The following is a 115,343-nucleotide window of genomic DNA, read 5'->3' as shown; positions in this document are numbered from 1 at the left end:
GGCCTGCGCGCGCACGGCGTCGGGGTGAAACTCGGTCCCTTTCTCCGGTTGGGGCCCGATGAAGTACTCGACCAACTCGGCCATCGTGGCGGGGCCGATGTGCTGCGCGAAGTAGCTGCCGCCGGGGCGGAGCACCCGAAAGATCTCGGTCCACCAGACGGAGATCGGATGGCGCGTGGTCACCAGGTCGAACGCGTCATCGGCGAACGGCAGTGGCGGCTCGTCCCGCGTCGCGACGACCACCGCGCCCAGCGGATGCAGGCGTTGCGTGGCCAGGGCGGCGTTGGGAGGCCACGTCTCGATGGCCGCCATGGTGGGCGGGAAGGGGGCGGCGCCGGCGAGCACCTCGCCGCCTCCGGTGTGAATGTCCAGCGCGGCCGACACGCTCGCCAACCGTTGCCGCAGCAGGCGCTGGTAGCCCCACGACGGGCGTTCCTCGGTCGCCCGGCCGTCCAGCCACGAGAAATCCCAGCCGTCGACCGGGGCGGCCTCCGCCTCCGCGATCAGGTCGTCAAATGTGCGCCGCATGTCAGCATGCTAGGCACCGTTCGAGACGGATAGCACGCGCGCTCAGACCGTCGCCTTGGCGTCGCCCGTCGCGATCTCGGGCGCCAACGGCGCGATCGCACCGAGGATCTCGGTCACCGTCTCGGGCGGCACCCCGGCGGCTGCCAGCGCATCGGCAAGATGCGCGGCCACCAAACCGAAGTGGTGCATGGTGATTCCGCGGCCCTGATGCACCTGCTTCATCGGTGCGCCGGTGTAAGGCTCCGGGCCGCCCAGCGCCGCGGCGAAGAACTCGACCTGTTTGCCCTTGAGGCGGTTCATGTTCGTGCCGGCGAAGAAGCCGGCGAGTTCGTCGTCCGCAAGCACTCGGACGTAGAAGTCGTCGACGGCGACCTCGATCGCCTCGTGCCCGCCGATCCGGTCGTAGATGGTGCCCGGTTCAGGCTTGCGGAAGCGCGCCAGAATTTTCATAAGGCCGATTGGAACATCCGGGCGTTGCCCGTCGGTTAGTGCGCGATCACGTCCGGATTGCTGTGTGTAACAAGCGGATTGCCTATCGGTGGCGATCGTGATGGGTGGACCGTGAGAGGGCGTGGCGGGCCACATGAGTGCAATCCGCATCGGGGCGGGGGCCTGATGACCTAGGTTGGCGGTATGACCCGCGTCACATCACTGTCCAGGAGCGAACGCCGATGAACCTTGGCGACTTGACGAACTTGGTGGAGAGCTCGCTGGGGAGCTTGGTGGAAAAGCCGCTGGCGACGGTGTCTCACCTCGTCAACACCCCGAACTCGGCGGGCCGGTATCGGCCGTTCTATCTGAGGAATCTGCTCGACGCGGTGCAGGGCCGCACGCTCGAGGAAGCCGTCCGCGACAAGACCATCCTGATCACCGGGGGATCGTCGGGCATCGGCGAGGCCGCCGCGAAGAAGATCGCCGAGGCCGGGGGGACCGTGGCGCTGGTCGCCCGCACCCGGGAAAACCTCGAGAAGGTCGCGGACGAAATCAGCGGTGCCGGCGGGGCCGCCCACGTCTACCCCTGCGACCTGTCCGACATGGACGCCATCGCGGCCATGGCCGATCAGGTGCTCGACGAGCTCGGCGGCGTCGATGTCCTGATCAACAATGCCGGGCGGTCGATTCGCCGATCGCTGGAGCTGTCCTACGACCGCATCCACGACTATCAGCGGACCATGCAGCTGAACTACCTGGGCGCGGTCCAGCTGATTCTCAAGTTCATCCCCGGGATGCGCGAGCGGGGGTATGGGCACATCGTCAACGTCTCCTCGGTGGGTGTGCAGACGCGGGCGCCCCGCTTCGGGGCCTACATCGCCAGCAAGGCCGCGCTGGACAGCCTGTGCGACTCGCTGCAGGCCGAGACCGTCAACGACGGCGTCAAGTTCACCACCGTGCACATGGCTTTGGTGCGCACGCCGATGATCAGCCCGACCACGCTGTACGACAAGTTCCCGGCGCTGACGCCCGAGCAGGCGGCCGGGGTGATCGCGGACGCGATCGTGCACCGGCCGCGCCGGGCCAGCTCGCCGTTCGGGCAGTTCGCCGCCGTCGCCGATGCGGTCAACCCGGCGGTGATGGACCGGGTGCGCAACCGGGCGTTCACCATGTTCGGTGACTCCAGCGCCGCGAAGGGTGATCAATCGACAAGCGACACAACGGAATTCGATAGACGAAGCGAAACGTTTGTGCGGGCGACCCGCGGGATACATTGGTGAGACATGAGCCTTCCGAAACCTGACATCCAGACCACCGTCGTCATCACCGGGGCCTCCTCGGGCATCGGCGCCGAACTGGCTCGCGGCCTGGCCCGCCGCGGCTTCCCGCTGCTGCTGGTGGCGCGGCGCCGCGAACGCCTCGACGAGCTGGCCAACGAGGTCGGCCAGGAGTACTCGGTGGCGGTCGAGGTGCTCCCGCTGGACCTCAGCGACGAGCAGGAGCGCGCCAAGCTGGCGAGCCGGCTGCGCGCGGAGCCGATCGCCGGGCTGTGCAACAGCGCCGGCTTCGGCACCAGCGGCGTCTTCCACGAATTGCCGGTGGAACGCGAGAGCGAGGAGGTCACCCTCAACGCGCTGGCGCTGATGGAACTCACCCACGCGGCCTTGCCCGGGATGGTCGAGCGCGGGGCCGGCGCGGTGATGAACATCGCCTCGATCGCCGGCTTTCAGCCGGTTCCCTACATGGCCGTCTATTCGGCCACCAAGGCCTTCGTGCAGACGTTCTCCGAAGCCGTGCACGAGGAGCTGCACGACACCGGGGTGTCGGTGACCTGCCTGTGCCCGGGGCCGGTGCCGACCGAGTGGGCGGAGATCGCCAACGCCGAGCGGTTCAGCATTCCGCTCGCTCAGGTTTCGCCGCGCGACGTGGCCGAGGCGGCGATCGGCGGCATGCTGTCCGGCCGCCGCACGGTGGTGCCCGGCGTGGTGCCCAAGGTGGTGAGCACGGGCGGGCGGTTCGCGCCGCGCAGCCTGCTGCTGCCGGGCATCCGGATCGGCAACCGATTTCGCGGCGGGCCCAAACACTGAGGTATATGGCGCGTGTTCGTCTCACGCGCTGTTTCGTCTCACGCGCCACACCCGTCCCTCCGTCGGGAGACTGACGAATTGCCCACCTCCGAGCGACAAATGTGATGGCGCGCGTCGCAGCCCGTTGTCGCCCGCGCGTCGCCTCTCGTTGTCGCCCCGCGTCGCCTCTCGTTGTCGCCCCGTGCCGCCTCCTGTTGCCGGCCGCGCGTCGCCTCTCGTTGTCGCCCCGCGTCGCCTCCTGTTGCCGGCCGCGCGTCGCCTCCCGTTGTCGCGCGGAGGTGGGCACAAGACCACATCCCTCCCCGGCGCGACCCAATTGACGGATGTGAGGCGCGACCCGAGTGAAGATGTGAGCCGCGACCCAAGTGACGGATGTGACGCCGGGCTAAGCTCAGTCGGTGGCCGCCGTGGAGATGACCGCCGACGTACCGATGAGCCCCCAGCAGATGTGGGACCGGGTCTCCGATCTGTCGGACCTGGGCGACTGGCTGGTCATGCACGAGGGCTGGCGCAGCGAGCTGCCCGACGAGCTCGGCGAAGGCAGCCAGGTCGTCGGCGTGGCCCGCGCCAAGGGCTTCCGCAACCGGGTGACCTGGACGGTGACCAAGTGGGACCCGCCGCACGAGGTCGCGATGGCGGGCTCGGGCAAGGGCGGCACCAAATACGCCGTTTCACTCACCGTGCGACCCACCGGCGAGGGCTCGACGCTCGGCCTGCGCCTGGAACTGGGTGGGCGCCCGCTGTTCGGTCCGGTGGGCGCGGCGGCGGCCCGCGCCGTCAAAGGCGACGTGCAGAAGTCGTTGAAAAACTTCGTCGAGCTGTACGGATAAACCCTGTGGCGATCGCAAGCGCGGCGAAGCCCGGCGCGGCGGGTCGCCTCCGAAATCATCCGTGACACACGCGGCGACACGCCCAACTCGTGTCGGTCCGCGGTCATAGACTGGCGTCCCTATGAACCACTCGTCCTTCGTGCACCTGCATAACCACACCGAGTACTCGATGTTGGACGGTGCCGCGAAGATCGCGCCGATGCTCGCCGAGGTGGACCGGCTGCAAATGCCCGCGGTCGGGATGACCGACCACGGAAACATGTTCGGCGCCAGCGAGTTCTACAACGCGGCGACCAAGGCCGGGATCAAGCCGATCATCGGCGTCGAGGCCTACATCGCGCCCGCGTCGCGGTTCGACACCCGGCGGATCCTGTGGGGTGACCCCGGCCAGAAGTCCGACGACGTCTCGGGCAGCGGCTCCTACACGCACATGACGATGGTGGCCGAGACGCCCACCGGCCTGCGCAACCTGTTCAAGCTGTCCTCGTTGGCGTCGTTCGAGGGCCAGCTCGGCAAGTGGTCGCGGATGGACGCCGAGATCATCGCCGAACACGCCGAGGGCATCATCGCCACCACGGGCTGCCCCTCGGGGGAGGTGCAGACCCGGCTGCGCCTGGGTCACGACCGCGAGGCGCTGGAGTCGGCGGCCAAGTGGCGCGAGATCTTCGGCGCCGACAACTACTTCCTCGAGCTGATGGACCACGGGCTGTCCATCGAGCAGCGGGTCCGCGACGGGCTGCTCGAGATCGGCCGCAAGCTGGGCATTCCGCCGCTGGCCACCAACGACTGCCACTACGTCACCCGCGACGCCGCCCACAACCACGAGGCGCTGTTGTGCGTGCAGACCGGCAAGACGCTCTCGGACCCCAACCGGTTCAAGTTCGACGGCGACGGCTACTACCTGAAGTCGGCCGCCGAGATGCGCCGCATCTGGGACGACGAGGTCCCCGGCGCCTGCGACTCCACCCTGTTGATCGCCGAGCGGGTGCAGCCCTACGACGAGGTCTGGGCGCCGCGCGACCGGATGCCGATCTTCCCGGTGCCCGAGGGGCACGACCAGGCGAGCTGGCTACACCACGAGGTGATGGCGGGGCTGGCGCGCCGCTTCCCGTCCGGCGTCGGCCAGGACTACATCGACCGGGCCGAGTACGAGATCAAGGTCATCTGCGACAAGGGTTTCCCGTCGTACTTTTTGATCGTCGCCGACCTGATCAACTACGCCCGGTCGGTCGACATCCGGGTGGGGCCGGGGCGCGGTTCGGCGGCGGGCTCGCTGGTGGCCTACGCGCTGGGCATCACCAACATCGATCCCATTCCGCACGGCCTGCTGTTCGAGCGGTTCCTCAACCCGGAACGCCCGTCCGCGCCCGACATCGACATCGACTTCGACGACCGCCGTCGGGGCGAAATGGTGCGCTACGCCGCCGACAAGTGGGGCTCCGACCGCGTCGCCCAGGTCATCACCTTCGGCACCATCAAAACCAAAGCGGCCCTGAAGGACTCGGCACGCATCCACTACGGCCAGCCCGGCTTCGCCATCGCCGACCGGATCACCAAGGCGCTGCCGCCGCCGATCATGGCCAAGGACATCCCGCTGTCGGGGATCACCGATCCCGCCCACGAGCGGTACAAGGAGGCCGCCGAGGTCCGCGGCCTGATCGAAACCGACCCCGACGTCCGCACCATCTACCAGACCGCGCGCGGCCTGGAAGGCCTGATCCGCAACGCCGGGGTGCACGCGTGCGCGGTGATCATGAGCAGCGAGCCGCTGACCGAGGCCATTCCGCTGTGGAAGCGGCCGCAGGACGGCGCCATCATCACCGGCTGGGACTACCCGTCGTGTGAGGCCATCGGCCTGCTGAAGATGGACTTCCTGGGCCTGCGCAACCTGACGATCATCGGCGACGCCCTGGATAACATCAAGGCCAACAGGGGAATTGACCTCGACCTGGAATCCGTCCCGCTGGACGACGGACCCACCTACGAGCTGCTGGGCCGCGGCGACACCCTGGGCGTGTTCCAGCTCGACGGCGGGCCGATGCGCGACCTGCTGCGCCGCATGCAGCCCACCGAGTTCAACGACATCGTCGCGGTGCTGGCGCTGTACCGCCCCGGCCCGATGGGCATGAACGCCCACAACGACTACGCCGACCGCAAGAACGGCCGCCAGCCGATCAAGCCGATTCACCCGGAGCTAGAGGAGCCGCTGCGCGAAATCCTCTCCGAGACTTACGGTTTGATCGTCTACCAAGAGCAGATCATGTTCATCGCCCAGAAGGTCGCCTCCTACACGATGGGCAAGGCCGACGCGCTGCGCAAGGCCATGGGCAAGAAAAAGCTCGAGGTGCTCGAGGCCGAGTACAAGGGCTTCTACGAGGGCATGACCGCCAACGGCTTCTCCGAAAAAGCGGTGAAGGCGTTGTGGGACACCATCCTTCCGTTCGCCGGGTACGCGTTCAACAAATCACACGCGGCCGGCTATGGCCTGGTCTCGTACTGGACCGCCTACCTGAAGGCCAACTATCCGGCCGAGTACATGGCCGGGCTGCTGACCTCGGTGGGTGACGACAAGGACAAGGCCGCCGTCTACCTGGCCGACTGCCGCAAGCTGGGCATCACTGTGTTGCCGCCCGACGTCAACGAATCGCTGGTGAACTTCGCCTCGGTCGGAACGGACATCCGTTTCGGGCTGGGTGCGGTGCGCAACGTCGGCGCCAACGTGGTGGGTTCGCTGATCAGCACCCGCAACGGCAAGGGCAAGTTCACCGACTTCTCGGACTACCTGAACAAGATCGACATCGCCGCCTGCAACAAGAAGGTCACCGAGTCGCTGATCAAGGCCGGCGCGTTCGACTCGCTCGGTCACGCCCGCAAGGGCTTGTTCCTGGTGCACACCGACGCGGTCGATTCGGTGCTGGGCACCAAGAAGGCCGAGGCGATCGGCCAGTTCGACCTGTTCGGCGGCGACGACGGGTGCACCGAAGCGGTGTTCACCATCAAGGTGCCCGACGACGAGTGGGAGGACAAGCACAAGCTCGCGCTGGAGCGGGAGATGCTGGGCCTCTACGTGTCCGGGCATCCGCTCAACGGGGTGGCGCACCTGCTCGCCGCGCAGGTGGACACCCAGATCCCGGCCATCCTCGACGGCGACGTGCCCAACGAGACCCAGGTGCGCGTCGGCGGCATCCTCGCGTCGGTCAACCGGCGCGTCAACAAGAACGGGATGCCTTGGGCGTCAGCGCAATTGGAGGACCTCACCGGTGGCATCGAGGTGATGTTCTTCCCGCACGCGTATTCCACCTATGGCGCCGACATCGCCGATGACACCGTCGTGCTGATCAACGCCAAGGTGGCCATCCGCGACGACCGGATCAGCCTGATCGCCAACGAACTTGTGGTACCGGACTTTTCCAGCGCCCAGGTGAACCGGCCGATCGCCGTCAGCCTGCCGACGCGGCAGTGCACCATCGACAAGGTCAGCGCGCTCAAGCAGGTGCTGGCCCGGCACCCGGGGACCTCGCAGGTGCATCTGCGGCTGATCAGTGGGGACCGGATCACAACCCTGGAACTCGATGCCTCGCTTCGGGTGACGCCGTCGCCGGCGTTGATGGGTGACCTCAAGGAGCTGCTGGGCCCGGGCTGCCTGGGCGGCTAGCGGCGCCGAGTGTGCAGCGGGCCGCGCACTCGCCGACGAGTGTGAAGCTGGGCGCACGCTCGCAAACGCTCAGGCGAGCTGCACCCGCACGATGACGCTGTCCGGCCACACCCCGCGGTCACGGGCGCGCCGCACCTTCTCACGCAGACACAGATCCCGGTGCACGTTGGTCACGCCCGGCACCTTGAGCAGCGGCACGATGTTCCACTGCCAGCCATAACGGCGGTGCAGCACGCGGTTCGCCCGCTCGGCGTCGGCGCCAGACAGGACCGTGGCGCGGCCGGGCACCCACGGCGCCCGATCACCCGGACGCACCCGGCCCCGGTAATCGCAGGCCACCAGTTCGACGTCGCCGCGCGCGGCCAGCCGCCGGGTCTTCGGGCCCACCTTCGTTCGGAACACCAATCCGTCGCCGTCGAACGCGAACCAGATCGGGGTGTCGACGGCGGTGCCGTCGCGGCGAAAGGACCGGAGCAGGGCGTAGCGGGATCCGTCCAGTTCCGCTCGTGAGGGGCGTGAGGGGATAGCCATAACCACAGTCAAGGACTTAGAGTTGGCTCTAAGTCAAGCATCGAATCGTCGGGAGGCGCCATGGCCGGTGGCCGCACCATCGGGGAGATATCCCGCCAAACCGGGGTCGCCGCGACGACGCTGCGCTACTACGAGCAGATCGGCCTGGTGCCCGAGCCGACGCGGCGAGGCGGCCAGCGTCGCTACGACGACTCGATTCTGTCCCGGCTCGAGATGATCGCGCTGTGCAAGTCCGCGGGGTTCTCGCTCGACGAGATCCAGCTGCTGTTCGCCGACGACGCGCCCGGACGGCCGGCCAGCCGCGCCCTCGCCGAGGCGAAACTCGCCGAGATCGACGCCCAGCTGGAATCGCTGGCCCGCGCCCGCGCGGTCATCGAGTGGGGGATGCGCTGCACGTGTCCGTCAATTGACGCCTGTACGTGCGGCATTCACACCGCACCGCCGGCCTGAGCCGGCTCGAACCGGTAACGGAGTATCCGCGCTTTACGGGCAGACGCCTTGAACTTTCCGGACATCTTGGTAGCCAACCGAATCCAGCCCGGAAACAACTCGACCTCAGGAGCGTGCGCCAGGCTGGATTCTTCGACCAACCTCAACCGCGGATTCCACGTCTGCGGCACCCGCGCGTCTTTGAAGCCCGGATAGCCCCACTGTGCACCAACCTGGCTGAACATCTGCTGTCGGGCCAGCCTGACCGCAAGCCGGCTGAACCAACCGATGTGCCCGTAGTCGTTGAAGGCCAGCTCCCCGGATTTGAAGTGCTCGGTGATGCGACGGAAGACGCCGACGATCACCGCCTCGGACAAAAACGCGAACAGCCCGTCCGCGATCACCATGGTCGGCCGATCGCTGGGGATGGTCTGGGGCCAGCTCTCGTCGGCCACCGATGCGACGACCGAGTGGGCTTGCCGGCTCGTCGGCAGCAGCCGGTCGCGCAACGCGATGACACCCGGCAGGTCGACGCTGTACCAGTCCACCGTGGCGGGCGGGGCGACTCGAAACAGGCCCGTGTCCAAACCCGCGCCGAGGTCCACCACGACCGCATCGGGGTGGACGGCGGTGAAACCCCGGACCCGGTCATCGAGCATCTTCGCCCGCAGGGCCGACTGGCACACCACGCTCCTGGGGATGCCGAGCGCGCCGAAGTCGTAGTCGATTTTTCGGACGGTCTCGTCGGCGAGCGTGTCGCCCAGGATGGGCCGTGGCCAACGGCTGTCGAGCGCTCGCGCGTACTGGGTCAGCAACGCGGTCTGCTCAAGTGGGGAAAGATCGTGTACGTCAAATCCCGGTTCGGACCGCATAATCGCCAACGTACTAGGTGACCCGAGCGGCGTCGTTGCCGCACCGAAGAATTCGATCAATGTATTCCGTGCTCGCTGACCACCGACGTACGCTACGGAAATGACGACTGCCGAGCATCCGGCCACCCTGTGCGAGGCGTTCCAGCGCACCGCCGCGATCGACCCGAATGCCGTCGCGCTCCGCACGCCCGGCGACACTCAGACGTTGACGTGGCGAGAGCTCGCGACCCAGGTGCGCAAGGTCGCCGCCGGGCTGGCGGGCCTGGGGGTACGGCGGGGCGACACGGTGTCGCTGATGATGGCCAACCGGATCGAGTTCTACCCCTTCGAAATCGGCGCCCAACACCTCGGCGCCACATCGTTTTCCGTGTACAGCACGCTGCCGGCCGAGCAGCTGACGTATCTGTTCGACAACGCCGGCACCAAGGTCGCCATCTGCGAGGCGCAGTACGTGGACCGCATCCGCGCCAGCGGCGCACCCATCGAGCACATCGTCTGCATCGACGGCTCGCCGCCCGGCACCCTCTCCGTGGATGACCTGTATGCCGCCGCGCAGGAGGATTTCGACTTCGAATCCACCTGGCGGGCAGTGCAACCCGGCGACGTCGCCACGCTCATCTACACCTCCGGGACCACCGGAAACCCCAAGGGCGTGGAGATGACCCACGCCAACCTGCTTTTCGAGATGTATGCCTTCGACGCCGTGCTGCCCAGCCGGTACGCCGACCGCGTCACGTCGTTTCTGCCCACGGCGCACATCGCGGACCGGGTGATGGGCCTGTACAGCCTGGAGGTGTTCGGCGCCCAGGTGACGGTGGTCTCCGACCCACGCGCCATCGCCGCCGCGCTGCCCGACGCGCGGCCCACCGTGTGGGGAGCGGTGCCCCGGGTCTGGGAAAAGCTCAAGGCGGGAATCGAATTCGCGATCGCCAACGAGGCAGACGAGGCCACCCGGCAGGCGTTGCAGTGGGCGATGTCGGTGGCCGCCAAGCGCGCCGCCGCACTGGTGGCCTCAGAGCCGATGCCGGATGACCTGGCCGCCGAATGGGCCACGGCCGACGAGCTGGTGCTGTCGAAGCTGCGCGAGCGCCTCGGCTTCGGCGACCTGCGCTGGGCGGTCTCCGGGGCAGCGCCCATCCCCAAGGAGACGCTGGCCTTCTTCGCCGGCATCGGCATTCCGATCGCCGAGGTCTGGGGGATGTCGGAGCTGAGCTGCGTCGCCACCGTCAGCCACCCCCGCGAGGCGCGCCTGGGCTCCGTCGGCAAGCTGCTCCCCGGGCTCGAGGGCAAGATCGCCGACGACGGCGAGTTTCTGGTGCGCGGCCCGCTGGTGATGAGGGGCTACCGCAAGGAGCCGGAGAAGACGGCCGAGGCGATCGACGCCGACGGGTGGCTGCACACCGGCGACATCCTCGAGGCCGACGCGCAGGGCTACCTGCGGGTGGTTGACCGGAAGAAGGAGCTGATCATCAATGCGGCCGGAAAGAACATGTCGCCGGCCAACATTGAGAACTCCATCCTGGCCGCGTGCCCGATGGTCGGGGTGATGATCACCATCGGCGACGGACGGCCCTACAACACCGCGCTCATGGTTTTCGACGCCGACTCGGTCGGCCCCTATGCCGCCCAACGCGGGCTGTCCGACGCGTCGCCCGCCGCGCTGGCGGCCGACCCGGAGGTCGTCGCCCAGATCGCCGCCAGGGTGGCCGCCGGCAACGCGAAACTCTCGCGGGTGGAACAGATCAAACGCTTCCGCATCCTGCCGACGCTGTGGGAGCCCGGCGGCGACGAGATCACGCTGACGATGAAACTCAAGCGCAAGCCGATCATGGCCAAGTACGCCGAGGAAATCGAAGAGCTCTACGCGCTCGACCCGCCGCCCGAGGTGTACGAGCCCTCCGGCGCCGCAACGGTGCAGCCGGCATGATCGGCGGGCCGGCGGGCACCGCCCGTGAGATCGGTCGCGTCGGAGCGCGAAAGCTGTTGCAGCGCACCGGCCTCATCGAGGAGTCGACGACGCCCCTGGCGACCGACCCGGCCGAGGTCGCCCGATTGCTGCGCGCGCCATGGTATGACGAGCGGCTGAGCAAGCTGGCCGACGACCTCGGCCGCGACCCTTCCGCCGTGCGCGCCGAGGCCGCGTCCTACCTGCGGGAGATGGCGCCCTCGCTGGACGAGCGGGCGGTGCGGGCCTGGCGCAGCTTCAGTTGCTGGCTGATGCGGGCATACGACGTGCTGGTCGACGAGGACCAGATCGCCCAGCTGCGCAGGCTGGATCGCAAAGCCACTCTGGCGTTTGCCTTTTCGCATCGCTCGTATCTGGACGGGCTGCTGCTGCCCGAGGTGATCCAGGCCAACCGGCTCTCGCCGGCGCTCACGTTCGGCGGCGCCAACCTGAACTTCTTCCCGATGGGAGCCTGGGCCAAGCGAACCGGGACGATCTTCATCCGGCGTCAGACGAAAGACATTCCCGTCTACCGCTTCGTCTTGCGGGCGTACGCCGCGCAGCTGGTGCAAGACCACGCCAACATGACGTGGTCCATCGAAGGCGGCCGAACCAGGACGGGCAAACTGCGGCCCCCGGTGTTCGGGATCTTGCGGTACATCGCCGACGCGGTCGACGAAATCGACGGCCCCGAAGTGTATTTGGTGCCGACCTCGATCGTGTACGACCAGCTGCACGAGGTGGAGGCCATGACCACCGAGGCCTACGGCGCGACGAAGCGGCCGGAAGACTTCCGCTTCCTGATCCGGCTGGCGCGCCAGCAGGGTGAGCGGCTGGGCCGCGCCTACCTCGACTTCGGTGAACCGCTGCCGCTGCGCAAGCGCCTCGAGGAGCTGCGCGCCTTGCAAAAAACATCAGAGTCCGGCGCCAGCACCGAGATCGAACGCATCGCGCTGGACGTCGAGCACCGGATCAACCGCGCCACCCCCGTCACCCCGACCGCGGTGGTGAGCCTCGCGCTGCTGGGCGCCGACCGCTCGCTGTCGATCAGCGAGGTGCTGGCCACCGTGCGGCCGCTGGCGAGCTACATCGCGGCGCGCAACTGGACGGTGGCCGGCGCCGCCGACCTGACGAATCGCTCCACCATCCGCTGGACCCTGCACCAGCTGGTCGCCTCCGGCGTCGTGAGCGTGTATGACGCCGGCACCGAACCGGTCTGGGGCATCGGGGCGGAGCAGCACCTGGTCGCCGCGTTCTACCGCAACGCCGCCATTCACATCGTGGTCGACCGCGCGATCGCCGAGACGGCGCTGCTGGCCGCCGTCGAAGACGCCGAGGCCTCGGTCGAGGGCCTGGTCCAGCCGACGGCCGTGCGCGATGAGGCGCTGCGCCTGCGCGAGTTGCTGAAGTTCGAGTTCCTGTTCTCGGCGCGCGCGCAGTTCGAGAAGGAGCTCACCGACGAGGTGCGCCTGATCGGACGGGTGGACGACACCCGCAAGGCCGCCCACGCGGCCGACGTACGCGGCCTGCTGGAGAAGGCCGACGTGCTGCTGGCGCACCTCGTGCTGCGCCCGTTCCTCGACGCCTACCACATCGTGGCCGACCGGCTCGCCGCCTACGACGACGAATCGTTCGACGAGGACGCGTTTCTCGCCGAGTGCCTCGAGGTGGGCAAGCAATGGGAGTTGCAGCGCAGGATCGCCAGCGCCGAGTCGCGGTCGATGGAGTTGTTCAAGACGGCGCTGCGACTGGCCCGGCATCGCGAGTTGGTCGACGGCGTCGACGGGCCGGACATCGCACGACGCCGGCGTGAGTTCGCCGACGAGATCGCCACCGCGGTCCGGCGCGTCAACGCCATCGCGGAGCTGGCCAGGACCTGCTGATCACTCGTCCACCGGGCGCGCGGGTTCACGGACCATTAACGTTTGGTCGCGATAGTGCGTTGGCCCTATCGGTGAAGCGAGGATCTGATGAGTGACGAGTCGACCGGGCAGGCCCGCCCGCTGATCGGGTACATCACCCATGAGATCGCGCCGCAGATCACCCCCGCGCCGATCGGGCGGACGTGGATGTCGGAGATGCGTCAGGGCTGGCCCCACCGGTGCCTGCCGATGCTGATCGCCAATCAGAGCGGCTGGGAGGTGCGCAACCGCAACGCGTTCACGGCGACGTGGATGGGCGGGGACGACCGCACCAGCCTGATGATCGCGCCCGACACCCGCGAGAGCGGCCAGTTCCTGCCCTCCAGCCACTTCGGCTACGGCATCTTGACCTGGCATCTGCCGATGCTGTTTCGCACCCCGCCGGGCTACAACCTGTTGGTGCGGGGTCCGGCGAACCATCCCAAGGACGCCATCTCCGCGTTGGAAGGCGTCGTCGAAACCGATTGGTCCAGTTCGAGTTTCAGCATGAACTGGAAATTCACCCGCGAGTTCATGCCGGTGCGCTTCGAGGTCGACGAGCCGATCTGCATGATCGTCCCGCAGCGCCGCGCCGAACTGGAGGAGTTCGCCCCCGAACTTCGGCCCATCGAGTCCGACGAGGAACTGCATCGCAAGCACGAGTTCTTCCTGGGCTCACGCGGCGCGCTGGGACGCGAGCAGGAGACGGCCGACGGCGCCCCCGGCGAGCGGGTGCCGTGGCAGGGCGACTACACCCGGGGCCGCCACGCCGACGGCGAGTCCGGGGCCGACGACCACCAGACGAAGCGCCGCCTGCGTCCCTTCGCCGCGCACGAACCCGAGCACCGGGACTAGCGCGATTGCCCGCCTCCCAGCGACAGCGGTGTGGACGAGCCGTAACCAACCTGGGGGTCCTGGCCGGACCTACACTTTCTAGTTATGAACAAGGTTACGAGGGTCTTGTTTGCGCTGTTGCTCGCGTTCGCGGTCTCAACTACCTCGGTGAGCTGCGTACCTCCCTACTGCCCCCTCACCGGCGGCCCGGCCGTCATCTGCTAGTCACCCGCGGCCACTGAGGGGTGAAACCGCTCGCCGCACGGATAAGCCAACCGCGTGGCTGGCCTTCGGCAGCGCAGCCGTTGGAATCGTATTTGGCGAATCAGGCTGGGCGGTCATAGATCTGGGACCTCGAGCGCGAAGCCCATGTTTTGAGTGTGGCTGGGCGCGCCGCGGTTCACAGCCTCGATGGTTTGCGTCTTGGTGTGCTTGACCGCGTCGCGTGACGGCCGCAGCGCCACGAGGGGGAGCAAGGTAGAGATCGCCATGTGCCACGAACAATGAGAACCGGCCGTTGTCGCTCGGAGGTGGGCATTGGCGCTATCCCCTCGAGCCGTGACCCGTGGGGCCGGTGCGGCCCCTGTGGCGAACTCAGTCACCGCAGACCGGGCGCCGCGCTTAAAGTTGGTGGCATGCCGCTTTCTGGAGAGTACGAGCCGTCGCCCTGGGACTGGTCTCGCGAGCAAGCCGACAAGTACGCCGCGTCGGGGGGCGCCGAGGCCGCCGACATGAAGGGCAAGCCGATCATCCTGCTGACCACGGTCGGCGCCAAGACCGGCAAACTCCGCAAGACGCCGCTGATGCGGGTCGAGCACGACGGCCAGTACGCCGTCGTCGCCTCGCTCGGCGGGGCGCCGAAAAACCCGGTCTGGTACCACAACATCAAGAAGAACCCCCGGGTGGAGTTGCAGGACGGCTCCGTCACCCGCGACTACGACGCCCGCGAGGTGTTCGGCGACGAGAAGGCCGTCTGGTGGGAGCGGGCCGTCGCGGCGTGGCCGGAGTACGCCGAGTATCAGACCAAGACCGACCGCCAGATCCCGGTGTTCGTGCTGACCCCGGTCGGCTGAATTCCGGAGTTGGCCAGCTGGCATGGCACCATTAATCAGTGTCCGCTGAATTGAGCCGCCCTCCGAGCGTCGCGCCGCTGACCGCGGCGGACATCGACACCGCGGCCAAGCGGATCGCGGCCGTCGTGACGCCGACCCCGTTGCAGTTCAGCGACCGGTTGTCGGCCATCACCGGCGCGCGGGTCTACCTCAAGCGCGAGGACCTGCAGATCGTGCGCTCCTACAAACTGCGGGGCGCCTACAACCTGCTGGTTCAGCTCTCCGAGACGGAGCTGGCCGCGGGCGTGGTGTGCTCGTCGGCGGGCAACCACGCCCAGGGCTTCGCCTACGCGTGCCGGATGTTGCAGGTACACGGCCGCGTCTACGTGCCCGCCAAGACGCCCATGCAAAAGCGTGACCGCATCCGCTACCACGGCGGGGACTTCATCGAGCTGATCGTCGGTGGAACGACCTACGACCTTGCCGCCGAGGCCGCGCTGGCCGACGTGGAAAGCACCGGCGCCACCCTGGTCCCGCCCTACGACGACCCGCGCACCATGGCGGGCCAGGGCACCATCGCCGTCGAACTGCTCGACCAACTCGAGACCGAGCCGGACCTGGTGGTGGTCCCGGTGGGCGGCGGCGGCTGCATCGCCGGCATCACCAGCTACCTCGCCGAGCGGACCGAGAACACGTCGGTGCTCGGCGTCGAGCCGGCCGGCGCCGCAGCGATGATGGCCGCCCTGTCCGCCGGCGAGCCGGTGACGCTGGATCACGTCGACCAGTTCGTCGACGGCGCCGCGGTGCGCCGCGCCGGCGACCTAACCTACGCCGCGCTGGCGGCCGCCGGCGACATGGTGTCGATCACCGCGGTCGACGAGGGAGCGGTGTGCACCACGATGCTCGACCTCTACCAGAACGAGGGCATCATCGCCGAACCCGCGGGCGCCCTGTCGGTGACGGGATTGCTGGACGCGGATATCGAGCCCGGCTCGACGGTGGTGTGCCTGATCTCCGGAGGCAACAACGACGTCTCGCGCTACGGCGAAGTGCTGGAGCGCTCGCTGGTCCACCTCGGCCTCAAGCACTACTTCCTGGTCGACTTCCCGCAGGAGCCCGGCGCCCTGCGCCGGTTCCTCGACGAGGTACTCGGACCCAACGACGACATCACGCTCTTCGAGTACGTCAAGCGCAACAACCGGGAGACCGGCGAGGCGCTCGTCGGCATCCAGTTGGGATCCTCGGCCGACCTGGACGGCCTGCTGTCGAGGATGCGCGCGACGGAGCTGCACGTCGAAACCCTGAAACCCGGGTCGCCCGCCTACCGCTACCTGCTGCTCTAGTCGTCGGGCCGCGTTACATGCACGAGCCGTATGGACCCGGGACCCCCGGTTTCGGGGTGGTCAGCGCCGCCACCATCGCCTTGCTCGTGCTGCTCGCGTGGGCGGCCATCCGGGTCGCCCGGCGCGGGCGCCTGCTGCGGGGCCTGCGGGAGAGGGTGTCGGGCGTCGCCGTGATCGGCGAGACCCTGGCGTGGGCGCGCGAGCGGATCAGCGACCGCTGGCGGGCGCTGGCCGGCCGGCTGCCGATCAGCGAGGTCGCCGCCGTGGCGCTGCTGCTCGGGCTGGCCGTGGTCGTGACGCTGGCGGTCGGCTTCACCGAAGTGCTCGACGACGTGCTCGAGGGCGACGGCATCGCCGTGATCGACCACCCGGTGACCCGGTGGCTTGCGACCCATCGTGACCTGTGGCTGACCACCGTCCTGCGGACGATCACCGTCGCGGGCGGCCCCCTGTTCCTGGCCGCGTTCGCCCTGCCGATTGCCATGGTGGCCGGTTGGCGGTGCGGGTCGTGGCGCCCGGTGGTGCTCGCCCTGGCGTGCGGCGCCGGGGTCCCGTTGATGCTCTTCACCGCCAAGGCCTTGGTGGGGCGGAATCGCCCGGCCCTGCCGTTCGCCCTCGTCGACGCGGACGGATACTCGTTTCCCTCCGGACACGCCACCGGCACGGCGGCGATCATGGTCATCTCCGCGTGGATATTGACCCGCTGGCTGATCCGGGGGTGGGCCGGGCGCGTGACGGTGTGGGCCGTCACGATCGGCGCGGGGTTCCTGATCGGGTTCTCGCGCGTCTACCTGGGCGTCCATTACCTCAGCGACGTGCTCGCGGGCTGGCTGCTGGGCATGGCCTGGGCGGGCGCGGTCATGGTCGTCGGAACCTGGTGGGACAACACCCGACGGGCCCGCGACCGGCAACCGGGGGCGTGAGCTCAGCCCCGGCGCCGGCCGAGGTGTGGCGGCGCGGGAATGGCGGGATCGAGGTCGGCGGCCGGCACCGGCGTCCCGGCCGTCAGGGTCAGCGGCACCACGCCGGCCCAGTGGGGCAGCGGGAGGTCCTGCGGGTCGTCGGCCGGGGGACCGCCGCGCACCTTGGCCGACACCTCGACGAGGTCGAGCGCGAGCACCCCGGTCGCGGCGAGCTCACGGGCGTCGGGGGCCCGGCAGTCGGCGGCGCGCCCGGGCGCGATGTGGTCGAGCAGGCAGCCCAAAGCCCGCGACTTCTCCGCCGGGTCGTCGACCACGCGCGCCTCACCCACCGCGACCACCGAGCGGAAGTTCACCGAGTGGTGCATCGCCGAGCGCGCCAGCACCAGCCCGTCGACCAGGGTGACGGTGACGCACACCGGCAGGCCCGAACCCGCTGCCTCGGCCGCCCGCGCCGCCAGGAGCGGGCCGCCGCCGGTCGAACCGTGCAAATAGAGCGTCTCGTCCAGCCGGGCGTGCGTGGTCGGCAGGACCACCGGGCGGCCGGCGCTCAGGTATCCCAGATGGCAGACCAGCGCCTCGTCGAGGATGTCGTGGACGGTGCGACGGTCGTAGCGGGCGCGTTCCCGGTAGCGGGTCGGGGTGGTGCGTGAGGTCGGCGGGTATGCGGTGTCCACGGAATTGCCCATTGATTTGTCCTAGTACATAATGTAATGCGTGCCAGTACAAAACAGCATAACCGGAACCGGCGCGGATTCCATAGCCGCGAGCATCGAAGCGGCGATCTCGGCCGGCTCCCTGACCCCCGGCGACGCGCTGCCGCCCGTCCGCGAGCTGGCCACGCAGCTCGGCGTGAACGCCAACACCGCCGCCGCGGCCTACCGCCTGCTGCGCGATCGCGGCGCCGTCGAGACCGCCGGCCGCCGGGGCACCCGGGTGCGGCACCGGCCGGCGACCAGCCCGCGTTCGCTGCTCGGGCTCGAGGTGCCCGCGGGCGTGCGCGACCTGTCGACCGGCAACCCGAACCCGCACCTGCTGCCCATCGCGGGCACCGCCCCGCCCGCACCGGCGCCCGCCGCGCCCGTGCTCTACGGTGGGCCGGCGATCTCGCCGGCGCTGGAGGAGTTCGCCCGCCACGCGCTGATCGCAGACGGGGTGCCCGCCGAACACCTGGCGGTGACCAGCGGCGCGCTGGACGGCATCGAGCGCGCGCTCACCGCGCATCTGCGCCCCGGCGATCGGGTCGCCATCGAGGATCCGGGGTGGGCGAACCTGCTCGATCTTCTTGCCGCCCTGGGGCTTTCGGCCGAGCCGGTGCGCGTGGACGACGACGGGCCGTTGACCGCCGACCTGGCCCGGGCCCTCGGGCGCGGGGTACGCGCGCTGGTCCTGACCAACCGCGCGCAGAACCCGACTGGTGCCGCGCTATCGGCGCAACGCGCCGAGGTCCTGCGTGAGGTGTTGGCGCGCCGCGCCGAGGACCTGCTGGTGGTCGAGGACGATCACTGCGCGGGCATCGCCGGCGTACCGCTGCGCACCCTGGCCGGCTGCACCGCCCACTGGGCGTTCGTCCGCTCGGCGTCCAAGGCCTACGGCCCGGACCTGCGCGTGGCCGTGCTGGCCGGTGACCACCGGACCGTCGAGCGCGTGCATGGCCGCCTGCGGCTCGGGCCGGGCTGGGTCAGCCACCTGTTGCAACGGCTGGCCGTCGGCCTGTGGTCCGACAGCGCGGCAGCCGAGCTGGTCGCCGACGCCGAGCGGCACTACGCCGACCGCCGGTCGCGGCTGTGCGACGCCCTGGCCGGCCGCGGTCTCGACGCGCACGGACGGTCCGGGCTCAACGTGTGGGTGCCGGTTCCCGACGAGGCGGTCGCGATCTCACGGCTGCTCGGCGCGGGCTGGGCGGCGGCGCCGGGCGCCCGATTCCGCATGCGGACTCCGGCGGGGATCCGGCTGACGATCTCGGACCTGGCGCCCGACGAGATCGATCCACTCGCCGACGCGGTCGCCCAGGCGGTGCGCCCCGACGGCCGGCCCATCGTGTAGCCGCAGGTCAGGCGGTCTCGTCGTCACCCGGGCCGGGGCCGGTCCATAACAGCTCGATGGTGGGGTTGGGTGGCGCGTCGCGGCGCACGGTGCGCCGGGTGTTCAGGCCGCGGCGGGTCGGATTGTGCGAGCAGATCCGCCGCAGTTTGTGACCGAATTCAGAATGATTCATGGCCGCATCATCGGGGTCGACGCCCCGCGGCCGCCACTCAGTTATCCACAGCCCGCGCGGGTGCGGCGAGGATGGCGAACGAATGGCCTTGCAGCACAGCGCCGTCGGCGTCGACGGCCGGCTCCTCCCAGGCCAGCACGACCTCGCCGCCGACCGGCACCCGCACGGGCTCGGCGCCCAGGTTGCACACGATGCGCAGCTGCCCGCGCGACACGGCGATCCAGCCCTGGTCCTCGTCGTAGTCGACCGCGAGGTGCTCGAGCCAGGGATCGGCGAGGTCGGGGTCGGTGCGCCGCAACGCGATCAGGTCGCGATACAGCCGGCGCAGGCGGGCGTGTTCGCCGGTGTCGACCTCGTCCCAGTTCAGCTTGGAGCGCGCGAACGTCTCGGGGTCCTGCGGGTCGGGGATCTCGTCGGCGTCCCAGCCGTGCTCGGCGAACTCGGCCTTGCGTCCCTCGGCGGTTGCCCTGGCCAGCTCCGGTTCGGGATGGGAGCTGAAGAACTGGAACGGCGTGGCCGCCGCGTATTCCTCACCCATGAAAAGCATTGCGGTGTAGGGGGATCCGAGCGCCAGAGCCGCCTTGATGGCCAGCTGGCCGCCGGTCAGGTTCTGTGAGGGGCGATCCCCCAGGGCGCGGTTGCCGACCTGATCGTGGGTGCAGGTGTAGGCGACCAGGCGGGTCGCCGGAATGGCTCCGGTGTCCAGCGGGCGGCCGTGGCGGCGACGCCGGAACGACGAATAGGTCGCGGCGTGAAAGAAGCCCTGGCGCAACGTGTGCGCCAGGGTGGCCAGGCTGCCGAAGTCGCCGTAGTAGCCCTGGCGCTCGCCGGACACCGCGGTGTGGATGGCGTGATGAACGTCGTCGGCCCATTGCGCGGTCAGACCGTAGCCGCCGCGATCGCGCGGGGTGATCAGCCGCGGGTCGTTCAGGTCGCTCTCGGCGATCAGCGACAACGGGCGCCCCAACTGCTGTGCCAGCCAGTCGGTTTCGGTGGCAAGTTCTTCGAGGATATGGATGGCGGTGGTGTCCACCAGTGCGTGGACGGCGTCCAGCCGCAGACCGTCGGCATGAAAATCGCGCATCCAGCGCAACGCGCAGCCGATGATGTAGCGGCGGACCTCGTCGGAGTCGGCGTCGGCGATGTTGATGCCCTCGCCCCACGGGTTGCTCGCCGAGGACAGGTAGGGGCCGAACCGCGGCAGGTAGTTGCCCGACGGGCCCAGGTGGTTGAACACCGCGTCGATCAGCACGCCCAGCCCCTTCGCGTGGCAGGCGTCGACGAAGCGCACCAGCGCGTCGGGGCCGCCATAGGGCTCGTGCACGCTGTACCACAACACCCCGTCGTATCCCCAACCGTGGCTGCCGGCAAAGGAATTCACCGGCATCAGCTCGACGAAGTCCACGCCGAGATCCACCAGATAGTCCAGCTTGTCGATGGCGGCGTCGAGGGTCCCGGCACCGGTGAACGTCCCCAGGTGCAGCTCGTAGATCACCGCGCCTTCGACCGACCGGCCGGCCCACCCGGTGTCGGTCCACGTCGCGCCGGCCGGGTCCCACAGCTGGGAGCGGGCGTGCACGCCCTCGGGCTGGCGCGCGGAGCGCGGGTCGGGCAGCACGGTGGGGTCGTCGTCGAGCAGGTACCCGTAGCGGGCGTCCGGCGCGGTGTCCACGCTCGCATGCCACCAGCCGTCCCGCGAGCGCGTCATGGGGTGCACCTGGCCCTCGACGTCGAGCCGGACCCGTTCGGGTTTGGGCGCCCACACCCGGAAGTCAGTCATGGTGCCGCTCCAGCAGCACGACCGGCAGGTCGGCGAACAACTGGGCCGCCGAGGTCGGTCCGTCCGCGACCGCCCCGGTGAGCGCGTCTTTCCAGGTGCCGTCGGGCAGCGGCAAAACGGTGTTGCCCCAGCCGCTTTCGGCCAGCCGCACCGTCCAGCGGGTCACCGCGACCACGATGTCTCCGCCATTTGAGCCCCGGCGGAAGGCCACCACGTGGTCGGCGGCGTCGCCGTCGGCCAGCACCGGGACGTAGTCGCCCCGCAAGAAGCTGTCCGGGTGGGCGCGGCGCACGCGCAGCGCGGTGGTGACGACCCGGATCTTCGGGTGCTGCAACTCGTGCAGGGCGGCGCGCCGGGCCGCGTAGTCGACCGGCCGGCGATTGTCCGGATCGACCAGGCTGTCGTCCCACAGCTCGGTGCCCTGATAGACGTCCGGAATCCCCGGCACGGTCAGCGCCAGCAGCTTCTGACCCAGCGCGTCACTGGCGGCGTGCGGATTGAGTTGCGCGACAAGCTCGGTCAGTTGCCCGGCCACCGGGCCGTCGAGCACCGTGTCCAGCCAGCGGTGGATCGCGTCCTCGAAGTCGGTGTCGGGGTCGTTCCACGAGGTGTGCCAGGCCGCTTCCCGGATGGCCTTCTCCGCGTAGCCGTGCAGCCGCTCGCGCAGCTCGCGGGTGACCTGCCCGCTGACCGGCCACACGCCGAAGATGTTCTGCCACAGGAACTGTCCGGTCGCCGGGTCGGGGGAGGGGGCGCGGGTCTCCCAGCGGGCGACGAACTCGGCCCACAGCGACGGCACCTGCGACAGCACCCCGATCCGGGCGCGCACGTCCTCTCCGCGTTTGGTGTCGTGGGTGGTCAGCGTCGTCATGGCCTGCGGCCACATCCGGGCGCGGCTGGCGGCGCTGTGATGGAACTCGGCCGCGCCGACCCCGAAGCGGTGCGGCTCGCCGCCCACCTCGTTCAGCGATACCAACCGGGCGTCGCGATAGAACAGGCAGTCCTCGACAGACTTTGCGGTGACGGCCCCGCACAGCTGCTGTAGCCGGGTGGCCGGCTCGCCGCCGCGGGCCAGCGCCGCGGCCAGCACCTGCAGCGCCGGGCCCAATTCCGGTGCGGCCGCCTCGGTTTCGGCCAGTGCGGTGGGCAACAGCGCGACCAGGCCGGGGTAGTCGCTGCGGTAGACGCCGAGGTGGGTGAGCAACGCCGCCACCGCCGCGGGCAGCTGCGGGTGGTCGGCGCCGGCGGCGGCAGCGATGCTGCGGCGCAGCCGGGACAGCTCGCTGCCCAACGTGTCGGTGGCCGAACGGATCTTGAGGTCGGCCAGCATGTCCGGCAACGCCCGGTAGTCCACGCCGGAGGACTCCACCAGCGCGGTCAGCGCCGGGGCGCCCTGCGGATCCACGAAGAGGCCGCCGACCTCACGCAGCACGTCGTAACCGGTGGTGCCGCCGACCGGCAGGGTGGGCTCGAGCGCCTCGTCGACCGCCAGGATCTTCTCGATCACGATCCAGGCCGAGGGGCCGACCAATTCGCGTAACCACGCCAGGTAGCCGCACGGATCGGACAGGCCGTCGGGGTGATCGATGCGCACACCGTCGACGAGCCCCTCGGCGAACCACCGCCCGACTTCGGCGTGCGTGGCGTCGAAGACCGCGCGGTCTTCCTGGCGCAGCCCCGCCAGCGAGGTGATCGAGAAGAACCGGCGGTAGCCGCACACGCCGTTGCGCCAGCCCACCAGGCGGTAGTGCTGGCGATCGTGCACCTCGGGACCGGTGCCGCCGGCGGTGCCGGGCGCGATCGGCAGCGCCAGATCGCCCAGGCGCAGCACGTCCCCGTCGACGGTCAGGTCGGCGGCGTCCTCGTCGGAGCCCAGCACCGGCAGCACGATGCGGCCATCCTGGTCGAGGTCCCAGTCGATGTCGAAAAACGTTGCGTAGGGCGAAGAACGGCCGTTCCGCAGGACGTCCCACCACCAGGGGTTCTGCCGGGGCTGGTCGATTCCGACGTGGTTGGGCACGATGTCGACGACCAGTCCCAGGCCACGCGCCCGCGCCGCCGCCGACAGCCGCGCCAGGCCGTCACGGCCGCCGAGTTCGGGGGACACCGTCGTGGGGTCGGTGACGTCGTAGCCGTGGCTCGACCCGGTGGTCGCGGTCATGATCGGGGACAGGTACAGGTGCGTCACCCCGAGGTCGTCCAGGTAGTCCAGCAGGTCTTCCGCGTCGGAGAAGGTGAACGCGGACCCGCTCGACTCACCACGCAGCTGCAGCCGATAGGTGGACAGGATGGGTAAATCCATGCGTCACAGAGTCTTACGCAAGATGAGCAACGAGCGTGAGGGCAACGACACCTTCTCCTCGGCGGTCACCACCTGGTCGGGACCCTCTTTGCTGCCCGTCGGTTCGTTGGTGTCCAGTTCCACCGTCCACTCCTGCGCATAGTCGTCGGGCGGCATCGAGAACTCCACCGGATCGTCGCCGGCGTTGAAGCACAACAGGAATGAGTCGTCGACCACCCGCTCCCCGCGGGCGTTCGGCGCGGTGATGGCGTCACCGTTGAGGAAGACGGCCACGCACTTGTGAAAGCTCTCGCCCCAATCCTCGTGCGTCATCTCGCGGCTGCTCGGATTCAGCCAGGCGATGTCACGCACCTCGTCGCCGCTGCGGATCGGCTCGCCCTCGAAGAACCGGCGCCGGCGGAACACCGGGTGCTGCTTGCGCAGGGCGGTCACCTTGCGCGCGAACGCCAGCAGGTCGGAGTTCTTGTCGACCAAAGACCAATCCATCCAAGACAATTCGGAGTCCTGGCAGTAAACGTTGTTGTTGCCGTTCTGGGTACGCCCGAGCTCGTCGCCGTGGGCGATCATCGGCGTGCCCTGGCTGACCATCAGCGTCGCCCAGAAGTTGCGCATCTGTCGGTAGCGCAGCTCGGTGATGTCGGGGTCGTCGGTGGGGCCCTCGACGCCACAGTTCCACGAGCGGTTGTGGCTTTCGCCGTCCCGGTTGTCCTCGCCGTTGGCCATGTTGTGCTTTTCGTTGTAGGACACCAGGTCATTGAGCGTGAAGCCGTCGTGCGCCGTGACGAAGTTGATGCTGGCGCTGGGGCGCCGGCCGGTCGCCTCGTACAGGTCCGACGACCCGGTCAGCCGGGAGGCGAACTCACCCAGGGTTGCGGGCTCACCCCGCCAGTAATCGCGCACAGTATCGCGATACTTCCCGTTCCACTCGGTCCACAAACCCGGGAAGTTTCCGACTTGATAGCCGCCCTCGCCGACGTCCCACGGCTCGGCGATCAGTTTGACCTGGCTGACGATCGGATCCTGCTGCACCAGATCGAAAAACGCGCTCAACCGGTCGACGTCGTGCAGTTCGCGGGCCAGCGTGGCGGCCAGGTCGAAGCGGAATCCGTCGACGTGCATCTCGGTCACCCAGTAGCGCAGCGAGTCCATGATCAGCTGCAGCACGTGCGGGTGGCGCGGGTTGAGGCTGTTACCGGTGCCGGTGTAGTCCTTGTACAGCCGCAGGTCGCCGTCGACGAGCCGGTAGTACGCGGCGTTGTCGATGCCCCGGAAATTGATGGTCGGCCCCAGGTGATTGCCCTCGGCGGTGTGGTTGTAGACGACGTCGAGGATCACCTCGATGCCCGCCTCGTGGAAGCTGCGCACCATGGACTTGAACTCGGCGACGCTGGAGTTGCGGTTGGCGGCGTATTGGTTGTGCGGGGCGAAGAACCCGAACGTGTTGTAGCCCCAGTAGTTTCGCAATCCCAGGTCGAGCAGTCGCGAGTCGTGCATGAACTGGTGCACCGGCATCAGTTCGATGGCGGTGACGTTGAGCGACTTGAGATGGTCGATGATCGCCGGGTGGGCCAGGCCGGCGTAGGTGCCCCGCAGTTCCTCCGGGACGCTGGGGTGGTTCTGCGTCATGCCCTTGACATGCGCCTCGTAGATGACGGTTTCGTGGTAGGGGGTCAGCGGGGCTCGGTCGGATCCCCAGTCGAAGAACGGGTTGCTCACCACGCTGGTCATGGTGTGGCCCAGCGAGTCGACCATGGGGGGAGTTCCCGGGTCGGCCCCGTCGGCGTTGGGTCCCTCGGGGTCCCTTTCCCGGTAGGCCTTCAGGTCGTAGGAGAACAGCGCCTGGCCGAACGCGAAATCGCCGTGAAAAGCCTTGCCGTACGGGTCGAGCAACAACTTGCTGGGGTCGCACCGGTGACCCGCCGCCGGGTCGAAGGGGCCGTAGACGCGAAACCCGTAGCGCTGGCCCGGGTTGATGTTGGGCAGATAGGCGTGCCAGACGTATCCGTCCACCTCCTCCAGGGGAATCCGCGACTCGCCGCCCCGGTGGTCGATCAGGCACAGCTCGACCTTTTCGGCGATTTCGGAGAACAGGGAGAAGTTGGTCCCGGCGCCGTCGTAGGACGCCCCGAGCGGATATGGGTTTCCCGGCCAGACGGTGGCGAGTTTGGGTTCTTGGTGACCGCCTGGTTCTGAAGCGGAATTGTTGGTGGACACCTATCGACCTTATCCGCGGCGCGGGACCCTCACGAACGTACGGCGGTCCGCGAGGCGGTTCACCACCAGCCGGTGTTCTCGGCGATCTGGCGGCCCAGTTCTGGCGCCATGGTCCGCATGTAGGTGGGGGACAGGTGGTGGGCGCCGTGGTAGACCAGGATGTTGCCCTCGACCGGGCGGCACACGTCGGCGCGGCAGATCGCGTCGGACATGTCGAGCACCTTGAGCTGCGGGAATTGGCTGACGAAGTCGAGGGTCTGGTTGCGGTCGGAGAGCAGGTCGGACCGCTTGATCGCGCATGACTGCGCGGTCGCGCCCCGTTTGGCCAGGCAGTCCGCCGGGTCGAACGGCTGGCCGTTCTTCACCAGCCACGGGGTGTCTCGCATTCCGAGGATGGGAATGTTGTTGTCGGACAACGTTTGCCAAATCCCGATGTAGGTGGCGGGCATCACGTCGCCGGACTTGATGTTCCACGGCCGGGTGGTCGTAGTGAAGACGTAGTCGGGGCGGTCGGTGACCAGTTTGGTCATCGTCTGTTGCACCCACTCGCGGCACTGCGGGTAGGGGGCGTTGTTGCCCATGATCAGCGGGACCTGCTCGGTCGACAGCGGGCAGCCCATCTTGAGATACGTCACGACCTTGAAGTGGTGCAGCTTGCCCAGGATGTCCAGCGCGGGCAGCCAGTGCTCGGCGTGCGACCCGCCCGCCAGCGCGATCGTGCGCTCGGCGGCGGCATCGCCGTAGGTGCAGTTGACCACCGCGGGGTTGACGAAGTCGCTGATGCACCCGTCCTTGGTCGAGGCTGGCAGGTCCTGCTTCACCTCCAAGACCGTGGGCCGCATCGGCAGTTTCGGCACGCGCACGCGTTCGGTCAGGGCCCGTGCGCCGGGATAGTCCTGCGGGTTGAGGACGCTGAGCTCCTTGCCCGCCGACCGCAGCACCGTGACGTGTTGACGCCACGTGAACGACGTCGCCGTCAGCGTCACGCCCAGCAGCACGACCGCCGATCCCAGCACCAGCGTCGGCCGCCGGAGGCGGGCCAGCCACCGGGTGGTCGGCGCGGCCGGACGGGGTGCCGGCTTCGAGGCGGCCCGGTAGCGCAGGGGGTCCTCGACGAGCCGGTTGGTCAGGTACGCCAGCACGCCCGACACCACCAGCAGCACCGCGCCTTCGAGGAACGTGGCGTGCTTGTGACCGGTATAGGACAGCCAGAAGATGAGCAGCGGCCAATGCCAGAGGTAGAGCGAATACGCCATGGCGCCCAGCTCGACCAGCGGACGCGTCGCCAGCAGCCGATTGGGCAGCGGCAGCCGGCCCTGGGCGCCGCGCTCGCCCGTCGAGCCGGCTCCGACGAGGATCAGCAGCATGGCGGCGCCGACGGGGACCAGGGCCCACGGGCCGGGGAACTCGCGCACGCCGTCGATGAGCGCCCCGCACGACAGCACCGCGCCCAGCGCGACCGTCGCCAGCGCCGTGCGCAACCACATGGGCCAGCGGATGCGGGTCACCAGCGCCCCGACCAGCGCCCCCAGCAGCAACTCCCAGCCGCGCGCGAAGCTGTCGTAATAGGCGGCCGTCTGGTTGTCCTGGTGCGCGATGATCGCGTAGACGAACGAGGCCAGCGTCAGCGCGCTCAGCACCACCAGGAACACCGTCTTCAGCCGGGCGCCCGGCCGACGCCCGCACAGGTACGCCAGGCCGGCGATCACGACGAGGAAGCTGACGTAGAACTGGCCCTGCACCGACATCGACCAGATGTGCTGCAGGGGGCTGACGGCCTCGCCGGCGCGCAGGTAGTCGGAGGCGGTGTTGGCCAACTCCCAGTTCTGGTAGTAACCGAGGCTGGCGAGGCTCTGGTCGGCGAAGGCCTCCCAGCGGGTTTCCGGCTGAACCAGGATGGTGAGCACCGCGCACCCGGCCAGCACGACGACGAGGGCCGGAACGAGGCGACGGATGAGCCGGATCACCTCGGCCACCGGCGACAGGGTGACCGCCGGGTTCAACGCGGCGCGAATGATCTTGCCGCCGAAGAAGAATCCGGACAGCGCCAGGAAGACGTCGACGCCGCCGGAGACGCGGCCGAACCAGATGTGGAACACGGCGACGAGCGCGATCGCAATGCCGCGCAAGCCGTCGAGGTCGTCGCGATAGAACCCCTGCGACCCCCAGGATTCCGCGGTGGGCGCCCCCGAGTCCCCCGGATCGGCGGCGGCGATCGGTGCGGAAGGACGTGTCGGGGTCTGCATGATCGACCGCTAATTTACCCAAAACCCGCCACCCGTTCCCGACCGCGCGCGGCGGGGGAGCGAGTGGCGGGCGTCGGAAGGCAGCGGACGACCCGTGGGAATTACCGGGTGAGACCGGCGCCCGCCGGCTGCAACGGGGCCTGCTGGGTGGGCAGCTGCTGCACGGGTGCCTGCTGTAACGGCGACTGTTGTGTCGGTGCCAGCTGCAACGGCGCACGCTGGGTCGGCACCTGCTGCGCCGGCGCCTGCTGCGTGGGGACCTGCTGCAGCGGCGCCTGCTGCGTCGGGACCTGCTGCAACGGCGCCTGCTGGGTGGGCAGTTGCTGCTGCGGCGCTTGCGTGAACGGGGACTGCTGCACCGGCGCCTGCTGCAACGGCGCCTGTTGTGTCGGCGCCTGCTGAGCCGGTGCCTGCTGCAATGGCGCCTGCTGAGCCGGAGCCTGCTGGGTGGGCAGCTGCTGAGCCGGGGCCTGTGGCGTCGGCGCGGAAGCGCCGAGGATGCGGACCATGTAGGGCGTCATGCCGTTGGCGCGCACCGGCGAGACCTGCACGACGTCGCCGACCTCGAGCATCTGGTTGTTGCCCAGGTACATCGCGACGCTTTGCGTGCCTTCGGGTCCGTAGAAGATCAGGTCACCCTTGCGGGCCTGCTGCGGCAGGATCTTCTGGCCGACGCGGTAGATCGCCCCGGAGGAACGCGGCAGCTTCACGCCGGCACCGGCGTACGCGTACTGCATCAGCCCCGAGGCGTCGAAACCGACGGTGTTGGCGCCCGTACCGGTGCCGCGGGTGGGGCCGTTGATGCCGCCCCCGGCCCAGGAGAACGGCACGCCGCGCTGCGACAGACCGCGGGCGATCACCACGTCGGTGGCCTGCTGATAGTCCATCGACCTGGCGCCCGGGTCGGCGGTCGCGACGGTGGGAACCACCATCGGCGCCCCGAGCAGGGCCAAACCGATCGCGAGGGCGTAGATGCGTTTCATGTTTCTGGCCTCTCAGGCGCTCGTGGGGCCTCGACGCGGTGACCTCGCGCGTCCGCCCCCGGTTCATGGATCGGGCGACGGCCCCCACGCTGGGGCCGCGCCGTCCATGGCACTTGCGTAGTGAACCGGCCCGTCAGACTGGCCGTATTCACATCAGTCACAACCGTAACTTTGACAACAGATGGTGTTAGCCGCCAGGGCCCCGGGGGATTATTTGTCGTACCGTGACCGGACGGTGACTGGCGCGGCCCAATCCCGTATGCGCAGTTGTGATTTCGGTCTCAGCCGGCTACGACGTAGCCATCCCGTCACGGGGCGGAGACGCCGGCCCGATCAGAGCCAATAGCGTTCGCTGAACAAGGTCAGCATCGTTCCCGCCGCCGAGCTCACCATGACCAGCGCCAGAGCCAGAACCGGCCAGAAAGACATGTACCAGCCCTTCAGGATGGACACCACCGGGCCGATGACGGCGGCGGTGAGGGCCGCCCCGATCCCGCCCCACACCACCGGGTGGATGTACAGATCCAGCCCGAAGGGAACCGGCCCGCAGGTCTCGTCCGCGCAGACATGCGCCAGGAAGCCGAAAAGCCGCGACGGCCAGGTCGTCGCCGTGGCCAGCACGGCGAGCAGGACCAGCAGGGTGACGGTGCAGACGACGTCCCACACCGCCAGCCGCACCCGGATCACCCGCGGCGCCCCGGGGGCCTCGGCGTCGTAATCCACCAGGTCGGGTGCGGGCCCTGCGCTGTCGGGCTGCTGCGGCGTGGCCATGATGTCCCATGCTTCCCGACGGCCCGGGTTTGCGCGAATCGGCTGCTTTACCCTCGATCACTATGCCCGCGGCCAAGGCCGGGCTGACGCCCGAGCAGATCAGCGCGATCGACGCCGCGCACCTGTGGCATCCGTACAGCACGATCGGCGCCGAATCCATCGCACCCGTCGTCGCGGTCGCGGCGCACGGCGCCCGGCTGACCCTGATCCGCGACGGCGAACCCGTCGAGGCGCTCGACGCCATGAGCTCCTGGTGGACCGCGATCCACGGGCACGGCCACCCGGTCCTGGACGCGGCCCTGTCCGCCCAGCTCGGCGCCATGAACCACGTCATGTTCGGCGGACTGACCCACGAGCCCGCGGCCCGGCTGGCCCAGCTGCTGGTCGAGATCACCCCGGCCGGCCTGGAGACGGTGTTCTTCAGCGACTCCGGATCCGTGTCGGTGGAGGTGGCGGTGAAGATGGCGCTGCAGTACTGGCGCAGCCTCGACCGGCCCGGCAAGCACCGGCTGATGACCTGGCGCGGCGGCTACCACGGCGACACCTTCACCCCGATGAGCGTCTGCGACCCCGACGGCGGCATGCATTCGCTGTGGACCGACATCCTGGCCCGGCAGGTGTTCGCCCCGCAGGTGCCCCGGGACTACGACGCCGCCTACAGCGCGGCGTTCGAGGCGCAACTGGCCCGCCACGCCGACGAACTGGCCGCGGTCATCGTCGAACCCGTCGTGCAGGGCGCCGGCGGCATGCGCTTCCACGACCCGCGGTACCTGCGCGACCTGCGCGAGATCTGCCGACGGCACGACGTGCTGCTGATCTTCGACGAGATCGCCACCGGCTTCGGCCGCACCGGCGAGCTCTTCGCAGCCGACCACGCCGGCGTCAGCCCCGACATCATGTGCGTCGGCAAGGCGCTGACCGGCGGCTACCTGAGCCTGGCCGCCACCCTGTGCACCACCGAGATCGCCCACACCATCAGCGGCGGCGAGGCCGGCGCGCTGATGCACGGGCCCACGTTCATGGCCAACGCGCTGGCCTGCGCGGTCTCGGTGGCCAGCGTCGAGCTGCTGCTCGGGCAGGACTGGCGGTCGCGGGTCGCCGAGATCGGCACCGGGCTGGCCACCGGGCTCGAACCCGCCCGCGCATTGCCCGGCGTGACCGACGTCCGGGTGCGCGGGGCCATCGGCGTCATCGAATGCGCGCGCCCGGTCGACCTCGCCGTCGCCACGCCGGCGGCGCTGGACCACGGCGTCTGGCTGCGCCCGTTTCGCAACCTGGTCTACGCGATGCCGCCCTACATTTGCACGCCCGACGAGATCTCCCGGATCACCTCGGCGATGGTGCAGGTCGCCCGCCTCGTCGGCTAGCAGTGGCGACCCGCTGCGCCCGGCGTGGACTATGCGGCGACCCGCTGCGCCCGGCGTGGACTATGCGGCGACCCGCTGCGCCCGGCGTGGACTATGCGGCGACCCGCTGCGCCCGGCTACGCCGCGTTGGCGGTCGCCGCGGCCGCGCTGGCGATCGCCACTAGGCTGAGCCCCTATGAACGCCTCCCCGCAGGCACCGATCGACGTCTCCCCGCTGGCCTGGCTGGAGGCGGTGGAACGGCAGCGCCGCGAGGCCGGGCTGCGCCGCTCGCTGCGGCCGCGCCCCGCCGTGGCCACCGAGCTGGACCTGGCATCCAACGACTACCTGGGTTTGTCCCAACACCCCGACGTGATCGACGGTGGGGTCGCCGCGCTGCGCCTGTGGGGCGCCGGGGCGACCGGGTCCCGCCTGGTCACCGGCGACACCGAACTGCACGAGGAATTCGAGACCGAGCTCGCCGACTACGCCGGGGCGGCCGCGGGGTTGCTGTTCTCCTCGGGCTACGCGGCCAACCTGGGCGCCGTCGTCGGGCTGTCCGGCCGGGGTTCGCTGGTGGTGTCCGACGAGCTTTCGCACGCCTCGCTCGTCGACGCCTGCCGGCTGTCGCGGGCCCGGGTGGCGGTGACGCCGCATCGCGACGTCGGTGCCGTGGAGGCGGCGCTGCGATCGCGCGACGAGGAACGCGCGGTCGTCCTTACCGAATCGGTGTTTTCCACCGACGGCGCCCTGGCGCCGCTTCGCGAACTGCACGACGTGTGCCGTCGGCATCGCGCCCTGCTCATCGTCGACGAGGCGCACGGCCTCGGGGTGCGCGGCGGCGGGCGCGGGCTGCTGCACGAGGTCGGGCTGGCCGGTGCGCCGGACGTGGTCATGACCACCACGCTGTCCAAGGCGCTGGGCAGCCAGGGCGGCGCGGTGCTCGGGCCGGCGTCGGTGCGCGCCCATCTGATCGATTCGGCGCGCACGTTCATCTTCGACACCGGACTGGCCCCGGCGGCGGTGGGTGCCGCGCGCGCCGCGCTGCGGGTGCTGCGGGCCGAACCGTGGCGCGCGGACGCCGTGCTGCGCCATGCCGGCATCCTCGCCGAGGCCTGCGGGGTACGCGAGCTACCGCAGTCGGCGGTGGTGTCGGTGATACTCGGCGACCCCGACGTGGCGGTGGCCGCCGCGACCGCCTGCCTGGACGCCGGCGTGCGGGTCGGATGCTTCCGGCCCCCGACCGTGCCCGCCGGCACCTCGCGGCTGCGGCTGACCGCGCGCGCGTCGCTGGACGACGCCGAGCTGGACCTCGCGCGCCGGGTGCTCACCGACGTGCTCGCCGGGCTTGGCTAGGGCACCCCGGTGACGGTCCTGGTCGTCACCGGCACCGACACGGGGGTCGGCAAGACGGTCGTCACCGCGGCGCTGGCCTGCCACGCCCGCCGGGCCGGCCTCGACGTAGCGGTGTGCAAACCGGTCCAGACCGGCACCGATGACGGCGACGACGACCTCGCGGAGGTGGGCCGGCTGTCCGGGGTGACCGAGCTGGCCGGGTTCGCCCGGTACCCGCAGCCGCTGGCGCCGGTGGCCGCGGCCGAGCAGGCCGGGATGCCGCTGCCCACCCGCGAGCAGCTACTGGCACTCATCGGGGAGTTGGACCGGCCGGGGCGGCTGACGCTGGTCGAGGGCGCCGGGGGCCTACTGGTCGAACTCGGCGAAAACGGTGTCACCGCACGCGATCTCGCCGTCGCGCTCGGCGCCCCGGCGCTGGTGGTGGTCAGCCCGTCGCTGGGCACCCTCAACCACACCGCGCTCACGCTGGAATCACTTGCCGCACACAATGTTTCGTGCGCCGGGCTGGTGATCGGGGCGTGGCCCCGGTGCCCCGGGGTGGTGGAGGCGTCCAACCGGTCCGCGCTGGCCCGGTTGGCCGCGCTGCGCGCCGCGCTGCCCGCGGGGGCGGCGTCGCTGGACGCGGCCGACTTCGCGGCGCTGTGCGCAGGCGCATTCGACCGCGACTGGGTCGCCACGCTGGCCGGCTGATGGTCCACTCCATCGAGCTGACCTTCGACCGCGACACCGAGGCCGCGATCCGAAACATCTGGGAAGCGTTGGCGGCGGCGGGAATTCCCAGCCAGGCGCCGGCCAGCCGCCCGCACGTGACGCTGGCGGTGGCCGAGGGCATCGCCGCCGACGTCGACCCGTTGCTGGCCCCGCTGAGCAACCGGCTGCCGCTGGGCTGCCTCGTCGGCGCGCCGGTGTTGTTCGGCCGCGGCAGCGCCGTTTTCGCGCGGCTTGTGGTGCCGACGGGCGAGCTGCTGGCCCTGCACGCCCGGGTGCACGAGTTGTGCGCCCCGCATCTGGTGCCCGGCCCGATGCCCAACAGCCTGCCCGGTCAGTGGACCGCGCACGTCACGATCGCCCGCCGGGTCGGTGGCGCCCAACTCGGCCGCGCGTTGCGCATCGCGGGCCGGCCCGCCCAGATCGACGGCAGCTTCGCGGGTTTGCGCCGCTGGGACGGCAACAAGAAGGCCGAGCACCTGATCGGTTAGTGGCGACCGCAAACGCGGTGTGGCGGGGCGCGGAGGGTCGCCCATCGGCGCATCGCACAGAAATTCTACGGTCGTTGACTTATCTCCGCCGATGTCGTTAGCTTGGACGCGGAGAAACTCCGCAGTCGGGGAGTTATGCGGTGCCAGGTTTCACGACGGGTCGCGCGCCGGGTCATCAAGGCGCCCGACTTCCCGCGGCGGGACGCCGTCGCCGTACCTGGCGTGAAAACCATTGGGAACGCGCGAGTTACAGGCTCTGAGCGAAGGGAGCATGATGCGTACAACGACTGCGGCGCTAGGCAGCGCGGCGTTTTTTCTCGTCGCCCCGGGGACCGTCGCCGGACTGATCCCCTGGCTGATCACCGGCTGGCATTGCCATCAACCGCTGCCACACTGGGTGATCGCCCAAATGGTCGGGGTGCTGCTGATCTGTGTGGGCCTGGTACCGGTGGTGTCGGCGTTTGCGGAGTTCGCCAAGGCGGGCGGCACCCCAGCACCCGTCGCGGCGCCCAGACGACTCGTCGTCAGTGCATTCAACCGGTATGTCCGCAATCCGATGTATGTCGGCCTCCTGGTGGTCATCGTCGGCCAGGCCCTGCTGTTCGGCAGCCTCGGCACGGCCATCTACGCCGCGGTGATGTGGGCGGTGACGGCCTCGTTCGTGCGCTGGTACGAAGAACCCACCCTGCAGCGCCAATTCGGGACCGACTACGAGGCCTATCGGCAGGCGGTGCCCGCGTGGTTTCCGCGACTGCGCCCGTGGACGCCCGGCCCAAGATGACATCGCCCGCTGGGCCTGGCGCCCCGGCCGCACATCAGCGTTCGTCGCGCTGCGGCGCCGCCCGGCTCACGGGGTGGCCGACAGTGCGAACTCCTGCCCCATGGCCTCGTGCACCCTGGCGCGCCGCTCGTCGATGGCGCGGCCCAGGTCTTGCAGCAGCAGCGGCTTACTGGTCACCAATTCGACGAGGTGGTCGCGATCGATCTCCAGCGCGGTGATTTCGTCGACCGCCTGCGCGTCGGACAGGTTGGGCTGCCGGGTCAGCGCGGTCACCCCCAGGAACGAGCCCTCGTCCAGCCCGCCGACCGCGACCGCCGTTCCGTCCCTGGCGGTGGCGGTCAATCGCACACCGCCCGCGAGCAGAAACGTCATCTTGTCGGGAACCCGGCCGGCGTGCTCGACGATCTCGTTCGCACCGTAGCGAACGATCCTGGCGTGCGACGCCAGCGACTGCTGATCCGGTTGGCTCAGCCGCAACGCCGGGGCCACCACGGTCCGCAAGGCCTTCTCGATGCGCTCGGGCGTCGAGATGTCGTCCTCGGCGCCGTCGAGGCGCAGGCCTTCGCGCCGCCCGGCGTACCAGAGCCAACGCAGAAACGTCGCCTGCGCGGCGGAATCGTCTGCGGGCGACCTCAACCCGACGGTGAGGAGGTACTCGGCGGCCCCGGCGGGCGTCGCGGCTGCCACGGCGTTGGGCCTGCGCTGCGGCAGCGCGTTGGCCACCCGTTCCAGCAATGCGCACACTCGGTCGGGCGGGTCGACCTCGGAAAACGTTGTGGTGATTGCCAATTGGTGGCCCCCGGGCGGGCGGCTGAGGTTGGTGAACGAGGTGGTGGCCAGCACCGAGTTCGGGGTGATCTGTAGCCCACGGCCGGTCTGGATGTGGACGGAGCGCCAGTTCGCCTCCACGATGCGGCCCCGGGCCGCGGGGGTGTCCAGCCAGTCGCCGATCCGGAATGGCTGTTCGAACAACATGAACAGCCCCGACACGATCTGGCCGACGGAGTTCTGCAGCATCAGCCCGATCACCACCGAGGTCACGCCCAGCGCGGTGAAAAGGCCGCCGACGCGGACACCCCACACGTAGGAGAAAATGACCGCCAGCCCGACCCCGATCAGCACGAACCGGGTCACGTCGAGGAAGATGCCCGGAATGCGCTGGCGCCACGTCCCTTGCGGCGCGCCCTCGAACACGGTCGCGTTGAGCCCGGACAGCAGCAGCACCAACACCACGAAGCCGAACACCGTCGCGAGGACCCGAACCGAGGTGAACTGCGCCGGCATCCGCGCCACGTTGACCAGCAACACCAGCAGGGCGCCCAGTGGGATCAGGTAGCTGCGCAACAGGAACGCCGGCCGGGCCAGCGGGCTGTCCTTGCGGACCAGGCTCTGATGCCATTCGGTGAGGGCGATCAGCAGCAGCGGCAGCCCGATGACCACACCGGCGGCCCAGTACAGCGACGACGAGTCCAAGGATGTCACGGCCCTGCCCCTTACCCTTCCGACAACTTCCAGATCTGCTGCTCGACGCCGCCGACCGTGATGGTGCCCGCGGGCGTGAACTGACGGATGTCGTGCATCACCTCGTACACCTTCGAGGTGACGTAAATCCCCGTTTGCGTTGTGCTGCTGCGTGTTTGATGCGCGAGGTTGACGGCAGCGCCCCACATGTCGTAGACGATGCTGGATCGCCCGACCAGTCCGCTGATGACGTTTCCGGTGTTGATGCCGGCCCGCAGCGCCAGGTGGTAGCCCGTCCTGGTGTTGAAGCGCGCGATGATGTCTTTCATCTCGACAGCGAATTCGACGGTGCGGTGGACGCTGTCCAGGCGGGGAAAGTTCAGGCCGCAGCTGGCGAGGTAGCCGTTGTGGAGCGTGCGAATCGGCTCGATACCAAGGGATTCGGCCGCCGAGTCGAGTTCGCGGATCAGCTCGTCGACGATGCCCACCAATTCGCGCCCGGAAAGCCTGCCCGAGATCTCGTCGAGGCCGACGAGGTCGGCGAAGATGACGGTGACGTCCTGGTGCTCCTGGGCGATCGTGTGTTCGCCCTCGCGGTATCGCCGCGCCACCGGCTCGGGCATCAACGACCCGAGCAGCCGGTCGTTTTCCTTGCGTTGTTCGCCCAGCAGCTCTTCCTTGATCTGCAGGTTTCGGCTCATCTCGTTGAAAGCGGCCGTGAGTTCCCCGATTTCATCGTGGGAGGTGACCGGGATCGCGACGTCGTAATTGCCGGCGCCGATCTCCTGGGCGCCGGCCTGCAACCTGCGGATGGGTCGCACGAAGATCTGCGCGACCAGCAGCGCCGCCACACAGATAACGAAAACCATTGCGGTGGTGGTGATCACGAGGGTCTGGGTGAGCGACATGACGCGGGCGTTGGCCTCGGCGGTTTCCCTGGTCGCGACGATCGACCAGTGCAGGTCGGAATTGGGCACGGACAGCGGGGCGTAGGCGGTGAGTTCGCGCCGGCCCAGATAGCTGGTGTCGGTGAGGGTTCCCGACTCTCCGCGGTCGGCGGCGCGCACCGCCGCGGTGGCCACGGGCTGAACCAGCGTGGTGCCGCCCCACCTGATCGCCGTGTCGACGGCGGCCGGCCGGGTTCCGGCCGCGACCGCATCCCGTTTGTATCGCTGGGGGTCCTCGAGGAACAGCCGCGAATCCGAGCGCATCAGGTGGTCCGGACCGGCGAGATACGTTTCGGCGGTGTCGCCCATGCCCGCGGCCTTCCACTGCTTGTCGGCGGTCATGATCCGATTCACCTTGGCGATCGGCAGGGGCAGCGCCAGCACCCCGGCCGCGTTGCCGGGTGGACCGATCGGTGCCGTCAACCACGCGATGGGCTGACCGAGTTGAGCCTGATAGGGCGCGAAGTCGGTGATCCACACGAAGTCCACCGAGTTGGCGGCCATCGCCTTCTCGTAGGCGTCGCGCAGGTTGGATTGGCGATACGGGCCGGTGCGGACGTTGGTACCGAGGGACGCGGATTTCTTCACGCTGTAGACGACGTTGCCGCGGGTGTCGAGCAGCAGCGCGTCCCGGTACTCGAATCGGGTTGCGATCTCGCGAAAGTAGTCGTTGAAGCGCGCATTGGCGGCCGACCATGCGCTGCCGTCGCCGGCGTCGTCGGGCGTGGAGCCCGTCTGATTGGAGGACCGATTCGCCGCCACGGTGTAGTGCGCCTGCAGGTACTTCTGTGCGTTGTTGCTCGGCAGCACGGCGTCGAGGGCCAGCTTCTTGCCGGTGTCGCGCTCGATCGGTTCGATCAGCTTTTTGGTGTAGAAGTCCACCAGCGCACGTTGCTGCCCGGGGTCGACGGGAGCGTTGGCCAGTTGGTCGAAGCCGGCGGTGAACTCGCGCACCGCGTCCAACGCGGTGGTTCCGTGGCTGTAGACGACCAGCGAATCCGACAGATCCGAGAACAGGGTCTCGATGGCCCGTTTCTGCGCCGCGCGCATCTGGGTCATCCGCTCGGAGGCCGCGGGCAACAGCGCGTTGCGCGCCGCGACGTATTCGACTGTTCCGATCACTCCCAGCGAGGCCAGGCTGGCCACCAGCAGCATCAGCATCACCTTGGACTGAATGCTGAATCGGGACAGCGCTCGTAGGCGACGCCACGTCGTCCGGGCCGGGTTCTGCTCGTCCGGGGGGACCGGCTCGGTCGAGCGCCCCGTCATCAATCGAGTTCGGTCAGGGTTCGCGTTACGGAGGAGCGCACGCCGCAACGCCTACCCACCGAAGAGCAGATACAAACCGGTGAAGGTGTAGCCGACCATCACCAGCATCATGGTCAGCTGTCCGGTGAGCTGATGGCCGGCGGGCAGCAGTCGCAGGGCATTGTCGTGGGCGGCGATCACCGCGACGATGTGCCCGGTGACCACGCAAATCACCTTGATCGCCGCCAGCAGCGGCGGATGCATGGACAACACGTAGGCCACGTGTAAGTGCGCCAGGCCGAACAGGTTCCAGCCGCGGCCGAACGGGTCGGCCAGCGCGAACACCGCCTGCTGTCCGCGCTCCACCAGATACGACAGGTAGTGCGCGAAGATGTAGCCCACCACGATCGGGATCAGCGAATGCGCCATCTGGCCGGGCAGCGCGCGGCGCCGCTCGCGGTCCACGCCGCCGGTGGCCCGCGCGGCCAACGAAAACGTCACCGCCACAACGGAAATGAAGACGATCAGCCCGGCGGTGCGTAGCGCCGACGACGCTAAAGTGGGGGACACGCCGACGTCTCGCGTGAGCCGATCGGCGAAGCCGCGCCAGGTCGGCGACGACGAGAAGCTGTCGAAGGCGGTGGACCCGAGCAGCACCGCCAGCAGCACGACGACGCCCGGACGCACCGGCAGCGACGGCAGATGGTCGAGCGGGTTGCCGACGACGATCCGCCCGGTCTCCCGATTGCGGCGAAACGGTGAGAGCCGGGAGACGGCCATGCTGTACACGCCGAACGGGTCGGCGCGCGCCAGCCAGCGCTGCCCGCACAGCCAGGCCCCGGCGAGCATCAGCACGGCGTAGGCGGCGATCCACGTCCTGATCCAGGGCAGCGACGCCGAGTTCGGGCTGGCCAGTTCCATCCAGACGAACGCGAACAGGCCGACCGCGGCGGGACGGTAGCCCCAGCCTTCCGGGTAGGACCGCCGCGGCCGGCCGATCCGCCGCGGCGTGACGCGGCGCAGCAGCAGGTACACCGTGCGCATGGGCGAAATCACCCGCCACACCGGCCCGACGGCCAGCGACAGGGCCACCAGCCCGACCCACAGCAGCACGTAGAACGCGCCGAGCAGCGCGTTGGTCTCCGATTGGGGGCCCCAGATCCCGGCCGACACCGCCCACAGCGCGAACACCAGCGCCAGCGCCGCGGCCGCCCAGCGGCTCGCCCGGGCGTCGACGAACGCCGTCAGCGCCGCCGGCAAGGGCCTGCCCGGCTTCAGCGGATCGAACCGCGGTTGTCGCCAGGCGAAAGCGACCAGGGCGAAGGTGAACGTCAGCGCCCATGCCGCCCCGACCATCGCGTAGGCGTACGGCACCGGAAGGTCGCCCGACCCGCCGAGCCCATGCGCGAGCACCACCGCCGCGTGGGCGGAGGTCACGGCTGCACTTGGATGGTGGCGATGGTCCGGTCGAGGTGGTGCAGTTCCACCGCGACGTTGCCGGGCACCTCGACGGCGAAGTCAAACGTCTGGTGGGGCGCCGCCGCGACCTGGAACTTGTGATCGGGCGTCGAGTGCACGTGCAGCTCGTCGGTGACGTCGCTGGTCACGTGCAGGGTGATCTGCTGGCGCACCTTGGCCTGCAGTGTGGCGTTGGTCGGGGTCACCTGACCGTGGGCGATGGTCACGTCGATCACCAGGGGAGCCGCCGGTGACTTGTCGGTGGAACCGCCGCAGGCGACCAGCCCGCAGACCAGCGCCGTCACCCACGCCGCGAGGAGAGTGCCGCGAATCGTCATCGCCCTACGCCGCCCGGGGAGCGGGCTGCTTGTCCTCGACGGGCTCCGGCTCGGTGACGGCGTTACCGAGCCGCCCCGCACCCCACGTCAGGCCGGCGATGACCATCAGCGTCATGAACAGCACCACGATCGAGCCGGCGGTGAACAGCCACACCGGCGCGTTCTGGTCGCGTTCGCGCTGCAGGATCGTGATCTCCTGCACGAACGGGCGGTTCATCGCCGGCAACGCCGGAACCTCGGGCGCCGGAATCGCCTCGTCGGCCGGTTCGTAGATCGGCACCGCGGTCATCGTGTAGCCGTCCTGAACCCGCAACAGCGTCTTCCACGTGCCCCACACCGGAAGCGGGCGCGTCGACCGGTAATGCCCGGGACCCACCTGCTCGAGCTCGTCGATCTGTAGACCGCGATTGTTCTCCATCCGGCCTTGCCAGGACAGGATCGTCACCCACTCCGGATGCCGGCCGACCATGTCGGACGGTTGCAGTTGGACGTCGGCCGAGACCATGCGCTGCCCGGGCGCCGCGGGCAGATCGGTCAGCGTGATGGCGGCGTTGTTCTGGCGCGGCACGACGATGTGCAGGCCGTTGGCCACCGCGCCGCCGATCACCAGCACCGTGACCACCACCACCGAGATGCCGGCGGCGCGGCCGGGGAGCCGCTGGCCGGTGAGCACCATGCCGAACAGCGCGCCGCACATGCCCATCAGCACCGCGACCGGCACCGCCATGGCCAGCGCCTCGCCCCACATGCCGACCGGCCACGGGTAGTGGTATACCGCCGCGATCCACAGCGACTCCAGCCACAGCCCGACGGTCCCCACACCGAGGCCCGCGACGGCGCCAAATGCGATGGGGCGCTTGATCAGCGGAGTCAGCGCGATCAACTCGACCGCGAGCGCGGGGCCGAGATACAGGGGGAACCAGTTGATCGGGGCCCCCAGGATCGGCCCGACCAGTAATGCCACACCACCGCGCAGCGCGATGGCGAAGACGGCCGCGATCAGGGCCGCACCCCGTCCCATGGTGATGCGGGCGGCCACCGCCGCCAGCGCCGCCGCGGCGGCGATCATCATGGGCTGCAGGACGAGGCGGAATTGCTCGACGCCGAAGTCGTATTCGATCTGATAGACCGACAAGCCGATGAACATGCCGCCGAACGACAGGTAGCGCAGGAACGTGATGAACGCGCCGTGCAGGACGTCGGCGCCCAGTTGGGCCTCACCCTCGCGCTCGAGCATCAGCACCGCGAACAGCGAGAAGCAGGCGCCGCCGATCATCATCAAATGCGTTGGGCCCCAAAGTGTTACGTCCTGGCCGAAGATGCGGTGCCAGATGTCGTCGAGCGGGAACCCGATCAGTGCGTACAGGCCGCAGCCGGCCATCAGCACACCGCCGACGGGGGCCTGCCAGTTCCGGGTGATGCGCACCGCCGCCGGGCCGGGCTGCTCGAAAGGCAGCACGACCGCCGTCATCCCGCCGAGGAAGATGCCGAACAGCCCGATGATGATGAAGTAGTGCGCCGGGTTGGCCAGCGGGCCGGGGTCGCGGCCGTTGCCGATATGCCAGCTGACGTCCCAGATGAAGCCGAACAGCGCGCAGATGATCGATGTGGTGAACACCAGCACCGGCAGGGCGACCCAGCTCGGTCGGTGGAATTTTTCGCCCACCTTGTCCGCGAGGCGGGCCAACCAGGTGATGCGGTGCGTGCGGTGGGCGTGGCCCACCCACAGCATCAGCAACGTGATCACCACCGCGGCGATCGAGAGCCCGATCACCTGGTCCAACCCCGCACCGCGCGCCGGTGCCTCAGCAACAATCGTCAGTTCATTCGGCCGCATCGTCGTGCCTCCCACTCGCGCCGGGCTGCCCCGGAAGATCCGATTGAAGTCAACCGCTTATTACTGTCAAGTAGGTTCGTGATTGTTTGTTTAATGCCCAGATCCGGCGCCCGTCAATCACGCTCTTGATCGGGCGTGTCGGGTTTCGACGCGTCGGAGGTGGCCTTGGTGGCGCCCGTGACGTTGCGGCCTTCGCGGCGGTCGCGCAGCGCGATGTACAGGATGACGGCGACGACGATCACCGCAGGCAGGAATGCCGGCGCCGCCAACAGCAGGTAGTGGTGCGCCAGGTATTCGACGTGCGGGGTCACCATGGTCGTATACCCAGGGATAGGCGGAGTTCTTCGGCCGTTACCCTACTTTGAACACCTTTTCATTCCGGCTGCCACCACCACGGGGCAGATGTGTCCCCACGCGCGGACACGAGAAAGAGGCAAGGGAGTACCTGGTGACCCAAGCGGCAACCCGACCGACGGCCGAAACCGGCAACGGCGAGGACATCCTGGCGGTGGCCCGGCAGCAGGTGCTGGAGGACGGCCAGGGCCTGAGCCGCGACCAGGTCCTGCAGGTGCTGCGGCTGCCCGACGACCGGCTCGACGAACTGCTGGCGCTGGCCCACGAGGTGCGGATGCGCTGGTGTGGCCCCGAGGTCGAGGTCGAGGGCATCATCAGCCTCAAGACCGGCGGCTGCCCCGAAGACTGTCACTTCTGCGCGCAGTCCGGCCTGTTCGAATCGCCGGTGCGCAGCGCCCGGCTCGACATCCCCAGCCTGGTCGAGGCGGCCAAGCAGACCGCGAAGTCCGGCGCCACCGAGTTCTGCATCGTGGCCGCGGTTCGCGGTCCCGACGAGCGGTTGATGGCCCAGGTCGCGGCGGGCATCGAGGCGATCCGCAACGAGGTCGAGATCAACATCGCCTGCTCGCTGGGCATGCTGACCGCCGAGCAGGTGGAGCAGCTGGCGGCCATGGGTGTGCACCGCTACAACCACAACCTCGAGACCGCGCGCTCGTACTTCACCAACGTCGTGACCACCCACTCCTGGGAGGAGCGCTGGGAGACGCTGTCGATGGTGCGCGACGCCGGCATGGAGGTGTGCTGCGGCGGGATCCTGGGCATGGGCGAATCCCTTGAGCAGCGCGCCGAATTCGCCGCCGAACTCGCCGAACTCGGACCCGACGAGGTCCCGCTGAACTTCTTCAACCCCCGGCCGGGCACGCCGTTCGGCGACCTGGAGGTGCTGCCGGCCAGCGAGGCGTTGAAGTCCGTCGGCGCGTTCCGGCTGGCGCTGCCGCGCGTCATGCTGCGTTTCGCGGGCGGCCGCGAGATCACCCTGGGCGACCTCGGCGCCAAGAAGGGCATGCTGGGCGGCATCAACGCCGTGATCGTCGGCAACTACCTGACCACGCTGGGCCGTCCGGCCGAATCCGACCTGGAATTGCTCGGCGACCTGCAGATGCCCCTCAAGGGGCTCAACGCCAGTTTGTAAGCGACTCGCCGCGGCTAGGGTTGGACACTTGTGGTTGGCGATCTGGGTGCTGCGGTCAGCGCCGGCGTCTACAACGTCTACACCGGCGAGTTAGGGGGCACCGCCGTGCCGACAGCGGCTCAGCTGGGCCTCGAGCCGCCCCGGTTCTGCGCGGCGTGCGGGCGCCGGATGGTGGTGCAGGTCCGCCCCGACGGGTGGCGGGCGCGCTGCTCGCGCCACGGTGAGGTCGACTCCGCCGACCTGGAGGCGCAACGGTGAGCGAGCAGGCCAACCCGGACGCCCCGGCCCCGCCCGTCGCCGTAACCCGCCGGGCGCGGGTGCGCGCGCTCGTGCTCGTCGCGGCTGGCTCGGCGGTGACCGGTCTGCTGATCGGCGCGCTGTGGGCGTGGATCGCGCCGCCGATCCGCGCCGTGGTGGCGCTCACCCGCTCCGGCGAGCGGGTGCATGACTATCTGGGCAACGAGTCCGAGCATTTCTTCGTCGCCCCCGCCCTGATGCTGGGCCTGTTGACCGTGCTGGCGGTGGTCGCGTCCGTGTGGGCGTGGCAATGGCAACAGCACCGCGGCCCGGGAATGGTCGTCGCCCTGTCGGTCGGCATGCTGACCGCCGCCGCCGCGGCCGCCGCGGTCGGGGCGGGGCTGGTGCGGCTCGCCTACGGCGCCTTGGACTTCGACGCGGTGCCGCTGAGCAAGAGCCCGTCCGTCGCCTACGTCACCCAGGCGCCGCCGGTGTTCTTCTCCGACCGTCCCCTGCAGATCGCGGTCAGCCTGATGTGGCCGGTGGGCGTCGCCGCGCTGGTGTACGCCGTGCGGGTGGCCGCGGACGCCCGTGACGACCTGGGGGCGCTGCCCCCGGAGCGCCGGGCCTCCGCCGCGCTGCCCGTGGGAGGGGGCGGCGCGGCGGAAGCGGCCGTGTCATAGCGGACGGCGGCGAATCCTGCGGCCCGTGACCACCTTGGCCGCGATCTTGAACAGCCTGGCCATGCCGATGTAGGTCATCGGGTTGAACATCGTCGGCCAGGTGGTTCGCACCAGGTGCTCGGTCAGCGGGCGACCCTCGAAGCGGTCCGTCAGCCAGCGCAAGGTCATCGGCGCCGACAGCGGGTGCAGCATCATGTGTTCGTTGAACGCGTCGCGGTGGTAGGTGACCCGCGCACCGCCCGCCGAATAGGCGTCGGCCAGCACGTCGATGTCGTGGACGTCGATCAGGTAGTCGTGCACGGCCTGCACGATCAGCACCGGTGGCGTCGGGACCGCGGCGCCCAGCTTGATGTGGTCGAAGACGTACGAGACTTCCGGGGTGGACAGGATCTTCTCGAGCGGCTCGTCGAGATAGTCGCCCATGTTCTTGCCGGCCATGCGGACGACGGCTCCGACGGTCGTCATCTTCTCCAGCGAGTCGAGCAGGGCGCGCCCCTCCTCGTTGGCGTGCTCCTTGATCACCCGGTCCAGATCGGGATAGATGTGCGCGAGCGCGGCCACCACCAGCGCGGGCAAGCCCGACAGGAAGCTGCCGTTGAGCCGCCGGAAGGTGTTGCCCAGGTCCCCGACGGGCGAGCCGAGCACCGCGCCCACGATGTCGAGTTCCGGCGCGTATTCGGCGCACACCTCGGCGGCCCACGCGCTGGCCAGGCCGCCCCCGGAGTACCCCCACAGCCCGATCGGGGCCGACTTGGACAGCCCGAGCCGCTCCGAGCCCAGCGCGGCCCGGATGCCGTCCAGGACCCGGTAGCCGGGCTCATACGGCGCCCCCCACAAGCCGCGCAGGCCTTCGTGGTCGGGCACGGAGACGGCCCAGCCCTCGGCGACGGCGGCGGCGATCAGGAAGAGCTCGAACTGGCCGATCGCCCCGAACGCCTTCGCCCGGCGGCGCAGCGCATAGGACGGGAAGCAGCGCGACGACACGGCGTCGATCGCGCACTGGTACGACAGCACCGGGCAGGGGGCGAGGTCGGTCGGGACGATCACCGTCGTCGCGGTCGCCTCCGGCTGACCGTGCATGTCCATGGTCCGGTAGAGCAGCTGGACGGCCTTGATGGGCTGCGGGATCAGGCCGAGGAAGGCCAACTCGACGTCGCGCGAGCGCAGCACCGTCCCGGGCTCGGCGTGCTGGAATCCCAGCGGCGGCTGGTAGAACGGGTCGTCCGAGGGCAGCAGCGGACGCACCTTGGGCTGCAGTTCCTCGTGGGGCGGCCGGGCGATCCATTCCGCGCCATGCGTGCCTGCCAGGTTGCCGAGCTCAGCCATTGAGGCTCCCTTCGTGGCCACCCGGCATTCTCGCGTACGAACGGCAGGTAACCAAAACGTCATCGCCGCGCTGTGAGCGACTTCTCGTCACCTGCGGGCGGGCCAGACACGTCACGGGTGCCGACCGGATGGCGCGTCGCTACAACGACGCGTTCGGGTAAGCCTAGCCGGGGACCCCGGGCGGCCTGAGCGCGGCGAATTCGTCGGTGACCCGCAACGCGGCGTCGGTGAACCGGTACAGCGCGGCCGGGCGCCCGCCGCTGCGGCCGGATTGCGCGATGGTGCCGGTCGCGGTGATGACGCCGCGCCGCGCCAGCACCCGCTGCAGGTTCGTCGCGTCGACCTGATACCCCAGCGCCGCTCCGTAGATGTCGCGCAGCGTGGAGAGCGCGAATTCCCTTGGCGCCAAAGCGAACCCGATGTTGGTGTAGGACAGTTTGGCGTTCAGCCGGGTGCGGGCGTGATCCACCATCGGGGCGTGGTCGAAGGCCATCGGTGGCAGGCGGTTCACCGGGTGCCAGCGGGTGTCCGGCGGGAGCTCGGGGCTGGCGGGGGAGGGCACCAGGCCCAGGAAGGTGGACGCGATCACCCGGGCGCCCGGCACCCGGTGCGGGTCGGAGAACACCGCGAGCTGTTCCAGATGCGCCAGTTCCTTGAGGTCGACCTTCTCGGCGAGCTGGCGGCGCACCGAGGTGATCATGTCCTCGTCGTTGCGGACCTGCCCGCCCGGCAGCGACCACGCGCCGCGTTGCGGGTCCTTGGCGCGCTGCCATAACAGCACGTTCAGCTGCGGTTTCGCCGTCGGTCGCCCCTTGGCAACCCCGTCGGTGACTTCGCGAACCTGGAACACGACCGCGAGCACTTCGTGGGCGGTGCTACGATGGGCCATGTTTTCGATTATAAGTCGAAAACCTCCTGGCTGAAAGGAGCCCCCATGACGGTGATCAATCGCATGGACACGCTCGCCGAAGACATGGTTGCCGACATCACGAATTCGCCCACCGGCTACGCCGGCGTGGTCGCCGATGCGCAGTGGGCCGCCGAGATTCGCCGACTGGCTAAGTTGCGCGGCGCCACCGTGCTCGCGCACAACTACCAGCTGCCCGAGATCCAGGACGTCGCCGACCACGTGGGCGACTCGCTGGCTCTGTCGCGGATCGCCGCCGAGGCGGCCGAGGACACCATCGTGTTCTGCGGCGTGCACTTCATGGCCGAGACGGCCAAGATGCTCAGCCCCGACAAGACGGTGCTCATCCCTGATCAGCGCGCCGGCTGCTCGCTGGCCGATTCGATCACCGCCGACGAGTTACGCGCGTGGAAGGACGAGCACCCCGGCGCGGTCGTCGTCTCCTACGTCAACACGACGGCGGCGGTCAAGGCGCTCACCGACATCTGCTGCACATCGTCCAACGCGGTCGACGTGGTCGAGTCCATCGACCCCGACCGCGAGGTGCTGTTCTGCCCGGATCAGTTCCTCGGCGCCCACGTGCGCCGGGTCACCGGCCGCAAGAATTTGCACGTGTGGGCCGGCGAATGCCACGTGCACGCGGGGATCAACGGCGACGAACTGGGCGACCAGGCCCGCGCGAATCCCGACGCCGAGCTGTTCGTGCACCCCGAATGTGGTTGTGCCACATCGGCCCTCTACCTCGCCGGCGAAGGCGCGTTCCCCCCGGACCGGGTGAAGATCTTGTCCACCGGCGGCATGCTCGACGCCGCGACCCAGACCAACGCGCGAAAAGTGTTGGTGGCCACCGAGGTCGGCATGCTCTATCAGCTGCGGCGGGCCGCGCCGCAGGTCGACTTCCGCGCCGTCAACGACCGCGCCTCCTGCAAGTTCATGAAGATGATCACCCCGGCGGCCCTGCTGCGCTGCCTCGTCGAGGGGGCCGACGAAGTCGACGTCGACCCCGACATCGCGGCCGCCGGCCGGCGCAGCGTGCAGCGCATGATCGAGATCGGGCAGCCGGGCGGTGGCGAATGACCGCCCGTCCCCAGTGGACTGACAGCGCCGACGTCGTCGTGATCGGCACCGGTGTCGCGGGATTGGCCGCCGCGCTGGCCGCCCACCGCGCCGGGCGCCGCGTCGTCGTGCTGAGCAAGGCCGATCAGGCGCGCGGCGCGACGGCGACCCACTACGCGCAGGGCGGCATCGCGGTCGTCCTGCCCGACAACGACGACTCGGTCGAGGCGCACGTCGCCGACACCGTGGTCGCCGGGGCGGGCCTGTGCGATCCGCAGGCGGTCTACTCGATCGTCGCCGACGGGTACGCGGCCGTGACCGAATTGGTCGGCGACGGAGCACGATTCGACGAATCCGCGCCCGGCCAGTGGGCGCTGACGCGCGAAGGCGGGCACTCGCGGCGGCGCATCGTGCATGCCGGGGGTGACGCCACCGGCGCCGAGGTGCAGCGCGCACTCGACCACGCCGCGCGCACGCTGGACATCCGCACCGGGCACGTGGCCCTGCGCGTGCTGCACGACGGCGCGGCCGTGACCGGCGTCCTGGTGGGCAACCCGCAGGGATACGGAATCATCGGCGCGCCCTCGGTGATCATTGCCAGCGGCGGGCTCGGGCATCTGTACGGCGCGACCACCAACCCGGAGGGATCCACCGGCGACGGAATCGCGTTGGGCCTGTGGGCCGGCGTCGCGGTCAGCGATCTCGAGTTCATCCAGTTCCACCCCACGATGCTCTTCGCGCCCGGGGCCGCCGGCGGGCGGCGCCCGCTGGTCACCGAGGCCATCCGCGGCGAGGGCGCCAGACTGATTGACCGGCAAGGGGATTCGGTAACCGCCGGTGTTCATCCGATGGGCGACCTGGCCCCCCGCGATGTCGTCGCCGCGGCCATCGACGCGCGGATGAAGGCCACCGGTGACCCGTGCGTCTTCCTCGACGCCCGCCACATCGGGGACTTCGCAAACCGGTTCCCGACGGTGACGGCCGCCTGCCGGGCCGCCGGCGTCGACCCCGTCCGTCAACCCATTCCCGTTGTGCCCGGGGCGCATTACAGCTGCGGGGGCATCGTCACCGACGTGTGCGGCCAAACCGAGCTGCCCGGGTTGTTCGCCGCCGGTGAGGTCGCCCGTACCGGCCTGCACGGCGCCAACCGGTTGGCGTCCAACAGCCTGTTGGAAGGTTTGGTGGTGGGCGGCCGCGCCGGCAGGGCGGCGGCCGCGCACGCCGCGGCGGCCGGGCCCGCCCGGGCGGTCGCACCCGAGCCCGTCGCGCACACCGCGCCCGAGCGCGCCGAGCTGCAGCGCGCGATGAGCCGCGACGCGTCGGTGGTGCGCGACGCCGCCGGGCTGACCCGGTTGTCCACCACGCTGTCGCGGGCCAAGGTGCGCGCCGTCGCGGGTCGTCGCGACTTCGAGGACGTCGCGCTGGCCGTCACCGCCCGCGCGGTGACGGCCGCGGCCCTGGCCCGCACCGAAACCCGGGGCTGCCACCACCGCGAGGAACACCCGCAGACCGTGGCCGAGCAGGCGCGCAGCAACGTGCTGCGACTGGCCGACGACCAGAACTCGGTGCTGGTGGAGGCCTTGGCGGCGGTCGTATGACCTCGATGTCCGACTGCGAACTCACCGCCGCGCGCGAAACCATCCGGCGCGGCCTGGTCGAGGACCTGCGCTACGGGCCCGACGTCACCACGCTGGCGACGGTGCCCGCCGACGCGGTGGCCACCGCGTCCATGGTGCCCCGGCAGCCCGGCGTGATCGCCGGCATCGACATCGCGCTGCTGGTGCTCGACGAGGTGCTCGGCGCCCGCGGCTACCAGGTCGTCGACCGCGTCGAGGACGGCGCCCAGCTGCAGGCGGGCCAGCCCGTGCTGACGGTGCGGGCCGAAACCCGCGGCCTGCTGACCGCCGAGCGGACCATGCTGAACCTCATCTGCCACCTGTCGGGGATCGCCACCACCACCGCGCACTGGGTGGCCGCCGTGGACGGCACCAAGGCCAAGGTCCGTGACACCCGCAAAACCCTGCCGGGCCTGCGGGTGTTGCAGAAATATGCGGTGCGCGTCGGCGGGGGCGTCAACCACCGCCTCGGGCTCGGCGATGCCGCGCTGATCAAGGACAACCACGTGGTGGCGGCGGGCTCGGTGGTCGAGGCGCTGCGCGCGGTCCGCGACGCGGCGCCGGACGTGCCGTGTGAGGTGGAAGTGGATTCACTCGAGCAGCTCGACGAGGTGCTGCCCGAAAAGCCCGAGCTGATCTTGCTGGACAACTTCCCGGTGTGGCAGACGCAGATGGCGGTGCAACGCCGGGATGCGCGCGCGCCGGCCGTCCTGCTCGAGTCCTCCGGCGGCCTCAGCCTGGAAAACGCCGCCGCCTACGCCGCGACCGGCGTGGACTATCTGGCCGTCGGCGCGCTGACGCATTCGGTGCGGGTGCTCGACATCGGCCTCGATATGTAGCGCGGCCGCATCGGGTGTGAAACCTGGGCGTTGAGTCTGAATCGTCGGCGCGATTCTTCGGCGTGTCGGCGCCGTGGCCGCACACTGAAAGCCACTGGCGCACACTCAAAGTCGGCGCGCCCCGGTCTCAGACGATGTCGGCGACGAAAACCCCGATCCGGCGCAGCTGCATGCGCGCCAACGCGGGCAGCCCGTCGCCGTCGGAGCCGGCGGGCAGGATCCGCGGGTTGATGAGGTGCAGCACGCGGTTGCGGCTCAACTCCACGTCCGCCTCGCCCGCGGCCAGCACGTTCTTCACCCAGTTCGTCTTGCCGTGGCCCAGCGCGATGGCCAAGGTGTTGCCCTTGCGGTACGTGGTCACGATGGTCTCGTAGGGCTTGCCGGAGGTACGGCCACGGTGCTTGATCGTCGCGGTGCCGGGCAGGTAGCGCACGATCGGCTTGACCGCCGGGTTGAAGTACTTGATCTGGAAGCGCTCGAACCAGGGCGGGAAGACCATCGGGACGCCGGGGGCGTTGTTGGGGTGATCCTTGGCGGACATGGCGGCTCCCTGGGTCGGCTCTATCGTCTCAGCGTCATTTCAGCGCGGGGCATGGCCTCTTCACCGGCACACTACCGGTCGGATATCGATTTGAGTTCCTCTGGGACAATGGACACCGTGAGCACCATCCGACCGTCGCCGATGGCCCGTATCGACCTGCGGGGCGCGGAATTGACGGCTGCCCGTTTGCGGGCGGCGCTGCCGCGTGGCGGTGCCGACGTGGAGGCGGTGCTGCCCAAGGTGCGCCCGATCGTGCAGGCCGTCGCGGAGCGCGGCGCCGAGGCCGCCCTCGAATTCGGGGAGTCCTTCGACGGGGTGCGGCCCCCGGCCGTCCGGGTGCCCGCGGAGGCGCTCGAGAAAGCCCTCGCCGAACTCGACGCGGCGGTCGCCGAGGCCCTGCGCGTGATGATCGAGCGCACCCGCGCGGTGCACGCCGACCAGCGCCGCACCGACGTGACGACGACGCTCGGCCCGGGCGCGACGGTCACCGAGCGGTGGGTACCGGTCGAGCGGGTGGGCCTCTACGTGCCCGGCGGCAACGCCGTCTACCCGTCCAGCGTCGTGATGAACGTGGTGCCGGCGCAGGCCGCCGGCGTCGCCTCGCTGGTGGTGGCCAGCCCGCCGCAGGCCCAGTTCGGCGGCCTGCCGCACCCGACCATCCTGGCCGCGGCCCGGCTGCTGGGCGTCGACGAGGTGTGGGCCGTCGGCGGCGCGCAGGCCGTCGCGCTGCTGGCCTACGGCGGCACCGATACCGGGGCCGAATGGCCCGGCTTCTCCTCGGATCGCGCACGATCCGCATCGTCGCCGGGGGCAGACGCCGAGTTGGCGCCCGTCGACATGATCACCGGGCCGGGCAACATCTACGTCACCGCCGCCAAGCGGCTGTGCCGTTCGCGGGTCGGCATCGACGCCGAGGCCGGGCCGACGGAGATCGCGATCCTGGCCGATAACACCGCCGACCCCGCGCACGTGGCCGCCGACATGATCAGCCAGGCCGAACACGACGAAATGGCCGGGAGCGTGCTGGTGACCCCCAGCGAGGACCTGGCCGCGGCCACCGACAAGGAACTGGCCGCCCAGTTGCGGACGACCGTGCACCGCGAGCGGGTGACCGCCGCCCTGGGCGGGCGCCAGTCGGCGATCATCCTCGTCGACGACGTGGACGCCGGCGTCAAGGTCGTCAACGCCTACGCCGCCGAACACCTGGAGATCCAGACCGCCGACGCGGCGAGCGTGGCCGGGCGAATACGCGCGGCGGGAGCCATTTTCGTCGGCCCGTATGCGCCGGTGAGCCTCGGCGACTACTGCGCCGGATCCAATCACGTCCTGCCGACCGCCGGCTGCGCGCGGCATTCCAGCGGCCTGTCCGTGCAGACCTTCCTGCGCGGCATCCACGTCGTCGACTACACCGAGGCGGCGCTCAAAGACGTGTCCGGGCACGTGATCACGCTCGCCGAGGCCGAGGACCTGCCGGCGCACGGCGAGGCGGTACGGCGGAGGTTCGAGCGATGACCGGGCCGCGGCAACCGACACTGGACGACCTGCCGCTGCGCGACGACCTGCGTGGCAAGTCGCCCTATGGCGCACCGCAATTGGCGGTCCCGGTGCGGCTGAACACCAACGAGAACCCGCACCCGCCCAGCAAGGCGCTGGTGGACGACGTGGTGCGCTCGGTCGCCGACGCCGCCGCCGACCTGCACCGCTACCCCGACCGCGACGCGGTCGCCCTGCGGACCGATCTGGCCGAATACCTCAGCGCCCAGACCGGCGTTGCACTCGGGGTCGAAAACCTCTGGGCGGCAAACGGTTCCAACGAGATCCTGCAGCAACTGCTGCAGGCGTTCGGCGGCCCGGGGCGCACGGCGATCGGGTTCGTTCCCTCCTACTCGATGCACCCGATCATCTCCGACGGCACCCGCACCGAATGGTTGCAGGCCGCCCGGGCCGACGACTTCAGCCTGGACGTCGAGGCCGCCGTCGCCGCCATCACCGACCGCCAACCCGACGTGGTGTTCGTCGCCAGCCCGAACAACCCGTCCGGGCAGAGTGTTTCGCTGCCGGATCTGCGGCGGCTGCTCGACGTGGTGCCCGGCATCCTGATCGTCGACGAGGCCTACGGCGAATTCTCGTCGGAGCCCAGCGCGGTGGCGCTGGTGGGGGAGTATCCGACCAAGCTCATCGTCTCGCGCACCATGAGCAAGGCGTTCGCCTTCGCCGGGGGACGGCTCGGCTATCTGATCGCCACGCCGGCGGTGATCGACGCGATGCTGCTGGTGCGGCTGCCGTATCACCTGTCGTCGGTCACCCAAGCCGCCGCGCGCGCCGCGCTGCGGCACGCCGACGACACGCTGGGCAGCGTCGCGGCGCTCATCGCCGAGCGCGAACGCGTGGGGGCGGCGTTGACCCGCCTGGGTTTTCGGGTGATCCCCAGCGACGCCAACTTCGTGCTGTTCGGGGAGTTCGCCGACGCGCCGGCCACCTGGCAGCGCTATCTGGATGCCGGCGTCCTGATCCGCGACGTCGGAATCCCCGGCTATCTACGGGTCACCACCGGCCTGGTCGAGGAGAACGACGCCTTCCTGCGGGCCAGCGCCCAGATCGCCGCCACCGAGCCGGCCCCCGTCAACGTAGGAGCGCCATGACCGCCGTCAACACCGAAAAAGCCGCCCGCCGTGCGCGCGTCGAGCGCCGCACCAAGGAATCCGACATCGTCATCGAGCTCGACCTCGACGGCACCGGCCAGGTCGACGTCGACACCGGGGTGCCGTTCTACGACCACATGCTCACCGCGCTGGGCAGTCACGCCAGCTTCGACCTGACGGTGCGCACCAAGGGTGACGTCGAGATCGAGGGCCATCACACCATCGAGGACACCGCCATCGCGCTGGGGCAGGCGCTCGGCCAGGCCCTGGGCGACAAGAGGGGCATCCGCCGGTTCGGGGACGCCTTCATCCCGATGGACGAGACGCTGGCCCACGCGGCGGTCGACGTGTCCGGCCGGCCCTACTGTGTGCACAGCGGGGAGCCGGATCACCTGCAGCACACCACGATCGCCGGCAATTCGGTGCCCTATCACACCGTCATCAACCGGCACGTGTTCGAGTCGCTCGCCATGAACGCGCGGATCGCGCTGCACGTCCGCGTTCTGTATGGGCGCGACCCGCACCACATCACCGAGGCCGAGTACAAGGCCGTGGCCCGCGCGCTGCGCCAGGCGGTCGAGCCCGACCCCCGGGTGTCGGGCGTGCCGTCCACCAAAGGTGTTCTGTGACAAAGAAATCGGTTGTTGTCCTCGATTACGGCTCGGGCAACCTGCGGTCGGCTCAGCGCGCCCTCGAGCGGGTCGGTGCGTCGGTCGAGGTGACCGCCGACGCCGGAGCCGCGGCCGCGGCCGACGGGCTGGTGGTGCCCGGCGTCGGCGCGTACGAGGCCTGCATGACGGGGCTGCGCACGATCAACGGCGACCGCATCATCGCCGATCGGGTCGCGGCCGGGCGTCCGGTGCTGGGCGTGTGCGTCGGGATGCAGATCCTGTTCGCCCGCGGCGTCGAGTTCAGCGTGGAGACCGAAGGGTGCGGGCAGTGGCCGGGATACGTGACGCGGCTGCAGGCGCCGGTGATCCCGCACATGGGTTGGAACGTCGTCGATTCCGGGCCCGGCAGCGTCCTGTTCAAGGGGCTCGACGCGGACACCCGGTTCTACTTCGTGCACTCCTACGCCGCCCAGCAGTGGGAGGGATCGCCCGATGCGGTGCTGACCTGGGCCACCCACGAGGGGCCTTTCCTGGCCGCGGTCGAGGAAGGGCCGTTGTCGGCCACCCAGTTTCACCCGGAGAAAAGCGGAGATGCCGGCGCGGCCGTCTTGAGCAACTGGGTTCAGGCACTGTGATGGCTTCCGCGAAACTGTATTCCACGACACAAACGCCGAGGGGACCCGTAGCCAGTTGCAGTCTCGGCGTGAAGGAGAAAGCGTGTTGATCTTGTTGCCCGCGGTCGACGTGGTCGACGGCCGCGCCGTGCGTCTGGTGCAGGGCAAGGCGGGCAGTGAAACCGAATACGGCTCGGCGCTCGACGCCGCGCTGACTTGGCAACGCGACGGCGCCGAATGGATCCATCTGGTCGATCTGGACGCGGCGTTCGGGCGCGGCTCCAACCGTGAACTGCTCGCCGAGGTGGTCGGCAAGCTCGACGTGCAGGTGGAGCTCTCCGGGGGGATCCGCGACGACGACTCGCTGGCGGCGGCGTTGGCCACCGGCTGCGCCCGGGTCAACCTGGGCACGGCGGCGCTGGAGAACCCGCAGTGGTGCGCGCGGGCGATCGGCGAGCACGGGGACAAGGTCGCCGTGGGGCTCGACGTCCAGATCGACAAAACCCATCCGGGCGGCACCCACCGGCTGCGGGGACGCGGCTGGGAGACCGATGGCGGTGACCTGTGGGAGGTGCTGGAACGCCTTGACCGCGAAGGGTGTTCGCGGTTCGTGGTCACCGACGTCACCAAGGACGGCACGCTGGGCGGCCCCAACCTGGAGCTGCTGGCGGCCGTCGCCGACCGCACCGACGTCCCGGTGATCGCGTCGGGCGGGGTGTCCAGCCTGGACGACCTGCGCGCCATCGCCACCCTGACCGGCCGCGGCGTCGAGGGCGCCATCGTCGGCAAGGCCCTCTACGCCGGGCGATTCACGCTGCCGCAGGCGCTGGCCGCGGTCGGAGAGTAACAGCGGCATGGACTTGGACGCGTTGGTCGAGACGGCATCGGCAATCCTCGACGACGCCACCGAACCCTTCCTCGCCGGTCACCGAGCCGACTCCGCGGTGCGCAAGAAGGGCAACGACTTCGCCACCGACGTGGACCTCGCGATCGAGCGTCAGGTGGTCGCCGCGCTGACCGAAGCGACCGGAATCGGCGTCCACGGCGAGGAATTCGGCGGGTCGGCCGTCGATTCACCCTGGGTGTGGGTGCTCGACCCCGTCGACGGCACCTTCAACTATGCGGCCGGGTCACCGATGGCCGGGATCCTGCTCGGGCTGCTGCACCACGGCGACCCGGTGGCCGGGCTGACCTGGTTGCCGTTCATGGACCAGCGCTACACCGCGGTGTCGGGTGGACCGTTGCGCAAGAACGGGATCCCGCAGCCGCCACTGGCGGCCATCGACCTGTCCGACGCCCTCGTCGGCGCGGGATCGTTCAGCGCGGACGCCCGGGGCCGGTTCCCGGGCCGCTACCGGATCGCGGTGCTGGAGAATCTCAGCCGGGTCTCGTCGCGGTTGCGCATGCACGGTTCCACCGGCCTCGACCTCGCCTACGTTGCCGACGGAATCCTGGGCGCGGCAATCAGTTTCGGCGGCCACGTGTGGGACCACGCCGCCGGGGTCGCGTTGGTGCGGGCCGCCGGCGGTGTCGTCACCGACCTGGCCGGCGAGCCCTGGAGCCCCGCGTCGGATTCCGCGCTGGCGGCGGGCCCCGCCGCGCACGCCGAGATCCTCGACCTTTTGCGCAGCACCGGCCGACCGGAGGACTACTGACATGCACGCCAACCACAGCGGCCTCGCGGTCCGGGTGATCCCGTGCCTGGACGTCGACGGCGGGCGCGTGGTCAAGGGGGTCAACTTCGAAAACCTCCGGGACGCAGGCGATCCCGTGGAACTCGCGGCCGCCTATGACGCCGAGGGCGCCGACGAGCTCACCTTTCTCGACGTGACCGCGTCGTCGTCGGGAAGAACCACGATGCTGGACGTGGTGCGGCGCACGGCCGAGCAGGTCTTCATCCCGCTGACCGTCGGCGGCGGGGTGCGCACCGTGGCCGACGTCGACGTGTTGTTGCGTGCCGGGGCGGACAAGGTCTCGATCAACACCGCCGCGATCGCCCGGCCCGAGCTGCTGGCCGAGATGGCGCGGCAGTTCGGATCCCAATGCATCGTGCTCTCCGTCGATGCGCGCACGGTGCCGCCGGGCTCGGTGCCCACCCCGTCGGGCTGGGAGGTCACCACCCACGGCGGGCGCCGCGGTACCGGGCTCGACGCCGTCGAATGGGCTTCCCGCGGAGCCGATTTGGGGGTGGGGGAGATCCTGCTGAACTCGATGGACGCCGACGGCACCAAGGCAGGGTTCGACCTCGAGATGCTGCAGGCGGTGCGCTCGGCGGTCACCGTGCCCGTCATCGCCAGCGGCGGCGCCGGGGCGGCGGAGCACTTCGCACCCGCGATCGCGGCCGGCGCCGATGCGGTGTTGGCGGCCAGCGTGTTCCACTTCCGGGAGCTGACCATCGGGCAGGTGAAGGCGGCCATGGCCAAAGAGGGGATCACCGTTCGATGACGCTCGACCCGCGGATCGCCGCGCGCCTGAAGCGCAACGCCGACGGCCTGATCGCCGCCGTCGTGCAGGAGCGCGGGAGCGGCGACGTGCTGATGGTCGCGTGGATGGACGACGCGGCCCTGGCCCGCACCCTGGAAACCCGTGAGGCGACGTACTATTCGCGGTCGCGGCGCGAACAGTGGGTGAAGGGCGCGACCTCTGGCCACACCCAATACGTCCACTCGGTGCGATTGGACTGCGACGGGGACACCGTGCTGTTGACCGTCGACCAGGTCGGCGGCGCCTGCCACACCGGCGATCACAGCTGCTTCGACGCCGACGCGTTGCTGCAACCGGAGCGCTAGCGCGTGGCCCGCGTCACTTTCGGCGGGCGCGGGCGCATGACTTCGACAAGAATGGCGGGCAATGTCGAAATGGGTGTCCCGGGACGTCTTGTCCTGGAACGTGGTGGTTCCGGTGCTTGCCGTCGTCGTGCTGGCAGTGATCTGGGGCGAGAAGCTGGGACCGGTGCTGGTCGCGGTGGCCGCGCTGTTTCTCGTCGGTGCCGTGGTCGCCGCGGTGCATCACGCGGAGGTGGTCGCGCACCGAGTCGGCGAGCCGTTCGGGTCGCTGATCCTCGCGGCCGCGGTCACCATCATCGAAGTGGCCCTTATCGTCGCCCTGATGACCTCCGGCGGCAACGAGGCCGCGACGCTGGCCAGGGACACCGCGTTCGCCGCGCTGATGATCACCACCAACGGGATCGCCGGTTTGTCGCTGCTGCTCGGGTCGCGGCGCTACGGCGTGACGCTGTTCAACGCGGAGGGCGCCGGGGCCGCGCTGGCCACGGTCACCACGGTGGCCACGCTGAGCCTGGTCCTGCCGGCCTTCACCACCGGGCATCCGGGCAAGGAGTTCACCTCGAGCCAGCTCGCCTTCGCCGCGATCGCCACGCTCTTGGTGTACCTGCTGTTCGTGTTCACCCAGACCGTGCGGCACCGCGACTTCTTCCTGCCGATCGCGCAGCGGGGCCAAAAGCGCGTGTTCGAGGACGAGAGCCACGCGGATCCGCCCAGCAGGCGGCAGGCGCTGAGCAGCCTGGTGCTGCTGCTCTGCGCCCTGGTGGCGGTGGTCGGCCTGGCCGAGGAGGAGTCGCCGGCCGTGGAACACGCTGTCATGGTGGCGGGTCTGCCGCAGTCGTTCGTGGGTGTGATCATCGCGGCGCTGGTGCTGCTGCCCGAGACGCTCGCGGCCGCCCGGTCGGCGCGAAAGGGCCGCATCCAGATCAGCCTGAACCTGGCGTACGGCTCGGCGATGGCCAGCATCGGGCTCACCATCCCGACGATCGCGCTGACGTCGATCTGGCTCAAAGGGCCGCTGGTGCTCGGCCTCGGCCCCATCCAGCTGGTGCTGCTCGCGCTGACCGTGGTGATCAGCATGCTGACCGTGGTACCCGGGCGGGCCACCCGGCTGCAGGGCGAGGTGCATCTGGTGCTGCTGGCCGCCTACGTCTTCCTGGCGATCAGCCCCTGAGGGCCGCCGCTAGGACCGGGCGCGCAGCGTCGCCAGCGCCTTGTCGGCGTGGGTGTCCATGTTGAACTCGCTGGAGATCACGTCGAGCACCGTGCGGTCGGTGTCGATGACGAACGTGGTGCGCTTGACCGGCATCAGCTTGCCCAGCAGGCCGCGCTTGACGCCGAATTGGGCGGCGACGGTGCCGTCGGTGTCCGACAGCAGCGGGTAGTCGAACTTCCGCAGGTCGGCGAACTTGGCCTGCTTGTCCACCGGGTCGGCGCTGATCCCCACCCGGTTGGCCCCGACCGCGGCGAATTCGGCGGCCAGGTCGCGGAAATGGCACGCTTCCTTGGTGCAGCCGGGCGTCATCGCCGCGGGGTAGAAGAACAGCACGACGGGCCCGCTGGACAGCAATTCGCTGAGCTTGCGCGGCGTGCCCGTCTGGTCGGGCAGTTCGAAGTCGGCGACGGTCTCACCAGGTTTCATGGCGGACACGCTACGCGCGCGAGCCGTCCGCCCGCGTCTGGGAGGATGGGTCGGTGCACGCCCACCTCGCCGCGACGACCTCACGAGAGGATTTCCGCCAGCTGGCCGCCGAGCACCGCGTGGTCCCGGTGACCCGCAAGGTGTTGGCCGACAGCGAGACGCCGCTGTCGGCCTACCGCAAACTCGCCGCCAACCGCCCGGGCACCTTTCTGCTGGAGTCGGCCGAGCACGGCCGCTCCTGGTCGCGGTGGTCGTTCATCGGCGCCGGAGCGCCCTCGGCCCTGACCGTGCGCGACGGCGAGGCGATCTGGCTCGGCGTGGTGCCGCAGGACGCGCCCACCGGAGGCGACCCGCTGCGGGCCCTGCGGGCCACCCTCGAGCTGCTGGCCACCGGGCCGCTGGCGGGTCTGCCGCCGCTGTCGGGCGGCATGGTCGGGTTCTTCGCCTACGACCTGGTGCGGCGCCTGGAGCGGCTGCCCGAGCTGGCCGTCGACGACCTGGGCCTGCCGGACATGTTGTTGCTGCTGGCCACCGACGTGGCGGCGGTGGATCACCACGAGGGCACCATCACGCTGATCGCCAACGCCGTGAACTGGAACGGGACCGACGAGCGGGTCGACGAGGCCTACGACGACGCGGTCGCCCGGCTGGACGTGATGACCGCGGCGCTGGGCCAGCCGCTGTCGTCGACCGTCGCCACGTTCGACCGGCCCGAGCCGCGCTACCGCGCGCAGCGCAGCGTCGAGGAGTACGGGAAGATCGTCGACTACCTCGTCGAGCAGATCGCCGCGGGTGAGGCCTTTCAGGTGGTGCCCTCGCAGCGATTCGAAATGGACACCGCCGTCGACCCGATCGACGTGTACCGGATGCTGCGGGTGACCAACCCGAGCCCCTACATGTACCTGCTGCACGTGCCGAATGACGCTGGGGGAACGGACTTTTCGATCGTCGGGTCGAGCCCGGAGGCGCTGGTCACCGTCGCCGACGGCGTCGCGACCACCCATCCGATCGCCGGAACCCGCTGGCGCGGGGACACCGACGAAGAGGATCAGCTGCTGGAAAAGGAGCTGCTGGCCGACGAGAAGGAACGCGCCGAGCATTTGATGCTGGTCGATCTGGGCCGCAACGATCTCGGCCGGGTGTGCGCGCCGGGCACCGTCCGCGTCGAGGACTACAGCCACATCGAACGCTATAGCCACGTCATGCATTTGGTGTCGACGGTGACCGGGCTGCTCGGCGAGGGCCGGACCGCCCTGGACGCGGTCACGGCCTGCTTCCCGGCCGGCACGCTGTCGGGCGCGCCGAAGGTGCGGGCCATGGAGCTGATCGAGGAGGTGGAGAAGACGCGCCGCGGCCTGTACGGCGGCGTGGTCGGCTACCTGGACTTCGCCGGCAACGCCGACTTCGCGATCGCCATCCGCACCGCCCTGATGCGCGCCGGCACCGCCTACGTGCAGTCCGGGGGCGGGGTGGTCGCCGACTCCAACGGCCCCTACGAATACACCGAGGCGACCAACAAGGCGCGCGCGGTGCTCAGCGCGATCGCAGCGGCCGAGACGCTGACCGAGCCGGGGGCCGGCCGCGATGGCTGACGCCTCGGGGCGCCCCCTGAACAGTCCCTGGTTGATCCGCATCGCCCAGGCGACGCTGGTGGTGGCCGCGGGCGCGCTGTGGGCGGCCTCGCGCCTGCCCTGGGTGGTGATCCGGTCGTTCGACGGGCTGGGGCCACCCAAGGAGGTGACGTTGTCCGGCGGGGCGTGGTCGACGGCGCTGCTGCCGTTGGCGATGCTGCTGCTGGCCGCGGCCGTCGCCGCCATCGCCGTGCGGGGCTGGCCGCTGCGCGCGCTGGCGGGGTTGCTGGCGCTGGCCAGCCTGGCGGTCGGTTACCTGGGCGTCAGCCTGTGGGTGCTGCCCGACGTGGCGGTCCGCGGCGCCGAGCTGGCGCACGTCTCGGTGATGTCGCTGGTAGGGAGCGAGCGACGGTACTGGGGCGCCGGGGTCACGGTGGCCGCCGCCGCGTGCGCCCTGATCGCGGCCGTCCTGCTGATGCGGTCCGCGTCGGACTCCGGGTCGGCCCGATCCAGCGCCATCAAGTACACGACGCCGGCGACGCGCCGCTCGATTGCCCGACGCGACGACGCCTCCGGGGCGATGCTGGAGGGGCGACAGACGCCGGAAATGTCGGAGCGGATGATCTGGGACGCGCTTGACGAGGGGCGTGACCCAACCGATGCGCCGAGCGAGTCTGACACCGAGGGTCGGTGACGGGCCGCAAGCCGCGGGCCGCTACCCTTCATTGACGTCGTCGCAATCGGCCGGGGACAACCGAGTGGCCGTGGGATGACAGCGGGGCGACAGGGCGAAGGGAAACGACAGGCATGAGTCCGGCAACCGTGCTTGACTCCATCCTCGAGGGAGTCCGGGCCGACGTTGCCGCGCGCGAAGCCCTCATCAGCCTGTCCGAGATCAAGGCCGCCGCGGCGGCCGCGCCGCCGCCCCGCGACGTGATGGCCGCCCTGCGCGAGCCCGGAATCGGCGTCATCGCCGAAGTCAAGCGCGCCAGCCCGTCGGCGGGTTCCCTGGCGACCATTGCCGATCCGGCCAAACTGGCCAGGGCGTACGAGGACGGCGGCGCGCGCATCATCAGCGTCTTGACCGAGGAGCGCCGCTTTCACGGTTCGCTCGACGATCTCGACGCGGTTCGGGCGGCGGTCTCGATACCGATTTTGCGCAAAGACTTTGTGGTGCAGCCCTATCAGATCCACGAAGCGCGTGCGCACGGCGCCGACATGTTGTTGCTCATCGTCGCCGCGCTGGAGCAGTCGGCGTTGGTGTCGATGCTGGACCGCACCGAATCGCTGGGCATGACGGCACTCGTCGAGGTGCACACCGAAGAGGAGGCCGACCGCGCGCTCAAGGCCGGGGCCAACGTAATCGGCGTCAACGCCCGCGATCTGGCCACGCTGGCGGTGGACCGGGATTGCTTCGCGCGCATCGCTCCCGGGCTGCCCAGCAACGTGATCAGGATCGCCGAATCCGGTGTGCGCGGTACCGCAGACCTGCTGGCGTACGCCGGTGCGGGTGCCGACGCCGTGTTGGTGGGCGAAGGTCTGGTCAAAAGTGGTGACCCGCGCGCCGCGGTCGCCGATCTGGTCACCGCGGGCACCCATCCGTCCTGTCCGAAACCTTCTCGCTAGTCGCTGCGTCACTGAAGAGCCCCTTCGCTGTAACGTTGAACCCCATGAGCCATCCCCGCGTAGAGCCTTGGTGATGGTGGATCTGTCCCGCCCGGACCTTCCGCTTCCGAGCGCAGCCATCGCCGAACCCACCCGCCACGAACCCGATGCGGGTGGCCATTTCGGTGTGTACGGCGGCCGCTACGTCGCCGAGGCGTTGATGGCCGTGATCGAAGAGGTCACCGCGGCCTACGAGAAGGAGCGCGTCAACCAGGATTTCCTGGACACGCTGGACTATCTGCAGGCGCATTACGCGGGGCGGCCGTCACCGCTGTATGAGGCGCCGCGGCTGTCCGAGCAGGCCGGCGCCCGCATCTTCCTCAAGCGAGAAGACCTGAACCACACCGGTTCTCACAAGATCAACAACGTGCTCGGCCAGGCGCTGCTCGCTCAGCGGATGGGCAAGAAGCGGGTGATCGCCGAGACCGGGGCCGGTCAGCACGGCGTGGCGACCGCCACCGCGTGCGCCCTGCTCGGCCTGGAGTGTGTGATCTACATGGGCGCCGTCGACACCGAACGCCAGGCGCTCAACGTGGCCCGGATGCGCTTGCTGGGAGCCACGGTCGTCTCGGTCCAGAGCGGTTCGAGGACGCTCAAGGACGCCATCAATGAAGCGTTCCGGGATTGGGTTACCAATGCCGACAACACCTTCTACTGCTTCGGCACGGCGGCGGGGCCCCATCCCTTTCCCGCCATGGTGCGCGACTTTCAGCGCATCATCGGCCTCGAGGCGCGCGCCCAGATCCAGGCGCAGGCGGGCCGGCTGCCCGACGCGGTGCTGGCCTGCATCGGTGGCGGATCGAACGCCATCGGCATCTTCCACCCGTTCATCGACGATCCCGGCGTGCGGCTGATCGGCTTCGAGGCGGCCGGCGACGGCGTCGAAACCGGAAGGCACGCCGCGACCTTCAGCGGCGGTTCCCCCGGGGCGTTCCAGGGATCGTTCTCCTACCTGCTGCAGGACGAGGACGGGCAGACCATCGAATCCCATTCCATCTCAGCGGGTCTCGACTACCCGGGGGTGGGTCCGGAACACGCGTGGCTGCGCGAGAGCGGACGCGCCGAGTACCGGCCCATCACCGACTCCGAAGCGATGGAGGCATTCCGCACCCTGTGCCGCACCGAGGGGATCATCCCCGCCATCGAATCCGCGCACGCGGTGGCCGGGGCCCTGAAGGTGGCCCCCGAATTGGGGAAGGCCGCGATCATCGTGGTGAACCTGTCCGGGCGTGGAGACAAGGACGTCGAGACGGCCGCGCAGTGGTTCGGGCTGTTGGGATCCAGCGACCGATGACCGTGAAGCAGAGCGAGGCCAGCAGGCTCGGGCCGATCTTCGACGTGTGCCGCGACGACGGTCGCGCCGCGCTGATCGGCTATCTGCCCACCGGGTACCCGGATGTGACGACGTCCGTGCACGCGATGGTCGCCCTGGTCGAATCCGGTTGCGACATCGTCGAGGTCGGGGTGCCCTATTCGGATCCCGGCATGGACGGCCCGACCATCGTCAAGGCCACCGAGGCCGCGCTGCACGGGGGAGTGCGCGTCCGCGACACCCTGGCCGCGGTCGAGGCGATCAGCGCCGCCGGGGGCCACGCCGTGGTGATGACCTACTGGAACCCCGTGTTGCGCTACGGAATTGACGCCTTCGCCCGCGACCTGGCATCGGCCGGCGGGTACGGCCTGATCACTCCGGACCTCATCCCCGACGAAGCCGGGCAGTGGTTGGCGGCGTCCGAGGAGCATCGGTTGGACCGGATATTTCTGGTGGCGCCCTCCTCGACGCCGCAGCGCTTGGCGATGACGGTCGAGGCGTCCCGCGGATTTGTCTACGCGGCGTCGACGATGGGCGTCACGGGAGCACGCGACGTGGTGTCCAATGCCGCGCCCGAATTGGTGGGCAGGGTCAAGGAGATATCGGACATCCCCGTCGGTGTCGGGCTGGGGGTGCGGTCGGGTGAGCAAGCCGCCCAGATCGGCGGCTACGCCGACGGTGTCATTGTCGGTTCCGCGCTGGTGTCGGCGCTGGGGGACGGGGGTTTGACCGCATTGCGCGCACTCACTGAGGAACTCGCCGCCGGTGTACGTCAAAGGGCGGCCGCGTCGTGACGAAGTTGCTCGCCTATTTTCCGAGTCCGGCGCAGGGCGTCTGGCACGTCGGGCCGCTGCCCATCCGGGCCTATGCCCTGTTCATCATCGCCGGCATCGTGGCCGCCCTGCTGATCGGCGACCGGCGCTGGGAGGCGCGCGGCGGTGAACGTGGGGTGATCTACGACATCGCGCTGTGGACCGTGCCGTTCGGGTTGATCGGTGGTCGGCTCTACCACCTGGCCACCGACTGGCGAACCTATTGGGGCCCGGGCGGAGCCGGGCTCGGGGCGGCGATCCGGATCTGGGACGGCGGACTGGGCATCTGGGGTGCGGTGGCGCTCGGGGGTGTGGGCGCCTGGATCGGCTGCCGCCGGCACGGCATTCCGCTGCCGGCCTTCGCCGACGCGATCGCCCCGGGAATCATTCTGGCGCAGGCCATCGGTCGGCTCGGGAACTACTTCAACCAGGAACTCTATGGCCGCGAGACCACGCTGCCGTGGGGGCTGGAGATCTTCTACCGCCGGGACCCCTCGGGATACATCGACCCGCATTCGCTGGACGGGATCTCCACCGGGCAGGTGGCACTCGTCGTGCAACCGACGTTCCTCTACGAATTGCTGTGGAACCTGCTGATTTTCGCCGTGCTGATCTATGCGGACCGGCGATTCACGCTGGGACATGGCCGGCTGTTCGCGCTCTATGTGGCCGGCTATTGCGTGGGCCGGTTCTGTGTCGAGCTGCTGCGCGACGACACCGCCACCCACATCGCCGGCATCCGGATCAATTCGTTCACATCGACTTTCGTGTTCATCGGGGCCGTGGTGTACATCATGGCGGCGCCCAGGGGCCGCGAAGATCCCGAGAGCCTGCGCGGAAACCAATACGTTGACGAGGAATCCGCCGAACTGGAGCCGGCGACCGTTGCGGCGACGGCGGGTGCGGCGGGTACGACGGCCGCGGCGGGTGGCGGTGACGACGACGTGCCGACCGAATCCGCGGTGGGGACCGCGGCCGTCGCCGACGCCGACGAGGCACAAGCCGAAGAGCCGCAGTCCGAGGCGGTGGCCGAGGAGGCCGAGGCGGAGCAATCCGAGGCCGAGGCGGAGGAATCCGAGGCCGAAGAGCTCGAGCTTGACGAGCCGGAGGCCGCCGCGGAAGCCGAAGCGCCGCAAGGGGAAGAGGCCGACGCGGCGGTAGCCGACACGGCGGACGCCGAAGAATCCGAGGGCGACGCCGAAGAGCCGGAGGCCGAGGCGGTGGCCGATGAGGCCGAGGCGGAGGAATCCGAGGCCGAAGAGCTCGAGCTTGACGAGCCGGAGGTCGCGACGGAAGTCGAAGCGCCGCAAGCGGAAGCCGACGAGGCGGTAGCCGAAGGATCCGAGGGCGACGCGGACGAGCCGGAGGCCGAGGCGGTGGCCGATGAGGCCGAGGCGGAGGAATCCGAGGCCGAAGAGCTCGAGCTCGACGAGCCGGAATCCGAGGCGGAAGCCGAAGCGCCGCAACCGGAACCCGCCGACGAGGCGGAAGACGAGGAACCGGAAGCCGAAAGCGCAGAAGCCACTACGGAAGAGCCCGTCGCCGAAAAGATTTCGGATCAACCGGAAACCCGGCGGCGATGGGGCTCGCGTCTGCGGAACCGACTGTCGGGCCGCTGACCACCCGCTCATGACGTCGGGGCGCGGTGCATCTGGCATGCTGGAAGCACTGTGACCAACGCGAGGCCCGCCCTGCCACCCACGCATGCCGATGCGCACGGTCTGCGTCATCATCTCGGCTACGTCGGGGCCGCGACCGGCCTCGCGCTGGGCGGCGCGCTCGGCTACGTCGCGCTGGCCGACCCGCACAATCCCGCGTCGATCTATCCGCCGTGTCCCTTCAGGTGGCTCACCGGCTGGAACTGCCCGTTTTGCGGCGGGCTGCGGATGACGTATGACGTGGTGCACGGTGACCTGGCGGCCGCGCTCCACGACAACGTTTTCGTCCTGGTCGCAATCCCGATGCTGGCCGCGTGGCTGGTGGTTCGCCGCGCGCGCGGCGCATCGCCGCTGTCACGGCCGGTGCTGCTGACCGTCGTGGTCGCGACGGCCGTTTGGACGGTTGCGCGTAACTTGCCCGCCTTCCCGTTGATTCCGACCGTTCTTGGTGGGTAAAAGCACACTGTCCCGGCGGCGTTATGTGCACGCCCCGGGGGTCACACGCGACTATGCTGGGTCGGCGTGAGTAGACGCGGGAAGATCGTCTGCACCCTTGGGCCTGCGACCAATTCGGACGAGTTGATCTTGGCGCTGGTTGAGGCGGGAATGGACGTCGCCCGGTTGAACTTCAGCCACGGTGATTACGCCGATCACAAAGCGGCCTACGAACGGGTCCGGGTGGCCTCCGACGCCACCGGCCGTGCCGTCGGCGTGCTCGCCGATTTGCAGGGCCCCAAGATCAGGCTGGGACGCTTCGCGACCGGCCCAACCTACTGGGCCGACGGTGAGACCGTCCGGATCACCGTCGCCGACTGCGAGGGCAGCCACGACCGGGTGTCGACCACCTACAAGAAACTGGCCGAGGACGCCGCCGTCGGTGACCGGGTTCTGGTCGACGACGGCAAGGTCTGCCTGGTGGTCGATGGCATCGAGGGCGACGACGTCATCTGCACGGTCGTCGAGGGCGGCCCGGTCAGCAACAACAAGGGAATCTCGTTGCCGGGCATGAACGTGTCGGCACCGGCCTTGTCGGAGAAGGACATCGAGGACCTCACCTTCGCCCTGGACCTCGGCGTCGACCTGGTCGCCCTGTCCTTCGTGCGCTCGCCGGCCGACGTCGAGCTGGTGCACGAGGTGATGGACCGGGTCGGGCGACGGGTTCCGGTGATCGCCAAGCTGGAAAAGCCCGAAGCCGTCGACAATCTGGAAGCCATCGTGCTGGCCTTCGACGCCATCATGGTGGCCCGCGGCGACCTCGGCGTCGAGCTGCCACTGGAAGAGGTTCCGCTGGTGCAGAAGCGGGCCATCCAGATGGCCCGGGAGAACGCGAAACCGGTCATCGTGGCCACCCAGATGCTCGATTCCATGATCGAGAACTCACGCCCGACCCGCGCCGAGGCCTCCGACGTCGCCAACGCCGTCCTCGACGGCGCCGACGCGGTGATGCTGTCCGGGGAGACGTCGGTGGGCAAGTATCCGATGGCTGCCGTGCGGACCATGTCGCGCATCATCTGCGCGGTCGAGGACAATTCCACGGCCGCCCCGCCGCTGACCCACGTGCCGCGCACCAAACGCGGCGTGATCTCCTATGCGGCCCGCGACATCGGCGAGCGGCTCGACGCCAAAGCCCTGGTCGCCTTCACCCAATCCGGCGACACGGTCAAGCGGCTCGCGCGCCTGCACACCCCGCTGCCGCTGCTGGCCTTCACCGCCTGGCCCGAGGTGCGCAGCCAGCTCGCCATGACCTGGGGCACCGAAACGTTCATCGTCCCGATGATGACCTCCACGGACGGCATGATCCGCCAGGTCGACAAGTCGCTGCTCGAACTCGGTCGCTACAAGCGCGGCGACCTGGTGGTCATCGTCGCCGGCGCGCCACCTGGCACAGTAGGGTCGACCAACCTGATCCACGTGCACCGGATCGGGGAGGACGACGTCTAACGCCCGGACCCGAAGGAGAGGCCGCCATCAGCACCGATTCTGATTTCCAGGAACTGCTGGCGACACTCGACCTCGATCGTCTCGATGATGACCTGTTCATCGGCTCGCATCCCAGCAAGAACCCGATGCGGACGTTCGGTGGTCAGCTCATGTCGCAAGCGTTCGTCGCGGCCAGCCGGAGCCTGGTTCGCGGCGACCTGCCGCCGAGCGCGCTCTCGGTGCACTTCATCAACGGTGGCGACACCGGCAAGGACATCGAATACCGCGTGACCCGGCTGCGCGACGAGCGGCGGTTCGCCAACCGGCGCGTCGACGCGACGCAAGACGGCACGTTGCTGTGCTCGGCCATGGTCTCCTACATGGCCGGCGGCCGGGGCCTCGAGCACGGCATCGAGCCGCCGCAGGTCGCCGAACCGCACACGCAACCCACGATCGGCGAGCTGTTGCGCGGGTACGAGGAGACGGTCCCGCACTTCGTCAACGCCCTGCAGCCCATCGAGTGGCGCTACACCAATGACCCGGCGTGGGTGATGCGGACGAAGGGGGACCGGCTGCCCCACAACCGGGTTTGGGTCAAGGCACTGGGCGAGGTTCCCGAGGACCCGGTATTGCACACGGCGACAATGGTGTACTCCTCGGACACCACGGTGCTGGACTCGGTCATCACCACGCACGGCCTCTCCTGGGGCTTCGACCGCATCTTCGCCGCGTCTGCCAACCATTCCATCTGGTTTCACCGGCAGGTCAACTTCAACGACTGGGTGTTGTACTCGACGTCGTCGCCCGTGGCCGCGGATTCGCGTGGCCTGGGCACCGGGCACTTCTTCGACCGGTCCGGGCAGACGCTCGCCACGGTGGTGCAGGAGGGCGTGCTGAAGTACTTTCCGTCTTCTCCCCGATAAACCGTTACCCAATAGCTGCAGGATATCCGCACGAATCTCTCCCGAATGGGCCGTGATCGGGCGTAGCTTTGACGTAGCCGGGTATTCGGTGCAGAGGCGGCAGACATGCCGCCCAGCTGTTGTCAGCGCATCGGGAGGTGAGTGTGAACGGGCCGGTGGTGGACGTCACAGCACGACCTCGCGTGCGCGAACGTGTTGTCGTTTCGGCCGATTCGCGGGCGGCCCGGCTGATCGGCGCCCTGGCGCTGCTGTGCGCGGCGTGCTGGCTCATCGAGATACTCGCCCGCCACCACAGCCAACCCAACTGGCATTTCGCCGACCGGTTGGCGTGGTCGTTGACGGTCCTGGTCGCGGTGGCGTGGATCGCGCGCGGCGTCTTCCTGGGCCGCCCGGTGACGACGATGCACGCCATTGCGGCCGCGTTTTTCGTGCTGGCGGGGCTGGGCATGCACGTGCTGTCCTTCGATCTGCTCGGTGACGTCGTGATCGCCAGCTCGGGCCTGGTGTTGATGTGGCCGATGACCTCACACCCGCGGCCCGCCGACCTGCCGCGCGTGTGGGAATTGATCAAGGTGACCCGCGATGACGCGTTGGCGCCGTTCACCATGCAGACCGGCAAGAGCTACCACTTCACCGCCGACGGCTCCGCGGCGCTGGCCTACCGGACGCGGATGGGAATCGCCGTGGTGAGCGGCGATCCCATCGGCGACGAGAAGCGTTTCGGCGAACTGGTGGCCGATTTCGCCGCCACCTGTCATGCCCACGGATGGCGCATCGCGGTCGTGGGGTGCGGCGAGCGGCGGCGTGAACTGTGGACCGACCCGGCCACCCTGGGACAAACGTTGCGGGCCATACCGATTGGGCGCGACGTCGTTGTCGACGTGCCGGGCTTCGACATGGTGGGCCGCAGGTTCCGCAACCTGCGTCAGGCGGTTAAGCGCACCCATAACTGCGGTGTCACAACCGAAATCGTCGCCGAGCAGGAGCTCGACCACACGTTGCTGGCCGAGCTGACCGAGGTGGTGCGGGAATCGTCCAAGGGGGCGCGCGCCGACCGCGGATTCCACATGAATCTCGACGGCGTCCTGGAAGGCCGTTTCCCGGGGATACAGCTGATCATCGCCAGGGACGCCACCGGCAAGGTGCAGGCCTTTCACCGATACGCCACGGCCGGCGGCGGCAGCGACATCACCCTCGACGTCCCGTGGCGACGCCGCGGCGCCCCCAACGGGCTCGACGAGCGACTCAGCGTCGACATGATCATGGCCGGCAAAGACAATGGGGCACAGCGGGTTTCGCTCGCCTTCGCCGCTTTCCCCGAGATATTCGACGACAAGAACCGCGGCTGGACCCAGCGCGTGTTCTACCGGCTGATCCACATCCTCGACCCGCTGATCGCGCTCGAGTCGTTATACCGATACGTGCGCAAGTGGCACGCGCTCGACGCGCGGCGCTACGCGCTGATCTCCATGACACAGATCGTCCCGCTACTGTTCGTGCTGCTGTCGCTGGAGTTCATGCCGCGCCGCCGACACCTCTGAGCGTGCCGCCGGCCATGGGGGACAGCCTGATTGGCAGCGGCCGTCCAGTTACCCGACAGCACATTCTCACCCTTCGTCGCTACCGTTGAAGAGGTAGGCACCCCCCGGATACCGCGGTGGACACACGGGGAAAGGCACTTTGTCATGGGTGACACGTTTCGCGACCCCATCGACCATGCGAGGACGACCAGGCCGCATGCGGGTGAGTCGCTGATCGACGTGATGAGCTGGCCGGGCTACCTGTTCATGCTGGTGGGCGTGATCGCCGTCTTTCGGTGCCTCGTCGCCCTCGGCACCGGCCACGAGACCCGCAGCCTGATCGGCGGCGCGATCGCGATCGCGATCGCGGCGATCACGGTCGGGTTTGGTGTGGCTCAAGGTCGAACGCGGGCGGGTCCGCAAGCTCGAGAACCGCTGGTATGACGAGCACCCGGACGCCCATCGGCAGCGCCCGGCCAGCTGACCGCTGCCCGTCGGACACGCGGTAGTTCAGGCTCTGTGATCGACGCGCAGCTCGTCGCAGCCAATTCCCTTGGGCAGGTGGTGAGTGGCCACCACCACGGTGCGCTCGCGGGACAGCAGCCGGGAATCCTGGGCCAACAGGTCGCGCAGGACCTGGTCGGCGTCGGTGACGTCGAGGTGTTCGGTGGGTTCGTCGAGCAGCACGATCCGCGCGGGCGATAGGACCGCCCTGGCCAGCAACAGCCGCCGGCGCTGGCCCGCCGAAAGGGATTGCGCGCCACCGATCAACACCGTGGCCAAGCCCTCGGGCAAGCCGGCGAGCCACCCGCCCAGCCCGACGGCGCCCAGGGCCGCGGTGAGTTCGTCGTCGCGGCAGTCGCCGCGGGCGACCAGCAGGTTGTCCCGGATCGTGGTGGCGAAAATGTGCGCGTCCTCCGCGAAAAAGCCGATGGCGCAGCGCAAATCGGCTTCGTCGAACCGAGTCACGGCGACGCCGTCGAGCAGCACCTGCCCTTCGCGCGGCGGCAGCAACCCGGCGAGCGTCATCAGCAGCGTCGTCTTCCCCGAGCCGCTGGCGCCGGTCACCGCCAACCGCGCGCCCGGGGGCAGGTCCAGCGCGACGCGGATCGAGCCTGCCGCGCTGTGACCCGAACGCACGTCCGCGGACAACCGGCAGGTGCCGACCGGCCTCGGTGTCGTCTGCGTGGCGTCGACGGTCTCGCGCGGGCCCTCGGCCGCCAACTCGAGCAACCGCCGCGCGGCGATCCGCGACCGGGTCAGCTGCACGGCCGCCGCCGGCAGCGGCGTCATCGCCTCGAACGCGGACAGCGGCAGCAACATCAGCACGGCGAGCGTGGTGGGCGCGACCGCGGATGCCAACCCGATCCCGGCCACCACCGCACCCAGCACGCTGGCCCCGACGGCCGCCGTGGGCATCGCCTCGGCAATGGCGGCCGGTTTGGCCGCGGTGTCCAGGGCGTCACCCCAGGCGCGGTGCCGGCGTTGCGATTCGGCGATGACGCCGGGGAGCAGGCCGGCGACGCGAAGCTCGGGCGCGTGTTCGAGCGCGACGAGCGCCGAGGTGTCGCGCTCGGAATGCTGCTGCCGCGCGATCTCCTCCTGGGTCGCGGCGGCCCGCCCGGCGAGGCGAGGGGCGACGAAACCGGCGATGAGCAGGCAGATGGCGAGCACGACGGCCGCCGCCGGCGAAATGGCGGCGACGACCGCGGTGGCCGCGAGCGCCAGCACCGCCGCGACGCCGATCGGAACCAGGGCGCGCACCAAGACGTTGGCCAGCTCGTCGACGTCGGCCCCCACCCGGGACACCAGCTCACCGCTGTGCAGCCGGACGGCGGCCGCCGCGGGCCCACGCGCCAGCCGCTGATAGACCTGCACCCGGGCGGTGCCGGCGGCGCGCAGGGCCGTGTCGTGGGTGACCAGGCGCTCGCAGTAATGCAGCACGGCCCGCGAGATCGCGAACAGGCGCACCGCGACCGCGGCGACCGAGAGGTCGAGCACGGGCGGCATCTGCCAGGCGCGGGTGATCAGCCACGCCGCAACACCGGCCAGCGCCAGCGCGCTGCCCAGCGAGAGCACCCCGAGCGTGATCGCGGCCAGCACGCGCGGCAACCGGGGCCGCAGCAGCACCGCGGCGGCAAGTAGGGGTTCAGGGCGAGTCGCCGCCGAATCAGACCGGGGCATAGTGCACCCCACGGTCGGCGATCACCTCGACGACCCGATCGCCGATGGCCAGCACCGGCTCGCGGTGCCCGACCACGATCACGGTCGCACCGGCGCGCGCCCGCGCCGCGATGGCCCGCAAGACCCGTTCCTCGGTGCGCGCGTCCAGGTGCGCGGTCGGCTCGTCGAGCAACAGCACGTCGGCCGTCGATCCGAGGGCCCGCGCGAGACCCAGCCGTTGCCGCTGTCCCAAAGAAAGCCCGACGCCGCCGCGCCCCAGCACGGTGTCGCCCCCTTCGGGAAGTTCGGCCAACACGGCGTCGAATCCGGATACCGCACAGGCGGTTTCGCGGTCCTCGAGCTCTCCGAGCAGCGCCAGGTTGTCATCGACGGTGCCGGGAACGAGCACCGGGCGTTGGGGCAGCCAGGACAGCTGAGCCCACCACCGGGCCGGCTCGAGATCCGCGACATCGACCCCGGCGACGGTGACCCGGCCCGACGAGGCCTCGGTGATGCCGGCGATCGCCTGCAGCGTGGTGCTTTTCCCGGCACCGTTGCGCCCGGTCAGCACGGTCACGGCGCCGGGCTCGATCACCGCGTCCAGATCCCACGGTGCCCGACCGTCGCGGCCGGCGACGGTGAGACGTTCGAGGCGGATCGGCGCGCCGCGCGCGGTCACCGCCCGGGTGCGGCCCTTGGCCGGGGCGTGCTCGCCGATGAGGGCGAACGCCGCATCGGCCGCGGCCCTTCCGTCTTGAGCGGCATGGAACTCCACGCCGATGCGGCGCAGCGGCCAGTACACGTCCGGCGCCAGCAACAGCACCGTCAAACCCGTGGTGAGGGTCATCTCGCCGAACACCAGGCGGAGCCCGATTCCGACGGCGATCAGCGCCACCCCCAGGGTGGCCAGCAATTCCAGCACCAGAGCCGACAGGAAGGCGATCCGCAGCGTCGCCATGGCCGAACGCCGGTGCGCGGCAGCGAGTTCGGCGATGCGCTGTTCGGGGCCCGCGCCGCGTCCCAACGCCCGCAGGGTGGGGATCCCGGCGATCAGGTCCAGCAGCCGCGCCTGCAGGGTGGTCATCGCGGCCAGGGCGGCCGCCGAGCGGTCCCGGGTCGCCAGCCCGATCAGCACCATGAAGACCGGTATCAGCGGCAGCGTGATCGCCACGATCGCCGTCGATTTCAGGTCGTAGGCCGCGATCACGGCGACGGTGGCCGGCGTCAGGATCGCGGCGAGCAGCAACGTCGGCAGGTATCCGGTGAGGTAGGGCCGCAGGCCGTCGAGTCCGCGGGTGACCACCACCGCGGCGGCGTCGCGTTGCGCCGCGAGCTCGCCGGGCTGCCTGGCGGTCACCGCATCGAGCACCCGGCCGGACAGGTCCGCGATGACGGCGCTGGCCCCCCGCTGCCCCAACCGGCCCTGAAACCAATGCGCTATCGCGCGAATCACCCACAGCGCCAACAGGAGTGACAGCGGACCCCACCAGGCGTGCAGGCCGCGCGCGGGGGGATCGGCGACGACGCGTGCGACGATGCGCGCCAACACGATCGCCGAGCCGATCGCGCAGCCGGAGATCAAAACCCCGCAACCCACCGCGGCGACCAGATAGCGGCGCAGCGCCGCCGATGCCCGCCACAGTCTCGGGTCCAGTGGCGCCCGGCTCGCGCGGTCGTTACCGCTCAGGACGGGCGCCTTGCCAGACCGATGGGTGCGGGTATCCGCTCGGCCGAGATCCGTTGCCGGAACACCCAGTACGTCCATGCCTGGTACACCACCGTCAACGGCGCCATGAAGGCGGTCACCCACGTCATGACCTTGAGCGTGTAGTGCGTCGACGACGCGTTGTAGATGGTGAGACTCCACTGCCTGTTCAAGGTCGAGGGCACCAGGTTCGGATACAGCGAGCCGAACAACAGGATCACCACGGCCGCCACGACCAGCGCGACGCACGTGAACGCCCAGCCGTCGGAGGCCCGCCGCCACACCAGCAGCACCGCGGCCAGTTGCGCGACCACCGCGGCGGCCAGCACCGCCCAGGTCCAGTCTTTGCCGTACGCCAGTTGCGTCCAAAGTCCAAAGCCCGCAACCAGTCCGGTCACCGGAAGCGAGAGCCACACGGCGAACCGGTGGGCGTCCTCACGGATGGCGCCGGACGTCTTCAACGCGACGAACACCGCTCCGTACAGCAAGAACAGACCGGCGGTCGCCAAGCCGCCCAACACCGTATAGGGGTTCAGCACGTCGGCGACCGACAGGTGAATGTGGCCCGCGGCGTCCACCGGAAGCCCGCGGACCAGGACGGCGAACGCGACACCCCACAAGACTGCCGGCAGCCACGAACCGGCGGCGATGCCGAAATCCGCCCAGCCGCGCCACTTTGTGTCGTCGATCTTGCCGCGCCACTCGATCGCCACGGCACGCACGATCATGCCGAACAGGATCGCCAGCAACGGCAGGTACAGCGTCGAGAACACGGTGGCGTACCACCCGGGAAAGGCGGCGAACATCGCCGCGCCGCCGACGATCAGCCACACCTCGTTGCCATCCCAGACCGGGCCGATGGTGTTGAGCGCCGTGCGCCGCAACGGTTCGGCTTCACCGATGCCCACGCGCGCGAACGGCTCCATCAACATGCCCACGCCGAAGTCGAAGCCCTCGAGGATGAAGAACCCCAGGAACAGCATCCCGATGATGCCGAACCACACTTCTTGCAGTCCCACTGCGATCAGCTCCTTTCGGCGTCGATAAGCCCCATCACGCCCTTAGTAGGCGAACGACAGGGGCGCCACCTCGTCAGCGTCGGGCGCCTGCGGGGGAGCGGGTTCCGCGTCGTGTTCCAGCGGCCCTTCGACGGTGTAGCGCTTGAGCAGAAAGAACCACACGACCGCCAGCACCGCGTAGACGACGGTGAAGGTCACCAGCGACGTGATGACCATGCCCGGCACGTGGTTCGACACGCCTTCGCGGACGGTCATCCGGACCAGCGGGTCACCGGTCGGGTTCGGCGCCACCACCCATGGCTGCCGACCCATCTCGGTGAACACCCAACCCGAGATGTTGGCCAGAAACGGCGTGGGGATGGTGAGCAGCGCGAACCAGGAAACCCAGCGGCCCTTGGGGGTTCGCCCGGCGCGGGTCAACCACAGCACGGCCAGGGCGAACGCCACGGGGAACACCAGGAACCCGATCATCAATCGGAACGACCAGTAGGTGACGAACAGGTTCGGCCGGTAGTCGTCGGGTCCGAAGCGGTGCTGGTACTGCTGCTGCAGCTCGTTCACTCCCTGCAGCGTCACGCCGCTGAGCTTGCCCTCGGCCAGGAACGGCAGCACGTAGTGCACCTTGATCACTTCCGTGACGCTGCCGCAGTTGTTGTGGGTGCCGATGGTCAGCACCGAGAAGTCGGGGTCGGTTTGTGTGCGGCACAACGCTTCTGCCGACGCCATCTTCATCGGCTGCTGAACGAACATCAGCTTGCCCTGGCGATCGCCGGTGAAGAACAGGCCGACCGCGGCGAGCAGCACTACGCCGCAGCCCAGGATTGCCGCGGGGCGAAACATGGTGCGGGCCTCGGTTTCCGCTGTGGGGGCGGTGGATTCGGTCCTGCGTGAGCGCACCATCCACCACGTGCTGACGGCGGCGACGAAGGTGCCGGCGGTCAGCAGCGCTCCCGCCACGGTGTGTGAAAACGCCGCTTGCGCAGTGTTATTGGACAGCAGGGCGAAAATGCTGTCCAGCTCGGCGCGCCGTGTCGCCGGGTTGTAGTGCGCGCCGACCGGGTGCTGCATGAACGAGTTCGCCGCGATGATGAAGAACGCCGAGGCGTTGACACCGATCGCGACGATCCAGATGCAGGCCAGGTGGAGCAGCTTCGGCAGCCGGCTCCAGCCGAAGATCCACAAGCCGATGAACGTGGATTCGAAGAAGAAGGCGAACAGCCCTTCCATCGCCAGCGGTGCACCGAAGATGTCGCCGACGAACCGCGAGTACTCGCTCCAGTTCATCCCGAACTGAAATTCCTGGACGATGCCGGTCGCCACACCGATGGCGAAGTTGATCAAAAACAGCTTGCCGAAGAACTTGGTCAGCCGGTACCACGCGGTGTTCCCGGTAGCCACCCACACCGTCTGCATGATGGCGATCAGTGGGGCCAAACCGATCGTGAGCGGCACAAAGATGAAGTGGTAGACGGTAACAATACCGAACTGCCACCGCGAAATATCGACGACATTCATCTGTCATCTCCCGACTGCGGAGGCCCGATCAACGGCTACGACAGAGTGTAGTAGATGGGTCGGCGCCTGCGCCACCGGCGCCCGCGTCAGCTGCCGAGGGAGTTGGACGCCTTGCGGATGCCGAAGGCCGAAATGACCTCGAAGATCCCGATGACCACGAACCACGCGCCGACCACGATCGCCAGGGTGACAATCGATTCGAACGGCGACGCCACGACCACGATGCCGGCGAGGAGGCTGAGCACGCCGAGGAAGATGTTCCAGCCCCGGCCCGGCAGGTGCGGGTCGCTGACGGCCGAAATCGTCGTGGCGACACCACGGAAGATGAAGCCGATGCCAATCCAGATGGCCAGCAGCAGAATTGCGTAGCCCTGACCGAAGTGGCGGAACGCGAGCAACGCCAGAATCAGCGACGCGGCCCCGCTGATGAACAACAGAACTCGGCTCCCCGCCGAGACGTGCAGTGAGAACGCGAACACGACCTGCGCGATACCGGTGATGAGCAGGTACACGCCGAAGGCGACGGCGGCCACCAGGATGGAAATTCCCGGCCACGCCAATACCAGGACACCGAGGACGATCGACAGAATTCCCGACAGCAGAGCGGATTTCCACAGATGCGGCAGCAAGCTTGGAACGGGGTGGGTTCCAGGAGAGCCAGGGGAGATAGTCATGGCCGCAGTCTGACACAAACGCGGGCCCTGGTACAGGGACCGTACAGGGGCTTTGATCAGACGTGGACGGTGTGTGGTCGCCCGGTGAGCAGGTCGGCGGGCTCTTCGTCCGCCTTACGGCCGATGAGGTACCAGGTGCGCATAACGCCCTTGCCCTTGACTTCGATGCGGCCGCGCTCCTGCAGGACGAACTCGTTCTTGAGTCGCTCGTACATCGCCTCGGGCACCTGGATTCGGCCCACCGAATCGGTGGATTCCATCCGCGACGCGACATTGACCGCGTCGCCCCAGACGTCATAGAAGAAGCGGCGCGAGCCAACGACGCCCGCGACCACGGGCCCGCAGGCCATGCCCATCCGCAGCGCGACCGGATCGCCGTGCGGATCCTTCAGTGCGGCAGCGACATTGGCCATGTCGAGCGCGAAATCGGCAAGAGCGAAGGCGTGATCCGGCCGAGCCCGCGGGACCCCGCTGACCACCATGTAGGAGTCGCCGCTGACCTTGATCTTCTCGAGGCCGTGTTTGTCGACCAGTTCGTCGAAGGCGCCGTACAGCCGGTTCAAGAACCGCACCAGGTCGGCCGGGGTGGTGGTGCTGGCGCGTTCGGTGAACCCGACGATGTCGGCGAACAGGACGGAGACCTCGTCGTACTTGTCGGCGATGACGCTGCGCGACGAGCTCTTGAGACGCTCGGCGATGCTGCCCGGCAACATGTTGGCCAGCAGCGCTTCCGAGCGCTCGTACTCGGCCTCCATCACCGCCTCGGCGCGCTGCGTGTCGCGCAGCGCGAACCACACCGCCACGAACACCATCACGCAGGCCGAGACGATGGTGACCACGAAGGTCATGGATTGCGCCCACGCCGGCTGTAATCCGGTATCGCGGGGGACCAGGAACTCCAGGGCGATCACCAGCCCGGCCCCGACCGCCGTCAGGCCGGCCGCCAGCACGGTGTGTTCGATGCCCAGCAACAGCACCACCAGGCACGCCCCGACCAAAAAGAAGAACTGCGCGCCCGTACCCGTGCCGGCGTCCCAGGTGCTGACGAAGACCGTGACGTAGGCGGCGCCGATGAAGGTGAGCGGCGCGATGAGGTCACCGAAACGGTGCAGCCACGGCACCGCGGCGAAGATCATCGCGGCGAGGGCGTTGAGCGAGATGATCTGCCACGTCCAGACTCCGGTGATCAACTGCAAAGCGACGAAGTCGACGCAGACCAGCACGGCCAGCCACGCGGCGATCGCGAGCACCCGGTATTGGCGCGCGGCGCTGTCGGCGTAGTGCTGGTTGCGTGCGCGCGACTGGGCCCGCGCCGCGGCTACACAGTCCGGGCGCTTCGACGAGCCGTCTGGCCATCGCGGTGGGCCACCACAATCCTTGGCCGCCACGCAGCAAGCCTAACCGCTGAGCAGGGTATTTGTCGGCTGTCTAATGAATATCACCGTTTTCGCCCCCGTAAGTTTCCGGATCTGATAACCATCTAGTTATCGGGTTTTTGTCGGGTTTACGAGTCATTTGGTTCGGTTATTCAACACGTGTTGGACGCTCTGCGTGACGCGTGTTCGCCTCGACTAAGGGGTGCCTGATGGCGGTTCTCAGAAGAATCGTTCTTGCGTCGCTCATTGCCCTTACCGCCATGCTGATGGACGGCTGCAGCGTCGCCTGTAGTGATCCGAGTTGGCTGCTACGGGTGGCCGGCGATTCCATCGGCAATTACACCGCGGGGCCGGAGGTTTCGGCATCCGGCCAGGTGTGTGTCACGCGATCATTCGGCGACTGACGGTTCCGAACCCGCCCGGGGTTCCCGCGGATCCCCGGGACCGCTAGCGGGGCCGACGGTGGACGTCACCGATTCGATTCGGGATCGTCGCCACCGAAATCGCGATCGGCCGCGTCCTGCCCGCGCCGAATTATGAATTCAAGTGATCTTTTGCGCGCCATATTCTTGCCTGCAATACGAAGAGCTATAAATGCGCAGAGTTTATAAATGCGGCCGAATTCATACCATTGGAAGGTATTGGAGTCGATATGGAAACTTGTGAACCGGTTGCGTCGGCCGGAACCGCTACTTCGGTACCGAAGAAAGCCGGCCGAGCCGATGGCGCCACCGACCGCGGTCGCTGGTGCCCTCGGTGAGATTCGAACTCACACTGGACGGGTTTTGAATCCGTTTCCTCTGCCAGTTGGGATACGAGGGCGTGCCGGCCTCTTACCTTAGAGGCAGCCTCCCACCATAGAGGATTTGGTGTCCTCACCTGCCACACCGCCCCCGCGCACGCTGGTCTGAGGCGTTCGCGACACAATATTCGTCATGACAGGCCCCACGACCGACACCGACGCCGCTGTGCCGCGCCGGGTCCTGATCGCTGAAGACGAAGCGCTCATCCGACTGGATCTCGCCGAGATGCTCCGAGAGGAGGGTTACGAGATCGTCGGCGAGGCCGGCGACGGGCAGGAAGCCGTCGAGCTGGCCGAGCGCCATCGGCCGGACCTGGTGATCATGGATGTGAAGATGCCGCGCCGTGATGGCATCGACGCGGCCTCGGAGATCGCCAGCAAGCGCATCGCACCGATCGTCGTGTTGACCGCGTTCAGTCAGCGCGACCTGGTCGAGCGGGCCCGGGATGCGGGGGCGATGGCCTACCTGGTGAAGCCGTTCACCATCAGCGACCTGATCCCGGCCATCGAATTGGCCGTCAGCCGATTCGGTGAGATCGCCGAGCTGGAACGCGAGGTGGCGTCACTGTCCGATCGGCTGGAGACCCGCAAGCTCGTGGAGCGCGCCAAGGGGCTGCTGCAGACCGAACAGGGGATGACCGAGCCCGAGGCGTTCAAGTGGATTCAGCGGGCAGCCATGGACCGGCGAACCACGATGAAGAGGGTGGCCGAGGTCGTCTTGGAGACCCTGGACCCGCCCAAGGAATAGCTCTCGGAGTACCCCGAGGAGCACCCGATCCGTCGAGTGTGAATCGTTGGCTTTGGATGTGAACCCCCGGCGGCGACACGCCGACAATCCGCGCCCACGCTTCACACTGAAAGCCGTGGCTTCACACTCAAAACCGTGGCCGCACAACGCAAGCCAACGCGGCGGCAATCCCTAGCGGGCGACGATCACCGACGAACCGTGCCCGAACAGCCCCTGGTTGGCGGTGATGCCGACCGTGGCGTTTTCCACCTGCCGGCCCGTGGCCCGACCGCGCAGCTGCCACGTCAGCTCGCAGACCTGAGCGATCGCCTGCGCGGGGATGGCCTCGCCGAAGCAGGCCAGCCCGCCGGACGCGTTGACGGGCACCCGGCCGCCGATCGTGGTGGCGCCGCTGCGCAGCAGCGCCTCGGCCTCGCCCTTGGGGCACAGGCCCAGGTGTTCGTACCAGTCGAGCTCGAGCGCGGTGGACAGGTCGTAGACCTCGGCCAGGCTCACGTCCTCGGGCCCGATGCCCGCCTCGGCATAGGCCGCGTCGAGGATATGGTCCTTGAACGCCCGATCGGGTGCGGGCACCGCGGCGGTGGAATCCGTTGCGATGTCCGGCAATTCGGGCAGATGCTGCGGATAGTTCGGGGTGACCGTGCTGACCGCCCGCACCGACGGCACACCGGCCAGCGAGCCGAGGTGTTCGCGGGCGAACTTCGCGCTGGCCACGATCAGCGCGGCCGCGCCGTCGGAGGTGGCGCAGATGTCCAGCAGCCGCAACGGGTCGGCCACCACCGCGCTGGCCAGCACGTCCTCGACCGACACCTCCTTGCGGTACCGGGCGTTCGGGTTCTGCAGGCCATGCCGCGAGTTCTTGACCTTGACCTGGGCGAAATCCTCGAGCGTGGCGCCGTAGAGGTCCATCCGCCGCCGCGCCAACAGCGCGAAGTACACCGGGTTGGTGGCGCCGATCAGGTGGAACCGCTGCCAGTCGGGATCGTTCTTGCGCTCACCGCCGACCGGGGCGAAAAAGCCCTTCGGCGTGGTGTCGGCGCCGATGACGAGGGCGACGTCGCAAAAGCCGGCCAGGATCTGGGCGCGGGCGCTCTGCAGCGCCTGCGAACCGCTGGCGCACGCGGCGTAGCTCGAGCTGACCGGCACGCCGTTCCACCCGAGCTTCTGGGCGAACGTCGCGCCCGCGACGAACCCGGGGTAGCCGTTGCGGATGGTGTCCGCGCCGGCCACCAACTGGATCTGTCGCCAGTCCAGGCCCGCTTCGTTCAGCGCGGCCCGGGCCGCGGCCACCCCGTATTCGGTGAAGTCGTTGCCCCACTTGCCCCAGGGGTGCATCCCGGCGCCCAGGATGTACAGCGGTTCGGGAGCGCTCATGGTCGTCATTTGCGCCGCTCCTTCTCATCGCTTCGCTCTGCATCGTCGCCGGCGCGCTTCCACGCGTGCACGATGCGCTGCACGCCGTCGTCGTCGGTGTAGAGCGGCATGGTGGTCAGTTCCATCTCCATGCCGACCTTCAGGTCGGCGGCCAGCGTGCCCTCGACCACCTTGCCCAGCACGATCAGGCCCTCCTCGGCCAGCTCCACGGCGGCGACGGCGAACGGCTCAAAGGGGTCCGGCGACGGGTAGGGCGGCGGTGGCGCGTACCGGTTCTCGGTGTAGCTCCACAACTTTCCCCGCGTCGACAGCGCGACCGATTCCAGCGTGTCGCTGGCGCAACCCGGATTGGGGCAGTTGTTCGCCCGCGGCGGGAAGACGTAGGTGCCGCACTCGGGGCACTTGCTGCCGATCAGATGCGGGACACCGGCGTCGTCGGTGGCGAACCATCCATCGACCGCCGGTTCTTGTCGGATGACTTCTGGCACCGGGCCAGCGTACCCAGCCCGCGCACAAAACTGAAACGTGTTGCAGTTCTGCGGACGGCGCGGTCGGGGCGCGCAACTCGTCACACCGGGTGCCTAAAGTGAAAGCCGTGCCCGCCACGAAAACCGCTACGAAGGCCAGCGAGGAACAGACCAGGCCGACGCTCATGCTGCTGGACGGCAACTCCCTGGCGTTCCGGGCGTTCTATGCGCTGCCCGCCGAGAACTTCAAGACCCGCGGGGGGCTGACCACCAACGCGGTCTACGGCTTCACCGCCATGCTGATCAACCTCCTGCGCGACGAAGCCCCCACCCACATCGCCGCGGCCTTCGACGTGTCGCGGCAGACCTTCCGCTCCGAGCGCTATCCGGAGTACAAGGCCAATCGGTCGGCGACGCCCGACGAGTTCCACGGCCAGATCGACATCACCAAGGAGGTCCTGGCCGCCCTGGGCATCACGGTGCTCGCCGAGCCGGGCTTCGAGGCCGACGACCTGATCGCCACCCTGGCCACCCAGGCCGAAAACGAGGGCTACCGCGTGCTGGTGGTCACCGGCGACCGCGATTCGTTGCAATTGGTCAGCGAGAACGTGACGGTCCTCTACCCCCGCAAGGGGGTGAGCGAATTGACCCGCTTCACCCCGGACGCGGTCGTCGAGAAGTACGGACTGACGCCCACGCAGTACCCCGACTTCGCCGCGCTGCGCGGCGACCCCAGCGACAACCTGCCCGGCATCCCCGGTGTGGGGGAGAAGACCGCCTCCAAGTGGATCGGCGAGTACGGGTCGCTGCAGGCGCTGGTCGACAACGTCGATTCGGTGCGCGGCAAGGTGGGCGACGCGCTGCGCGAACATCTGGCCAGCGTGATCCGCAACCGCGAGCTCACCGATCTGGTCAAAGACGTGCCGCTGGCCCAGACTCCCGACACGCTGCGGCTGCAACCGTGGGACCGCGACCAGATCCACCGGCTCTTCGACGACCTGGAGTTCCGGGTGCTGCGCGACCGGCTGTTCGAAACCCTGGCCGCGGTGGAGCCCGAGGTCGACGAGGGCTTCGACGTGCGCGGCGGCGCGCTGGAAGCCGGCGAGCTGGCGGTGTGGCTGGCCGAGCACAGCTCGGGGAAGCGCTTCGGGCTGGCCGTCGTCGGCACCCACCTGGCCTACGACGCCGACGCCACCGCGCTGGCCATCGTCTCCGCCGACGGCGAGGGCCGCTACATCGACACCGCGACGCTGGATCCCGAAGACGAGGCGGCGCTGGCGTCCTGGTTGGCCGACCCCGGGCCGCCCAAGGCGCTACACGAAGCCAAGCTGGCCATGCACGACCTGGCCGGGCGGGGCTGGACGCTGGCCGGCGTCACCTCCGACACCGCGCTGGCGGCCTACCTGGTGCGCCCCGGGCAGCGCAGCTTCTCCCTCGACGACCTGTCGCTGCGCTACCTGCGCCGCGAGTTGCGGGCCGAAAACCCTGAGCAGCAACAGCTTTCGCTGCTCGACGACACCGACGGCACCGATGACCAGGCGGTGCAGACGCTGCTGTTGCGTGCCGTGGCGGTGCTGGATCTGGCCGACGCGCTCGACGAGGAGCTGGCCCGCATCAACTCGACCTCGTTGCTCAGCGGCATGGAGCTTCCGGTGCAGCGGGTGCTGGCGGGGATGGAAAACGCCGGCATCGCCGTCGATTTGGAGTTGCTGACCGAGCTGCAGAGCGACTTCGCCCACCTGATCCGCGACGCGGCCGAAGCGGCGTACGCGGTGATCGGCAAGCAGATCAACCTGGGCTCGCCGAAACAGTTGCAGGCGGTGCTCTTCGACGAGCTGGAGATGCCGAAGACCAAGCGCACCAAGACCGGATACACCACCGACGCGGACGCGCTGCAGTCGCTGTTCGACAAGACCGGTCACCCGTTCCTGCAACATCTGCTGGCCCACCGCGACGCCACCAGGCTCAAGGTCACCGTCGACGGGCTGCTGAATTCGGTGGCCTCCGACGGGCGCATCCACACCACGTTCAACCAGACCATCGCGGCCACCGGCAGGTTGTCCTCGACCGAGCCGAACCTGCAGAACATTCCGATCCGCACCGAGGCCGGCCGGCGGATCCGCGACGCGTTCGTGGTCGGCGACGGCTACAGCGAGCTGATGACCGCCGACTACAGCCAGATCGAGATGCGGATCATGGCCCACCTGTCCAAGGACGAGGGGCTCATCGAGGCGTTCAACACCGGGGAGGACCTGCACTCGTTCGTCGCCTCCCGCGCCTTCGGCGTGCCGATCGAGGAGGTCACCGCCGAACTGCGCCGCCGGGTCAAGGCCATGTCCTACGGGCTGGCCTATGGATTGAGCGCCTACGGGCTGTCCGCCCAGCTCAAGATCTCCACCGAAGAGGCCAAAGACCAGATGGAGCAGTACTTCGCCCGGTTCGGCGGAGTCCGCGACTACCTGATGGCCGTGGTGGAACAGGCCCGCAAGGACGGCTACACGTCGACGGTGTTCGGCCGCCGCCGCTATCTGCCCGAACTCGACAGCAGTAACCGCCAGGTGCGCGAGGCCGCCGAGCGGGCGGCGCTCAACGCGCCCATTCAGGGCAGCGCCGCCGACATCATCAAGGTGGCGATGATCGAAACCGACAAGGCGATCAAGGACGCCGGGCTGTCCTCCCGGATCCTGCTGCAGGTGCACGACGAGCTGCTGTTCGAGGTCGCGGCGGGGGAGCGCGAGCAGCTCGAAGCGTTGGCCCGCGACAAGATGGGCGGCGCCTACCCGTTGGACGTCCCGCTCGAGGTTTCGGTGGGCTACGGCCGCAGCTGGGACGCTGCGGCGCACTGACAGGCCACCGTCGATGCCCCCGGCAAAGCGCAGTCGTGGTCGCCCGGCGGGCTCGCGGGTGGATCCCGGCGCGCGGCGCTCGGAGCTTCTCGACGCCGCCGAGCGGGTGATCCGCGCCAAGGGGCCGTCCGCCGGACTGGTCGACATCGCGGGCGAGGCCGGCTTCGTCCGCTCGGCGGTCTATGCCATGTACCCCGGCCGTGACGCGCTGCTGGCCGAGCTGAGCAAACGCACCTCGCAGCGGCTGCTCGCCGAAATCACCACTCGGGCAGCCGGTTCCACCGACCTCAGGGAGCGGATGGCGTTGTTCTTCGACGTGATCAGCGCGTGGATGGAAGCCGAGCCGAATCTCTACCGGGCCCTCACCGGTGACCCGTCGACCAGTGTCTTCGAGCAGCTGGCCGGCGCGGTCGAATGGATGCTGGCGTCGTCGTCGGGCTCCGAGGCCGCGCGCATGGCGGCGGCGCCCTGGTCGCGGGCCATCGTCGGGTCGGCGGTGGCGGCCGCGGAGTGGTGGTGCCGGACGGGAACCATGCCGCGGGAGGCGCTCGTCGAACACCTCACCGCGCTGTGCTGGGACGGCGGGGCGGCCCTGCCGTTCAACGCCGACGACATCAAGACCATTGACAACGCCCAGCGATAATAGACACACTGTCTTTTATGGTTCTGGCAGACGTTCAAGCTCCGTCGCGCTACTGGGAAAACATCGTCGGCGAAACCGACGTCGACGTCACCGAAATCACCGGAACGATCCCCGACGGGCTCCTCGGCACCCTGTACCGGAACGGGTCGGGCCGCTGGACGCTCGGATCGACTCAGGTGGAGAGCATTTTTGATGCCGACGGGATGGTCAGCGCGTTCGTGCTCGACGGGTCGGGGGTGCGTTTCCGCAACCGCTTCGTCCGCACCAAGCACTACCTGAAGTCGACGGCGGCCGGACGCCTGGTGGACCGCGGCTTCGCCTACCAGCGCGACGGCGGCACGCTGGCGAACGCGCTGCGGCTTCCGGCCAACACCGCCAACACCAGCGTCATGGTCAACCGCAATCAGCTGCTGGCGCTCTGGGAGGGCGGACCGCCGCACGAACTCGATCTCGACACCCTGGACACCATTGGGCCGTCAAACCTCGGCGGGGCGCTCAAGGGTGCGGTCCGGGCCTATTCAGCGCACTACACCTACGACCCGGCCACCAACACCAAGATCAACTTCGGGTTCGACCCGTACTTCCCGCGGATCGACCTGCGCCACGCGCTGCGCGGGGCCCGCGGTCGCGAGCGGTGGCGCCGGCTGCGGGAGCTGGCGGGCGAGGCGGTGCCGCGGATGCGCCTGCGGCTCTACGAGACCGGCGCCAACGGTGTGACCCGCTACCTGCGGGCGGTGCCGCTGCCGGGGATGGGCGTGGTGCACGACATGGCGTTGACCCGGCGCTACGCGATCTTCGTGGTGTCGCCGCTGCGGATCAACCCGTGGGCGCTCGTCGGCCACCAATCCTATTGGGACTCCATATTTTTCAAGCGGGATGCGCCGTCGTACTTCGTTCTCGCGCCGCGCGACGGGGGCCGGGTGCGGGTGGCCGAGACCGATCCGTTCTATCACTGGCATTTCACCAACGCATATGACGACGGCGACGACGTCGTCGTCGAGCTGCCACGGTTCGTGCCGCAGACCTACGCGGGCATGAAGAAATACACCGCCCACATCCGCTCCGACATCGCCCAGCTCGACGACTACGGGGCCATCGACGACGCCGTGGTGCTGACGCGGTTCCGGATCGCCCCGTCGGGGCGCGTGTCCCGCGAGCCGTTAGCCGATTTCGGGTGCGAGTTCCCCCAGATCGACCAGCGGCGTTCCACGACCCGGCACGACGTCTCCTACGTGACCGTCCAGGACCCGGCCAGGTTTGCAGGCCAGGGAATCGCCCGCATCGATCACCGCACCGGCGCGGTCCAGACCTATTGCCCGCCCGGGGACGTGCTGGTGGAGCCGACGTTTGTGCCGCGACCCGGCGGAACGGCCGAGGACGACGGCTGGCTACTCACCGTCGGATACCACGAATCGCAGCATCGCAGCAGGTTAATGGTGGTCGACGCGGCCCACGTGGCCGACGGCCCGATCGCCGAGGCGTGGCTGCCGTTCCACGTGCCGATGAGCTACCACGGCGCCTTCACCAACCGGGTGGCCCATCGAACCGGGTGAGCCGCCGGGACTGGGTTTGGCCAGCGTGTGCACAGTCGAGTAGCCTCGATGGGTAAATCCCAATTGTCCCTACGACCAAACCTGTCCGGAGCACCCCAACAATATGCCGAGTCCCGCCGTCACCTCGCCCCAAGTAGCCGTCAACGACATTGGCTCCAGCGAGGACTTTCTCGCCGCAATAGACAAAACGATCAAGTACTTCAACGATGGCGACATCGTCGAGGGCACGATCGTCAAAGTGGACCGGGACGAGGTGCTCCTCGACATCGGCTACAAGACCGAGGGGGTCATCCCCGCCCGCGAGCTCTCGATCAAGCACGACGTCGACCCCAACGAGGTCGTTTCCGTGGGCGACGAGGTCGAGGCCCTGGTTCTCACCAAGGAGGACAAAGAGGGCCGCCTGATCCTGTCCAAGAAGCGCGCGCAGTACGAGCGCGCCTGGGGCACCATCGAGGCGCTCAAGGAGAAGGACGAGGCCGTCAAGGGCACCGTCATCGAGGTGGTCAAGGGTGGCCTGATCCTCGACATCGGGTTGCGCGGCTTCCTGCCCGCCTCGCTGGTCGAGATGCGCCGGGTGCGCGATCTGCAGCCGTACATCGGCAAGGAGATCGAGGCCAAGATCATCGAGCTGGACAAGAACCGCAACAACGTGGTGCTGTCGCGCCGGGCGTGGCTGGAGCAGACGCAGTCCGAGGTGCGCAGCGAGTTCCTCAACCAGCTGCAGAAGGGCGCCATCCGCAAGGGTGTCGTCTCCTCCATCGTCAACTTCGGTGCGTTCGTCGACCTCGGCGGCGTCGACGGTCTGGTGCACGTCTCCGAGCTGTCCTGGAAGCACATCGACCACCCGTCCGAGGTGGTCCAGGTCGGCGACGAGGTCACCGTCGAGGTGCTCGACGTCGACATGGACCGCGAGCGGGTTTCGTTGTCGCTCAAGGCAACCCAGGAAGACCCGTGGCGCCACTTCGCCCGCACCCACGCCATCGGCCAGATCGTGCCCGGCAAGGTCACCAAGCTGGTTCCGTTCGGCGCGTTCGTCCGCGTCGAGGAGGGCATCGAGGGCCTCGTGCACATTTCGGAGCTGGCCGAGCGCCACGTCGAGGTCCCCGACCAGGTGGTTGCCGTCGGCGACGACGCGATGGTCAAGGTCATCGACATCGACCTGGAGCGCCGCCGGATCTCCTTGTCGCTCAAGCAGGCCAACGAGGACTACACCGACGAGTTCGACCCGGCGAAGTACGGCATGGCTGACAGCTACGACGAGCAGGGCAACTACATCTTCCCCGAGGGCTTCGACTCCGAGACCAACGAATGGCTCGAGGGATTCGACAAGCAGCGCACCGAGTGGGAGGCCCGCTACGCCGAGGCCGAGCGCCGGCACAAGATGCACACCGCGCAGATGGAGAAGTTCGCGGCGGCCGAGGCGGCTGGCCACACGGCCGGCGAGCAGTCGCCGGGCAACGGTGCGCCCGCCGAGAAGGCGGGCGGATCGCTGGCCAGCGATGCCCAATTGGCCGCGCTGCGGGAGAAACTCGCCGGCAACGCGTGATCCTGACCTGAGGACGCCATGCTGCGTATCGGGTTGACCGGTGGCATCGGCGCCGGCAAGTCGGCGCTGTCGTCCACGTTCGAGCGATGCGGCGCCGTCATCGTCGACGGGGACGTCATCGCGCGTGAGGTGGTCCAGCCGGGCACCGAAGGGCTGGCGGCGCTGGTCGAGGCGTTCGGTGCCGACATCCTGCTGCCGGATGGATCGCTGGATCGACCGGCGTTGGCCGCCAAGGCCTTTCGCGACGACCAGGCCCGCCAGACGCTGAACGGAATCGTCCACCCGCTGGTGGGCCGGCGCCGCGCGGAGATCATCGCCTCGGTGCCCGAGGATTCGGTTGTGGTCGAGGACATTCCGCTGCTGGTGGAGTCCGGGATGGCGCCGCTGTTCCCGCTCGTGGTCATCGTGTACGCCGACGTCGAGGTGCGGCTGCGGCGACTGGTCGACCAGCGCGGCATGGCCGAAGACGACGCCCGCGCCAGGATCGCCGCGCAGGCCAGCGACGAGCAGCGCCGCGCGGTCGCCGACATCTGGCTGGACAACTCGGGCAGCCCGGAAGACCTGGTGCAACGCGCCCAACAGGTGTGGGACAACCGCATCGTGCCGTTCGCTCACAACCTGAGCACGCGTCAGATCGCCCGGGCGCCGGTCCAATTGGCGCCGCCCGACCCGACCTGGCCGGACCAGGCGCAGCGAATCGTCAACCGCCTGAGGACGACCTGCGGGCAGCGGGCGTTGCGCGTCGACCACATCGGGTCGACGGCCGTGCCGGATTTCCCCGCCAAGGACCTCATCGACATCCAGATCACCGTCGAATCCCTGGCCGTCGCCGACGAACTCGCCGAACCCTTGTTGTCCGCCGGGTACCCGCGCATCGAGCGCATCGTCGGCGATGTCGCCAAGAGCGACGCGCGCAGCACCGTCGACCGCTACGACCGCGATGACGATCCGGCGTTGTGGTCCAAGCGGATTCACGCCTCTGCGGATCCCGGCCGGCCCACCAATGTGCACATCCGGGTGGAGGGGTGGCCCAATCAGCAGTTCGCCCTGCTGTTCCCCGACTGGCTGACCGCCGATCCCGATGCGCGGGCGGAGTACCTGAGCGTCAAGCGCACCGCCGAAACCGACGGCGGGGGAGACATTGCGGCCTATGTTGCCGTCAAGGAGCCGTGGTTTCTCGACGCCTACCGGCGGGCCTGGGAGTGGGCCGACGCGACGGGCTGGCGTCCCTAGCCACTACGGCACTCATGGCAGGGGCGCCCCGCACTGCAGCGCGCCGTTGTTGGGATCGGCGTTCCCGGCCACCGGCCGGACCATTTGGTCGGCCTGGACGAAAACGTTGTCGTCCACGTCGATCTCGCAGTGCACGTTCGCCGAGTACGGGAAGTGCAGCACGATGCGCATGCCGGCCTGCTGCGGATCGGGCAACACGGTGTCGGCCTCGAATGCGTTGCCGGGCATCGAGCTCAGCCCGGCCGTGTTCGTCTGGCCGCCGTTGATGACGAACGTGGCCTGACTGCCGGTCGTGACGCCGTCGATCCTGGCCCGATAGGTGATGTTGTGAAGGTCCGCGCTCGCCGTCGCCGGATACAACTGGGCCCCGGCGGCGATCACCGTCACCGCGGCGACCGGCAGGAACCTGTGGCCTTTGCAGCTCATAGCCGGTGACATTACAACCCGCGTGATTTCCGAGCCAGATCGTTTGGCTACGGCTGGCAGCGCGGACACCACAGCGTCGCCCTTCCGCCCACCCGGGCGCGCTCGAGCCGCGTCCCACAGCGGGGGCAGCGCGGGTCGGGCTCGTCACGCACCCTGGTGAGCCAGCGCGGCAGGCCGGGCACCCGGCCGTGGCGCACCGCGGTGCGCAGCACCCGGGTCATCGCGGCGTGCAAGGCCTTTACGTCGTCGTCGCCCAAGTCCGCGACCGCCACGGTCGGTCGGGTTTTGGCCCGCCAACAGATCTCGTCGACCAGCAGGTTGCCGAGGCCGGCGAGCACCGACTGGTCCATCAGCGTGGGTTTGAGCTGCCGCGAGCGGGCCGACCGCGAGGCCAGCACCGCGCGGAACTCGCGCAGGCCGAGACCCAACGCGTCGGGTCCCTGCGGGCCGGTGATGTGCCCGATGTCGTCGGCATCGTCGGCCAGCCACACCCCGCGCAATTTGCGGAGGTCGGCGTAGCGCAGCTCGCCCCCGTCCAGCGACACCACCAGCCGCTCGTAGGGGTCGTGGGCGGCCCCGTCGGGGGCATAGTAGGGCCGGCCGGTCATGCCGCTGTGGATCAGCAGCGCCGGGCCGTCGGTGGGGAGCACCAACCACTTGCCGTGCCGGCGTGGGCCGGCGAAGCGGTGACCGGTCAACCGGCGCGCCAGCGCTTGTCCGGTGGTGTTGCGCAGGATCCCGGGATCGTGCACCTGCACGTGCCGGATTCGCCGCCGCGGCAGGGTCGCGGCCAGTTGCCGCCGAAACCCTTCCACGTCGGGCAGCTCAGGCACGTAGCCTCGCCAATCGCCGCAGCGGGCCGGCCAGCGAGCGGGCGTGCCGCGACATGTGCGCCCACGGATCCGGTTGTCCGGCAAGCCGTTTGGGCACGTCTCGAATGGTGAACCGGTCGGCCCGCAACCGCCCGGCGTCCAGCTCGTCCCATTCCAGCGGTGTGGCTACCGGCGCGCCGTTGCGGGCCCGCACCGAATACGGCGCAACCGCCGTCTGCGCGTAGGCGTTTCGCATGATGTCGAGGTATACCCGCCCGTCGCGCTTGTCCTTGCGAGCCTCGACGGTGCGATGCGCGGGATCGTCCGCGGCGACCACTTCGCTGACGTCGCGGGCGAACTGCCGGGCGGTGTCGAAATCGGTGTCGGCGCGCAAGGGAGTCACCACGTGCAGCCCGCGCGAGCCGGTGGTCTGGACGTAGCACGCCAGGCCCAGGTCCCCGAGCGCCCCGGCGGTGGCGCGTGCGGTCGCTCGCACCACGGCGAAGTCGCCGTCGGACGGGTCGAGATCGAAGACGAGCCGGTCCGGGTGGTCCAGCCGGGCCCGGCGCGACTGCCACATGTGCAGGGTGATGCAGCTTTGATTGGCCAGCCAGCGCAGCGCCTCCGGCCGTTCGACGACCGGATGCTCTACGGTACCGCCCTCCTTGGCCACCCGGACACTACTCATCCAGTCTGGTAGCGAATCGGCGAAATCCTGCTGGATGAACCCTGTTTCGGCGATGCCGCGGGGATAGCGCTGCACGTTGAGGGCCCGGCCCCGCAGGTGCGCCAGCATGGTGTCGGCCACCTGGTCGTAGTAGGCGGCGAGATCGCGTTTGGTGATCCCGTCGGCGGGAAACAGAACGCGGTCCGGGTGGGTGATCTCGACGTCGACGCGGGCCATCAGTGCGTCTCCCGCACCACTTCGCCGGGCTCCTTGTCGGTGCGCATGCCGAGGTAGCGCGGATGGCGCAACTTGCCATCACGCGTCCACTCGCTGAATCCGATCTGAACCACCATCTCGGGGGATACCCAGTTCGCGCCGGCCTCGCGCACCAAACCGCGGGCGAACGGCGGCGTGTCCCGGGTGATCGGTGACAGGCGCGCGTGCAGCCGGCGCAGCGTGGCGTCGTCGAAACCGGTGCCGACCTTGCCCGCGTAGACCAGGTCGCCGCCCTCGTAGTAGCCGAGCATCAGGGCGCCCAACTCGACTCGACTGCCCTTGGGACTGGTGTAGCCCCCCACCACGAACTCCTGATCGCGCACGCATTTGAACTTCAGCCAGTTCTTCGAGCGACCGCCCTGGTAGGTGGAGTCGGCCCGCTTGGCGATCACTCCCTCGTCCCCGCGCTCACATGCGCGCCGGTAGGCGGCGATCCCGTCCCCGACGCGGTGCGGCGCACAGCGCAGCGGGTCGGCGAAGTCGATCGCTTTGCGCAGCAACCTCTTTCGCCAGAGGAGCGGCACCTCGACGGTGGACATGCCGTCGAGATGCAGCAGATCGAATACGTAGTAGAATACACGCACCGGCGACGCCCGGGCCACGTCGGGATCGGTGAGGCCCAGCCGACCCTGCAGCCGGGCGAAGCTGGTCCGCCGGCCGTCGAAGGCCACCACCTCTCCGTCCACGACGAACCGCGTGACCGGTTGGGCGGCAAGCGCATCCACCAATTCGGGATAGGTTCCATTGAGCGGCTGACGATTTCGCGACAACAGCCGGACCCGATCGCCGTCGCGGAACGCCAGGCAGCGCATGCCGTCGAACTTGCGCTCGAAGATCCAGTGCGGATCGGAGAACCGGTCGTCGGTGAGGGTGGCCAGGGTGGGCGAGCGCCAGTCGGGCACGGGTTCGTCGTACAGCGCTTCGCGCACCGCACCGGGCAGGCTCGCGAAGTCCGTCATGCCGACTAGTTAAGACATGCCCACGGCGGCACGGGCACCGTCAGCGGTTCGGCGCCCCCGGGTGCGGTGGTCAGGGCCAGCACCGCCGCCGCGAGGCGATCGGGCGGCAGCACGAAATCCACGCAGCCGGTGGCGATCGCGTGCGCCGGCATGCTCGACGCCTCGGCCGTCGCCGGGTCTTGGACGAGCACGCGCCCGCCGTTGCGCTTGACCGCGCGACATCCGTTGGCGCCGTCGGCCAGCCGCCCGGTCAGGATCACGGCGACAGTCGGCACCAGCGCGGCGGAGCTGGTCAGGACGGCGTCCCCGACGCTGGCCTTGGACGCTTCCTCGGCGAGCATCCAGGCGCCGTCCGCATCGATGGTTGCCGTCCTTCCGGCGGGCACGATGGTGATGCCCGGTTTGTCCGCCGACGCCCCCGGCTCGGCGACTCGAATCGGCAGAGAGCTCGCGCGGGACAAAATCTGGGCCAGCGGATCGTCGCCGCTGAGCGTGGGGCGGCGATGCTGGGCGACGACGACGGGTACCGCAAAATCACCCGGCAGACCCGCGAGCACGGTGCCCAGGGCTTTCATGCCGCCCAGCGACGCCACCAGCACCACTCGCCCAAACGCCGCCTGGACGGGCTTGTGTTGGGTCGCGGACATAGGCGCCAGGGTAATCCTTGTGTCGGGGCGCCGACATAGTTCCTGGAACCGTGGGTAGCCGTCGAACGTGCCGCGTCCCGGGCCACCGTGTCCGAGACGGCACAACGCATCCACGCCCGGCACCTGACCCGCTACAGCCGCGGCATCGTGACCATCACCGACCGTCAGGGGCTGGAACGACTAGCCTGCGGCTGGTACCGCATCGTCAAAGACGAGTTCGACAGCATCACCAACCACCGGCCAGGGTAGTGCGGTCGCGCTCAGCGGCCGCGCCAGGTGAGTTCCATGCCGCCGGCGGCCAGCCACCGCGACAGGTCATAGCCGTTGCGGGCCAACCCATCCACGGCGGCCACGGCGCGTCGCACCGCCAGCTCCGCGACCTCGGGGGTCAGCAGGCCGTGGCGGACCGCATCGAGCAACTCGTCGATATCGCACAGTTCCGCGCGGTCGCCGGTGCGGACCTCGATGTCGAGGTAATGATCCTCGGAGCGCCACACCTCGGGCCCAGGCGTGTATTCGCCCACATCCAGGTAGTAGTCGTGGTCGCGTTCGTGGCCGGGGTTGAAGTGAAAGACCGTGGCGCGCAGGCCCAACGACGGCAGCAGCCACGATTCGAGGTAGTGAAACTGGGCGCGGCCGGGGGTGGGGCGGGCGACGTAGAGACCCCACGGGTGCACCGCATACTCGTCCACGGCCCGCACGATTCCCTTGGGATCGGTGTTGGTGCGGCCCACTAAGTCGAACGTCTCGTGTTTGGGTGGATGAATCTCGCTGTTCCTCCTGAATGATCACACCCTACCGGCGCAACCGGATCTTCCACCGCACAAACCCGCCATACAACAGTGACAGCGCGGCCAGCATGGCCATGTCCAGCAGCCAGGTCTTCGGCGCGTGCTGCCAGAACCGGTCCTGGGACAGCAGCGAACCGGGCACCAGGTGCCGCAGGTCCACCGTCGACGAGGCGGCGGCGTAGCCCCAGCGCGCCGGCATCGCCCACGACAACTGGTTCAGGCCGAGCCGGCCGGTCACGGGCACCATGCCGCCGCACAGCACCAGCTGCGCCATCACCGTCACCACGAACAGCGGCATGATTTGCTCGCTCGAGCGCACCAGCGACGAGATGGCCAGGCCCAGGATGGCCGAGGCGACGCACGTCGCGGCCACGGTCGCGAACAGCTCGACCGTGGCCCCAATCGTGGAGTGGCCGAACAGATTTGCGCCGCGCGTCGGTGCGCCCTTGCCGGCCACCACGATCGCCGTGACGATCGCGGACTGCAAAATGGCGAACGCGCAGAACACCGCAGACTTGGCGAGCAGGTATGCGGTGGTCGACAGGCCGACCGCCTGCTCGCGCTGGAAGATGGCCCGTTCGCCGACCAGATCGCGAATTGTCAAGGCGGTGCCCATGAATGCCGCGGCCGGCATCAGCAGGGCCAGTATCTGTGCGGCCTCGTCGGGCGTTCCCGCATTGGGCCCCGGCGCATGAAATCCGTTGCTGCCCGGGACGGTCAGGGACAGCGAACCCATTATGAAGGGCAGTAGCGCCAGGAAGACGAAGTAGGCGCGGTCGGCGACGACGAGGCGGAACTGCCGCCGGGCGATGGTCGAGATCTGGCGTCGCACGCTGGTGTGCACCGGCTCACCCAGGCCGCTCGGCTCATCGGCCTTGTCCGGCATGCGCTTTTGGGCCTCGCTGCGTTCCACGAAGCGGCGATTGGCTTCGTCCGGGTCGGCGCCGACCTGGGTGAAGATCTTGGCCCAGTTGGTGGTGCCCATCGCGTCGCCGATCTGCTCGGGCGAGCCGCGGTAGGCCGTCTTGCCGCCGGGGGCCATCAGCAGCACCTGGTCGCAGACGTCGAGGTAGGACAGCGAGTGCGTCACTACCAGCACCACACGACCGGCATCGGCCAACTGGCGCAGCATGGTCATGACCTGCAGGTCGAGCGCGGGGTCCAGGCCGGACGTGGGCTCGTCGAGGATCAGCAATGACGGGCCGGTCAGCAGTTCCAGCGCCACCGACGCGCGTTTGCGCTGGCCGCCGGACAGCTTGTCGACGCGGGTGTCGGCGTGTTTGGTCAGGTCGAGCTCCTCGAGCACCTGGGCGACGACGCCGGCGCGGTCGGCCTTGCCGGTGTCGGGCGGCAGCCGCAGCTCGGCGGCGTAGCCCAGCGCCTGGTTGACGGTCAGCTGGCGATGCACGACGTCGTCTTGGGGGACCATGCCGATCCTGCTGCGCAGGGAGGCGTACTCGGCGTGAATGTTGTGTCCCTCGAACGTAACTGAGCCCGAGCTGGGTGTGGTGTAGCCGGCGATGAGCCTGGCCAGGGTGCTCTTTCCGGCGCCCGACCCGCCGATCACCGCGGTGAGCGTTCCGGGACGTGCGACCAGCGAGATGTCGTCGAGCAGTTGTTTGCCGTTGTCGACGACGTACTTGACGTTGCGCACCTCGAGCCCGCCGCTCCGCGACGCGGCTTCGCTGCGCTTGGTGAGCGTGCCGCCACGGAACACCAGGTCGACGTTGCCGATGGTGACGACGTCGTCCTCGGACAGGATCGCCGACCCGACCCGGGTGCCGTTGACGAACGTGCCGTTGACGCTGTTGTCCCGGATCTCGGTGCCCAGCGGTGTGGGCACCAAGGTCGCGTGCCGGCGCGACGCCAATACGTCGGGGACGACGATGTCGTTTTCGGGGGCGCGCCCGATGGTCAGGGCGCCGGTCGTGCCCGCGGCGGACGACGCGCGCGGCGAGAGCAATCTCACAAAGCGCGTCGCCAGGTTCGACACGTCGGCCGTCTTTGCGTCGATCACCGTGAATTCCGTTGCCGGCGCGGCCCGCAACCTGGCGGGCGAGCCGGGATCGATGACGGTCAGCTCCTCCGGTGGTGCGCCGCGCACTGGCGAAGGCGCCGCGAGCGGCAGCGGGGGCGCGGGGCGAGGCAGCGGACCTCGGGGAACGCCGCGGCGCGGCGGGGGCCGATGATGCGTCGGATTCGTTTGCTCGCCAACCGCGGACCACGTCAGGGTCGGTGGCCCGGAATCGTGGCTGGGCCGGGTGCGGGCCGGGCGGGTCGCCTGGCCCTGCCGGGGCCCGATCGCGAAGGTCAGGTGCGGGCCGCGCGGGTTTCCGACGTGAATGCTCTGGCCGTCGTGGATATCGATGACCGGCATCCGGTAACCGTTGAGATAGGTCCCGTTCAGCGAACCGTTATCGATTGCCAGCCAGCGGCCTTGATCGAAACGCAGGATCAGATGCGCGCGCGAGATGCGCGGATCGGCGATCTGCACGTCGGCCTGCGCGTCGCGTCCGACGACCACTTCGTGTCCGGCCGCGAAGGATCGTTGGGACCCGTCGTGCCGAATGGTCAGCAGAGGCGGGGCGGGTCGAGTCACCACTCAAGTATCGGGTCGCGCCGGCCGTGCTTCTATGGGATCCGGCTGTGACTTCCCTTTGTTTCGGCACGGCTATTCATAGCTGTTTCATAGTCGGCGGAGTCGAATCGCCTACGGCCGTGCGGCATTATTCGATCGGAGGGGGACCAACGCATTGATGGATGAGCACAAGCGAACGACCCGGCGCATCGGCACCGGGCGACGACTGCTGACCAACCCGCGCCAGGCCCGCGACGCCCTGCGCGCGGGTTTTCACTCGTTACCCGCGATGCCGATCGGGCAGCTGTTTCGCCGGATACCACCGGTGAGTTCCCTGCCGAACGCGGAACCCCAAGCGGCGCAACCACACAGCGATTCCGGTGCGGTGGGGAATGGTGCGTCGTTTGCCGGCTACACGATCTTGCGGCAACTGGGCGCCGGTGGCATGGCCGAGGTCTACCTGGCATTGCATCCCCGGCTGCCGCGCCGCGACGTGATCAAAGTCCTCGCCGAGGCGGTGACGGCCGATCCCGAGTTTCGCGAAAGGTTCAATCGGGAGGCCGATCTCGCGGCGACGCTGTGGCATCCCCACATCGTCGGCGTCCACGACCGCGGCGCTTTCAACGGGCATCTGTGGATCTCGATGGACTATGTCGAGGGCACCGATGCGTCGCGGTTGGTCAAGCAGAGCCACCCCGAGGGCATGCCGATCCACGAGGTGTGTGCCATCGTGCAAGCGGTCGCGGGTGCGCTGGACTACGCGCACGACCGTGGCCTGCTGCACCGCGACGTCAAGCCCGCCAACATCCTGCTCACCCACCCGGAAGACGGGGAACGCCGAATCCTGTTGGCGGACTTCGGTGTCGCGCGCCACCTGGGCGACGTGAGCGGGATCACCGAAACCAACGTCGCGGTGGGAACCGTGGCCTACGCCGCGCCCGAGCAGCTTGCCGGCGCTCCGATCGACGGGAGGGCCGACCAATACGCGTTGGCCGCAACGGCTTTCCATCTGCTGACCGGTGCGCCACCGTTTCAGCATTCCAACCCGATCGCGGTGATCAGCCGGCACCTGCACGAGACGCCTCCCCGCCTCAGCGACTTTCGGCCGGAGCTGGCGGAGCTCGACGACGTGTTCTCGACGGCGCTCGCCAAACGGCCCGAGGACAGGTTCGCGCGGTGCCGGGAGTTCGCCACCGCCGTCAGCGCGCGGGTTTCCGAAGCCCGCCGCCCGCCGCCGCGCACCGCCCCGTTGGCGCCGCACCGCCGGCGCGGGCTCGCCGCCTTGAACCACCGGTTCTCGTCGAAAACCCGGTGGGCCGCGGCGCTGGTGTGCGCGGTGCTCGTCGCCGTCGCGGCGACCTGGTCGATCCTGTACTCGTTTGAGCCCACCACGCCGCCGCCCAGCCCCGCGCTCGCCTCCAAACCGTCCCTGCCCGCTCCCAGCGCCGCACCCGCCGCCGGGGGACCGGCGCTGAATGGGACCTATCGGCTGGACTATGACCAGACCAAGCGGACCACCAACGGCATCGGCATCCGGCACGGCGGAGCCACCACCGACTGGTGGGCGTTCCGGTCGGCCTGCACGACCAACGGATGCGCGGCCACCGGGACCCAGCTGGACGATGCCACCCACCAACTGGCCAGCACCACCGGCGGCGGCCAGGCCGACACGTTGCGCTACGTGGGTGGCTACTGGCAAGGCGCGCCCGAGCAGCTGCGAGTGGGCTGCGCCCAGCCGAACGGACACGCGCCTGCCACCCAGCAGGAAACCGTCGCGTGGTCGCTGGCGCCGCAGGCCGACGGCACGCTGCGGGGCACGCAGACCGAGACCGTGCTCAGCAACGAGTGCGGCGCTCAGGGGGCGGTGGTCCGGGTGCCCGTGGTGGCCACCCGGGCCGGCGCCGCGCCGGCCGGCGTGGCGTTGGGCGACCCCACCCAGGTCATCAACGCCTCGACCACCGCGTCCGCCCCGGCGCCGCCCGTGCTGGGCGGGTTGTGCGCCGATGTCGGCAAGGTCGCCTACGACCCGACCAACAACGAGCAGATCGTGTGCGAGGGCAGCAGCTGGGCCAAGGCCCCGATCACGATGGGCGTGCACGCGGCCGGTAGCTCGTGCGACCGGCCGGGCACCTCGGTGTTCGCCATGAGCACCTCCAGCGACGGCTACCTGCTGCAATGCGACCCGGTCACCCGGACGTGGACGCGTCCCGCGGGTTAGCCGAGGACGGCCGCGGGGGCCGTCCTGTACTACTTTCTGGTCGACTTCGAGGAAAACCAGCCGTCCTCGTCCTCCCGCCAACCGGGAGAGCCAGACACTATTTGGTGGTTCGGCTATCCGCGCGAGAACCTCCCTGACCGGACGTCGAGCATCTCTGAGGCGTATCGGTATACGCCGTCGACCGGAGCGCCCCCGTCTAGCGCCAGCCAAAACCAAGCTCGACCAAAGACGCAGCCTCGTCTTTACCAAGATCCTCCATGAGCGAATCCCTCAACCGTCAGGACGACGACCTGCAAAGACCAGCTCCAAGGCACTTGTCGGTGATCGCCTCTACCCTGGTGGCATGGCATTCGCCACGGAACATCCGGTAGTCGCTCATTCGGAATATCGCCCGGCCGAAGAGGCCGTGGCGGGGCTGGTGCGCGCCGGCGGCCGCTTCGAGGTCGTCAGCCCGCACGACCCCGCCGGGGACCAGCCGGCGGCCATCGACGAGCTGGAGCGCAGGATCAGGGCGGGGGAGCGCGATGTGGTGCTGCTCGGCGCCACCGGCACCGGGAAGTCGGCCACCACCGCTTGGCTCATCGAGCGCCTGCAGCGGCCCACCCTGGTGATGGCACCCAACAAGACGCTGGCCGCCCAGCTGGCCAACGAGCTGCGGGAGATGTTGCCGCACAACGCCGTTGAGTACTTCGTGTCGTACTACGACTACTACCAGCCCGAGGCCTACATCGCGCAGACCGACACCTACATCGAAAAGGACAGCTCGATCAACGACGACGTCGAGCGCTTGCGGCACTCCGCGACGTCGTCGCTGCTGTCGCGGCGCGATGTGGTCGTGGTGGCGTCGGTGTCGTGCATCTACGGCCTGGGCACCCCGCAGTCGTACCTGGATCGCTCGGTGGAACTGCGGGTCGGCAACGAGGTGCCCCGGGACGGGTTGCTGCGGCTACTGGTCGACGTCCAGTACACCCGCAACGACCTGTCCTTCACCCGCGGCTCGTTCCGGGTGCGCGGCGACACCGTGGAGATCATCCCGTCCTACGAAGAACTGGCGGTGCGCATCGAGTTCTTCGGCGACGAGATCGAGGCGCTGTATTACCTGCACCCGCTGACGGGCGACGTGATCCGCCAGGTCGACTCGCTGCGCATCTTCCCGGCCACCCACTACGTGGCCGGCCCCGAGCGGATGGCCCACGCCATCTCGACGATCGAAGAGGAACTGGCCGCCCGGCTGGCCGAACTCGAGGGCCAGGGCAAGCTGCTCGAGGCGCAGCGCCTGAGGATGCGCACCAACTACGACATCGAGATGATGCGCCAGGTCGGATTCTGTTCGGGCATCGAGAACTACTCCCGCCACATCGACGCCCGGGGGCCGGGCTCGCCGCCGGCGACCCTGCTCGACTACTTCCCGGAAGACTTTTTGATGGTCATCGACGAGTCGCACGTCACCGTGCCGCAGATCGGCGGCATGTACGAGGGCGACATGTCGCGCAAGCGCAACCTGGTCGAATACGGGTTCCGGTTGCCGTCGGCGTGCGATAACCGCCCGCTGACGTGGGAGGAGTTCGCCGACCGGGTCGGGCAGACGGTGTATCTGTCGGCCACCCCGGGCCCCTATGAGCTCAGTCAGTCCGGCGGCGAGTTCGTCGAGCAGGTCATCCGGCCCACCGGCCTGGTGGACCCGAAGGTGGTGGTCAAACCGACCAAGGGGCAGATCGACGACCTGATCGGCGAGATCCGCAAGCGCACCGACGCCGACCAGCGGGTGCTGGTCACCACGCTCACCAAGAAGATGGCCGAGGACCTCACCGACTACCTGCTCGAGATGGGCATCCGGGTGCGCTATCTGCACTCGGAGGTCGACACGCTGCGCCGGGTGGAATTGCTGCGCCAGCTGCGGCTCGGCGAGTACGACGTGCTGGTCGGCATCAACCTGCTGCGCGAGGGCCTGGACCTGCCGGAGGTGTCGCTCGTCGCCATCCTGGATGCCGACAAAGAGGGCTTCCTGCGGTCATCGCGCAGCCTGATCCAAACCATCGGCCGCGCCGCCCGCAACGTCTCCGGCGAAGTGCACATGTACGCCGACACGATCACCGACTCGATGAAGGAAGCCATCGACGAGACCGAACGGCGCCGGGCGAAGCAGATCGCCTACAACGAGGCCAACGGGATCGACCCGCAACCGCTGCGCAAGAAGATCGCCGACATCCTCGACCAGGTCTATCGCGAGGCGTCTGATACAGAAGCCAGCGTGGTGGAGATCGGCGGGTCAGGGCGCAATGCGTCCCGCGGTCGGCGCGCACAGGGCGAGCCGGGCCGCGCGGTCAGCGCCGGGGTGTTCGAGGGCCGCGACACGACCAGCATGCCCCGCGCCGAACTGGCCGACCTGATCAAGGACCTGACCGCGCAGATGATGGCCGCCGCCCGGGACTTGCAATTCGAGCTGGCCGCGCGGTTCCGGGACGAGATCGCCGACCTGAAGAAGGAACTGCGCGGGATGGACGCCGCCGGCCTGAAATGAGTTTGCTGGCAACCGATCTGCGCCGGGTAACCCCGCGGCACCCCATACGGTAGAGGGGTGACCGACGCGGCGACTATCACCGGCGGCTGGCGAGAGCTGCTGGGCGCCCGGTATCTGAGGACGTCAATCCTGCTAGCCGGTGGGGTAGCGCTGTACGCCACCAACGAGTTCCTGACCACCAGCTTGTTGCCCAACACGATCGCCGAGATCGGCGGAAGCCGGCTCTACGCGTGGGTGACGACGCTGTACCTGGTCGGGTCGGTGGTCGCGGCGACGATGGTCAATCCGATGCTGCTGCGCGTCGGGGCGCGGTCGTCGTATCTGTTCGGACTCGCCGTGTTCGGCATCGCCAGCATGGTTTGCGCGGCCGCGCCGACCATGCATGTTCTGATTGCTGGCCGCGCGATGCAGGGGGTGGCCGGGGGCTTGCTGGCCGGCCTGGGCTACGCGGTGATCAACTCCGCGCTGCCCCGCTGGCTGTGGACGCGGGGCTCGGCGCTGGTGTCAGCGATGTGGGGCGTCGCGACGGTGGTCGGGCCCACGACGGGCGGCCTGTTCGCGCAGCTCGGGATCTGGCGGTGGGCGTTCGTCACGATGGCCGTCCTCACCGTCTTGATGGCCCTGCTGGTGCCGGTCGCGCTGGCCAGCGTCGACCCGACGAACGGCATCCCGCGGATGAAGGTGCCGGTGTGGTCGCTGCTGATCATCGGTGTGGCCGCGCTGGCCGTGAGCGGCGCGCAGATTCCCCGCAACACCGTCGCGACCTACGGCCTGCTTGCGGCCGGCATCATGCTGGTCGGCCTGTTCGTGATCGTCGACTGGCGCATGCACGCGGCCATCCTGCCGCCCAGCGTGTTCTCTCCCGGCCCGTTGAAGTGGATCTACCTCACCATGGGTGTCCTGATGGGCGCGGCGATGGTGAACACCTATGTGCCGCTGTTCGGGCAGCGGTTGGCCCACCTCACGCCGATCGCGGCCGGCTTCCTGGGCGCGGCCCTCGCCCTCGGCTGGACCGTCAGCGAAATCGTCAGCGCCTCGCTGGAAAATCCGCGCACGATCGGGCGGGTGGTCATGGTGGCGCCGCTGGTGGCCGCGTCCGGCCTGGCGCTGGGCGCGGTCGCCCGGCACGGCGACGGGTCAAACTGGACCGCCGCCCTGTGGGCGGTGGCCCTGCTGGTCGCCGGCATCGGCATCGGGATGGCCTGGCCGCACCTCTCGGCCCGCGCGATGGCCTGCGTCAACGATCCGGCCGAGGGCGGCGCCGCCTCCGCGGCGATCAACACCGTCCAGCTGACCTCCGCGGCGATCGGCGCCGGACTGGCCGGAGTGGTCGTCAACACCGCCACCGGTGGCGAGGCGGTCGCGGCCCATTTGTTGTTCACGGTCTTCACCGCGGTGAGCGCCGCGGGTGTGGCGGTGTCGTACGCCGCGACCCGGGCCACGCGCCAGGCGCGGCCGGTCGCCAGCGTGGGCTGACCCGTCGGGGATTACCGGGTGGATTTCACCACCTGCGAGTAATGGAATTGCCAACGCTCGACGATGTGGAAGCCCAGGTAGCCCGGGAATCGGTATGCCGGGGCGCGCCCGAATGCGCTTCCGGGCGGGAGCGATTGTCCCGCTTGGTGATCCGGCAGCGAGGCGTCTTTATTGGTAATGGTCCAGATGGTGGGGCATTTGTCGATTTTGGCCGTGGTCAGCCAGACGGCCACATGGCCGTCCCACAGCGAGCCGACCTTCGGGCCGTACACGCCGCGCTCGACGTCGATCAGCGACCGGAAGGCCGCCGGCCGGGTGGCCAGCAGCGCCCGGATCGGGCCGGGCCGCCACGGCACGGTGTTGTCCACCATCAGGCAGTCGCCGGGGGCGGCGTGTGCGGCGATCAGGTCGGCGACCTGGCTGTAGTCCCAGCCCTCCTTGGCGTACGGCCAACGCTGGACGAACAGGTAATTGGGCACCGCGGCGATGACGAACAGCAGCACCGCGCCGACCATCGGCCAGGGCCGGCGGGCCAGCGTGACGATGCAGACGGCCAGGACGATGGCCATCGCGGGCGCGGTGAAGATCAGGTAGCGCGGGTAGTAGATCGGCTCGCTGACGGCGGAATAGATGACGACCAGCGCGGTCGGAATGACCATCCACACCACACAGAAGGTCAACAACCGGCGCAGGTCACCGGCCGGGGCCGGCGCGCCGGCCAACCGGGCCAGCGCCGCCGCGACGATCACGACCGCGCTCAGCACCGCGAAGGCGACGCTGTGGTCGAAATACTGCCGCAGGATGATGTCGAACGCGTAATGCCAGCTCACCGGGTAGATCCAGCCGACCTGCCACACCTGGCCATGGGCGAACAGCGCGAACGGGATCATCGCCCCGACCGCGGCGGCGGAGCTGGCGACCCACCACACGACCGGGGACCTGCGGGACCCTCCGGGAAGCAACAGCGGCAGGATCGCGCCGTACACCGGCACCAGCAGCACCAGGTTGACGTTGAGCAGGATCGACAGCGCCAATGCCAGCGCGTAGCAAATCCACCAGCGGGGCCGATTGCGCCGGACGGCGGCCACGAACAACACCGTCAGCCATACGGACGCGGCCGCGACGAAGCCATAGGAACGCGCCTCCATGCCGGCCCACGTCGTGCGGGGCAGGATGGCGAAGACGACGCCCGCGCACACCGCCGTCGGGCGCGTCGCAAACTTCTTGGTGAACACCGTGACCCCTGCGGCCGCGGCGCCCACGGCAAGGGCGCTGGGCAGGCGCGAGAAGAACTCGGTGGGCGGAAACAGGGCGAACCAACCGTGCATCACCAGGTAGTACGCACCGTGGACGGCGTCGATGTGGCCCAGCAGCCGCCACAGCTCGGGCAGCGTCCGGCTCGCCGCGGCCGAAATCGTGGCCCCCTCGTCGAACCACAGCGAAGGCCGGCAGGCCCAGGCGGCGCTGACGGCCGTGGCGAACAGGGCGATCGCCCACGGATCGAGCAACCTGCCGCGGGGGCCCGCTGCGACGGTTTTATCGACAACATCCCCGGCGCGCGGCTCGAAAATCGGCTCGAGGGTGGGCATGGACATGATGCTTGTTACTGTAGGGCGCGGTCGGTCGAACCGGTCACCAACAGCACCCGCCGCATTTGCAGTTCGCGCCCGTATTCACGAAAAGCGGCGTCATGCAATGCTTTCCGTCGCCGAATCGCGCATTCGATTGTTTTGCCATTTCCGATATTGTCCGTTGGCCCAGCCAGGCGCCGCAAATCACGGGTGTGCCACGCCACACCGTGTCGTTCATCTATCTCCTCTGCATCGAGCAAACGCGATACTGTCTTGGGTTGGCTGACCAACCGAAACTGGGAGGGTAAATGGGCGCCTATCGGACTGTGGTGGTAGGAACCGATGGCTCGGACTCGTCGATGCGTGCGGTGGAGAAGGCGGCGCAGATCGCCGGGCCGGACGCCAAGCTGATCGTCGCCTCGGCGTACTTGCCCCAACATGAGGACGCCCGGGCCGCCGACGCCCTCCGGGACGAAAGCTACAAGGTTTCGGGCACCGCGCCGATTTACGCGATTCTGCGCGACGCCAAGGACCGCGCGCACGCGGCGGGCGCGCAGAACATCGACGAGCGCCCGATCGTGGGGGCGCCGGTCGATGCGCTGGTGCACCTCGCCGAGGAAGAGCAGGCGGACCTGCTCGTGGTCGGCAACGTCGGTCTGAGCACCATCGCCGGCCGGCTGCTGGGATCGGTGCCGGCCAACGTCTCGCGGCGGGCCAAGACCGACGTCCTGATCGTGCACACCACGACGTAACCGCCGCCCGCCGGGCCCGGCGCTACCAGCCCCGCGCGCGCCATTCGCTCAGATGGGGGCGTTCGGCGCCCAACACCGTGTCGTCGCCGTGGCCGGGGTAGATGACCGTCGCGTCGTCATACACGTCGAACACCCGGGTGGTGACGTCGTCGAGCAGCTGGTCGAAATCGCCGGGCTGCCACGTCTTGCCGACGCCGCCCGGGAACAGGCAGTCGCCGGTGAACAGCTGCGTGACCCCGCCGGTCGCGGGTCCGTCCAGGGCCAGCGCGATCGATCCGGGGGTGTGCCCCCGCAGGTGGATGACGTCGAAGTTCAGCTCGCCGATCTGCACGGTGTCGCCGCCCGCCAGCAAACGGTCCGGTTTGACCGGCAGCGCCTCGGCGTCGATCTCGTTGGCGGCGGTCGGCGCGCCGGTCGCCTTCGCCACGGCGTCGAGCGCCTGCCAGTGATCGAAGTGCTGATGGCTGGTCACGATCAGCGACACCTTCGGTGCGTGCTGCCGGATCAGGCCGATCAGGTCGTCGGCGTCGTTGGCGGCGTCGATGAGCAGGGTTTCGCCCGTGGCGGAACACGTCACCAGATACGCGTTGTTGTCCATGGGGCCCACCGACGCCTTTATGATCGTGGCGCCGGGTAGGGTCCGGCGGGCCGCGGTACCAGGGTCGACGTGTCCCGTGTAGGTGTCGACAAGCTTGTCAGTGGGGCCGTCCTGGGCAGTCATAGCGGCCACGTTACTGGTCACAGACTGCTTGTCGGTATGGGCACATAGCATGGAATGCGCCGTGCGCAACTCCGATCCGGGATCGGCATTGTGGCTGCGGAAAAGTAGCAGATAGTTCCTGAGAGGGGCGGCGTTGGCTGACCGTCTGATCATCAAGGGCGCCCGCGAGCACAACCTGCGCGGCGTCGACCTCGACCTGCCCCGCGACGCGCTGATCGTCTTCACCGGGCTGTCGGGTTCGGGCAAATCGTCGCTGGCCTTCGACACGATCTTCGCCGAGGGGCAGCGGCGTTACGTGGAGTCGCTGTCGGCCTACGCCCGCCAGTTCCTCGGGCAGATGGACAAGCCGGACGTCGACTTCATCGAGGGCCTATCGCCTGCGGTGTCGATCGACCAGAAGTCCACCAACCGCAACCCGCGATCGACGGTCGGCACCATCACCGAGGTCTACGACTACCTGCGGCTGCTGTACGCCCGCGCCGGCACCCCGCACTGCCCGGTGTGTGGCGAGCGCATCGCCCGCCAGACGCCCCAGCAAATCGTCGACCAGGTGCTGGCGATGCCGGAGGGCACCCGGTTTCAGGTGCTCGCGCCGGTGGTGCGCACCCGCAAGGGCGAGTTCGCCGACCTCTTCGACAAGCTCAACGCCCAGGGCTACAGCCGGGTCCGGGTCGACGGCGTCGTGCATCCGCTGACCGATCCGCCGAAGCTGAAGAAGCAGGAGAAGCACGACATCGAGGTCGTGGTGGACCGGCTCACCGTGAAGGCCAGCGCCAAGCAGCGGCTCACCGACTCGGTGGAGACCGCGCTGAACCTGGCCGACGGCATCGTGGTGCTGGAGTTCGTCGATCACGAGCACGACGCCCACAACCGCGAGCAGCGGTTCTCCGAGAAGCTGGCCTGCCCGAACGGGCACGCGCTGGCCGTCGACGACCTGGAGCCGCGGTCGTTTTCGTTCAACTCGCCGTACGGCGCCTGCCCGGAATGCAGCGGCCTGGGCATCCGCAAGGAGGTCGACCCCGACCTGGTGGTGCCCGACCCCGAGCGCACCCTGGCCGAGGGTGCGGTGGCGCCGTGGTCGACGGGCCACACCGCGGAGTACTTCACCCGGATGATGGCCGGGCTGGGGGACGAGCTGGGCTTCGACGTCGACACCCCGTGGCGCAAACTGCCCGCCAAGGCCCGCAAGGCGATCCTCGAGGGCTCCGACCACCAGGTGCACGTGCGCTACCGCAACCGGTACGGCCGGACCCGCTCCTATTACGCCGATTTCGAGGGCGTGCTGGCGTTTTTGCAGCGCAAGATGGCGCAGACCGAATCCGAGCAGATGAAGGAGCGCTACGAGGGCTTCATGCGTGACGTGCCCTGCCCGGTCTGCGAGGGGACCCGGCTCAAGCCGGAGATCCTGGCGGTGTCGCTGAGCGCGGGCAATCGCGGCAAGAAGTCCATCGCCGAGGTCTGCGAGCTGTCGATCTCCGATTGCGCCGACTTCCTCAACACCCTCACCCTGGGGCCGCGCGAGCAGGCGATCGCCGGGCAGGTGCTCAAGGAAATCCAGTCGCGGCTGGGATTTTTGCTCGACGTCGGTCTCGAATACCTGTCGCTGTCCCGCGCGGCCGCCACGCTGTCCGGTGGTGAGGCGCAACGCATTCGGCTGGCCACCCAGATCGGGTCCGGGCTGGTGGGCGTGCTGTACGTGCTCGACGAGCCGTCCATCGGGCTGCATCAGCGCGACAACCGTCGCCTCATCGAAACCCTCACTCGGCTAAGGGGTTTGGGCAACACGCTGATCGTCGTCGAGCATGACGAGGACACCATCGCGCACGCCGACTGGATCGTCGACATCGGCCCGCGGGCCGGTGAGCACGGCGGCCAGATCGTGCACAGCGGCACCTACAGCGAGCTGCTGGCCAACAAGGAGTCGATCACGGGCGCCTACCTGTCGGGCAAGGAAAGCATCGAGATGCCGGCGATCCGGCGTCCCGTCGACCGGCGCCGTCAGCTCACCGTCGTCGGCGCCCGCGAGCACAACCTGCGCGGCATCGACGTCTCGTTCCCGCTCGGCGTGCTCACGTCGGTGACCGGCGTGTCCGGTTCCGGCAAGTCGACTCTGGTCAACGACATCCTCGCGGCGGTGCTGGCCAACCGGCTCAACGGCGCAAGGCTGGTCCCCGGCCGCCACACTCGGGTCACCGGGCTGGACCACCTGGACAAGCTGGTGCGGGTGGATCAGTCGCCGATCGGCCGCACGCCGCGGTCGAACCCGGCCACCTACACCGGCGTGTTCGACAAGATCCGCACCCTGTTCGCGGCCACCACCGAGGCCAAAGTCCGTGGCTACCAACCGGGCCGGTTCTCGTTCAACGTCAAGGGCGGCCGCTGCGAAGCGTGCACCGGTGACGGCACCATCAAGATCGAGATGAACTTCCTGCCCGACGTGTATGTGCCGTGCGAGGTGTGTCAGGGGGCCCGCTACAACCGGGAAACCCTCGAGGTGCACTACAAGGGCAAGACCATCTCCGAGGTGCTGGACATGTCCATCGAGGAGGCGGCGGAGTTCTTCGAGCCGATCACCGGCATCCACCGCTATCTGCGCACCCTGGTCGACGTCGGTCTCGGTTATGTGCGGCTCGGCCAGCCGGCGCCGACGCTGTCCGGCGGCGAGGCGCAGCGCGTGAAACTGGCCGCCGAACTGCAAAAGCGATCCACCGGGCGCACCGTGTACATCCTCGACGAGCCGACCACGGGTCTGCATTTCGACGACATCCGCAAGTTGCTCAAGGTCATCAACGGCCTTGTCGACAAAGGCAATACGGTCATCGTCATCGAACACAACCTGGACGTCATCAAGACCTCGGACTGGATCGTCGACATGGGGCCGGAAGGCGGCGCTGAGGGCGGAACCGTTGTCGCGGAAGGCACTCCGGAGGACGTCGCGGCGGTGCCGGAGAGTTACACCGGGAAGTTCCTCGCCGAGGTCATCGGGCGCAGCGCGCCGCCGGCCAGCGCTCCGACGCGCCGGCCGGCCCGCCGCCGTAAAGCCACCGCCTGAGCCCGCTTTCGCGACAAGGCCCGAATGACGTTGTCGGGCAAGGCATCTGGCGAGCACTGAGGGGACACACGCCCGGCGTCGCTCACGGCTGGTCGTCGCGCCGCATCGACTCGCGGATCTGGGCCAGCCGCTCGGCCGCCGCGCGACGGCGCTCGTCGTACTCGGCCTCGACCGATCGTCCCTCGGGTGACTCCGCGTCGAGTTCGGCCGAGCCCTGTGCCGTCGCGTACCGGGCCTCGATCTTGTCGCGCACGGACTCGAACGTCGGCGTACCGGCGTCGTCGTATCCGGCGTCGGCGGCACCTTCAGTGCTGGATTCGTCGGGCATGCCGCCACGGTACTGCGCGCCGCGGTCGAAATCGGCAACATCCGTTGTCAGTTCTTGGAGTCGCTGCGGTTCGCATTTCCCGTGCTCTAGCCCCGACCGGCGTTAACCATAATTCGGCCGCGGTCGCGTGTTACTGAACAGTAGCTGACGTTTTCGCCAAATCCCGTGCGGCGCCTAACAAGCCCGCGTTGATATTTTCCGCCCGCGCTGCACAGCCGCCATTAGCTTGTTATGTCACAATCTCCTTGGTTATTTGTCGCGAGTCGAATTGAGAAACGATTCAAGACGCGTTCACGAAATAGTTCGGTTCGCACGGTTAATAGGTGGAGGCAAACCCATGGAAGCGGCTCAGCTCGAAGCAAGAGTGTTTGATGCCCCGCGGCCGGACGTTCGGTCCGGCTGGCGCGATCACGCGACGGGATGCTGGGTCGTCGCGTCCACGCCGAGGGGGGAGCCCGATCTGTGGAATCAATACCTGGAAGGCGCAGCGCACAGCTATCGCAGGCACGGCTTGGATTGGGTGCTCGACGTGGACGCGATTTCGGACGGCGCGGACACGGCGCTGTTCTTCGCGGCCCTTGACCCGGAGGGGCGCGTGGTCGGGGGCACGCGCGTCGTGGGGCCGTTGCGCTCGCCCGAGGACTCCCACGCTCTGGTGGAGTGGAAAGGCAATCCCGGCCTTTCCCTGCTGCGTCATATGATCGCCAACCGGCTGCCGTTCGGCGTCGTGGAGGTGAAAAGCGCCTGGGCCAATTCCCGCGAATATGGCAATCAGTCGCTTTCCCGAGTATTGGCCCGCACGGCCCTGCCGACGATGACGTTGCTGGGTGCTCAATTTGTGATGGCTACCGCGGCGGCCCATGTGCTGGAGCAGTGGCAATCCTCCGGGGGCGTCGTGGCCGCACGCGTTCCGGCGGCCGCCTATCCGAATGAAAACTATCGAACCAAAGTGATGTGGTGGGACCGTCGCACCCTTTCCGCTCATGCCGAGCCGGCGCAATTCAAGCTGATGTGCGCCGAGAACGCCGAAATCCTCAGCCGCTTTTCGGCATTGGAAGAAATCACGTGTTGATGGCACGGTCCCGGTTGGCCGCGAAAGTGGTAAACCGGGAAGGTGGTGTCGGGCCGGTTGCCGCGGATGCCATCATTGCGGCTATGGCATCTCGACACACGCGATTTCGGTTCTTCTACCGCGTCGGCTTCACGCCGTGGGAAGGACACCCGATCGGGCAGGGGCTGCGGGATCTGGTCGAGGGAACTGGTGACACGCCGGCGCTGCCCAAGGGGCGGGCTCTCGACGTGGGATGCGGCACCGGGGACTGCGCCATCTATCTCGCCCAGCAGGGCTGGCAGGTCACCGGGGTCGATTACGTCGCGAAACCGCTTGAAAAGGCGCGGGCGAAAGCGGGCAAAGCCGATGTCTCCATCAATTTTGTTCGTGCCGATGTGACGCAGCTGAGTCAGTCCGGGATCGGGACTGGCTTCCGGTTGATCGTCGACAACGGTTGCATCCACAACATGAGTGGCGGCGACCGTGAGGCGTACGTCCGGGAAGTCAGCGCCGTGGCGGCGCCCGACGCGCGGCTGTTCATCGCCGCGTTCCCTCCCGGCGGCCGGTTCGGCGTGCCGGGGATCGATCACCCCGAGATCGAACGACGTTTCACTCCCGGCTGGACGCTGTTATTCAGCGGCGACGAGCAGGAACTCGACGACAGGAAGTCCCCGGCGTATTACTACCTGTTCCAACGTCGCGCCTGAGTGCCCGACCGTCTCCCGTGTGCACTTTCTGGCGGATCTAAACCGCGTTTCCCGTTCCAGGAAACCGCGTGCTGGAGAAGTTCATCGGGATGACGCGTTTGGCCAGGAGTGATTCCATCGCCGCGCTGTCGATGGGGCGGGACAGCAAAAAGCCTTGCGCGCGATGGCAGCCCAGGCTGAGCAGCCTTTCGGCCGCGGCCACGGTTTCCACCCCTTCGGCCACGACATCGAGCCCGAAGGCGTCGGCCAGGGCCATCGTCGAGCGCACGATCGCCAGATCTCCGGCGTTGGTGTCGAGATTCTGGACGAAACCCTTGTCGATCTTGAGTGAATCGACGGGAAGAGATTTCAGATATGTCAACACGCTGTAGCCGGTGCCGAAGTCATCGATCGCGATCTGTACGCCAACATCCTTCAACCCGAACAACGTCTGACGTGTCGCGTCGATGTCTTGGACCACAACGCTTTCGGTGATCTCCAGACATACGGTGCTGGGATCAAGACCGAACTCGTCGAGGGTGGCGGCGACCGTGTCAACGATACCGGCCGTGACGAGCTGCACGGGAGATACGTTGATTCGCAGCACCGTGCCCTTGCCGACACCGTGCGAGCGCCATAGTCCGAATTGCGCACACGCGGAGCGCATGACGAGGCGGCCGAGCTTGGCGCCGAGGTTGATCGATTCCACGACCTGGATGAACGAATCAGGCATCAACAGGCCCAGAGTTGGGTGTTGCCAACGGATTAGCGCCTCGGTGCCGAGAATCTCGCCGGTACGCATGTCGAATTCCGGAAGGTAGTGGAGGACCAGCGCACCGCCACCGCCCTCGATCATCCCTTCCAGATGCAGCTCGATGTCGTTGCGGATCATGTCCGTTGTAGACATCTCCGGGCGGAAGGTTGCGACGTTGTTGCCGCCGGAGGCCTTGGCCGACCGGGTGGCCTGGTCGACCCGCCGTAGCAGGTCTGACGTGGTCTCGTCCCCGGGTAGGCCTGCCGCGACGCCGATACTTACGGTGCGACTGAGCATTTCGCCGTCGATGGGGATCTGTTGGTGAACCCGACCGTGCAATGAGTGTGCGAACGCTTCGGCGGCCTCGACGTCCATGGCCGCGGACGGCACGACGCCGAACTCGTCGCCGCCGAAGCGGGCGATGACGGAGGGAACGCGGGTGGCCTCACGTAGTAGCGCGGCGAAGGACTCGATGAATCGGTCGCCGGCGTCTTGGCCGAGGCGACTGTTGATGACCTTGAAGCGGTCGATGGCGAGGAACACGACCGACACCGGGCCGGGCTGTCCCTTCGCCAGCCGGTCGTCGAGGTGTGCGATGAGCGCCCTTCGGTTCAGCAGCCCGGTGAGTTCATCGTGCTCGGCGAGGTAGTGAATTTGCTGTTCGGCGACGACGCGGGCTTGCAGCTGCGCAAAAAGCGCGGCGATCGCCTGTAGCGCATTGAGTTCTTCGGGTAGCCATTCGCGGTCTCCGAGTTTGCCGAAGGCGAGTGTGCCGGTGGTGACGTCGCCGGACAGCAGCGGAACGGCGGCCAGCGAGACGGCGGGAACTCCGGTGCCCGCTTCGATGCGGTTCTGATAGTCGGCGTTCTCCGGCTCGGGGCGGACCACCTCGGGCACCTTGAGGTGTTCGGTGCGCGCGAAGATGGAGTCGGCGTCGGCGAAATACACCAACCCGATCGGGTCGGGGTCGGCGTTACGCGGCGGGAATTCGGCGATGAGGATGGTCGCGCGGATGGTGTGATCGTTGTGGCGCAGGAAGCTGAAGTCCACCCCCAGGTCGCGAACCAGGTTGCCGAGCACGCGTTCGCTGATTGAGGCGGAGTCCGCCGCGGTGGCCGCCATCAACTCGGCGGCGGCAGCGGTGACCAGGTGGTCCAGTGTGCCCGACATTGCCCTAACGGTAGCGGTAACCGGTGCGCCGCGTTTGGCATTGCCTAGTGCGTCTAGCAATGATTCGCTCACGTTGACGCCCGAGTGTGATCGGGGTCGCGTGGACTCGGTAGCGACGGGGAAGGCGCGGCGGGCTGGGTTAGCGGCGCGGTCGGACGCGCGCGCGGATCGGACCGCCGGCGATCATGGTGAAGTGCAACGCGAGCGGAAATTCGTCGTCGAGTGAGCGAATTTCGACTCCCCGGATGAGTGTCGCCAAGGCGAGTGTGACTTCGAGCATGGCGAAATGGTCGCCGATGCACGAGCGGGGGCCGCCGCCGAAGGGCACGTATTGCCACCGATCGAGAGCCTTGAAGTTCTCCGGGCTGAATCGTTCCGGGTCGAATCGAAGCGGGTCGTCCCAAAGCTGCGGGTCGCGTTGTACGGCCATTCGCCCCACGATGAGCATCGTGCCCTTGGGCACCCGGTAGCCGCCGACTTGGACGTCGCGGGATGCCATGCGTGTCCCCGTAGGCGCCGGGGGGCACAGGCGCAACGATTCCCGTATGACCTGCACCGTGTAGCCGAGCTGTGGAATGTCGTCGGACGTCAGCGGCCGATCCGGCAGGGCCGCGACTTCCGCGGCCACGCGGTTCTGGCAATCGGTGTGGTGTCCCAGAGACCACAGCGCATACGTCAACGCGGTCGTCGTGGTGTCGTGGCCGGCGAAGAGGAACATGACGAGCTCGTCGCAAATCTCGTCATCGGACAACCGTTTTCCGGTTTCTGGATCCTCGGCGGCGAGCAGGGCATGGACCAGGGGCGCGACTCGTGTCGGATCGGCGCGACAGTCCCGCAGGATCTCCCGTGTCAGCGCGTGAAGTTTGGCGCTCGCCGCTCGCGCGCGATGACGCGCGGGTGTGGGCAACCAGCGCGGCGCACGGAGTGGGCGCGTCGCGCGCCTGACCGCGTAGGCCAACGCGATTCGCAGTGGCTCGACGACCTCGTCGGCCCGTTGTTCCAGGTCGAGCCCGAGCACCGATCGGCCCAGCGCGCGCAAGGTGATCGTGCGGCATTCGGCGTCCAAATCGATCAGGGCGTCCTCGTGCCAGCTTTCGCTCACCGATTGCGCCGCCTGCTCCATGTGGCCGCCGAACTCGCTCACCCGCTGCTTGGTGAACACCGGCTGTAGGGTGCGCCGGCGTGGCTTCCATTGCTCGAAGGGAAGATCGGTGAGGCTGGCGCCGATGACGCGGCGCACTTGGTCGAAGACCGGGGTGGTCTTGTCCACGGAATCGTCTTTGGTGCTGAGGATGTCGCGGATGGCCTCCGGAGACGTCGCCAACACCATCGGGGGCATCAGCCATCGCGGCCCTAACTTGAACGACGTCACCCGCCCGCCGGCGTCACGCAGCCGTTCGGTTCCCGTGCTGAATTCCCGTACCGCCGCGAGGCGCTGACGGTAAGGCATCGGATTCACCGGCGGCAGGGGCAGGCATTCGATGCCGTCACTTGCAAGGGCCTGAACCACGCCTACCTCCTGCGGAAATGCTGTTGCCTACGCCGGTCGAACGACCGCGCAGGCCGAAAGCTTGCCGGCCCCCGCTGACCGGACAAGTATTCCAGGACGTCCGTTTCGACGCAGCGAAATTCAACGGGACGCCGGTGCAGACTGCGCGGACAGGTTAATAATCATTTGCGACACTTCGGCCGGGTAGCTGACTGCCGCCAGAGCCTGACGAGAAATCGATCATGCGGACCCCATGAAAGGTTGAGGGTGAAGAGAATTCGGCCGCTGTGGCGAATGCCTGGGATCGTTTTGCGTGAGCGGTCGCATCCGCCGGGGCGGGAGCGCATTCCTGAGCCGATGGTGGTGGACGATCCGGAGTCCGTCGCACAGTTCCACACCGGTGGCGCATCCAACCCCGGCATGTGCGCGGTGTACGACTTGTGCGCTCGCGCGCTTGATGCGCTGCTGCCTCCAGGCGGCCGCCTGCTGGATCTCGGCGTCGGCTCCGGTCGTGCGTTGAGCGCCGTC

99 protein-coding genes, 1 tRNA gene and 2 pseudogenes (2 of these 102 only partly in view) are annotated in these 115,343 nt (G+C 68.8%); 59 read left to right on the top strand and 43 right to left on the bottom strand.

Features of this window, described 5'->3' with window-relative positions; translation table 11 throughout:
• Together OCU_RS39870 and OCU_RS39865 are read right to left on the bottom strand one after the other, a co-directional pair.
• Positions 1-528: the 5' portion of a class I SAM-dependent methyltransferase gene (locus tag OCU_RS39870; protein ID WP_008257865.1), read on the bottom strand. Its footprint begins 231 nt before the window's first position; only the first 528 of its 759 coding nucleotides appear in the window; its start codon is at positions 526-528; the stop codon falls past the left edge of the window.
• Between the two features lie 42 nt (positions 529-570).
• Positions 571-978 carry a group I truncated hemoglobin gene (locus tag OCU_RS39865; protein ID WP_009955507.1) on the bottom strand — a complete coding sequence of 136 codons (408 nt, stop codon included), beginning with the start codon at positions 976-978 and terminating at the stop codon, positions 571-573.
• A gap of 221 nt (positions 979-1,199) precedes the next feature.
• On the opposite strand from OCU_RS39865, the gene OCU_RS39860 reads away from it, so the two are divergent.
• The 4 genes from OCU_RS39860 to dnaE all read left to right on the top strand — a co-directional run bounded on the left by OCU_RS39860 (position 1,200) and on the right by dnaE (position 7,532).
• Complete coding sequence (locus OCU_RS39860) at positions 1,200-2,240, top strand: SDR family NAD(P)-dependent oxidoreductase (protein WP_008257863.1); 1,041 nt, start codon at positions 1,200-1,202, stop codon at positions 2,238-2,240.
• 3 nt (positions 2,241-2,243) lie between these two features.
• Entirely contained in the window at positions 2,244-3,047 is an 804-nt protein-coding gene (locus OCU_RS39855; RefSeq protein ID WP_008257860.1) for an SDR family NAD(P)-dependent oxidoreductase, read from the top strand.
• 398 nt (positions 3,048-3,445) lie between these two features.
• Positions 3,446-3,877, top strand: a complete 432-nt coding sequence (locus OCU_RS39850) for a type II toxin-antitoxin system Rv0910 family toxin (RefSeq protein WP_008257858.1) — start codon at positions 3,446-3,448, stop codon at positions 3,875-3,877.
• A 121-nt stretch (positions 3,878-3,998) separates the two neighbouring features.
• Positions 3,999-7,532 (top strand): DNA polymerase III subunit alpha, encoded by a 3,534-nt coding sequence (gene dnaE, locus OCU_RS39845; protein WP_008257857.1) that lies wholly within the window; start codon positions 3,999-4,001, stop codon positions 7,530-7,532.
• A 69-nt stretch (positions 7,533-7,601) separates the two neighbouring features.
• On the opposite strand, the gene OCU_RS39840 is transcribed toward dnaE, so the two are convergent.
• The gene (locus OCU_RS39840; protein WP_008257855.1) at positions 7,602-8,063 is read right to left on the bottom strand and encodes a PPOX class F420-dependent oxidoreductase; all 462 of its coding nucleotides are present in this window, start codon (positions 8,061-8,063) and stop codon (positions 7,602-7,604) included.
• Positions 8,064-8,123: 60 nt separating this feature from the next.
• Here OCU_RS39840 and OCU_RS39835 point away from each other — a divergent pair, with 60 nt between their 5' ends.
• Positions 8,124-8,513, top strand: coding sequence for a helix-turn-helix domain-containing protein (locus OCU_RS39835; RefSeq protein ID WP_009955511.1), 390 nt, complete (start codon positions 8,124-8,126; stop codon positions 8,511-8,513).
• On the opposite strand, the gene OCU_RS39830 is transcribed toward OCU_RS39835, so the two are convergent.
• A complete protein-coding gene (locus OCU_RS39830; protein ID WP_009955512.1) occupies positions 8,492-9,364 on the bottom strand; it encodes a class I SAM-dependent methyltransferase in 873 nt (290 codons plus the stop codon). The genes OCU_RS39835 and OCU_RS39830 overlap by 22 nt on opposite strands.
• 100 nt (positions 9,365-9,464) lie before the next feature.
• Between OCU_RS39830 and fadD11 the strand changes: the two genes are divergently transcribed.
• The 6 genes from fadD11 (at position 9,465) to OCU_RS39800 (ending at position 17,362) form a co-directional block, all read left to right on the top strand.
• Positions 9,465-11,291 carry a fatty acid--CoA ligase FadD11 gene (gene fadD11 / locus OCU_RS39825; protein WP_014380383.1) on the top strand — a complete coding sequence of 609 codons (1,827 nt, stop codon included), beginning with the start codon at positions 9,465-9,467 and terminating at the stop codon, positions 11,289-11,291.
• Positions 11,288-13,192, top strand: coding sequence for a lysophospholipid acyltransferase (locus OCU_RS39820; RefSeq protein WP_009955517.1), 1,905 nt, complete (start codon positions 11,288-11,290; stop codon positions 13,190-13,192). Before fadD11 ends, OCU_RS39820 begins: the two co-directional genes overlap by 4 nt.
• An 87-nt stretch (positions 13,193-13,279) precedes the next feature.
• Positions 13,280-14,065: a DUF6065 family protein gene (locus tag OCU_RS39815; protein ID WP_008257843.1), complete on the top strand. Its 786-nt coding sequence runs from the start codon at positions 13,280-13,282 to the stop codon at positions 14,063-14,065.
• Between the two features lie 614 nt (positions 14,066-14,679).
• Positions 14,680-15,117, top strand: a complete 438-nt coding sequence (locus OCU_RS39810) for a nitroreductase family deazaflavin-dependent oxidoreductase (protein WP_009955520.1) — start codon at positions 14,680-14,682, stop codon at positions 15,115-15,117.
• Positions 15,118-15,155: 38 nt separating this feature from the next.
• Positions 15,156-16,439, top strand: a complete 1,284-nt coding sequence (gene ilvA / locus OCU_RS39805) for a threonine ammonia-lyase (RefSeq protein WP_008257839.1) — start codon at positions 15,156-15,158, stop codon at positions 16,437-16,439.
• Between the two features lie 17 nt (positions 16,440-16,456).
• A complete protein-coding gene (locus OCU_RS39800; RefSeq protein ID WP_020188589.1) occupies positions 16,457-17,362 on the top strand; it encodes a phosphatase PAP2 family protein in 906 nt (301 codons plus the stop codon).
• A 2-nt stretch (positions 17,363-17,364) separates the two neighbouring features.
• Here the strand turns inward: OCU_RS39800 and OCU_RS39795 are convergent, their stop codons facing one another.
• Positions 17,365-18,048, bottom strand: coding sequence for a pyridoxamine 5'-phosphate oxidase family protein (locus tag OCU_RS39795; protein ID WP_014380380.1), 684 nt, complete (start codon positions 18,046-18,048; stop codon positions 17,365-17,367).
• 28 nt (positions 18,049-18,076) lie between these two features.
• Here OCU_RS39795 and OCU_RS39790 point away from each other — a divergent pair, with 28 nt between their 5' ends.
• Complete coding sequence (locus OCU_RS39790) at positions 18,077-19,405, top strand: aminotransferase class I/II-fold pyridoxal phosphate-dependent enzyme (RefSeq protein WP_014380379.1); 1,329 nt, start codon at positions 18,077-18,079, stop codon at positions 19,403-19,405.
• A gap of 7 nt (positions 19,406-19,412) precedes the next feature.
• Here OCU_RS39790 and OCU_RS51420 read toward each other — a convergent pair whose 3' ends face one another.
• The 7 genes and pseudogenes from OCU_RS51420 to OCU_RS39760 form a co-directional block, all read right to left on the bottom strand.
• Positions 19,413-19,577 (bottom strand): hypothetical protein, encoded by a 165-nt coding sequence (locus tag OCU_RS51420; protein ID WP_009954057.1) that lies wholly within the window; start codon positions 19,575-19,577, stop codon positions 19,413-19,415.
• Positions 19,578-19,614: 37 nt separating this feature from the next.
• Positions 19,615-21,357 carry a malto-oligosyltrehalose trehalohydrolase gene (gene treZ, locus OCU_RS39785; RefSeq protein WP_009954058.1) on the bottom strand — a complete coding sequence of 581 codons (1,743 nt, stop codon included), beginning with the start codon at positions 21,355-21,357 and terminating at the stop codon, positions 19,615-19,617.
• Positions 21,350-23,659 carry a malto-oligosyltrehalose synthase gene (gene treY, locus OCU_RS39780; protein ID WP_014380377.1) on the bottom strand — a complete coding sequence of 770 codons (2,310 nt, stop codon included), beginning with the start codon at positions 23,657-23,659 and terminating at the stop codon, positions 21,350-21,352. Before treY ends, treZ begins: the two co-directional genes overlap by 8 nt.
• Before the next feature lie 3 nt (positions 23,660-23,662).
• Positions 23,663-25,873, bottom strand: coding sequence for a glycogen debranching protein GlgX (glgX, locus tag OCU_RS39775; RefSeq protein ID WP_014380376.1), 2,211 nt, complete (start codon positions 25,871-25,873; stop codon positions 23,663-23,665).
• Positions 25,874-25,932: 59 nt separating this feature from the next.
• Positions 25,933-28,119, bottom strand: coding sequence for an acyltransferase family protein (locus OCU_RS39770; protein WP_014380375.1), 2,187 nt, complete (start codon positions 28,117-28,119; stop codon positions 25,933-25,935).
• A gap of 314 nt (positions 28,120-28,433) precedes the next feature.
• Positions 28,434-29,102: pseudogene (gene ripD, locus OCU_RS39765) on the bottom strand (NlpC/P60 family peptidoglycan-binding protein RipD); the annotation flags it as partial.
• 333 nt (positions 29,103-29,435) lie between these two features.
• A complete protein-coding gene (locus OCU_RS39760; RefSeq protein ID WP_008257820.1) occupies positions 29,436-29,873 on the bottom strand; it encodes a hypothetical protein in 438 nt (145 codons plus the stop codon).
• Between the two features lie 62 nt (positions 29,874-29,935).
• Between OCU_RS39760 and OCU_RS39755 the strand changes: the two genes are divergently transcribed.
• The 5 genes from OCU_RS39755 to OCU_RS39735 all read left to right on the top strand — a co-directional run bounded on the left by OCU_RS39755 (position 29,936) and on the right by OCU_RS39735 (position 34,553).
• Positions 29,936-31,240, top strand: a complete 1,305-nt coding sequence (locus tag OCU_RS39755) for an adenosylmethionine--8-amino-7-oxononanoate transaminase (protein WP_014380373.1) — start codon at positions 29,936-29,938, stop codon at positions 31,238-31,240.
• 175 nt (positions 31,241-31,415) lie between these two features.
• Entirely contained in the window at positions 31,416-32,573 is a 1,158-nt protein-coding gene (locus OCU_RS39750) for an 8-amino-7-oxononanoate synthase (protein ID WP_014380371.1), read from the top strand.
• A gap of 9 nt (positions 32,574-32,582) precedes the next feature.
• A complete protein-coding gene (gene bioD, locus OCU_RS39745; protein ID WP_014380370.1) occupies positions 32,583-33,263 on the top strand; it encodes a dethiobiotin synthase in 681 nt (226 codons plus the stop codon).
• Complete coding sequence (locus OCU_RS39740; protein WP_014380369.1) at positions 33,263-33,772, top strand: 2'-5' RNA ligase family protein; 510 nt, start codon at positions 33,263-33,265, stop codon at positions 33,770-33,772. Before bioD ends, OCU_RS39740 begins: the two co-directional genes overlap by 1 nt.
• 271 nt (positions 33,773-34,043) lie before the next feature.
• Positions 34,044-34,553 carry a methyltransferase family protein gene (locus OCU_RS39735; RefSeq protein WP_014380368.1) on the top strand — a complete coding sequence of 170 codons (510 nt, stop codon included), beginning with the start codon at positions 34,044-34,046 and terminating at the stop codon, positions 34,551-34,553.
• A 66-nt stretch (positions 34,554-34,619) separates the two neighbouring features.
• On the opposite strand, the gene OCU_RS39730 is transcribed toward OCU_RS39735, so the two are convergent.
• The 6 genes from OCU_RS39730 to OCU_RS39705 form a co-directional block, all read right to left on the bottom strand.
• A complete protein-coding gene (locus OCU_RS39730) occupies positions 34,620-36,035 on the bottom strand; it encodes a mechanosensitive ion channel family protein (protein WP_225337390.1) in 1,416 nt (471 codons plus the stop codon).
• Between the two features lie 11 nt (positions 36,036-36,046).
• The gene (locus tag OCU_RS39725) at positions 36,047-38,230 is read right to left on the bottom strand and encodes an adenylate/guanylate cyclase domain-containing protein (protein ID WP_014380366.1); all 2,184 of its coding nucleotides are present in this window, start codon (positions 38,228-38,230) and stop codon (positions 36,047-36,049) included.
• 51 nt (positions 38,231-38,281) lie between these two features.
• A complete protein-coding gene (locus OCU_RS39720; protein ID WP_009954665.1) occupies positions 38,282-39,646 on the bottom strand; it encodes a hypothetical protein in 1,365 nt (454 codons plus the stop codon).
• Positions 39,643-40,005 carry a hypothetical protein gene (locus tag OCU_RS39715; RefSeq protein ID WP_009954667.1) on the bottom strand — a complete coding sequence of 121 codons (363 nt, stop codon included), beginning with the start codon at positions 40,003-40,005 and terminating at the stop codon, positions 39,643-39,645. Before OCU_RS39715 ends, OCU_RS39720 begins: the two co-directional genes overlap by 4 nt.
• A 4-nt stretch (positions 40,006-40,009) precedes the next feature.
• Positions 40,010-41,842 carry a hypothetical protein gene (locus tag OCU_RS39710; RefSeq protein WP_014382779.1) on the bottom strand — a complete coding sequence of 611 codons (1,833 nt, stop codon included), beginning with the start codon at positions 41,840-41,842 and terminating at the stop codon, positions 40,010-40,012.
• A 113-nt stretch (positions 41,843-41,955) separates the two neighbouring features.
• Positions 41,956-42,156, bottom strand: a complete 201-nt coding sequence (locus OCU_RS39705) for a hypothetical protein (protein WP_009954668.1) — start codon at positions 42,154-42,156, stop codon at positions 41,956-41,958.
• Between the two features lie 134 nt (positions 42,157-42,290).
• Between OCU_RS39705 and bioB the strand changes: the two genes are divergently transcribed.
• From bioB to OCU_RS39690, 3 genes are read left to right on the top strand one after another with little or no spacing between them, the layout of a single operon-like run.
• Positions 42,291-43,328 carry a biotin synthase BioB gene (gene bioB / locus OCU_RS39700; RefSeq protein ID WP_009954669.1) on the top strand — a complete coding sequence of 346 codons (1,038 nt, stop codon included), beginning with the start codon at positions 42,291-42,293 and terminating at the stop codon, positions 43,326-43,328.
• A gap of 30 nt (positions 43,329-43,358) precedes the next feature.
• On the top strand, positions 43,359-43,586 hold the full coding sequence (gene bsaP / locus OCU_RS39695) for a biotin synthase auxiliary protein BsaP (RefSeq protein WP_008257787.1): 228 nt from the start codon (positions 43,359-43,361) through the stop codon (positions 43,584-43,586).
• On the top strand, positions 43,583-44,248 hold the full coding sequence (locus tag OCU_RS39690) for a DUF2567 domain-containing protein (RefSeq protein ID WP_009954671.1): 666 nt from the start codon (positions 43,583-43,585) through the stop codon (positions 44,246-44,248). Before bsaP ends, OCU_RS39690 begins: the two co-directional genes overlap by 4 nt.
• Here the strand turns inward: OCU_RS39690 and OCU_RS39685 are convergent.
• The gene (locus OCU_RS39685; RefSeq protein ID WP_014380365.1) at positions 44,243-45,574 is read right to left on the bottom strand and encodes a lipase family protein; all 1,332 of its coding nucleotides are present in this window, start codon (positions 45,572-45,574) and stop codon (positions 44,243-44,245) included. The genes OCU_RS39690 and OCU_RS39685 overlap by 6 nt on opposite strands.
• 163 nt (positions 45,575-45,737) lie before the next feature.
• The gene (locus OCU_RS39680; RefSeq protein WP_014942362.1) at positions 45,738-46,463 is read right to left on the bottom strand and encodes an NUDIX hydrolase; all 726 of its coding nucleotides are present in this window, start codon (positions 46,461-46,463) and stop codon (positions 45,738-45,740) included.
• Positions 46,464-46,508: 45 nt separating this feature from the next.
• On the opposite strand from OCU_RS39680, the gene nadA reads away from it, so the two are divergent.
• Genes nadA through nadC form a run of 3 tightly spaced genes read left to right on the top strand, consistent with a single transcriptional unit; the run spans position 46,509 to position 49,992 of the window.
• Positions 46,509-47,558 (top strand): quinolinate synthase NadA, encoded by a 1,050-nt coding sequence (nadA, locus tag OCU_RS39675; RefSeq protein ID WP_008257783.1) that lies wholly within the window; start codon positions 46,509-46,511, stop codon positions 47,556-47,558.
• The gene (locus OCU_RS39670; protein ID WP_014380363.1) at positions 47,555-49,135 is read left to right on the top strand and encodes an L-aspartate oxidase; all 1,581 of its coding nucleotides are present in this window, start codon (positions 47,555-47,557) and stop codon (positions 49,133-49,135) included. Before nadA ends, OCU_RS39670 begins: the two co-directional genes overlap by 4 nt.
• Positions 49,132-49,992, top strand: a complete 861-nt coding sequence (gene nadC / locus OCU_RS39665) for a carboxylating nicotinate-nucleotide diphosphorylase (RefSeq protein WP_009954930.1) — start codon at positions 49,132-49,134, stop codon at positions 49,990-49,992. The genes OCU_RS39670 and nadC overlap by 4 nt, the downstream gene beginning before the upstream one ends.
• 127 nt (positions 49,993-50,119) lie before the next feature.
• Here the strand turns inward: nadC and OCU_RS39660 are convergent, their stop codons facing one another.
• Positions 50,120-50,533, bottom strand: a complete 414-nt coding sequence (locus OCU_RS39660; RefSeq protein ID WP_014380362.1) for a nitroreductase family deazaflavin-dependent oxidoreductase — start codon at positions 50,531-50,533, stop codon at positions 50,120-50,122.
• Positions 50,534-50,641: 108 nt separating this feature from the next.
• Between OCU_RS39660 and hisD the strand changes: the two genes are divergently transcribed.
• The 9 genes from hisD (at position 50,642) to OCU_RS39615 (ending at position 58,357) form a co-directional block, all read left to right on the top strand.
• The gene (hisD, locus tag OCU_RS39655; RefSeq protein ID WP_008257770.1) at positions 50,642-52,045 is read left to right on the top strand and encodes a histidinol dehydrogenase; all 1,404 of its coding nucleotides are present in this window, start codon (positions 50,642-50,644) and stop codon (positions 52,043-52,045) included.
• Positions 52,042-53,175, top strand: coding sequence for a histidinol-phosphate transaminase (locus tag OCU_RS39650; RefSeq protein WP_008257769.1), 1,134 nt, complete (start codon positions 52,042-52,044; stop codon positions 53,173-53,175). The genes hisD and OCU_RS39650 overlap by 4 nt, the downstream gene beginning before the upstream one ends.
• Positions 53,172-53,804, top strand: coding sequence for an imidazoleglycerol-phosphate dehydratase HisB (gene hisB / locus OCU_RS39645; RefSeq protein ID WP_009954934.1), 633 nt, complete (start codon positions 53,172-53,174; stop codon positions 53,802-53,804). The genes OCU_RS39650 and hisB overlap by 4 nt, the downstream gene beginning before the upstream one ends.
• Positions 53,801-54,421, top strand: coding sequence for an imidazole glycerol phosphate synthase subunit HisH (hisH, locus tag OCU_RS39640; protein WP_008257767.1), 621 nt, complete (start codon positions 53,801-53,803; stop codon positions 54,419-54,421). The genes hisB and hisH overlap by 4 nt, the downstream gene beginning before the upstream one ends.
• An 82-nt stretch (positions 54,422-54,503) precedes the next feature.
• Positions 54,504-55,247: a bifunctional 1-(5-phosphoribosyl)-5-((5-phosphoribosylamino)methylideneamino)imidazole-4-carboxamide isomerase/phosphoribosylanthranilate isomerase PriA gene (priA, locus tag OCU_RS39635; RefSeq protein WP_008257766.1), complete on the top strand. Its 744-nt coding sequence runs from the start codon at positions 54,504-54,506 to the stop codon at positions 55,245-55,247.
• 7 nt (positions 55,248-55,254) lie between these two features.
• Positions 55,255-56,055, top strand: coding sequence for an inositol monophosphatase family protein (locus OCU_RS39630; protein WP_008257765.1), 801 nt, complete (start codon positions 55,255-55,257; stop codon positions 56,053-56,055).
• A 1-nt stretch (position 56,056) separates the two neighbouring features.
• Positions 56,057-56,845, top strand: coding sequence for an imidazole glycerol phosphate synthase subunit HisF (gene hisF, locus OCU_RS39625; RefSeq protein ID WP_008257764.1), 789 nt, complete (start codon positions 56,057-56,059; stop codon positions 56,843-56,845).
• On the top strand, positions 56,842-57,189 hold the full coding sequence (gene hisI / locus OCU_RS39620) for a phosphoribosyl-AMP cyclohydrolase (RefSeq protein ID WP_008257763.1): 348 nt from the start codon (positions 56,842-56,844) through the stop codon (positions 57,187-57,189). Before hisF ends, hisI begins: the two co-directional genes overlap by 4 nt.
• A gap of 61 nt (positions 57,190-57,250) precedes the next feature.
• On the top strand, positions 57,251-58,357 hold the full coding sequence (locus OCU_RS39615; RefSeq protein ID WP_009954937.1) for a calcium:cation antiporter: 1,107 nt from the start codon (positions 57,251-57,253) through the stop codon (positions 58,355-58,357).
• Between the two features lie 9 nt (positions 58,358-58,366).
• Here the strand turns inward: OCU_RS39615 and OCU_RS39610 are convergent, their stop codons facing one another.
• Positions 58,367-58,825, bottom strand: coding sequence for a peroxiredoxin (locus OCU_RS39610; RefSeq protein WP_008257761.1), 459 nt, complete (start codon positions 58,823-58,825; stop codon positions 58,367-58,369).
• 53 nt (positions 58,826-58,878) lie between these two features.
• On the opposite strand from OCU_RS39610, the gene OCU_RS39605 reads away from it, so the two are divergent.
• The 11 genes and pseudogenes from OCU_RS39605 (at position 58,879) to usfY (ending at position 70,690) form a co-directional block, all read left to right on the top strand.
• Positions 58,879-60,417: an anthranilate synthase component I gene (locus OCU_RS39605; protein ID WP_008257760.1), complete on the top strand. Its 1,539-nt coding sequence runs from the start codon at positions 58,879-58,881 to the stop codon at positions 60,415-60,417.
• On the top strand, positions 60,410-61,090 hold the full coding sequence (locus tag OCU_RS39600) for a TIGR02234 family membrane protein (protein ID WP_008257759.1): 681 nt from the start codon (positions 60,410-60,412) through the stop codon (positions 61,088-61,090). Before OCU_RS39605 ends, OCU_RS39600 begins: the two co-directional genes overlap by 8 nt.
• A 113-nt stretch (positions 61,091-61,203) precedes the next feature.
• A complete protein-coding gene (trpC, locus tag OCU_RS39595; protein WP_008257758.1) occupies positions 61,204-62,022 on the top strand; it encodes an indole-3-glycerol phosphate synthase TrpC in 819 nt (272 codons plus the stop codon).
• 70 nt (positions 62,023-62,092) lie between these two features.
• Complete coding sequence (trpB, locus tag OCU_RS39590) at positions 62,093-63,355, top strand: tryptophan synthase subunit beta (RefSeq protein WP_014380359.1); 1,263 nt, start codon at positions 62,093-62,095, stop codon at positions 63,353-63,355.
• A complete protein-coding gene (gene trpA / locus OCU_RS39585) occupies positions 63,352-64,167 on the top strand; it encodes a tryptophan synthase subunit alpha (RefSeq protein WP_014380358.1) in 816 nt (271 codons plus the stop codon). The genes trpB and trpA overlap by 4 nt, the downstream gene beginning before the upstream one ends.
• The gene (locus OCU_RS39580; RefSeq protein WP_014380357.1) at positions 64,164-65,804 is read left to right on the top strand and encodes a prolipoprotein diacylglyceryl transferase; all 1,641 of its coding nucleotides are present in this window, start codon (positions 64,164-64,166) and stop codon (positions 65,802-65,804) included. The genes trpA and OCU_RS39580 overlap by 4 nt, the downstream gene beginning before the upstream one ends.
• A 51-nt stretch (positions 65,805-65,855) precedes the next feature.
• Positions 65,856-66,299 carry a DUF2752 domain-containing protein gene (locus OCU_RS39575; RefSeq protein ID WP_014380356.1) on the top strand — a complete coding sequence of 148 codons (444 nt, stop codon included), beginning with the start codon at positions 65,856-65,858 and terminating at the stop codon, positions 66,297-66,299.
• A gap of 66 nt (positions 66,300-66,365) precedes the next feature.
• Complete coding sequence (gene pyk / locus OCU_RS39570) at positions 66,366-67,784, top strand: pyruvate kinase (RefSeq protein ID WP_008257742.1); 1,419 nt, start codon at positions 66,366-66,368, stop codon at positions 67,782-67,784.
• Positions 67,785-67,810: 26 nt separating this feature from the next.
• Complete coding sequence (locus tag OCU_RS39565; protein ID WP_080587934.1) at positions 67,811-68,686, top strand: acyl-CoA thioesterase II; 876 nt, start codon at positions 67,811-67,813, stop codon at positions 68,684-68,686.
• Between the two features lie 143 nt (positions 68,687-68,829).
• On the top strand, positions 68,830-70,227 hold the full coding sequence (locus OCU_RS39560; RefSeq protein WP_036459137.1) for a bifunctional lysylphosphatidylglycerol flippase/synthetase MprF: 1,398 nt from the start codon (positions 68,830-68,832) through the stop codon (positions 70,225-70,227).
• Positions 70,228-70,371: 144 nt separating this feature from the next.
• Positions 70,372-70,690, top strand: a pseudogene (gene usfY, locus OCU_RS39555) (protein UsfY).
• 26 nt (positions 70,691-70,716) lie between these two features.
• Here usfY and cydC read toward each other — a convergent pair.
• The 6 genes from cydC to OCU_RS39525 form a co-directional block, all read right to left on the bottom strand.
• Positions 70,717-72,390, bottom strand: a complete 1,674-nt coding sequence (cydC, locus tag OCU_RS39550; RefSeq protein ID WP_044059216.1) for a thiol reductant ABC exporter subunit CydC — start codon at positions 72,388-72,390, stop codon at positions 70,717-70,719.
• The gene (cydD, locus tag OCU_RS39545; RefSeq protein WP_014380352.1) at positions 72,377-73,966 is read right to left on the bottom strand and encodes a thiol reductant ABC exporter subunit CydD; all 1,590 of its coding nucleotides are present in this window, start codon (positions 73,964-73,966) and stop codon (positions 72,377-72,379) included. The genes cydC and cydD overlap by 14 nt, the downstream gene beginning before the upstream one ends.
• 86 nt (positions 73,967-74,052) lie before the next feature.
• Complete coding sequence (cydB, locus tag OCU_RS39540; protein WP_407665065.1) at positions 74,053-75,057, bottom strand: cytochrome d ubiquinol oxidase subunit II; 1,005 nt, start codon at positions 75,055-75,057, stop codon at positions 74,053-74,055.
• 78 nt (positions 75,058-75,135) lie between these two features.
• On the bottom strand, positions 75,136-76,608 hold the full coding sequence (locus OCU_RS39535) for a cytochrome ubiquinol oxidase subunit I (protein WP_008257715.1): 1,473 nt from the start codon (positions 76,606-76,608) through the stop codon (positions 75,136-75,138).
• An 86-nt stretch (positions 76,609-76,694) separates the two neighbouring features.
• A complete protein-coding gene (locus tag OCU_RS39530) occupies positions 76,695-77,300 on the bottom strand; it encodes an HdeD family acid-resistance protein (protein WP_026071350.1) in 606 nt (201 codons plus the stop codon).
• A gap of 38 nt (positions 77,301-77,338) precedes the next feature.
• Complete coding sequence (locus OCU_RS39525; protein ID WP_008257712.1) at positions 77,339-78,670, bottom strand: adenylate/guanylate cyclase domain-containing protein; 1,332 nt, start codon at positions 78,668-78,670, stop codon at positions 77,339-77,341.
• A 197-nt stretch (positions 78,671-78,867) separates the two neighbouring features.
• On the opposite strand from OCU_RS39525, the gene OCU_RS51695 reads away from it, so the two are divergent.
• Positions 78,868-79,062: a hypothetical protein gene (locus OCU_RS51695; RefSeq protein WP_131810781.1), complete on the top strand. Its 195-nt coding sequence runs from the start codon at positions 78,868-78,870 to the stop codon at positions 79,060-79,062.
• 341 nt (positions 79,063-79,403) lie between these two features.
• Here the strand turns inward: OCU_RS51695 and OCU_RS39520 are convergent.
• Positions 79,404-79,480 (bottom strand) — tRNA-Leu (locus tag OCU_RS39520).
• A 113-nt stretch (positions 79,481-79,593) separates the two neighbouring features.
• On the opposite strand from OCU_RS39520, the gene OCU_RS39515 reads away from it, so the two are divergent.
• Positions 79,594-80,208, top strand: coding sequence for an ANTAR domain-containing response regulator (locus OCU_RS39515; RefSeq protein ID WP_008257686.1), 615 nt, complete (start codon positions 79,594-79,596; stop codon positions 80,206-80,208).
• Between the two features lie 171 nt (positions 80,209-80,379).
• Here the strand turns inward: OCU_RS39515 and OCU_RS39510 are convergent, their stop codons facing one another.
• Together OCU_RS39510 and OCU_RS39505 are read right to left on the bottom strand one after the other, a co-directional pair.
• On the bottom strand, positions 80,380-81,582 hold the full coding sequence (locus tag OCU_RS39510; protein ID WP_008257683.1) for a lipid-transfer protein: 1,203 nt from the start codon (positions 81,580-81,582) through the stop codon (positions 80,380-80,382).
• 5 nt (positions 81,583-81,587) lie between these two features.
• Positions 81,588-82,070 carry a Zn-ribbon domain-containing OB-fold protein gene (locus OCU_RS39505; protein ID WP_009954952.1) on the bottom strand — a complete coding sequence of 161 codons (483 nt, stop codon included), beginning with the start codon at positions 82,068-82,070 and terminating at the stop codon, positions 81,588-81,590.
• Positions 82,071-82,234: 164 nt separating this feature from the next.
• Here OCU_RS39505 and polA point away from each other — a divergent pair, with 164 nt between their 5' ends.
• The 5 genes from polA to coaE all read left to right on the top strand — a co-directional run bounded on the left by polA (position 82,235) and on the right by coaE (position 89,870).
• Positions 82,235-84,895, top strand: a complete 2,661-nt coding sequence (polA, locus tag OCU_RS39500; RefSeq protein ID WP_008257678.1) for a DNA polymerase I — start codon at positions 82,235-82,237, stop codon at positions 84,893-84,895.
• 13 nt (positions 84,896-84,908) lie between these two features.
• A complete protein-coding gene (locus OCU_RS39495) occupies positions 84,909-85,538 on the top strand; it encodes a TetR family transcriptional regulator (protein WP_029384787.1) in 630 nt (209 codons plus the stop codon).
• Positions 85,539-85,555: 17 nt separating this feature from the next.
• On the top strand, positions 85,556-87,091 hold the full coding sequence (locus OCU_RS39490; protein ID WP_009954954.1) for a carotenoid oxygenase family protein: 1,536 nt from the start codon (positions 85,556-85,558) through the stop codon (positions 87,089-87,091).
• A gap of 103 nt (positions 87,092-87,194) precedes the next feature.
• Positions 87,195-88,637 carry a 30S ribosomal protein S1 gene (rpsA, locus tag OCU_RS39485; protein WP_008257673.1) on the top strand — a complete coding sequence of 481 codons (1,443 nt, stop codon included), beginning with the start codon at positions 87,195-87,197 and terminating at the stop codon, positions 88,635-88,637.
• An 18-nt stretch (positions 88,638-88,655) separates the two neighbouring features.
• Positions 88,656-89,870 carry a dephospho-CoA kinase gene (gene coaE / locus OCU_RS39480; protein ID WP_009954957.1) on the top strand — a complete coding sequence of 405 codons (1,215 nt, stop codon included), beginning with the start codon at positions 88,656-88,658 and terminating at the stop codon, positions 89,868-89,870.
• 12 nt (positions 89,871-89,882) lie between these two features.
• Here the strand turns inward: coaE and OCU_RS39475 are convergent, their stop codons facing one another.
• The 5 genes from OCU_RS39475 to OCU_RS39455 are packed head-to-tail and all read right to left on the bottom strand — an operon-like array spanning position 89,883 to position 93,657.
• Positions 89,883-90,296 (bottom strand): hypothetical protein, encoded by a 414-nt coding sequence (locus OCU_RS39475; RefSeq protein ID WP_009954958.1) that lies wholly within the window; start codon positions 90,294-90,296, stop codon positions 89,883-89,885.
• Between the two features lie 47 nt (positions 90,297-90,343).
• A complete protein-coding gene (locus OCU_RS39470; protein WP_014380349.1) occupies positions 90,344-91,129 on the bottom strand; it encodes an Fpg/Nei family DNA glycosylase in 786 nt (261 codons plus the stop codon).
• Positions 91,122-92,012 (bottom strand): non-homologous end-joining DNA ligase, encoded by an 891-nt coding sequence (gene ligD / locus OCU_RS39465; RefSeq protein ID WP_009954961.1) that lies wholly within the window; start codon positions 92,010-92,012, stop codon positions 91,122-91,124. Before ligD (OCU_RS39465) ends, OCU_RS39470 begins: the two co-directional genes overlap by 8 nt.
• Entirely contained in the window at positions 92,012-93,010 is a 999-nt protein-coding gene (ligD, locus tag OCU_RS39460; RefSeq protein ID WP_009954963.1) for a non-homologous end-joining DNA ligase, read from the bottom strand. Before ligD (OCU_RS39460) ends, ligD (OCU_RS39465) begins: the two co-directional genes overlap by 1 nt.
• A 5-nt stretch (positions 93,011-93,015) precedes the next feature.
• Positions 93,016-93,657, bottom strand: coding sequence for a chemotaxis protein CheB (locus tag OCU_RS39455; RefSeq protein WP_009954964.1), 642 nt, complete (start codon positions 93,655-93,657; stop codon positions 93,016-93,018).
• 87 nt (positions 93,658-93,744) lie between these two features.
• Between OCU_RS39455 and OCU_RS51415 the strand changes: the two genes are divergently transcribed.
• On the top strand, positions 93,745-93,906 hold the full coding sequence (locus tag OCU_RS51415) for a hypothetical protein (protein ID WP_009954965.1): 162 nt from the start codon (positions 93,745-93,747) through the stop codon (positions 93,904-93,906).
• An 11-nt stretch (positions 93,907-93,917) separates the two neighbouring features.
• Here the strand turns inward: OCU_RS51415 and OCU_RS39450 are convergent, their stop codons facing one another.
• Both OCU_RS39450 and OCU_RS39445 read right to left on the bottom strand, forming a co-directional pair.
• The gene (locus OCU_RS39450) at positions 93,918-94,358 is read right to left on the bottom strand and encodes a DUF402 domain-containing protein (RefSeq protein WP_009954966.1); all 441 of its coding nucleotides are present in this window, start codon (positions 94,356-94,358) and stop codon (positions 93,918-93,920) included.
• A gap of 94 nt (positions 94,359-94,452) precedes the next feature.
• Complete coding sequence (locus OCU_RS39445) at positions 94,453-97,047, bottom strand: FHA domain-containing protein (protein ID WP_080552536.1); 2,595 nt, start codon at positions 97,045-97,047, stop codon at positions 94,453-94,455.
• Positions 97,048-97,204: 157 nt separating this feature from the next.
• Here OCU_RS39445 and OCU_RS39440 point away from each other — a divergent pair, with 157 nt between their 5' ends.
• From OCU_RS39440 to OCU_RS39430, 3 genes are all read left to right on the top strand, one after another.
• Positions 97,205-99,244, top strand: coding sequence for a serine/threonine-protein kinase (locus OCU_RS39440; RefSeq protein WP_014380346.1), 2,040 nt, complete (start codon positions 97,205-97,207; stop codon positions 99,242-99,244).
• Positions 99,245-99,587: 343 nt separating this feature from the next.
• The gene (uvrB, locus tag OCU_RS39435; protein ID WP_009954231.1) at positions 99,588-101,765 is read left to right on the top strand and encodes an excinuclease ABC subunit UvrB; all 2,178 of its coding nucleotides are present in this window, start codon (positions 99,588-99,590) and stop codon (positions 101,763-101,765) included.
• 57 nt (positions 101,766-101,822) lie between these two features.
• Positions 101,823-103,241 (top strand): MFS transporter, encoded by a 1,419-nt coding sequence (locus tag OCU_RS39430; protein WP_009954230.1) that lies wholly within the window; start codon positions 101,823-101,825, stop codon positions 103,239-103,241.
• Positions 103,242-103,252: 11 nt separating this feature from the next.
• Here the strand turns inward: OCU_RS39430 and OCU_RS39425 are convergent, their stop codons facing one another.
• A complete protein-coding gene (locus OCU_RS39425) occupies positions 103,253-104,836 on the bottom strand; it encodes a mannosyltransferase (protein WP_014380345.1) in 1,584 nt (527 codons plus the stop codon).
• A 284-nt stretch (positions 104,837-105,120) separates the two neighbouring features.
• Here OCU_RS39425 and OCU_RS39415 point away from each other — a divergent pair, with 284 nt between their 5' ends.
• The gene (locus OCU_RS39415; protein ID WP_008257654.1) at positions 105,121-105,564 is read left to right on the top strand and encodes a universal stress protein; all 444 of its coding nucleotides are present in this window, start codon (positions 105,121-105,123) and stop codon (positions 105,562-105,564) included.
• A gap of 22 nt (positions 105,565-105,586) precedes the next feature.
• On the opposite strand, the gene OCU_RS39410 is transcribed toward OCU_RS39415, so the two are convergent.
• On the bottom strand, positions 105,587-106,285 hold the full coding sequence (locus OCU_RS39410) for an MBL fold metallo-hydrolase (RefSeq protein ID WP_020188595.1): 699 nt from the start codon (positions 106,283-106,285) through the stop codon (positions 105,587-105,589).
• A gap of 133 nt (positions 106,286-106,418) precedes the next feature.
• On the opposite strand from OCU_RS39410, the gene uvrA reads away from it, so the two are divergent.
• On the top strand, positions 106,419-109,337 hold the full coding sequence (gene uvrA / locus OCU_RS39405; RefSeq protein ID WP_014380341.1) for an excinuclease ABC subunit UvrA: 2,919 nt from the start codon (positions 106,419-106,421) through the stop codon (positions 109,335-109,337).
• 82 nt (positions 109,338-109,419) lie between these two features.
• Here the strand turns inward: uvrA and OCU_RS39400 are convergent, their stop codons facing one another.
• Positions 109,420-109,665 carry a hypothetical protein gene (locus OCU_RS39400; protein ID WP_009954202.1) on the bottom strand — a complete coding sequence of 82 codons (246 nt, stop codon included), beginning with the start codon at positions 109,663-109,665 and terminating at the stop codon, positions 109,420-109,422.
• 337 nt (positions 109,666-110,002) lie between these two features.
• Between OCU_RS39400 and OCU_RS39395 the strand changes: the two genes are divergently transcribed.
• Both OCU_RS39395 and OCU_RS39390 read left to right on the top strand, forming a co-directional pair.
• Positions 110,003-110,737 (top strand): hypothetical protein, encoded by a 735-nt coding sequence (locus OCU_RS39395; protein ID WP_014382758.1) that lies wholly within the window; start codon positions 110,003-110,005, stop codon positions 110,735-110,737.
• Positions 110,738-110,820: 83 nt separating this feature from the next.
• Positions 110,821-111,423, top strand: a complete 603-nt coding sequence (locus OCU_RS39390) for a class I SAM-dependent methyltransferase (RefSeq protein WP_014380339.1) — start codon at positions 110,821-110,823, stop codon at positions 111,421-111,423.
• 37 nt (positions 111,424-111,460) lie between these two features.
• On the opposite strand, the gene OCU_RS39385 is transcribed toward OCU_RS39390, so the two are convergent.
• Positions 111,461-113,326: a putative bifunctional diguanylate cyclase/phosphodiesterase gene (locus tag OCU_RS39385; RefSeq protein ID WP_009954196.1), complete on the bottom strand. Its 1,866-nt coding sequence runs from the start codon at positions 113,324-113,326 to the stop codon at positions 111,461-111,463.
• Positions 113,327-113,465: 139 nt separating this feature from the next.
• Positions 113,466-114,836, bottom strand: coding sequence for a cytochrome P450 (locus OCU_RS39380; protein WP_009954195.1), 1,371 nt, complete (start codon positions 114,834-114,836; stop codon positions 113,466-113,468).
• 273 nt (positions 114,837-115,109) lie between these two features.
• On the opposite strand from OCU_RS39380, the gene OCU_RS39375 reads away from it, so the two are divergent.
• Positions 115,110-115,343 carry the 5' portion of a class I SAM-dependent methyltransferase gene (locus tag OCU_RS39375; RefSeq protein WP_225324252.1) on the top strand. The gene runs 609 nt beyond the window's last position, so 234 of the gene's 843 nt are visible here — the first part of the coding sequence; it begins with the start codon at positions 115,110-115,112; the stop codon falls past the right edge of the window.

Source organism: Mycobacterium intracellulare ATCC 13950 (assembly GCF_000277125.1).
In the GTDB taxonomy this organism is placed as follows: domain Bacteria; phylum Actinomycetota; class Actinomycetes; order Mycobacteriales; family Mycobacteriaceae; genus Mycobacterium; species Mycobacterium intracellulare.
Note: the sequence above shows the minus strand (reverse complement) of the source record. Positions and strands in the feature narration are given on the sequence as shown.

What these genes read in the sequence shown, in the direction of transcription:
- OCU_RS39865 (WP_009955507.1), bottom strand. Translation starts at nt 978, where the DNA reads ATGAAAATTCTGGCGCGCTTCCGCAAGCCTGAACCGGGCACCATCTAC.
- OCU_RS39860 (WP_008257863.1), top strand. Translation starts at nt 1,200, where the DNA reads ATGAACCTTGGCGACTTGACGAACTTGGTGGAGAGCTCGCTGGGGAGC.
- OCU_RS39855 (WP_008257860.1), top strand. Translation starts at nt 2,244, where the DNA reads ATGAGCCTTCCGAAACCTGACATCCAGACCACCGTCGTCATCACCGGG.
- dnaE (WP_008257857.1), top strand. Translation starts at nt 3,999, where the DNA reads ATGAACCACTCGTCCTTCGTGCACCTGCATAACCACACCGAGTACTCG.
- OCU_RS39840 (WP_008257855.1), bottom strand. Translation starts at nt 8,063, where the DNA reads ATGGCTATCCCCTCACGCCCCTCACGAGCGGAACTGGACGGATCCCGC.
- OCU_RS39835 (WP_009955511.1), top strand. Translation starts at nt 8,124, where the DNA reads ATGGCCGGTGGCCGCACCATCGGGGAGATATCCCGCCAAACCGGGGTC.
- OCU_RS39830 (WP_009955512.1), bottom strand. Translation starts at nt 9,364, where the DNA reads ATGCGGTCCGAACCGGGATTTGACGTACACGATCTTTCCCCACTTGAG.
- fadD11 (WP_014380383.1), top strand. Translation starts at nt 9,465, where the DNA reads ATGACGACTGCCGAGCATCCGGCCACCCTGTGCGAGGCGTTCCAGCGC.
- OCU_RS39820 (WP_009955517.1), top strand. Translation starts at nt 11,288, where the DNA reads ATGATCGGCGGGCCGGCGGGCACCGCCCGTGAGATCGGTCGCGTCGGA.
- OCU_RS39815 (WP_008257843.1), top strand. Translation starts at nt 13,280, where the DNA reads ATGAGTGACGAGTCGACCGGGCAGGCCCGCCCGCTGATCGGGTACATC.
- OCU_RS39810 (WP_009955520.1), top strand. Translation starts at nt 14,680, where the DNA reads ATGCCGCTTTCTGGAGAGTACGAGCCGTCGCCCTGGGACTGGTCTCGC.
- OCU_RS39800 (WP_020188589.1), top strand. Translation starts at nt 16,457, where the DNA reads ATGCACGAGCCGTATGGACCCGGGACCCCCGGTTTCGGGGTGGTCAGC.
- OCU_RS39795 (WP_014380380.1), bottom strand. Translation starts at nt 18,048, where the DNA reads ATGGGCAATTCCGTGGACACCGCATACCCGCCGACCTCACGCACCACC.
- OCU_RS51420 (WP_009954057.1), bottom strand. Translation starts at nt 19,577, where the DNA reads ATGAATCATTCTGAATTCGGTCACAAACTGCGGCGGATCTGCTCGCAC.
- treZ (WP_009954058.1), bottom strand. Translation starts at nt 21,357, where the DNA reads ATGACTGACTTCCGGGTGTGGGCGCCCAAACCCGAACGGGTCCGGCTC.
- treY (WP_014380377.1), bottom strand. Translation starts at nt 23,659, where the DNA reads ATGGATTTACCCATCCTGTCCACCTATCGGCTGCAGCTGCGTGGTGAG.
- OCU_RS39770 (WP_014380375.1), bottom strand. Translation starts at nt 28,119, where the DNA reads ATGCAGACCCCGACACGTCCTTCCGCACCGATCGCCGCCGCCGATCCG.
- OCU_RS39760 (WP_008257820.1), bottom strand. Translation starts at nt 29,873, where the DNA reads ATGGCCACGCCGCAGCAGCCCGACAGCGCAGGGCCCGCACCCGACCTG.
- OCU_RS39755 (WP_014380373.1), top strand. Translation starts at nt 29,936, where the DNA reads ATGCCCGCGGCCAAGGCCGGGCTGACGCCCGAGCAGATCAGCGCGATC.
- OCU_RS39750 (WP_014380371.1), top strand. Translation starts at nt 31,416, where the DNA reads ATGAACGCCTCCCCGCAGGCACCGATCGACGTCTCCCCGCTGGCCTGG.
- OCU_RS39740 (WP_014380369.1), top strand. Translation starts at nt 33,263, where the DNA reads ATGGTCCACTCCATCGAGCTGACCTTCGACCGCGACACCGAGGCCGCG.
- OCU_RS39735 (WP_014380368.1), top strand. Translation starts at nt 34,044, where the DNA reads ATGATGCGTACAACGACTGCGGCGCTAGGCAGCGCGGCGTTTTTTCTC.
- OCU_RS39725 (WP_014380366.1), bottom strand. Translation starts at nt 38,230, where the DNA reads ATGACGGGGCGCTCGACCGAGCCGGTCCCCCCGGACGAGCAGAACCCG.
- OCU_RS39715 (WP_009954667.1), bottom strand. Translation starts at nt 40,005, where the DNA reads ATGACGATTCGCGGCACTCTCCTCGCGGCGTGGGTGACGGCGCTGGTC.
- OCU_RS39710 (WP_014382779.1), bottom strand. Translation starts at nt 41,842, where the DNA reads ATGCGGCCGAATGAACTGACGATTGTTGCTGAGGCACCGGCGCGCGGT.
- OCU_RS39705 (WP_009954668.1), bottom strand. Translation starts at nt 42,156, where the DNA reads ATGGTGACCCCGCACGTCGAATACCTGGCGCACCACTACCTGCTGTTG.
- OCU_RS39685 (WP_014380365.1), bottom strand. Translation starts at nt 45,574, where the DNA reads ATGGCTGAGCTCGGCAACCTGGCAGGCACGCATGGCGCGGAATGGATC.
- OCU_RS39680 (WP_014942362.1), bottom strand. Translation starts at nt 46,463, where the DNA reads ATGGCCCATCGTAGCACCGCCCACGAAGTGCTCGCGGTCGTGTTCCAG.
- nadA (WP_008257783.1), top strand. Translation starts at nt 46,509, where the DNA reads ATGACGGTGATCAATCGCATGGACACGCTCGCCGAAGACATGGTTGCC.
- OCU_RS39670 (WP_014380363.1), top strand. Translation starts at nt 47,555, where the DNA reads ATGACCGCCCGTCCCCAGTGGACTGACAGCGCCGACGTCGTCGTGATC.
- nadC (WP_009954930.1), top strand. Translation starts at nt 49,132, where the DNA reads ATGACCTCGATGTCCGACTGCGAACTCACCGCCGCGCGCGAAACCATC.
- OCU_RS39660 (WP_014380362.1), bottom strand. Translation starts at nt 50,533, where the DNA reads ATGTCCGCCAAGGATCACCCCAACAACGCCCCCGGCGTCCCGATGGTC.
- hisD (WP_008257770.1), top strand. Translation starts at nt 50,642, where the DNA reads ATGGACACCGTGAGCACCATCCGACCGTCGCCGATGGCCCGTATCGAC.
- OCU_RS39650 (WP_008257769.1), top strand. Translation starts at nt 52,042, where the DNA reads ATGACCGGGCCGCGGCAACCGACACTGGACGACCTGCCGCTGCGCGAC.
- hisB (WP_009954934.1), top strand. Translation starts at nt 53,172, where the DNA reads ATGACCGCCGTCAACACCGAAAAAGCCGCCCGCCGTGCGCGCGTCGAG.
- OCU_RS39630 (WP_008257765.1), top strand. Translation starts at nt 55,255, where the DNA reads ATGGACTTGGACGCGTTGGTCGAGACGGCATCGGCAATCCTCGACGAC.
- hisF (WP_008257764.1), top strand. Translation starts at nt 56,057, where the DNA reads ATGCACGCCAACCACAGCGGCCTCGCGGTCCGGGTGATCCCGTGCCTG.
- hisI (WP_008257763.1), top strand. Translation starts at nt 56,842, where the DNA reads ATGACGCTCGACCCGCGGATCGCCGCGCGCCTGAAGCGCAACGCCGAC.
- OCU_RS39615 (WP_009954937.1), top strand. Translation starts at nt 57,251, where the DNA reads ATGTCGAAATGGGTGTCCCGGGACGTCTTGTCCTGGAACGTGGTGGTT.
- OCU_RS39610 (WP_008257761.1), bottom strand. Translation starts at nt 58,825, where the DNA reads ATGAAACCTGGTGAGACCGTCGCCGACTTCGAACTGCCCGACCAGACG.
- OCU_RS39600 (WP_008257759.1), top strand. Translation starts at nt 60,410, where the DNA reads ATGGCTGACGCCTCGGGGCGCCCCCTGAACAGTCCCTGGTTGATCCGC.
- trpC (WP_008257758.1), top strand. Translation starts at nt 61,204, where the DNA reads ATGAGTCCGGCAACCGTGCTTGACTCCATCCTCGAGGGAGTCCGGGCC.
- trpA (WP_014380358.1), top strand. Translation starts at nt 63,352, where the DNA reads ATGACCGTGAAGCAGAGCGAGGCCAGCAGGCTCGGGCCGATCTTCGAC.
- cydC (WP_044059216.1), bottom strand. Translation starts at nt 72,390, where the DNA reads ATGCCCCGGTCTGATTCGGCGGCGACTCGCCCTGAACCCCTACTTGCC.
- cydB (WP_407665065.1), bottom strand. Translation starts at nt 75,057, where the DNA reads ATGCTGTTCCTGGGGTTCTTCATCCTCGAGGGCTTCGACTTCGGCGTG.
- OCU_RS39535 (WP_008257715.1), bottom strand. Translation starts at nt 76,608, where the DNA reads ATGAATGTCGTCGATATTTCGCGGTGGCAGTTCGGTATTGTTACCGTC.
- OCU_RS51695 (WP_131810781.1), top strand. Translation starts at nt 78,868, where the DNA reads ATGGCGGTTCTCAGAAGAATCGTTCTTGCGTCGCTCATTGCCCTTACC.
- OCU_RS39515 (WP_008257686.1), top strand. Translation starts at nt 79,594, where the DNA reads ATGACAGGCCCCACGACCGACACCGACGCCGCTGTGCCGCGCCGGGTC.
- OCU_RS39510 (WP_008257683.1), bottom strand. Translation starts at nt 81,582, where the DNA reads ATGAGCGCTCCCGAACCGCTGTACATCCTGGGCGCCGGGATGCACCCC.
- polA (WP_008257678.1), top strand. Translation starts at nt 82,235, where the DNA reads ATGCTGCTGGACGGCAACTCCCTGGCGTTCCGGGCGTTCTATGCGCTG.
- OCU_RS39495 (WP_029384787.1), top strand. Translation starts at nt 84,909, where the DNA reads ATGCCCCCGGCAAAGCGCAGTCGTGGTCGCCCGGCGGGCTCGCGGGTG.
- OCU_RS39490 (WP_009954954.1), top strand. Translation starts at nt 85,556, where the DNA reads ATGGTTCTGGCAGACGTTCAAGCTCCGTCGCGCTACTGGGAAAACATC.
- rpsA (WP_008257673.1), top strand. Translation starts at nt 87,195, where the DNA reads ATGCCGAGTCCCGCCGTCACCTCGCCCCAAGTAGCCGTCAACGACATT.
- coaE (WP_009954957.1), top strand. Translation starts at nt 88,656, where the DNA reads ATGCTGCGTATCGGGTTGACCGGTGGCATCGGCGCCGGCAAGTCGGCG.
- OCU_RS39475 (WP_009954958.1), bottom strand. Translation starts at nt 90,296, where the DNA reads ATGAGCTGCAAAGGCCACAGGTTCCTGCCGGTCGCCGCGGTGACGGTG.
- ligD (WP_009954961.1), bottom strand. Translation starts at nt 92,012, where the DNA reads ATGGCCCGCGTCGACGTCGAGATCACCCACCCGGACCGCGTTCTGTTT.
- ligD (WP_009954963.1), bottom strand. Translation starts at nt 93,010, where the DNA reads ATGACGGACTTCGCGAGCCTGCCCGGTGCGGTGCGCGAAGCGCTGTAC.
- OCU_RS39455 (WP_009954964.1), bottom strand. Translation starts at nt 93,657, where the DNA reads ATGTCCGCGACCCAACACAAGCCCGTCCAGGCGGCGTTTGGGCGAGTG.
- OCU_RS39440 (WP_014380346.1), top strand. Translation starts at nt 97,205, where the DNA reads ATGGATGAGCACAAGCGAACGACCCGGCGCATCGGCACCGGGCGACGA.
- uvrB (WP_009954231.1), top strand. Translation starts at nt 99,588, where the DNA reads ATGGCATTCGCCACGGAACATCCGGTAGTCGCTCATTCGGAATATCGC.
- OCU_RS39425 (WP_014380345.1), bottom strand. Translation starts at nt 104,836, where the DNA reads ATGTCCATGCCCACCCTCGAGCCGATTTTCGAGCCGCGCGCCGGGGAT.
- OCU_RS39415 (WP_008257654.1), top strand. Translation starts at nt 105,121, where the DNA reads ATGGGCGCCTATCGGACTGTGGTGGTAGGAACCGATGGCTCGGACTCG.
- OCU_RS39410 (WP_020188595.1), bottom strand. Translation starts at nt 106,285, where the DNA reads ATGACTGCCCAGGACGGCCCCACTGACAAGCTTGTCGACACCTACACG.
- OCU_RS39400 (WP_009954202.1), bottom strand. Translation starts at nt 109,665, where the DNA reads ATGCCCGACGAATCCAGCACTGAAGGTGCCGCCGACGCCGGATACGAC.
- OCU_RS39395 (WP_014382758.1), top strand. Translation starts at nt 110,003, where the DNA reads ATGGAAGCGGCTCAGCTCGAAGCAAGAGTGTTTGATGCCCCGCGGCCG.
- OCU_RS39390 (WP_014380339.1), top strand. Translation starts at nt 110,821, where the DNA reads ATGGCATCTCGACACACGCGATTTCGGTTCTTCTACCGCGTCGGCTTC.
- OCU_RS39385 (WP_009954196.1), bottom strand. Translation starts at nt 113,326, where the DNA reads ATGTCGGGCACACTGGACCACCTGGTCACCGCTGCCGCCGCCGAGTTG.